At 70.5% G+C, this 115343-nt stretch carries 100 protein-coding genes and 1 tRNA gene (2 of these 101 running past the window's edge); 38 read left to right on the top strand and 63 right to left on the bottom strand.

Annotation, left to right across the window (positions count from 1 at the left end; translation table 11 throughout):
• The 14 genes from paaZ to OMP39_RS14485 form a co-directional block, all read right to left on the bottom strand.
• Positions 1-574, bottom strand: partial view of a phenylacetic acid degradation bifunctional protein PaaZ gene (gene paaZ / locus OMP39_RS14550; protein WP_264892525.1) — the beginning only. It extends 1472 nt beyond the left edge of the window; only the first 574 of its 2046 coding nucleotides appear in the window; the start codon lies at positions 572-574; its stop codon lies off the left edge, out of view.
• Positions 571-1356 (bottom strand): ABC transporter ATP-binding protein, encoded by a 786-nt coding sequence (locus OMP39_RS14545; RefSeq protein WP_264892524.1) that lies wholly within the window; start codon positions 1354-1356, stop codon positions 571-573. Before OMP39_RS14545 ends, paaZ begins: the two co-directional genes overlap by 4 nt.
• Before the next feature lie 66 nt (positions 1357-1422).
• Complete coding sequence (locus OMP39_RS14540; protein WP_264892523.1) at positions 1423-3336, bottom strand: branched-chain amino acid ABC transporter ATP-binding protein/permease; 1914 nt, start codon at positions 3334-3336, stop codon at positions 1423-1425.
• The gene (locus OMP39_RS14535; protein WP_264892522.1) at positions 3333-4358 is read right to left on the bottom strand and encodes a branched-chain amino acid ABC transporter permease; all 1026 of its coding nucleotides are present in this window, start codon (positions 4356-4358) and stop codon (positions 3333-3335) included. The genes OMP39_RS14540 and OMP39_RS14535 overlap by 4 nt, the downstream gene beginning before the upstream one ends.
• A 2-nt stretch (positions 4359-4360) precedes the next feature.
• Positions 4361-5506, bottom strand: a complete 1146-nt coding sequence (locus OMP39_RS14530; RefSeq protein ID WP_264892521.1) for an ABC transporter substrate-binding protein — start codon at positions 5504-5506, stop codon at positions 4361-4363.
• A gap of 76 nt (positions 5507-5582) precedes the next feature.
• Entirely contained in the window at positions 5583-6215 is a 633-nt protein-coding gene (locus tag OMP39_RS14525) for a TetR/AcrR family transcriptional regulator (RefSeq protein WP_264892520.1), read from the bottom strand.
• 17 nt (positions 6216-6232) lie between these two features.
• On the bottom strand, positions 6233-7321 hold the full coding sequence (paaE, locus tag OMP39_RS14520) for a 1,2-phenylacetyl-CoA epoxidase subunit PaaE (protein WP_264892519.1): 1089 nt from the start codon (positions 7319-7321) through the stop codon (positions 6233-6235).
• A gap of 47 nt (positions 7322-7368) precedes the next feature.
• Positions 7369-7899 (bottom strand): 1,2-phenylacetyl-CoA epoxidase subunit PaaD, encoded by a 531-nt coding sequence (gene paaD / locus OMP39_RS14515; RefSeq protein WP_264892518.1) that lies wholly within the window; start codon positions 7897-7899, stop codon positions 7369-7371.
• The gene (gene paaC, locus OMP39_RS14510) at positions 7896-8708 is read right to left on the bottom strand and encodes a 1,2-phenylacetyl-CoA epoxidase subunit PaaC (protein ID WP_264892517.1); all 813 of its coding nucleotides are present in this window, start codon (positions 8706-8708) and stop codon (positions 7896-7898) included. The genes paaD and paaC overlap by 4 nt, the downstream gene beginning before the upstream one ends.
• 16 nt (positions 8709-8724) lie before the next feature.
• Positions 8725-9015 carry a 1,2-phenylacetyl-CoA epoxidase subunit PaaB gene (gene paaB, locus OMP39_RS14505; protein WP_264892516.1) on the bottom strand — a complete coding sequence of 97 codons (291 nt, stop codon included), beginning with the start codon at positions 9013-9015 and terminating at the stop codon, positions 8725-8727.
• Positions 9016-9038: 23 nt separating this feature from the next.
• Positions 9039-10040: a 1,2-phenylacetyl-CoA epoxidase subunit PaaA gene (gene paaA / locus OMP39_RS14500; protein ID WP_264892515.1), complete on the bottom strand. Its 1002-nt coding sequence runs from the start codon at positions 10038-10040 to the stop codon at positions 9039-9041.
• A gap of 52 nt (positions 10041-10092) precedes the next feature.
• The gene (gene paaK, locus OMP39_RS14495) at positions 10093-11400 is read right to left on the bottom strand and encodes a phenylacetate--CoA ligase PaaK (protein ID WP_264892514.1); all 1308 of its coding nucleotides are present in this window, start codon (positions 11398-11400) and stop codon (positions 10093-10095) included.
• A 48-nt stretch (positions 11401-11448) separates the two neighbouring features.
• Positions 11449-11889, bottom strand: a complete 441-nt coding sequence (gene paaI, locus OMP39_RS14490) for a hydroxyphenylacetyl-CoA thioesterase PaaI (RefSeq protein WP_264892513.1) — start codon at positions 11887-11889, stop codon at positions 11449-11451.
• Between the two features lie 58 nt (positions 11890-11947).
• Entirely contained in the window at positions 11948-12787 is an 840-nt protein-coding gene (locus OMP39_RS14485) for an enoyl-CoA hydratase-related protein (protein ID WP_264892512.1), read from the bottom strand.
• 217 nt (positions 12788-13004) lie between these two features.
• On the opposite strand from OMP39_RS14485, the gene paaY reads away from it, so the two are divergent.
• Positions 13005-13616: a phenylacetic acid degradation protein PaaY gene (paaY, locus tag OMP39_RS14480; protein ID WP_264892511.1), complete on the top strand. Its 612-nt coding sequence runs from the start codon at positions 13005-13007 to the stop codon at positions 13614-13616.
• A 4-nt stretch (positions 13617-13620) separates the two neighbouring features.
• Here the strand turns inward: paaY and OMP39_RS14475 are convergent, their stop codons facing one another.
• A complete protein-coding gene (locus OMP39_RS14475; RefSeq protein WP_264892509.1) occupies positions 13621-14910 on the bottom strand; it encodes an ATP-binding protein in 1290 nt (429 codons plus the stop codon).
• Positions 14907-15566, bottom strand: coding sequence for a response regulator transcription factor (locus OMP39_RS14470; protein ID WP_264892508.1), 660 nt, complete (start codon positions 15564-15566; stop codon positions 14907-14909). Before OMP39_RS14470 ends, OMP39_RS14475 begins: the two co-directional genes overlap by 4 nt.
• Positions 15567-15713: 147 nt before the next feature.
• On the opposite strand from OMP39_RS14470, the gene OMP39_RS14465 reads away from it, so the two are divergent.
• Both OMP39_RS14465 and OMP39_RS14460 read left to right on the top strand, forming a co-directional pair.
• Complete coding sequence (locus tag OMP39_RS14465) at positions 15714-15977, top strand: PepSY domain-containing protein (RefSeq protein ID WP_264892506.1); 264 nt, start codon at positions 15714-15716, stop codon at positions 15975-15977.
• A gap of 24 nt (positions 15978-16001) precedes the next feature.
• Positions 16002-16574, top strand: a complete 573-nt coding sequence (locus OMP39_RS14460; protein WP_264892504.1) for a cytochrome b/b6 domain-containing protein — start codon at positions 16002-16004, stop codon at positions 16572-16574.
• 15 nt (positions 16575-16589) lie between these two features.
• Here OMP39_RS14460 and OMP39_RS14455 read toward each other — a convergent pair whose 3' ends face one another.
• Entirely contained in the window at positions 16590-17684 is a 1095-nt protein-coding gene (locus OMP39_RS14455; RefSeq protein ID WP_264892502.1) for an NADH:flavin oxidoreductase/NADH oxidase, read from the bottom strand.
• Between the two features lie 282 nt (positions 17685-17966).
• On the opposite strand from OMP39_RS14455, the gene OMP39_RS14450 reads away from it, so the two are divergent.
• Both OMP39_RS14450 and lhpI read left to right on the top strand, forming a co-directional pair.
• Positions 17967-19925: a hybrid sensor histidine kinase/response regulator gene (locus OMP39_RS14450; protein WP_264892501.1), complete on the top strand. Its 1959-nt coding sequence runs from the start codon at positions 17967-17969 to the stop codon at positions 19923-19925.
• Positions 19925-20890 (top strand): bifunctional Delta(1)-pyrroline-2-carboxylate/Delta(1)-piperideine-2-carboxylate reductase, encoded by a 966-nt coding sequence (lhpI, locus tag OMP39_RS14445; RefSeq protein ID WP_264892500.1) that lies wholly within the window; start codon positions 19925-19927, stop codon positions 20888-20890. Before OMP39_RS14450 ends, lhpI begins: the two co-directional genes overlap by 1 nt.
• A gap of 27 nt (positions 20891-20917) precedes the next feature.
• On the opposite strand, the gene OMP39_RS14440 is transcribed toward lhpI, so the two are convergent.
• The 14 genes from OMP39_RS14440 to OMP39_RS14375 form a co-directional block, all read right to left on the bottom strand.
• Entirely contained in the window at positions 20918-21685 is a 768-nt protein-coding gene (locus tag OMP39_RS14440; protein WP_264892499.1) for a YoaK family protein, read from the bottom strand.
• Between the two features lie 34 nt (positions 21686-21719).
• A tRNA-Arg gene (locus tag OMP39_RS14435) sits at positions 21720-21795 on the bottom strand.
• Between the two features lie 94 nt (positions 21796-21889).
• Positions 21890-25072 (bottom strand): efflux RND transporter permease subunit, encoded by a 3183-nt coding sequence (locus OMP39_RS14430; protein ID WP_264892498.1) that lies wholly within the window; start codon positions 25070-25072, stop codon positions 21890-21892.
• Positions 25073-25081: 9 nt separating this feature from the next.
• Complete coding sequence (locus tag OMP39_RS14425) at positions 25082-26713, bottom strand: efflux RND transporter periplasmic adaptor subunit (protein WP_264892497.1); 1632 nt, start codon at positions 26711-26713, stop codon at positions 25082-25084.
• Complete coding sequence (locus OMP39_RS14420; protein ID WP_264892496.1) at positions 26710-27939, bottom strand: TolC family protein; 1230 nt, start codon at positions 27937-27939, stop codon at positions 26710-26712. Before OMP39_RS14420 ends, OMP39_RS14425 begins: the two co-directional genes overlap by 4 nt.
• 594 nt (positions 27940-28533) lie before the next feature.
• Complete coding sequence (locus OMP39_RS14415) at positions 28534-29847, bottom strand: glycosyltransferase (RefSeq protein WP_264892495.1); 1314 nt, start codon at positions 29845-29847, stop codon at positions 28534-28536.
• A gap of 247 nt (positions 29848-30094) precedes the next feature.
• Entirely contained in the window at positions 30095-32920 is a 2826-nt protein-coding gene (fdhF, locus tag OMP39_RS14410) for a formate dehydrogenase subunit alpha (protein ID WP_264892494.1), read from the bottom strand.
• Position 32921: 1 nt separating this feature from the next.
• Positions 32922-34673, bottom strand: coding sequence for an NADH-ubiquinone oxidoreductase-F iron-sulfur binding region domain-containing protein (locus OMP39_RS14405; RefSeq protein ID WP_264892493.1), 1752 nt, complete (start codon positions 34671-34673; stop codon positions 32922-32924).
• Positions 34670-35140: a MaoC family dehydratase gene (locus tag OMP39_RS14400; RefSeq protein ID WP_264892492.1), complete on the bottom strand. Its 471-nt coding sequence runs from the start codon at positions 35138-35140 to the stop codon at positions 34670-34672. Before OMP39_RS14400 ends, OMP39_RS14405 begins: the two co-directional genes overlap by 4 nt.
• Positions 35141-35148: 8 nt before the next feature.
• On the bottom strand, positions 35149-35970 hold the full coding sequence (locus tag OMP39_RS14395) for an enoyl-CoA hydratase-related protein (RefSeq protein WP_264892491.1): 822 nt from the start codon (positions 35968-35970) through the stop codon (positions 35149-35151).
• Between the two features lie 93 nt (positions 35971-36063).
• Entirely contained in the window at positions 36064-37338 is a 1275-nt protein-coding gene (gene boxA, locus OMP39_RS14390; protein WP_264892490.1) for a benzoyl-CoA 2,3-epoxidase subunit BoxA, read from the bottom strand.
• A gap of 16 nt (positions 37339-37354) precedes the next feature.
• Positions 37355-38782: a benzoyl-CoA 2,3-epoxidase subunit BoxB gene (boxB, locus tag OMP39_RS14385; protein ID WP_264892489.1), complete on the bottom strand. Its 1428-nt coding sequence runs from the start codon at positions 38780-38782 to the stop codon at positions 37355-37357.
• Positions 38783-38895: 113 nt separating this feature from the next.
• Positions 38896-40554, bottom strand: coding sequence for a 2,3-epoxybenzoyl-CoA dihydrolase (gene boxC, locus OMP39_RS14380; RefSeq protein WP_264892488.1), 1659 nt, complete (start codon positions 40552-40554; stop codon positions 38896-38898).
• Positions 40555-40743: 189 nt separating this feature from the next.
• A complete protein-coding gene (locus OMP39_RS14375; RefSeq protein ID WP_264892487.1) occupies positions 40744-41655 on the bottom strand; it encodes a helix-turn-helix transcriptional regulator in 912 nt (303 codons plus the stop codon).
• Between the two features lie 198 nt (positions 41656-41853).
• Here OMP39_RS14375 and OMP39_RS14370 point away from each other — a divergent pair, with 198 nt between their 5' ends.
• The 9 genes from OMP39_RS14370 to OMP39_RS14330 all read left to right on the top strand — a co-directional run bounded on the left by OMP39_RS14370 (position 41854) and on the right by OMP39_RS14330 (position 50957).
• Positions 41854-42342, top strand: a complete 489-nt coding sequence (locus OMP39_RS14370; RefSeq protein ID WP_264892486.1) for a DUF4863 family protein — start codon at positions 41854-41856, stop codon at positions 42340-42342.
• A 146-nt stretch (positions 42343-42488) separates the two neighbouring features.
• Complete coding sequence (locus tag OMP39_RS14365; RefSeq protein WP_264892485.1) at positions 42489-44066, top strand: benzoate-CoA ligase family protein; 1578 nt, start codon at positions 42489-42491, stop codon at positions 44064-44066.
• A 26-nt stretch (positions 44067-44092) separates the two neighbouring features.
• Entirely contained in the window at positions 44093-44980 is an 888-nt protein-coding gene (locus OMP39_RS14360) for an alpha/beta fold hydrolase (protein WP_264894584.1), read from the top strand.
• A complete protein-coding gene (locus tag OMP39_RS14355; protein WP_264892484.1) occupies positions 44977-46149 on the top strand; it encodes an ABC transporter substrate-binding protein in 1173 nt (390 codons plus the stop codon). Before OMP39_RS14360 ends, OMP39_RS14355 begins: the two co-directional genes overlap by 4 nt.
• Positions 46150-46304: 155 nt before the next feature.
• Complete coding sequence (locus OMP39_RS14350; protein ID WP_264892483.1) at positions 46305-47174, top strand: branched-chain amino acid ABC transporter permease; 870 nt, start codon at positions 46305-46307, stop codon at positions 47172-47174.
• A gap of 1 nt (position 47175) precedes the next feature.
• Positions 47176-48225, top strand: a complete 1050-nt coding sequence (locus OMP39_RS14345; protein WP_425340643.1) for a branched-chain amino acid ABC transporter permease — start codon at positions 47176-47178, stop codon at positions 48223-48225.
• Between the two features lie 71 nt (positions 48226-48296).
• Positions 48297-49046 (top strand): ABC transporter ATP-binding protein, encoded by a 750-nt coding sequence (locus OMP39_RS14340; protein ID WP_264894582.1) that lies wholly within the window; start codon positions 48297-48299, stop codon positions 49044-49046.
• Positions 49043-49774, top strand: a complete 732-nt coding sequence (locus OMP39_RS14335; RefSeq protein ID WP_264892481.1) for an ABC transporter ATP-binding protein — start codon at positions 49043-49045, stop codon at positions 49772-49774. Before OMP39_RS14340 ends, OMP39_RS14335 begins: the two co-directional genes overlap by 4 nt.
• Positions 49775-50063: 289 nt before the next feature.
• Positions 50064-50957, top strand: a complete 894-nt coding sequence (locus OMP39_RS14330; RefSeq protein WP_264892479.1) for a c-type cytochrome — start codon at positions 50064-50066, stop codon at positions 50955-50957.
• A 291-nt stretch (positions 50958-51248) separates the two neighbouring features.
• On the opposite strand, the gene OMP39_RS14325 is transcribed toward OMP39_RS14330, so the two are convergent.
• The 10 genes from OMP39_RS14325 to OMP39_RS14280 all read right to left on the bottom strand — a co-directional run bounded on the left by OMP39_RS14325 (position 51249) and on the right by OMP39_RS14280 (position 60801).
• The gene (locus OMP39_RS14325; RefSeq protein WP_264892478.1) at positions 51249-51791 is read right to left on the bottom strand and encodes a DUF2946 family protein; all 543 of its coding nucleotides are present in this window, start codon (positions 51789-51791) and stop codon (positions 51249-51251) included.
• A gap of 40 nt (positions 51792-51831) precedes the next feature.
• A complete protein-coding gene (locus OMP39_RS14320; RefSeq protein ID WP_264892477.1) occupies positions 51832-52836 on the bottom strand; it encodes a YheT family hydrolase in 1005 nt (334 codons plus the stop codon).
• 37 nt (positions 52837-52873) lie between these two features.
• Positions 52874-53314: a YybH family protein gene (locus OMP39_RS14315; protein ID WP_264892476.1), complete on the bottom strand. Its 441-nt coding sequence runs from the start codon at positions 53312-53314 to the stop codon at positions 52874-52876.
• 11 nt (positions 53315-53325) lie between these two features.
• The gene (purU, locus tag OMP39_RS14310; protein ID WP_264892475.1) at positions 53326-54210 is read right to left on the bottom strand and encodes a formyltetrahydrofolate deformylase; all 885 of its coding nucleotides are present in this window, start codon (positions 54208-54210) and stop codon (positions 53326-53328) included.
• A gap of 158 nt (positions 54211-54368) precedes the next feature.
• Positions 54369-54599 carry a zinc-finger domain-containing protein gene (locus tag OMP39_RS14305; protein WP_264892474.1) on the bottom strand — a complete coding sequence of 77 codons (231 nt, stop codon included), beginning with the start codon at positions 54597-54599 and terminating at the stop codon, positions 54369-54371.
• A gap of 67 nt (positions 54600-54666) precedes the next feature.
• A complete protein-coding gene (locus OMP39_RS14300; RefSeq protein WP_264892473.1) occupies positions 54667-55590 on the bottom strand; it encodes a branched-chain amino acid transaminase in 924 nt (307 codons plus the stop codon).
• A gap of 221 nt (positions 55591-55811) precedes the next feature.
• Positions 55812-57815, bottom strand: a complete 2004-nt coding sequence (locus tag OMP39_RS14295; RefSeq protein ID WP_264892472.1) for an acyltransferase family protein — start codon at positions 57813-57815, stop codon at positions 55812-55814.
• Positions 57816-58194: 379 nt separating this feature from the next.
• Complete coding sequence (locus OMP39_RS14290; RefSeq protein ID WP_264892470.1) at positions 58195-59100, bottom strand: arginase; 906 nt, start codon at positions 59098-59100, stop codon at positions 58195-58197.
• 25 nt (positions 59101-59125) lie between these two features.
• Complete coding sequence (locus OMP39_RS14285) at positions 59126-60175, bottom strand: ornithine cyclodeaminase (RefSeq protein WP_264892469.1); 1050 nt, start codon at positions 60173-60175, stop codon at positions 59126-59128.
• Between the two features lie 146 nt (positions 60176-60321).
• Entirely contained in the window at positions 60322-60801 is a 480-nt protein-coding gene (locus OMP39_RS14280; protein ID WP_264892467.1) for an Lrp/AsnC family transcriptional regulator, read from the bottom strand.
• 188 nt (positions 60802-60989) lie between these two features.
• On the opposite strand from OMP39_RS14280, the gene OMP39_RS14275 reads away from it, so the two are divergent.
• Positions 60990-61352, top strand: a complete 363-nt coding sequence (locus tag OMP39_RS14275) for an HU family DNA-binding protein (RefSeq protein WP_264892465.1) — start codon at positions 60990-60992, stop codon at positions 61350-61352.
• A gap of 201 nt (positions 61353-61553) precedes the next feature.
• On the opposite strand, the gene OMP39_RS14270 is transcribed toward OMP39_RS14275, so the two are convergent.
• Together OMP39_RS14270 and OMP39_RS14265 are read right to left on the bottom strand one after the other, a co-directional pair.
• Positions 61554-62747 carry an amino acid aminotransferase gene (locus tag OMP39_RS14270; RefSeq protein WP_264892463.1) on the bottom strand — a complete coding sequence of 398 codons (1194 nt, stop codon included), beginning with the start codon at positions 62745-62747 and terminating at the stop codon, positions 61554-61556.
• 26 nt (positions 62748-62773) lie between these two features.
• Positions 62774-63280, bottom strand: a complete 507-nt coding sequence (locus OMP39_RS14265; protein WP_264892461.1) for a glutathione peroxidase — start codon at positions 63278-63280, stop codon at positions 62774-62776.
• 149 nt (positions 63281-63429) lie between these two features.
• On the opposite strand from OMP39_RS14265, the gene OMP39_RS14260 reads away from it, so the two are divergent.
• The 4 genes from OMP39_RS14260 to OMP39_RS14245 all read left to right on the top strand — a co-directional run bounded on the left by OMP39_RS14260 (position 63430) and on the right by OMP39_RS14245 (position 70557).
• Positions 63430-64488: a response regulator gene (locus OMP39_RS14260; protein WP_264892459.1), complete on the top strand. Its 1059-nt coding sequence runs from the start codon at positions 63430-63432 to the stop codon at positions 64486-64488.
• Between the two features lie 84 nt (positions 64489-64572).
• Positions 64573-65067: a chemotaxis protein CheW gene (locus tag OMP39_RS14255; RefSeq protein WP_264892458.1), complete on the top strand. Its 495-nt coding sequence runs from the start codon at positions 64573-64575 to the stop codon at positions 65065-65067.
• A gap of 96 nt (positions 65068-65163) precedes the next feature.
• Complete coding sequence (locus OMP39_RS14250; RefSeq protein WP_264892456.1) at positions 65164-67719, top strand: methyl-accepting chemotaxis protein; 2556 nt, start codon at positions 65164-65166, stop codon at positions 67717-67719.
• Positions 67720-67722: 3 nt separating this feature from the next.
• Positions 67723-70557, top strand: coding sequence for a hybrid sensor histidine kinase/response regulator (locus tag OMP39_RS14245; RefSeq protein WP_264892455.1), 2835 nt, complete (start codon positions 67723-67725; stop codon positions 70555-70557).
• 85 nt (positions 70558-70642) lie between these two features.
• Here the strand turns inward: OMP39_RS14245 and OMP39_RS14240 are convergent, their stop codons facing one another.
• Both OMP39_RS14240 and lplT read right to left on the bottom strand, forming a co-directional pair.
• Positions 70643-71533 carry a DMT family transporter gene (locus OMP39_RS14240; protein ID WP_264892453.1) on the bottom strand — a complete coding sequence of 297 codons (891 nt, stop codon included), beginning with the start codon at positions 71531-71533 and terminating at the stop codon, positions 70643-70645.
• A 16-nt stretch (positions 71534-71549) separates the two neighbouring features.
• A complete protein-coding gene (lplT, locus tag OMP39_RS14235) occupies positions 71550-72827 on the bottom strand; it encodes a lysophospholipid transporter LplT (protein WP_264892452.1) in 1278 nt (425 codons plus the stop codon).
• 263 nt (positions 72828-73090) lie between these two features.
• Between lplT and alr the strand changes: the two genes are divergently transcribed.
• The 7 genes from alr (at position 73091) to OMP39_RS14200 (ending at position 79344) form a co-directional block, all read left to right on the top strand.
• Entirely contained in the window at positions 73091-74197 is a 1107-nt protein-coding gene (gene alr, locus OMP39_RS14230) for an alanine racemase (protein ID WP_264892451.1), read from the top strand.
• The gene (locus tag OMP39_RS14225; protein ID WP_264892449.1) at positions 74194-74898 is read left to right on the top strand and encodes a TetR/AcrR family transcriptional regulator; all 705 of its coding nucleotides are present in this window, start codon (positions 74194-74196) and stop codon (positions 74896-74898) included. Before alr ends, OMP39_RS14225 begins: the two co-directional genes overlap by 4 nt.
• Before the next feature lie 40 nt (positions 74899-74938).
• Positions 74939-75958: a hypothetical protein gene (locus tag OMP39_RS14220; protein WP_264892447.1), complete on the top strand. Its 1020-nt coding sequence runs from the start codon at positions 74939-74941 to the stop codon at positions 75956-75958.
• 64 nt (positions 75959-76022) lie between these two features.
• Positions 76023-77075 (top strand): calcium/sodium antiporter, encoded by a 1053-nt coding sequence (locus tag OMP39_RS14215; protein WP_264892446.1) that lies wholly within the window; start codon positions 76023-76025, stop codon positions 77073-77075.
• A gap of 23 nt (positions 77076-77098) precedes the next feature.
• Complete coding sequence (locus OMP39_RS14210; protein ID WP_264892444.1) at positions 77099-77461, top strand: hypothetical protein; 363 nt, start codon at positions 77099-77101, stop codon at positions 77459-77461.
• A gap of 28 nt (positions 77462-77489) precedes the next feature.
• Complete coding sequence (radA, locus tag OMP39_RS14205; RefSeq protein ID WP_264892442.1) at positions 77490-78848, top strand: DNA repair protein RadA; 1359 nt, start codon at positions 77490-77492, stop codon at positions 78846-78848.
• Positions 78849-78945: 97 nt separating this feature from the next.
• On the top strand, positions 78946-79344 hold the full coding sequence (locus OMP39_RS14200) for a hypothetical protein (protein ID WP_264892441.1): 399 nt from the start codon (positions 78946-78948) through the stop codon (positions 79342-79344).
• 49 nt (positions 79345-79393) lie between these two features.
• Here OMP39_RS14200 and OMP39_RS14195 read toward each other — a convergent pair whose 3' ends face one another.
• The 14 genes from OMP39_RS14195 to OMP39_RS14130 all read right to left on the bottom strand — a co-directional run bounded on the left by OMP39_RS14195 (position 79394) and on the right by OMP39_RS14130 (position 98974).
• On the bottom strand, positions 79394-80086 hold the full coding sequence (locus tag OMP39_RS14195; RefSeq protein WP_264892440.1) for an OmpW/AlkL family protein: 693 nt from the start codon (positions 80084-80086) through the stop codon (positions 79394-79396).
• A gap of 16 nt (positions 80087-80102) precedes the next feature.
• Positions 80103-81536: an alpha/beta hydrolase family protein gene (locus OMP39_RS14190; RefSeq protein WP_264892439.1), complete on the bottom strand. Its 1434-nt coding sequence runs from the start codon at positions 81534-81536 to the stop codon at positions 80103-80105.
• Between the two features lie 215 nt (positions 81537-81751).
• The gene (locus tag OMP39_RS14185) at positions 81752-82132 is read right to left on the bottom strand and encodes a VOC family protein (protein ID WP_264892437.1); all 381 of its coding nucleotides are present in this window, start codon (positions 82130-82132) and stop codon (positions 81752-81754) included.
• 317 nt (positions 82133-82449) lie between these two features.
• A complete protein-coding gene (locus OMP39_RS14180) occupies positions 82450-82803 on the bottom strand; it encodes a DUF3147 family protein (protein ID WP_264892435.1) in 354 nt (117 codons plus the stop codon).
• Between the two features lie 76 nt (positions 82804-82879).
• Positions 82880-83701, bottom strand: coding sequence for a 2-keto-4-pentenoate hydratase (locus tag OMP39_RS14175; RefSeq protein WP_264892434.1), 822 nt, complete (start codon positions 83699-83701; stop codon positions 82880-82882).
• A 71-nt stretch (positions 83702-83772) separates the two neighbouring features.
• On the bottom strand, positions 83773-85143 hold the full coding sequence (pelG, locus tag OMP39_RS14170; protein WP_264892432.1) for an exopolysaccharide Pel transporter PelG: 1371 nt from the start codon (positions 85141-85143) through the stop codon (positions 83773-83775).
• Positions 85143-86768 carry a GT4 family glycosyltransferase PelF gene (pelF, locus tag OMP39_RS14165; protein WP_264892431.1) on the bottom strand — a complete coding sequence of 542 codons (1626 nt, stop codon included), beginning with the start codon at positions 86766-86768 and terminating at the stop codon, positions 85143-85145. Before pelF ends, pelG begins: the two co-directional genes overlap by 1 nt.
• Positions 86765-87880, bottom strand: coding sequence for a hypothetical protein (locus OMP39_RS14160; RefSeq protein ID WP_264892429.1), 1116 nt, complete (start codon positions 87878-87880; stop codon positions 86765-86767). Before OMP39_RS14160 ends, pelF begins: the two co-directional genes overlap by 4 nt.
• 4 nt (positions 87881-87884) lie before the next feature.
• A complete protein-coding gene (locus OMP39_RS14155) occupies positions 87885-89297 on the bottom strand; it encodes a hypothetical protein (protein ID WP_264892427.1) in 1413 nt (470 codons plus the stop codon).
• Positions 89297-89863: a penicillin-binding protein activator LpoB gene (locus tag OMP39_RS14150; protein ID WP_264892426.1), complete on the bottom strand. Its 567-nt coding sequence runs from the start codon at positions 89861-89863 to the stop codon at positions 89297-89299. The genes OMP39_RS14155 and OMP39_RS14150 overlap by 1 nt, the downstream gene beginning before the upstream one ends.
• A 53-nt stretch (positions 89864-89916) precedes the next feature.
• Positions 89917-93594: a tetratricopeptide repeat protein gene (locus tag OMP39_RS14145; protein WP_264892424.1), complete on the bottom strand. Its 3678-nt coding sequence runs from the start codon at positions 93592-93594 to the stop codon at positions 89917-89919.
• Positions 93595-93698: 104 nt separating this feature from the next.
• Positions 93699-96521 (bottom strand): bifunctional glycoside hydrolase/polysaccharide deacetylase family protein, encoded by a 2823-nt coding sequence (locus OMP39_RS14140; protein WP_264892422.1) that lies wholly within the window; start codon positions 96519-96521, stop codon positions 93699-93701.
• 175 nt (positions 96522-96696) lie between these two features.
• Positions 96697-98190 (bottom strand): glycerol kinase GlpK, encoded by a 1494-nt coding sequence (gene glpK, locus OMP39_RS14135; protein WP_264892421.1) that lies wholly within the window; start codon positions 98188-98190, stop codon positions 96697-96699.
• Between the two features lie 19 nt (positions 98191-98209).
• Complete coding sequence (locus OMP39_RS14130; protein WP_264892419.1) at positions 98210-98974, bottom strand: DeoR/GlpR family DNA-binding transcription regulator; 765 nt, start codon at positions 98972-98974, stop codon at positions 98210-98212.
• A 225-nt stretch (positions 98975-99199) separates the two neighbouring features.
• Between OMP39_RS14130 and glpD the strand changes: the two genes are divergently transcribed.
• From glpD to OMP39_RS14085, 9 genes are all read left to right on the top strand, one after another.
• Complete coding sequence (gene glpD / locus OMP39_RS14125; protein ID WP_425340640.1) at positions 99200-100822, top strand: glycerol-3-phosphate dehydrogenase; 1623 nt, start codon at positions 99200-99202, stop codon at positions 100820-100822.
• Between the two features lie 20 nt (positions 100823-100842).
• Positions 100843-101931: an ABC transporter ATP-binding protein gene (locus OMP39_RS14120; protein ID WP_264892417.1), complete on the top strand. Its 1089-nt coding sequence runs from the start codon at positions 100843-100845 to the stop codon at positions 101929-101931.
• Position 101932: 1 nt separating this feature from the next.
• Positions 101933-103027, top strand: a complete 1095-nt coding sequence (locus tag OMP39_RS14115; protein WP_264892416.1) for an ABC transporter ATP-binding protein — start codon at positions 101933-101935, stop codon at positions 103025-103027.
• Positions 103028-103085: 58 nt separating this feature from the next.
• Complete coding sequence (locus OMP39_RS14110; RefSeq protein ID WP_264892414.1) at positions 103086-103970, top strand: carbohydrate ABC transporter permease; 885 nt, start codon at positions 103086-103088, stop codon at positions 103968-103970.
• Positions 103963-104775: a carbohydrate ABC transporter permease gene (locus tag OMP39_RS14105; RefSeq protein WP_264892412.1), complete on the top strand. Its 813-nt coding sequence runs from the start codon at positions 103963-103965 to the stop codon at positions 104773-104775. Before OMP39_RS14110 ends, OMP39_RS14105 begins: the two co-directional genes overlap by 8 nt.
• Positions 104775-105083: a DUF2160 domain-containing protein gene (locus OMP39_RS14100; RefSeq protein ID WP_264892411.1), complete on the top strand. Its 309-nt coding sequence runs from the start codon at positions 104775-104777 to the stop codon at positions 105081-105083. Before OMP39_RS14105 ends, OMP39_RS14100 begins: the two co-directional genes overlap by 1 nt.
• A gap of 103 nt (positions 105084-105186) precedes the next feature.
• Positions 105187-106920, top strand: a complete 1734-nt coding sequence (locus tag OMP39_RS14095) for an ABC transporter substrate-binding protein (protein ID WP_264892409.1) — start codon at positions 105187-105189, stop codon at positions 106918-106920.
• Between the two features lie 204 nt (positions 106921-107124).
• A complete protein-coding gene (locus OMP39_RS14090) occupies positions 107125-107802 on the top strand; it encodes a YiaD family glycine zipper/OmpA-like lipoprotein (RefSeq protein ID WP_264892408.1) in 678 nt (225 codons plus the stop codon).
• 2 nt (positions 107803-107804) lie between these two features.
• Positions 107805-108326, top strand: coding sequence for an OmpA family protein (locus OMP39_RS14085; protein WP_264892407.1), 522 nt, complete (start codon positions 107805-107807; stop codon positions 108324-108326).
• A gap of 77 nt (positions 108327-108403) precedes the next feature.
• Here the strand turns inward: OMP39_RS14085 and OMP39_RS14080 are convergent, their stop codons facing one another.
• On the bottom strand, positions 108404-109450 hold the full coding sequence (locus tag OMP39_RS14080; RefSeq protein WP_264892405.1) for a homocysteine S-methyltransferase family protein: 1047 nt from the start codon (positions 109448-109450) through the stop codon (positions 108404-108406).
• Between the two features lie 105 nt (positions 109451-109555).
• On the opposite strand from OMP39_RS14080, the gene OMP39_RS14075 reads away from it, so the two are divergent.
• Positions 109556-109951 (top strand): rhodanese-like domain-containing protein, encoded by a 396-nt coding sequence (locus tag OMP39_RS14075; RefSeq protein WP_264892404.1) that lies wholly within the window; start codon positions 109556-109558, stop codon positions 109949-109951.
• Positions 109952-109978: 27 nt separating this feature from the next.
• On the opposite strand, the gene OMP39_RS14070 is transcribed toward OMP39_RS14075, so the two are convergent.
• The 3 genes from OMP39_RS14070 to OMP39_RS14060 all read right to left on the bottom strand — a co-directional run bounded on the left by OMP39_RS14070 (position 109979) and on the right by OMP39_RS14060 (position 113593).
• A complete protein-coding gene (locus tag OMP39_RS14070) occupies positions 109979-112279 on the bottom strand; it encodes an ATP-binding protein (RefSeq protein WP_264892402.1) in 2301 nt (766 codons plus the stop codon).
• Between the two features lie 231 nt (positions 112280-112510).
• A complete protein-coding gene (locus OMP39_RS14065; RefSeq protein WP_264892401.1) occupies positions 112511-112777 on the bottom strand; it encodes a BTH_I0359 family protein in 267 nt (88 codons plus the stop codon).
• 96 nt (positions 112778-112873) lie between these two features.
• Entirely contained in the window at positions 112874-113593 is a 720-nt protein-coding gene (locus OMP39_RS14060; RefSeq protein WP_264892399.1) for a DUF3108 domain-containing protein, read from the bottom strand.
• Positions 113594-113672: 79 nt separating this feature from the next.
• Here OMP39_RS14060 and OMP39_RS14055 point away from each other — a divergent pair, with 79 nt between their 5' ends.
• Together OMP39_RS14055 and OMP39_RS14050 are read left to right on the top strand one after the other, a co-directional pair.
• A complete protein-coding gene (locus OMP39_RS14055; RefSeq protein WP_264892398.1) occupies positions 113673-114563 on the top strand; it encodes a fumarylacetoacetate hydrolase family protein in 891 nt (296 codons plus the stop codon).
• A gap of 319 nt (positions 114564-114882) precedes the next feature.
• Positions 114883-115343 carry the start of a porin gene (locus OMP39_RS14050; RefSeq protein ID WP_264892397.1) on the top strand. 505 nt of this gene lie beyond the right edge of the window, so 461 of the gene's 966 nt are visible here — the first part of the coding sequence; its start codon is at positions 114883-114885; the stop codon falls past the right edge of the window.

Here is a 115343-nt window from a genome sequence, read left to right as displayed (position 1 = left end):
CTTCGGTGAGGTAGCTGGTCGCGGTGGCCGGCTTGGCGATGCACGGCATGCCGGCCAGGAAGGTCGGCGCGAACTTCTCGAGCAGGCCCCAGACGGGGAAGTTGAAGGCGTTGATGTGCACCGCGACGCCCGCGCGCGGCACGAGGATGTGCGTGCCGGCGAAGTGCCCCTGCTTGCCGAGCGGCACGACCGGCCCTTCATGCAGGAGGTTGCCGGAGGGCAGCTCGTTGGTGCCCAGGCTCGCGTAGGCGAACAGCGTGCCGATGCCGCCTTCGATGTCGATCCAGCTGTCGTTGCGCGTGGCGCCGGTGTGTGCGGACCAGGCGTAGAGCGTTTCCTTGCGCTCCATCAGGTAGCTGGCCAGCGCCTTGAGGCGGGCGGCGCGCTGCTGGAAGTCCAGTTGCAGGAGCGCGGGCGCCGCGCCGCGCGCGTGATGCACGGCCTCGCCGAAGTCGATCGGCTCGGCATGCGTGGCCGCCACCGGTTTGCCGTTGACGGCGCTGCGCAGCACCTGGGCGGACGTCTGGCCGAGCCAGCGCCCGGCGATGTAGCTCTGCAGGACGGGAGGGTTCATGGTGCGATCGAAGAGGAGGATGGAACGGGCGTCGGCGCGGCTTCCTGACGGGCGCCGCCGAGGCCGAGGTAGGTGTCGATGATGCGGCGGTCGTGCAGCAGGGCTTCGGCCGCGCCGCTCAATGCGACGGCGCCCATCTCGAGCACGTAGGCCCGATCGGCGATCTGCAGCGCCGCGCGGGCGTTCTGCTCGACCAGCAGCACCGACACGCCGACCTCACGCAGGCGCGAGACGGTGAGCAGCACTTCGCGCACGATGAGCGGGGCCAGGCCCAACGAGGGCTCGTCGAGCATGAGCAGGCGGGGCTTGGCCATGAGCGCGCGGCCGATGGCCAGCATCTGGCGCTCGCCGCCCGACAGCGTCGCCGCCATCTGGGCGCGCCGCTCCGCCAGGCGCGGGAAGATGGCGTAGACCTCCTGCATGCGCTCGCGCTGCGTGCGGTCGCCGCGCCGCCAGCGCGAGAAGCCGCCCAGCAGCAGGTTGTCTTCGACCGACATCTCGCCGAAGAGCTCGCGCTTTTCGGGCACCAGCGCCACCGAGCGCGCGACCATGCGCTCGACGGTGGGCCGCGCGACCGGCTCGCCGGCCACTTGCACCTGCCCGCGCGAGGGCAACAGGCCCATGATGGCATTGAGCAGCGTGGTCTTGCCCGCGCCGTTGGGGCCGATCACGGTGACGATCTCGCCCTCGCGCACGTCCAGGTCGACCTCGTGCACCGCCTCCACCGGGCCGTAGGAGACGCTGAAGCCGCGCAATTGCAGCAGGGAAGGGGCATCACTCATCGGACGGCCCTCCGGTCACGGCGCGACCGCCTTCCTGCGGGAAGAGCCTGCGGGAGAACAGCGCGCTCATGCCGCAGCCCTCATCAGCAGGTCGTCGCCGCCGAGGTAGGCCTCGAGCACGCGCGGGTCGCGTTGCACTTCGTCCGGGGTGCCGCGGGCGATCACGGTGCCGAAGTCGAGCACGGTGATGCGGTCGGCGAGGTTCATGACGAACTCCATGTCGTGTTCCACGATGAGGATGCCCAGTCCTTCGCGGCGCAGCTGGTCGAGCAGTTGCGCCAGGGCTTGCTTCTCCAGGTGACGCAGGCCGGCGGCGGGCTCGTCGAGCAGCAGCACGGCCGGCTGGCCGGCCAGCGCGCGGGCGATCTCCACGACGCGCTGTTGGCCGAGCGGCAGCGAGCCGGCGGGCGTGTCGACGTGGTCGGCCAGCCCGCACCGTTCGATCTGGCGCAGGGACTCGGCGAGCAGCGCCTGCTCTTCGCGGCGGTCCAGGCGCAGCATCGAGGCGATCCAGCCCTTGCTGCCGCGCAGGTGCGCGCCGAGGGCCACGTTGTCGAGCACGCTGCGCGTGCCCAAGAGGCGCACGTGCTGGAACGTGCGGCCGAGCCCGCGCGCGGCGAACTCGCGGGAGGCGTGGCCGGTCATCGGCTCGCCGAGCAAGCGCACCTCGCCTTCGGTCGGGTCGTCGACGCCGGAGATCATGTTGAAGAACGTGCTCTTGCCGGCGCCGTTGGGCCCGATCAGTGCGTGGACCTCACCGGCCTTGACCTCGAGCGAGACCTTGTTGTTGGCCACGAGGCCGCCGAAGCGCTTGGTCACGTCGCGCGCCTCGATGAGCGTGGTGCCGCGCGGGGGCAACGGGCGCTGCACCAGACGGCCCGCGGCGGCCGCGTCGGGGCGCTCGGCGGGGGGCGCGAACCGGCGCGTCCAGCCGGCGAGCGTCGGCCACAAGCCGTCGGCGAAGCGTTGCAGCACCACCATCATCAGCAGGCCGAAGACGATGACTTCGAAGTTGCCGCTCATGCCGAAGAGCTTGGGCAGCCAGTCCTGCAACTGCTCCTTGAGCAGCGTGATGAGCGCGGCCCCCAGCACCGCACCCCACAGGTAGCCGGCGCCTCCGACCACCGCCATGAACAGGTACTCGATGCCGATGTTGAGGTTGAAGGGCGTCGGGTTGACGAAGCGCTGCAAGTGCGCGTAGAGCCAGCCCGACAGGGCGGCCAGGAGCGCCGCCAGCACGAACACCTTGACGCGCTGCCGGCTGGTATCGACGCCCATGGACTCGGCCATCACGCGGCCGCTCTTGAGGGCGCGGATGGCACGGCCCTCGCGCGAGTCCAGCAGGTTGTGCAAGGCCCACAGCGCGAGCAGCAGCGCCAGCCAGATCGCGATGCCCAGCGCCCGCGGCGACGCCAGCGAGACGCCGGCCACCTCGAGCGCCGGAATGCCGGTCAGGCCGGTGTGGCCGCCCAGGAACTCCAGGTTGCCGAACAGGAAGTACAGGCTCAGGCCCCAGGCGATGGTGGCCAGCGGCAGGTAGTGCCCGGACAGGCGCAGCGTGACGGCACCGAGCCCCCACGCCACGGCGAAGGTGAGGGCCAGGCCGAGCGCGAGCCCCACCCACGGCAGCAGGGCCGCCGGGAGGAAGGCGAGGGCCGACGCCGCGGCCGGCGAGGTGCACACCCACGCGGTGGCATATGCCCCGAGGCCGACGAAGGCCGCCTGGCCGAAGGAGGTCATGCCGCCTACGCCCGTGAGCATCACCAGGCCGAGCGCCACCAGGGCGTACAGGCCGATGTAGTTGAGCACCGTGACGGTGAAGTCCGGCAGGAAGCCCCAGCTCGCGGCGAGCAGCGCGATGGCGCCGAGCGTGACGATGCGCGCGAGCGGCAGGCTCGTGCGCGCCGGCGCTGCGGCGGCCGGGCGCTCGGCGGATGGCGGAGCCGCCACCGGCGTGGTGGCGCGGGAGGGACTGCTCATTCCTCGTCCTCCACATGGTGGCTGCGCAGCGAGCGCCACAGCAGCACCGGAATGATGAGCGTGAACACGATCACTTCCTTGAAAGCGCTGGCCCAGAACGAAGAGAAGGCCTCGAGCTGGCCGACCAGGAACGCCCCGCCCAGCGCCAGCGGGTAGCTCGCCAGGCCGCCGATGATCGCGGCGACGAAACCTTTGAGACCGATCAGGAAGCCGGTGTCGTAGTAGATCGTCGTGATGGGGGCGACCAGCAGGCCGGAGACTGCGCCGATCAGTGCGGCCAGCGCGAAGCTGACGTCGCCGGAGAGCTCGGTCGGGATGCCCATCAGGCGCGCGCCGACGCGGTTCATCGCGGTGGCGCGCAGCGCCTTGCCGACCAGGGTGCGCTCGAAGAACGCGAACATCGCGACCACGAGCGCCACCGTGACACCGAGCACCACGAGGGACTGGCCGGTGACGACGAGGCCGGAGAGGTCGAGCCGCAGGTCGGAGAAGGCCGGCGTGCGAGAGCCCTCGGCGCCGAAGAAGAGCAGCCCGAGGCCGACGAACACCCCGTGCAGGGCGACCGAGACGATCAGCAGCACGAGCACCGTCGCATGCGCGAGCGGCCGGAAGGCCAGGCGGTAGGTGAGGGGCCCCAGGGGCGTGATGAGCAGCACGGTGGCCAGCGCCTGCCAGGCGATCGAGGCCGGGCGCGCCAGCACGAGGGCCACGGCGGCCGCGGGCAGGGCCACGCACCACACGAGGGTGGAGGCCCAGTCGACGGTCGCGCCGCGGCGCTGCCGCCAGGCTTCGACGACCAGCGTCGTCGCGGCCAGCGCGAGCAGCATCCACAGGGTGGCCGGGGTGCGGCCGGCCTGCAACGCCGCCATCGACAATGCGCCGAAGGCGACGAACTCGCCCTGCGGCACGAAGATGACGCGCGTGACCGAGAACACCAATACCAGCGCGAGCGCCATCAAGCCGTAAATGGCGCCGTTGACGACGCCGTCCTGGCCGAGCAGCAGGGCGATTTGCAGGTCCATGGTCAGGGTTGGTACTTCCAGGTGCCGTTCTCGATCTTGACCATCACGCGGGCGCGCTGGTCGAGGCCGAGGTGATCGGTGGGCGACATGCTGAAGATGCCGTGCGCGCCGGGCAGCTCCTTGACCTGCTCGAGCGCGTCGCGCAGCGCGGCGCGGAACTCAGGCGTGCCGGGCTTGGCCTTCTTGAGCGCCTGCGGCACGGCGGCGGCCATCAGCAGGCCGGCGTCCCAGGCATGGGCGCCGAAGGTTGAGACCGTGCCCTTGCCGTAGGCCTTCTCGTAGGCCTGCACATAGGCGAGCGCCGACTTGCGCACCGGGTGGTTGGCGGGCAGCTGCTCGGCCACCAGCACGGGGCCCGCGGGCAGGAAGGTGCCTTCGACGTCCTTGCCGCCCACGCGCAGGAAGTCGGCATTGGCCACGCCGTGGGTCTGGTAGATCTTGCCGGTGTAGCCGCGCTCCTTGAGCGTCTTTTGAGGCAGGGCGGCCGGGGTGCCGCTGCCGGCGATCAGCACCGCGTCGGGACGCGCCGACATGATCTTGAGGACCTGACCGGTGACCGAGGTGTCGGTGCGGGCGTAGCGTTCGTTGGCGATGATCTGCAGTTTCTTCAGGCCGGCTGCTTTCGTGAACTCCTGGTACCAGCCCTCGCCGTAGGCGTCCGAGAAGCCGATGAAGGCCACCGTCTTGACGCCCGAGTTGGCCATGTGCTCGGCGATGGCGAGCGACATCTGGATGTCGTTCTGCGGCGTCTTGAACACCCAGCGCTTCTTGGCGTCCACCGGCTCGACGATGCGCGCGGAGGCAGCCATCGAGATCATCGGCACCTGCGCCTCGGCAACGACGTCGATCATCGCCAGCGAGTTGGGCGTGATCGTCGAGCCGATGACGATGTCCACCTTGTGCTCGGTGATGAGCTTGCGCGTGTTGGCCACCGCCGCGGTGGTGTCGCTCGCGTCGTCGAGGACGATGTAGTTGACCTTCTCGCCGGCGATGGTGGTGGGCATCAGCGAGATCGTGTTCTTCTCGGGGATGCCGAGCGAGGCCGCCGGGCCGGTGGCCGAGACGGTCACGCCGACGTTGATGTCCGCCCAGGCCGCGGTGAATCCGAGCGCGCCGATCAGGGCCGTCAGCAGATGCTTGAATCTCATGGAGTGTCTCCTTCGGTGGGATGAATGGTCAGGCGTGCGAGCATCGGTGCATTCCAGGTTCACGTCATCGGGGACATTACGCAGTCGCGTGGCCGCAGGCTTCGAGGAGCTGCGCGGGGCGCAGGCTCTTGAGGCCGCCGATGAAGAGCTCCGCCACCAGCGGTGCCATCGCGTCGTAGCCCAGGTGGCCGTTGGGGCGCATCCAGGTGAACATCCAGTTGATCATGCCGAACAGCAGCATCGTGAGCGGCTTGGCGAGCCGCGCTTCGGCGAGGTCGGGGCGCAGCACCGCGACGGCGCGCGAGATACCGGCCACCACTTCGCGCTCGATGCCCAGCACGCGCTCGCGGTCGGCCTCTTCCAGGAAACGCACGTCCTCGGTGAGCACGCGGTGGGCATGCTGTGCATCGGTGTACTCCTGCACGAAGCGCAGGATCAGCTCGCGCAGGCGGGGCTCGGGCGCGAGGCCCGCGGCCTCCACCTCCACGAGCAGCGCGCGCAGCTTGAGCACGTGGCCCTCGGCGATCTGAACCAGCAGGCTGTACTTGTCCTTGTAGTAGTGGTAGAGGGTGGCCTTGGACAGGCCGCACGCCTCGGCCACCTGGTTCATCGAGGTCGCCGGATAGCCGCGCAGCGCAAAAAGCTGCGCCGCCTGCGCGAGGATCATCTCGCGCTGGTCGTCATAGCCGGGAGCACGTCCACGGGGCATGTCGTTCGCAATCCTTTCTATCGCTCGTCGAAGGAGAGCACCACGCGCTCGGTCAGCGGGTGGGCCTGGCACGTCAGCACGAAGCCGGCCGCGACTTCCTGCTTGTCGAGCGCGAAGTTGCGCTCCATGCGCACCTTGCCTTCCAGGAGCTTGGCCCGGCACGTGCCGCACACGCCCGAGGTGCACGAGAACGGCACCTCCAGCCCCGCGGCCGATGCGCAATCGAGGATGCTCGGTTGCTCGCGGCGGAACTCGATCTCGCGGCGCAGACCGTCGCGGATGATGACGACCCGGGCGCGCTCGGCGTCGCCGGGCTGCGACTCGTGCATCACCGCGCCGACCGGGCCCTTGGCGTCCTGCGGCAGGCCGAACCGCTCGATGTGGATGCGGTCTTCCGGCACGCCGGCGGCGAGCAGGGCGGTTTCGGCCTCGTCGTTCATCTGGTAGGGGCCGCAGACGTACGCGTGGTCGATGGTCGAGGCCGGCACCACCGTGCGCAGGAACTCGCCGATCTTCTCGCGGTTCATGAGGCCCATGTTGAGCGGTGCGTCCGTCGGCTCGTCGGAGAACACGTGGTGCAACACCAGACGCGTCATGTACTTGTTCTTCAGGTCCTCGAGTTCTTCCTTGAACATCGTGGACTGCAGCTTGCGGTTGCCGTAGACGAGCGTGAAGCGCGAGTGCGGCTCGCGGGCCAGCACCGTCTTCATGATCGACAGGATCGGCGTGATGCCGCTGCCGCCGGCAAAGCCGACGTGATGGCGCTGGGCCTGCGGCTCGATCGGCACGAAGAAGCGGCCTTGCGGCGCCATGACCTGGATCGTGTCGCCCGGCTTGAGCTGCTCGTTGATCCAGTTCGAGAAGACGCCTCCGGGTACTTTGCGCACGCCCACGCGCAGGATGCCTTCGTCCACGCCGGCGCAGATCGAATACGAGCGGCGCAGGTCCTGGCCGTCGATCTCCTTGCGCAGCGTGAGGTACTGGCCCTGGGTGAAGCCGAAGACTTCGCGCAGCTCGGGCGGCACTTCGAAAGTGACGATGACCGCCTCGGGCGTGTCGGGTTCGATGCTGCGCACACGCAGCGGGTGGAACAAGGGGCTGCTCATGGCGTGGTGGCGTTCGCGTCTCGGTGGGGTGGCGGGGTTCGGGGCCCTCAGATGGGCTTGAAGTGTTCGAACGGCTCGCGGCAATCCAGGCAGCGGTACAGCGCCTTGCATGCGGTCGAGCCGAAGGCGGACAGTCGCTCGGTGCGGTTGCTGCCGCAGCGCGGGCACGGCACCGGGGTGCGGGGCAGCACGCGGATCGTTGCGGTGCCTGTCTCGCGCGTCGCGGCCGGCGGCGCGATGCCGTACTCGCGCAGCTTGCGGCGGCCTTCTTCGCTGATCCAGTCGGTCGTCCAGGCGGGGGCGCGCTGCAACGTCACGCGCGCAGGGCCCAGGCCGGCCGCGTCGATCGCATCGAGCACCGCGCGCTCGATCACCTCGGTGGCGGGGCATCCGCTGTAGGTGGGCGTGAGCACGACTTCCAGCATGGCGCCGTCTTCCCGGACGTCGCGCACGATGCCCAGGTCGCAGACCGACAGCGCCGGCACTTCCGGGTCGAGCACCTGCTGCAGCGCCGCCCAGGCGCGTTGCAGGCGCCCGGCCTCGGCGGCCGGTGCGGCGGAGCCGGGCGCGGTGGTCACCACGCGCCTCCCGGGTAGGCCCGCTGCAGGTACTGCATCTCGGCGAGCAGGTAGCCCATGTGCTCGCTGTGCACCCCGCGCTTGCCCGTGCTGCGGAACTTGCCCTCGGCGGGCATCGACAACCGCGCCTCGGAAAGGATCTCGGTCATCTCGGCGTACCAGGGCTCGCGCAGCGCGGCGCAGCTCGGGCCCAGTCCGCTCGCCTCGGCGGCGGCATCCACCTCGTCGGCTTCGAACAGCTCCGGCACGTACGGCCACAGCGCGTCCAGCGCCTCCTGCATGCGGCGGTGCGACTCCGGCGTGCCGTCGCCCAGACGCACCACCCAATCGGCGGCATGCTGCTGGTGGTAGCGGGCTTCCTTCAGCGCCTTGGCAGCGATGGCGGCGAGCTCGGCGTCGCTGGAGTCGCGCAGGCGCTCCCACAGCAGCTTCAGGTAGGTCGAGACCATCGCATTGCGCACCACCGTGCGTGCGAAGTCGCCCGGGCGCGAGGGCCCGCCGGTGCTCACATTGGGCAGTTCGACCAGCGTCGGGTTGAAGAAGTCGCGCTCGTCGCGCAGGAAGGCGAGCTGGTCCTCGTCGTAGGTGCGGTCCTTGCCGCGCCCTTCGACGACCCCGGCGTGCGTGAGCAGCGCGCGGGCCTGCCCGATGAGGTCCAGCGCCATGTTGGTCAGCGCGATGTCCTCCTCGAGGATGGGGGCGTGGCCGCACCACTCGCCCAGGCGCTGGGCGAGGATGAGGCAGGTGTCGGCGGCGCGCAGCAGGTACTGCACCTCGGGACGCCGGTCGATCTGGATGGACTGGGACATGGTGACGCGCCCTTCCTCACATGTGGTCCACCGACTGCGGCAGCTTGTAGAAGGTGGGGTGGCGGTAGACCTTGTCTTCCATCGGGTCGAAGTACATGTCCTTGTCGCCCGGGTCGCTCGCGACGATCTGGTCGCTGCGCACCACCCACACGCTGCTGCCCTCCTGGCGGCGCGTGTACACCTCTCGGGCCATCTGGATCGCCATGCGCGCGTCGGGCGCATGCAGGCTTCCGCAGTGCTTGTGGTCCAGGCCGGAGCGGCTGCGCACGAACACTTCCCACAGCGGCCATTCGTTCTCGGTGCTCATCGTGTTCTCCTTGCAATGCACGGTCATGCCGCCTCGCGTGCGGCTTCGCGCTTGCGGGCATAGGCCAGCGCCGCTTCGCGCACCCAGGCGCCTTCTTCCCAGGCCTTCACGCGGGCGGCCATGCGTTCGCGGTTGCACGGGCCTTCGCCACCCACCACGCGCCAGAACTCGTCCCAGTCGATGCGGCCGAAGTCGTAGTGCTGACGCTCCTCGTTCCAACGGATGTCCGGGTCGGGCAGGGTCACGCCGAGCACCTTGGCCTGCTCGACGGTGGCGTCGACGAACTTCTGCCGCAAGTCGTCGTTGGAAATGCGCTTGATGCCCCAGCGCATCGACTGCGCCGAATGCACCGAGTCGCTGTCGTGCGGGCCGAACATCATCAGGCTCGGCCACCACCAGCGGTTGACCGCGTCTTGCACCATCGCGCGCTGGGCGTCGGTGCCTTTCTGCATCATCACGAGCAGCGCGTCGTAACCCTGGCGCTGGTGGAAGCTCTCCTCGCGGCAGATGCGGATCATCGCGCGGGCATAGGGGGCGTACGAGCAGCGGCACAGCGGCACCTGGTTCATGATGGCCGCGCCGTCCACCAGCCAGCCGATGACGCCGACGTCGGCCCAGGTGAGCGTGGGGTAGTTGAAGATCGAGCTGTACTTCGCGCGGCCGCTGTGCAGCGCCTCCAGCATCTCGTCGCGGCTCACACCCAGCGTCTCGGCGGCGGCGTAGAGGTACAGGCCGTGGCCGCCCTCGTCCTGGATCTTGGCCAGCAAGATCGCCTTGCGCTTGAGCGTGGGCGCGCGGGTGACCCAGTTGCCTTCGGGCAGCATGCCGACGATCTCGGAATGCGCGTGCTGGCTGATCTGGCGCACGAGCGTCTTGCGGTAGTGCTCGGGCATCCAGTCCTTGGCTTCGACGAAGCCGCCTTCGTCGATGCGGGCCTCGAAGCGTTCCTCGAGCCGAGCTTCCTCCGCAGAACGCACCGGCTTGCGGGCCTCCTGCGGCGCGGTGTCCATGGCCTGGGTGTACATGAGGGTCTCCTGGGCAAAAGGGGTCGATGCCGGCGTCGAAAGGCGCCGGGGCTCAACGGGGGCGCTTGTCGATCACGCGGCGGGCCTTGCCCACCAGCGTGCGCTCGATCGACTCCGGCGGCTCGACGCTCACGCGGGTGCTGACACCGACCATCGTCTTGATGCGGTGCTGCAGCTGGCGCGCGATCTCGTCGCGGTTGGCGCTGGTGTGGCGCGGGTCGAGCTCGCAGCGCACCAGCAGTTCGTCGAGGTGGCCCTCGCGCGTGATGACGAGCTGGTACTGACCCGACAGGGGCCCCAGCTGGAGGATGAGTTCCTCGATCTGCGTGGGGAACACGTTCACGCCGCGGATGATGAGCATGTCATCCGAGCGGCCGACGATCTTGCCCATGCGGCGGAAGCTGCGCGCGGTGGGCGGCAACAAGCGCGTCAGGTCGCGCGTGCGGTAGCGGATGATGGGCAGCGCTTCCTTCGTGAGCGAGGTGAAGACGAGCTCACCCTCGCTGCCGTCGGGCAGCACCTCGCCCGTCTCGGGGTCGATGATCTCGGGATAGAAGTGGTCTTCCCAGATGACCGGGCCGTCCTTCGTCTCGATGCACTCGTTGGCCACGCCCGGGCCCATCACCTCCGACAGCCCGTAGATGTCCACGGCGTCGATGCCGGCCTTGGCCTCGATCTCGCCGCGCATGGCCTCCGTCCACGGCTCGGCGCCGAAGATGCCGACCTTGATGCTCATCTCGCGCGGGTCCAGCCCTTGGCGCACGAACTCCTCGATGATCACCTGCATGTAGCTCGGGGTGACCATGATGATGTCGGGCTTGAAGTCCTGGATCAGCTGCACCTGCTTCTCCGTCTGGCCGCCCGACATCGGCACCACCGTGCACCCGAGGCGCTCGGCGCCGTAGTGCGCCCCCAGGCCGCCCGTGAAGAGGCCGTAGCCGTACGCCACGTGCACCATGTCGCCCGGCCGCCCGCCGGCGGCGCGGATGGAGCGCGCCATCAGGTGCGCCCAGGTGTCGATGTCGTTCTTGGTGTAGCCCACGACCGTGGGCTTGCCGGTGGTGCCCGAGGAGGCGTGGATGCGCACGATCTGGTCGCGCGGCACCGCGAACAGGCCGAAGGGGTAGTGGTCGCGCAGGTCCTTCTTCGTCGTGAAGGGGAACTTCGCCAGATCCTCCAGCGATTTCAGGTCATCGGGGTGGACGCCCCGCGCGTCGAAGGTCCGACGGTAGTGCGGCACGCATTCGTAGGCGCGGCGCAGCGTGGCCTTCAGGCGCTCGAGCTGCAGCGCAGCGATCTCGTCGCGGCTGGCACGCTCGATCGGCTCCAGATCGCCGGGGGCGGGTTGCTTGACGGGCATGGATGTCTCCTTGGGACCTCGGGGAGTGCTGTCTCGGACGTCCGCGGCTCAGACGGCCACCACCGGCTTGCCCTTGGCCGTGTAGGAGCGGCCGCGGAAGACGGCGATGCGTTCGCCCTGCTGGTTGACCACCTCGGTGTCGTACAGGCCCGTGCGGCCGCCGCGCGCGACCTCGGTGCAGGTGGCGGTCAACACGTCGCCGAGCCGGGCCGGGGCGAGCAGATCGATCGCGAAGCCGGAAGCCACCGTGAGCTCGTTGTACGAGTTGCAGGCGAAGGCGAAAGCCGAGTCCGCCAGCGTGGCGATCAGGCCGCCATGGCAGATGTCGTGGCCGTTGAGCATGTCCTCGCGCACCGTCATCGTGAGCACCGCCCGCCCGGGCGCCACCTCACGCACCTGCATGCCCAGCGCCTTCGAGGCGCGGTCGTTGGCATACATGCCTTCGCGCACCAGTTCGGCCAGGCGTTGCGCGTCGGGGGTCGGGGTCATGCGGGGGTCTCCTCGGTGATGGGGGTGGATGCGGGGAGGGCGGCACCAGCGGGTCGCGTCAGTGGGCCGCGCCCTCGTCGTCGGGGCCGCGCACGGTGACGTCGCGGTCGGTGAAGACCGGCGGGCGCTTGGCGCCGAAGGCGGCCACACCCTCGAGGTAGTCGTGGGCCCGGCCCAGCGTGCGCTGCCAGCGTGTCTCGAGCCCGAGTGCCTCGTCCATCGAGGAGCCGGCGGCAGCGTCGATCGCCGCGCGCGTGGCGACGAGCGCGCGGGTCGGCATCGCGGCCAGGCGGGCGGCCAAAGCGGCGACCGTCTCGGCCAAGGCGGCGTCGTCCACGCACTGCCAGATCAGGCCGATGCGCGCGGCCTCTTCGGCGGGCAGCTTGTCGCCGAGCAGGGCCAGGCCCAGCGCGCGGGCGCGGCCCACCAGGTGCGGCAGCAACCAGGTACCGCCGGTGTCGGGCACCAGGCCGATCTTGGCAAAGGCCTGGATGAAGCTCGCCGTGCGGGCGGCGACGACCAGGTCGCAGTTGAGCGCGAGGTTGGCCCCGGCGCCGGCGGCCACCCCGTTGACGGCGGCCACGGTGGGCACGGGCATCGAGCGCAGCCGCTGCGCGAGCGGTCGCCAGTGCCGCTCGATGACCGCGCCCAGGTCCTTGGGGGCGGAGCCGGGCTCCACCGAGACGGCCGGGTCCGACAGGTCCTGCCCGGCGCAGAAGCCGCGGCCGGCGCCGGTGATGACGACGCAGCGCACGGCGGTGTCGGCCGCGGCCGCGTCCAGCGCGGACGCGAGGGCCTCGTGCATCTCGCCGGTGAAGCTGTTGAGCGCCGCGGGGCGGTTCAGCGTGAAGGTGCGAACGGCACCTTCTTGCGAGACGAGAACGAGCGGCTCGGACATCGGAACTCCTGCGCAATCGCCCCTGCCGCGGCTTTGCCCCGGCCACTGGGGCGGGCCGCCTACGACAAGGACCAGGCGAACGTGTTGACCCGGGGCAAAAACAGTATTGACCGACCGGTCGGTAGATATTACGGTTGCACCTGGGGCTGACGCAAGTCAAACCCCGCTGGTGAAAACCCGAATCCCCGCTCGCCCGAACCGCACCGCCGGAGGACCCATGCCCTGTTATGCCATCGAGGACGTGATCCCTGTCGTTCATCCCACCGCCTACGTCCACCCGACGGCCGTGCTGATCGGCGACGTGCTGATCGGCCCCGGCTGCTACATCGGCCCCGCGGCCTGCCTGCGCGGCGACTTCGGACGCATCGTCATCGAGGCGGGGGCCAACGTGCAGGACACCTGCGTGATCCACGGCTTTCCGGCGCACGACACGGTGGTCGAGGAGCACGGCCACATCGGCCATGGCGCCGTGCTGCACAGCTGCATCGTGCGGCGCGATGCGCTGGTGGGCATGAATGCGGTGGTGATGGACGAGGCGGAGGTCGGGCCGCAGGCCATCGTGGCGGCCTGCGCCTTCGTGCCGGCGGGCATGAAGATCCCGCCTCGCTCGTTGGTGGCCGGCGTGCCGGCCAAGGTGCGGCGCGAGCTGTCGGACCAGGAAGTGGCCTGGAAGCAGGAGGGCACCCGCACCTACCAGGACTTGACGCGCCGGTGCCTGGCGACGATGCGCGAAGTGGTGCCGCTGCGCGAGCTCGAGGCCGACCGCCCGCGGCTGCGCGCGCCCGACGTGCGCCCGCTGATCGCCACCAAGCGCGACGGCCAGGGCTGAGCGTTCAACGCGGCCGCGGCCACTCGAGCGTCACGGCGAAGCCGCCGCCGGGCGCCTGCGCGGCGCGCAGCTCGGCGCCGTGGGCGCGGGCCACCTGGGCCACCAGCGCCAGACCGAGCCCCGTGCCCCCGGCCGGGGTGGCGCCGCGCTCGAAGGGCCGCGCGAGCCGCTCCCACTCCTCGGGCGAGACGCCCGCGCCGGCGTCGAGGACGGTGAGCCGGCCGGGGGCCACCTCCACCACGACCGGCGTGCGCCCGTGGCGCAGCGCGTTTTCCACCAGGTTGCGCAGCGCGAGGGCGAGCAGGTCGGCATCGGCCTGCAGCACGGGCGGCGGGGCGACCACCCGCACCGACACGGCGGCGCCCTCGCCCCCGAAGTCCGAGACGACCAGCCGGGCCAGTTCGGCAAGATCGAGGGCACTGCGGCGCAGCGCTGCACCGCCGCGCAGGCGGGCAAGGTCGAGCAGGCGCTCGCTGGTGCGGGTGAGGCGGTCGATCTGACGCAGCAGGCTGCGCACGCGCTCCTGCAAGCCTTCGTCGCCGGTGTGCGCCAGCAGGCGCTGCGCCTGCGCGCGCGCGGCGGCCAGCGGGGTGCGCAACTCGTGCCCGGCCTGCGCGGCGAAGGCCTGTTCGGCCTGCAGCAGCTGGCCCACGCGCGCGAGCAGCGCATTGACCGAACGCACGAACGGCTGCATCTCCACCGGCACCGGGGCGAGCGGCAGCGGGTCGAGCTCGTGTGCCGCGCGCCGGTCCAGCGCCTCGCCCGTCTGCCGCACGCCCGCCAGGCCGCGCCGGATCACGACCCCCACGAGCACGACGGCGGCGGGCAGCAGCACCGCGAGCGGCCACATCAGCGCGAGCAGACTCTCGGTCACCGATTCGACACGGTGCTCCAGCGCCTCGGCCACCACCGCCCGGCGGCGTCCGTCGTCGCGGGTGATGACGGCCACCCGCCAGGGGCCCAGGCGATGCAGGCCGTCGGCCAGGTCCTGGCCGAGCGGCTCCTCGGGCGCCTCGTGCGAGCGCAGGCGCAGCCGACCGCGCGCGTCGAACACCTGATAGATGACACGCTCTTCGTGCTCGCCCACCTCGGCCACGCGCGGCGTCGCCGCCTCGTCGTCCTGCAGGGGCAACACCAGCAGGCGTTGCGCGGTCTCTGCCAGCGCGCTGTCGAGCACCTCGCCCGTCTCGTGCCACAGCGCCACACCGGCGCCGAGGGTGCCGGCCACCCACAGCAGCGTCAGCACCGCCACCAGGCGCCAGCGCAGCCCCGCCTCCAGCGAGCGCGCCTTCATGCGCCGGCCGCCGGATCGAAGCGGTAGCCCAGGCCCCGCAGCGTGTGGATGGCGCCGGCGCCGAGCTTCTTGCGCAGGCGGCTGACGATCACCTCCAGCGAGTTGCTCTGCGCGTCCGACAGGCCCGCGTCGGCGAGGGCCGACTCGATCTCCTGCCGGCTGTAGACGCGCCCCGGGTGCTGGGCCAGGCGCGCCAGCACGGCCCATTCCATCGCGGTGAAGCCGACGTCGCGGCTGCCCACGCGCGCCGTGCGCGCGGCCGCGTCGAGCACGATGCCCGGGGCCGGGGCGGCCGGCCCGCTGCGGCGCCGCACGGCCTCCAGCCGCGCGATGAGCTCGTCTAGGTCGAACGGCTTGACGAGGTAGTCGTCGGCGCCGGCGCGCAGGCCTGCGATGCGTTCGGCCACCTGGCCGCGGGCCGTCAGGGCGAGCGCGGGTTCGCGGCGGCCCGCCGCGCGCCACCGGGCCAGCGCCGGCAAGGCGTCCCCGTCGGGCAGCGACAAGTCGAGCAGCAGCGCGTCCGCGCGGTGCTCTCGCATCCAGGCCTCGGCCTGCGCCAGGCGCTTGACCCACTGCACCTCGTGCCCGTGCGCCTCCAGGTGCTCGGTCACCGCTTGACCGAGGTCGATGTCGTCTTCCAGCAGCAGCACTTGCATGGACCGAGTGTGGCGCAGCCGCCCGCAGGCCTCCTGAACCGATTCTGAACCAATCGGCGGCGGCCGTTCAGTTGCGGTTCATCGCCGCTGCCGACACTGCCTGTGCGTGCTCGACCGACACGCTCGACTGTACGAAGGAGGTTCGACATGAAACGCATCGTCCCGACCCTGGCTGCCGCCACGTTCGCCCTCGTCGCGGGGGTGGCCTTCGCGTCCGACAAGTGCGACGCCGGCCCGAAAGACCAATGGCAGCTCAAGGAGGCGCTGGAGAAGAAGCTCCAGGCCGAAGGCATCAAGGTCAAGCGCATCAAGATCGACGACGGCTGCTACGAGGTCTACGGCACCGATGCCAAGGGCGGACGCATCGAGCGGTACTTCCACCCGAAGACCCTCGAGCCCGTCAAGAACTGAGCGGTCGCCCGGAAGGAGCAGGCGATGAACACCGTGCCGAGCCGCGCGGACGAAGGCCGCACCCGCCGCGTCTGGGACCCGCTCGTGCGGGTGCTGCACTGGACCTTCGTGGCCGGTGTGGCCGCCGCCTGGGTCACGAGCGAGGACGGCGGCGCCCTGCACGAGCCGATCGGCTACGTGATCGCCGCGGCCGTCGCGCTCAGGCTGGCGTGGGGCCTCATCGGCCCCCGCTATGCGCGCTTCGCGCAGTTCGTGCGGGGGCCGGGCACGACGCTGGCCTATGCCGGCGCCGCGTGGTCCGGGCGCGCGCCCCGCTACGTGGGGCACAACCCGCTCGGGGGCTGGATGATCCTCGCCTTGCTCGCCCTGCTCGCGATCACAGCCGCCACCGGCTGGGGCATGACGACCGAGGCCTTCTTCGGCGACGAGTGGCTGGAGGAACTGCACGAAGGCGCGGCCACGGGCCTCCTGGGCCTGGTGCTGCTGCACGTCGCGGGCGTCGTGTGGTCGAGCTTGCAGCACGGCGAGAACCTCGTGCGGGCGATGATCGACGGCCGCAAGCGTCCGCCCGCCGCGGGCGACGTGGATGCGGCGTGACGGCGGGGCCCGGCGTCAGGTGCGGTAGCGCTGCAGCCAGTGGGCGTAGGGCGCAGGCAGGGTCCAGGCCGCGCGCTCGACGCCCAGCTTCTTGGCGGCGAGGTAGGGCCAATGCGGGTTCTCCAGCATCGGCCGGCCCAGCATCACCAGGTCCACCTGCTCCTCGCGCACCATCGCGTCGGCCTGCTCGGGGTGGCTGATGTACCAGCTCGTGGCCACCGGCAGCCCCGACTCGCGGCGCACCCGCGCCGCGATCGGCGCCAGCAGCGCCGGGCCCCAGGGCACCTTGGCCTTCGGAGTCGAGAAGCCGATGCTCACGTCCAGGAAGTCGAGCCCCGCCGCCTTGAAGCGCCGGGCCAGCTCGATCGACTCGGCCAGCGTCTCCTCGTCGCGGCCGTCGAACTCGAGGACCCCGAGCCGGGCGCTCAGCACGCGGTCGGCGGGCCACACCTCTCGCACGGCGGCCAGCGTCTCCAGCAGGAAGCGGCTGCGGTTCTCGAAGCTGCCACCGTACTCGTCGTCGCGCTGGTTGGCGTGCACCGACAGGAAGCTCTGCCCCAGGTAGCCGTGCGCGAAGTGCAGCATGAGCCACTGCACGCCGATGTCGCGCGCTCGCCGCGCGGCGGCAACGAAGTCCGCCCGCACCCGGGCGATGTCCTCGTGCGACATGGCCCGCGGGACCTTGCCCAGCTGCCCGCCGAACGGCACCGCCGAGGGCGAGATCGTGGGCCAGCCGCGGGGGTCGCCCTCCGGCATATGATCGTCGCCCTCCCAGGGTCGATTGGCGCTCGCCTTGCGTCCGGCATGGCCGATCTGCAGCCCGGGCACGGCGCCTGCTGCGGCGATGACACGCACCAGCGGCTCGAACGCCTGCGCGTGGCGCTCGGACCACAAGCCGGTGCATCCCGGTGTGATGCGCCCGTCCGGCGAGACCGCGGTGGCCTCGATCACCACCAGCCCGGCGCCGCCGCGGGCCAGGCCGCCCAGGTGCACCGTGTGCCAGTCGGTGGGCAGGCCTTCCACGGCAGAGTACTGGCACATCGGCGAGACGGCGATGCGGTTGCGCAGCGTGACCCCGCGCAGCGTGTACGGATCGAACAGATGGGGCATCGACGGTCGTTGTATGCAGTTGAAACAATTGAGGCGTCCCATTATTCGCACCTGCAGGCTGTCTCGCATCGAGGCCCTCCAAACCCGCCCGGCAGCCGGGCGTATTGCCGGGCGCCGGCACACCGCCTGCCTGGGTGGTCGTGCGCGCCTCGCCCGTGCGCGCCTCGCTTCACGGCGCCGCTCCAGTCTGGCCCGGGTTTGCGCAGGTGCGAGCCTGCGACTTCCCGGCTATGCTCGCGCGCTGGTCCGCGGGACGCCTCCCCGCTGTTCAACCCTGCCCGCATGAGCCCGACGCCCGCCATCGTTTCGACGTCCGAGCCGCCGCGAGCGCCCGTGCGTGCGCTCGAGGCCGGTCATGGCGAGATGTTTCGCCTGATGATTCAGGGCGTGCGCGATTACGCGATCTTCATGCTCGATCCCAACGGCGTGGTGATCTCGTGGAACGAGGGCGCGCAACGCATCAAGGGCTATGCGGCGCACGAGATCATCGGGCAGCACTTCTCGCGCTTCTATCCGCAAGAGGCGCTCGACCGCGGCTGGCCCGAGGAGGAACTGCGCATCGCCCGGCGCGAGGGTCGCCTGGAGGACGAAGGCTGGCGCCTGCGCAAGGACGGTTCCCGCTTCTGGGCCAACGTCATCATCACCGCCCTGCGCGACGCGCAAGGCGAGGTGATCGGTTTCACGAAGGTCACCCGCGACCTGACGGAGCGGCGCGAGCACGAGGAGCGCCTGCGCCAGAGCGAGGAGAACATCCGCCGCCTGGTCGAGGGCGTGCACGGTCACGCGATCTTCACGGTGGACGCCGACGGCCGCGTGATGGACTGGAACGCCGGCGCCGAGCGCGTGCTCGGCTTCCGTGCGGTGGACATCGTCGGGCACCCGCTCGCGCAGCTGTATCCGGACGAGGAGCGCCAGGCCGCCCGTGCCGAGGAGCTGCTGCGGGCGGCGCGCACGCAGGGCCATGCGCAGGACACCGGCTGGCGCCTGCGCGCCGACGGCAGCCGCGTGTGGGCCGAGACGAGCCTGAGCGCCCTGCGTGGCAGCGACGGTACGCTGCGCGGCTACGCGGCCATCCTGCGCGACCTCTCCGAGCGGCGGCGCGTGCAGGAGCTCGAGACCGAGGGCCGCCGCATCAATGAGTTCATCGCGATGCTGGCGCATGAGCTGCGCAACCCCATCGCCCCCATCGCGAACGCGGCCGGCGTGCTGGAGCGCATCGCGCGCGGCTCGTCCGACGTTTCCTGGTGCGCCGACATCATCCGGCGGCAGGTCACGCATCTGTCGCGCCTGGTCGAGGACCTGCTCGACGTGAGCCGCATCACCAGCGGCAAGATCCAACTGCGCCGCGAGCGATTGGACCTGCGCGAAGTGGTGCGCAAGGCGGTGGACGCCAGCCGCGCGCTGGTCGAGGCCTATCAGCACCGGCTGGAGGTGGACCTGCCGCCCGAGCCGCTGCCGGTGGAGGGCGACGAGACGCGGCTCACGCAGGTGGTCGTGAACCTGCTGAACAACGCCACCAAGTACACGCCGCGCGGCGGGCACGTGCGCATCGTCTTGCAGCGCGAGGAGCCGGGCCAGGAGCAGGGCCGGGAGCCCTGGGCGGTGCTGCGCGTGATCGACAACGGCATCGGCATGTCGCCCACGCTGCTGGCCACCGCCTTCGATCTCTTCGTGCAGGGCGAACGCACGATCGATCGCGCCGAGGGCGGGCTGGGCATCGGGCTGACGCTGGTGCGCCGCATCGTCAAGCTGCACGGCGGCCAGACGAAGGCGTCCAGCCCGGGGCCCGGGCTGGGCAGCGAACTGACCGTGCGCCTGCCACTGGCCGCCGTGGCGCCCGGCGAGGCGGCTGAACCGTTGCCCGCCGAGCCCGAGGGAGGGCGCCGCGTGCTGGTGGTCGACGACAACCGCGATGCGGCCGACAGCCTGGCGCAGCTGCTCGGCATGTGCGGCCATTCCGTCTGGGTGGCGTACGACGGCGCGCACGCGATCGAGCTCGCCGCGCGGCACGTGCCCGATGTGATCCTGCTCGACCTCGGCCTGCCCGGCATGGACGGCTTCGAGGTCGCACGCCGGCTGCGCGGCATTCCGCAACTGCGGGCCGCGCTGCTCGTGGCCGTGACCGGCTACGGGCAGGAGGGGGACCGGCGCGCGGTGGCCGACGCCGGGTTCGGCGTCCATCTCGTCAAGCCGGTGGGGCCGGAGGAGTTGCTGCAGGTGGTCGAGGGGCGGGCGGCGTGATGCGTGTCGTCGACGCCGAGGCGGTGGCCGCCGCGCTCGACTGGCCGCGCCTCGTCGCCGCCCTGCGCGAGCTGTTCGCCTGCGGCGCCACCGTGCCCTCGCGCCACGTGCATGTGGTGCAGGCCCCCGGGGCAGAACCCGTCACGAGCCTGCTGATGCCGGCCTGGCACGGGCCCTACTACGGCCTCAAGGCCATCAACATCGCCGCCGGCAACGCGGCGCGGGGCCTGCCGGGCTTGCACGCGGTCTACCTGCTGTTCGACGCCGCCACCGGCGTGCCGCTCGCCTGCATGGACGGCGACGAGCTCACCGCGCGGCGCACGGTCGCCACTTCTGCGCTCGCCGCCTCGTGGCTCGCGCGGCCCGACGCGCGCCGGCTGCTCGTGGTGGGCGCCGGTCGGCTCGCGCGGCGACTGCCCTGGGCGTACCGGGCCGTGCGGCCGATCGAGGAGGTGCAGATCTGGGCCCGACGTCCCGAGCAGGCCCGCGCGCTGGCCGACGAGTGGCGCGGCCAGGGGCTGCAGGCGCGGGCCGTGGACGACCTGGAAGCCGCGGTGCGACGGGCCGACATCGTCAGCTGCGCGACCCTTTCCACGGCGCCCTTGGTGCACGGCGCCTCGCTGGCTGCCGGCAGCCACCTCGACCTCATCGGCAGTTTCACGCCCGAGATGCGCGAAGCCGACGAGGCGTGCTTCGCCGGCGCGCGCGTGGCGGTGGACACCGACGAGGCGCTGCGCAAGAGCGGCGACCTGATCGCCCCGGTGGCCGGGGGCGTGCTCGACCCGACGGCGGTCGTCACGCTGCAGCATCTCGCCCGCGGCGAGGCTGGCGGGCGGCAGTCGGCCGCCGAGCGCACCGTGTTCAAGTCCGTCGGAATGGCGCTGGAGGACCTGGCCGCCGCCATCCTCGTGCACCGCTCGATCGCCCCTGCGCAGCCCGAGCGCTCCTCGCCGCCGGAGCACTGACTGAGCGCCGTCGGGCCGAGGGCGGCGCTACGAGCGGTGCGGCACGGGCCGGCGCCAGCGATGGCGGAAGTCGTCGACCACCGGCATGGCGGCCATCACCACCAACACGGCCGCGAAGGGCAGCGCGGCCAGGAAACCCAGCGTCTTGAAGGCGGTGGCGCCGGTCACCGCCCCGCCGAAGAACATGCCGAGGATCAGCAGGTGCAGCTTGAGCTTGTCGCGGTTGGCCACGACGTAGTGAAGCGCGTTGCGCTCGTGCGAGCGGTTCCAGTAGAGCAGCCGGCCCAGTTCGATGCCGAGGTCGGTGACGATCCCCGTCATGTGCGTGGTGCGGATCTCTGCGCGTGAGACCTTGGTCACGACGGCGTTCTGCAAGCCCATTACGAAGCACAGCACCAACACCGTGGCGGGCACCAGCAGATCGGCCATGTCCGCGAGCCGCGTGCCCAGCACGCCGAAGCCCACGAGCAGCGCCGCCTCCAGCAGCAGCGACAGCGCGTACTCGCTGTGCATCTGCCGCCGCCGGGCCCAGTTGGTGAGCAAGGCGGTGGTGGCTGCACCGAGCACGAAAGCCACGAGCAAGGCCAGGCCCGCCAGTGCCAGCATCCAGTGGCCGAGCACCATGTCATCGGCGGCCGCCGAGACGATGCCGGTCATGTGCGAGGTGTAACGGCCCACGGCCAGGAAACCGCCCGCGTTGATGGCGCCGGCCACGAAGGCGAGCACGGCGCCCAACTGCCGGTTGGCCGCCACCGTGCGCTCACGGCCGGTCAGGCGGCGCAGGAAGTCGAACATTCGGGGGGTGGAGGCGGCAGGGCGCAAGGCAAGGTGGCGCGGCTGGCGGGGATCGAACCCACGACCTTTGGCTTCGGAGGCCAACACTCTATCCACTGAGCTACAGCCGCAGCATCTGGGATTGTACTGCCTGTCCAGCGCGAAGGCAGGCGGCCTCGATGGCGCCTTCACCCTGCACTTTCCGGGCGCAGGCCCGCAGCGACATCACTCGGCGGCAGCGTAAGCGTCCCTCGCCGCGGAAGCCGCGTTCGGTGTGCGCGCAGCGCGTCTGAGCTCCCATTCCTTCACCAGCGCGTAGATCGCCGGGATGACGCCCAGGGTGAGCACGGTCGAGGAGATCATGCCGCCCACCATGGGGGCGGCGATGCGGCTCATGACCTCGGAGCCTGCACCGGTGCCCCACATGATCGGCAGGAGGCCGGCCATGATCGCGACGACCGTCATCATCTTCGGACGCACGCGTTCGACGGCACCTTCCATGATGGCGGCGTAGAGGTCGGCCGCCTGCGGACGTCGGCCTTCCCGTTCACACCGTCGGCGCGCCTCGTCCCAGGCGTGATCGAGGTAGATCAGCATCACGACGCCCGTCTCCGCGGCCACGCCGGCCAGCGCGATGAAGCCCACCGCCACCGCCACGGAGAGGTTGTATCCGAGCATCCACAGCAGCCAGACGCCGCCGACCAGCGCGAAGGGAACCGACAGCATCACGATGAGCGTTTCCGTCAGGCGGCGGAAGTTCAGGTACAGCAGCAGGAAGATCGTCAGCAGGGTCACCGGAATGACGATCTTCATGCGGTCGATGGCGCGCTCCATGTACTCGAACTGGCCGCTCCAGGTGGCGTAGTAGCCGGGCGGGAACTTCACCTGCTCGGCCACGGCCTTGCGCGCCTCGGCCACGTAGGAGCCGATGTCGCGGTTGCGGATGTCGACGAAGATGTACGCCGACAGCAACGCGTTCTCCGTCCGGATGCCGGGCGTCCCGCGGGCCACCTGCACCTTCGCGACCTGGCCGAGCGGGACCATCGTGCGGCCCTCCATCGTCGGCACCAGCACCTCGCGCTCGATCAACTGAGGGTTGGCCCGCAGCTCGCGCGGATAGCGCACCGTCACGCCATAACGCTCCCGTCCTTCGACCGTCGTGGTGACGATCTCGCCGCCCAGCGCGGTCGAGATCACATCCAGCAGCTCCCCGACCGAGAGCCCGTAGCGCGCAAGCTGCGCGCGGTCCGGTTCAATGTTGAGATAGAAGCCGCCCGTGATGCGCTCGGCGAAGGCCGAGGTCGTGCCGGGGACCTTCTTGACGACGGCCTCGATCTCCTTGGCCAGCCGCTCCATCTCCAGCAGGTCCTTGCCGAACACCTTGATGCCGATGGGCGTGCGGATGCCCGTGGAGAGCATGTCGATGCGGGCCTTGATCGGCATGGTCCAGGCGTTGGATACACCGGGGAACTGGAGGGCCTGGTCCATCTCGGCGATGAGCTTGTCCACCGTCATCCCCTCGCGCCATTCGGATTCGGGCTTGAGGTTGATGACGGTCTCGAACATCTCCAGCGGGGCAGGGTCGGTGGCGGTGTTCGCGCGGCCCGCCTTGCCGTAGACCGAAGCCACCTCGGGGAAGCTCTTGATGATCTTGTTCTGCGTCTGAAGCAGCTCGGCAGCCTTGGTGATCGACATGCCCGGCAGGGATGCAGGCATGTACAGCAGGGTGCCCTCGTTGAGCGTGGGCATGAACTCGGTGCCGAGCCGGCTCGCGGGGTACAAGGTGGCCAGCAAGACGATCACCGAGGCGAGGATGGTCGTCTTCTTCCAGCGCATCACGCCGGCGATCATCGGGCGGTAGGCCCAGATCAGGAAGCGGTTCACCGGGTTCTTCGCCTCCGGCAGGATGCGTCCGCGGATGAACAGCATCATCAGCACCGGCACGAGCGTCACCGACAGCAGCGCGGCGCCCGCCATCGAGAAGGTCTTCGTGTAGGCCAGCGGCGAGAACAGCCGCCCCTCTTGCGACTCCAGCGTGAACACCGGCAGGAACGACACGGTGATGATGAGCAGCGAGAAGAAGAGCGCGGGCCCCACCTCCTTGCAGGCGTCGAGCATCGCGGCGGCCCGCTCGGCCGTGGTGTGCCCTGCCGGCAAGCGCTCCAGGTGCTTGTGGGCGTTCTCGATCATCACGATCGCCGCGTCCACCATGGCCCCGATGGCGATGGCAATGCCGCCCAGACTCATGAGGTTGGAGTTCATCCCGAGCAGGCGCATCGCGATGAAGGCGATGAGCACCCCCACCGGCAGCATCAGGATCGCGACCAGGGCCGAGCGCACGTGCAGCAGGAAGATGACGCACACCGCTGCGACGATCAGGCTTTCCTCGATCAGCGTCCGCGTGAGCGTGTCGATGGCACGGTGGATCAGCTCGGACCGGTCGTAGACCGACTCGATCGAAACACCGGCGGGAAGCCCGGACGCGATCTCGGCGATCTTGAGCTTGAGGTTGTGGATCACCTCCAGCGCATTCTGACCATAGCGGGCCATCGCGATGCCCGACACCACTTCGCCTTCGCCGTTGAGCTCCGAAAGCCCCCGGCGCTCGTCGGGTGCGAGCTCCACCCGCGCGATGTCGCGGATGAGGACCGGCGTGCCGTCGTCGCTCTTGACCGCGAGGGTCTCCAGGTCCGCCGGCCCGCGCAGGTAGCCCCTGCCGCGCACCATGTACTCGGTTTCCGACATTTCGACGACGCGTCCGCCCACGTCGCGGTTGGAGTCGCGGATGACCTGCGAGACCTTCGACAGCGGAATGCCGTAGGAACGCAGCTTGGCCGGGTCCACGGTAACCTGGTAGGTCTGGACGAACCCGCCCAGGGAGGCGACCTCGGCCACGCCAGGGGCCTTCGTGAGTTGGTAGCGCACGTACCAGTCCTGGATGCTGCGCAGCTCGGCGAGCGTGCGGTCCTTGGCGAGCAGCACGTACTGGTACACCCAGCCCACGCCCGTGGCGTCGGGCCCGAGCTGCGGGCTCACGCCTTTCGGCAGGCGGCCGGCCGCGAAGTTCAGGTACTCCAGTACCCGGCTGCGCGCCCAGTAGATGTCGGTGCCGTCCTCGAAGATCACGTAGACGAAGGAGGCGCCGAAGAACGAGAAGCCCCGCACGACCTTCGACTTGGGCACCGCCAGCATGGCGGTGGTCAGCGGGTAGGTGACCTGGTCCTCGACGACCTGGGGCGCCTGCCCCGGGTACTCCGTGTACACGATGACCTGGACGTCGGACAGGTCCGGCAGCGCATCCAGCGGCGTCTTCAGCACGGCATAGAGGCCGCCGACGACGACGAACAAGGTGGCGAGCAGGACGACGAAGGGATTGCGGCCGGACCAGCCGATGATCTTGGCAAGCATCGCCGCTCCTTACATCCGGGAAACGGACGTGATGACCCATTCGCCCGGTTCGCGCTCGACGAACTCGAACCTGACCTTGGTACCAGGCTTCAAGTCGCGCAGCAGGCTTTCGTTGGCCACCTTGAACTCCATGGTCATGGCCGGCCAGCGCAAGGTGGGAACGGGGCCATGGTTGAGGCTCAGCGAGCCGGTCTTTGCGTCCACGTCCTCCACGATGCCCTCGGCCCGGTGCCCCACCGAGGCGGGCGCGCCGGCGGCGGGCGGGGGAGCGGCATGGCCGGCATGGCCGGCATGGGCCGCAGCGCCGGTGGCCGCAGGGCCCGAGGCTGGCACCGCCGAGGGGCCGGGAGCGGCATGGCCGGCATGGGCCGCCAGCGCGCCAACGGCGGCTTTGAGGTTGCTCTCGGCGTCGATCAGGAAGTTCGCGGCCACCACGACCTGCTCGCCCTCACGCACGCCCTCCAGCACCTGGACGTGGGTGTCGCTGCGCGCGCCCGTCTTCACCTCCCGCGGCTCGAAGCGGCCCTCGCCGACTTGCACCAGGACGATGCGTCGCGTTCCGCTGTCGATGACGGCCGAATCGGGCACGGCCAGGACCGGCCTCGTGTCGGCGGCGGCCAGCTCCACCTGGGCGAACATGGCCGGCTTGAGCAGGTGCCCCGGATTGGCGAGTTCGAGCCGCACGGGGATCGTCCTCGTCTGCGCGTTCAGCGTGGGATACACGTAAGTCACCGTGCCGCTGAAGGTCCTTTCCGGGTACGCATCGATGCGCACCGTGGCCCGCGCACCGCGCTTGAGCGAGCCGATGTCCTGCTCGAAGACATCAGCGATCACCCAGACGGCGCCGAGGTCCGTCACCTGGTACAGCGTTTCGCCCGGCATGAACCGCATGCCCTGGACGGCTTTCTTCTCGGTCACGATGCCGCTGACCGGCGAGCGGAACGTCACGGTGCGGCGGATTTCGCCGGTGCGGGCGAGCGCTTCCACCTGATCAGGCGGGATGTCCCAGTTGCGCAGGCGCAGCAGGCTCGATTCCGCCAGCTGGCGCATGCCGGCGGCGGCGTCGCCCCCCGCTCCCGCCAGCGCTCGCACCCCCTGAGCCGCGATGGCGTACTCGCGCTGGGCCGAGACCAGCTCCGGGCTGTACACCTCGAACAGCGCCTGGCCGCGTGCGACCGGCTGCCCCGTTGCGTTCACATGGAGGCGCTCCACGTACCCTTCGAACTTGGACGTCACGGCATAGACGCGGCGCTCGTCGGGCTCCACACGTCCGCTCGCGCGCACGACGCGTCCCAACGGACGCAGGGCGGCGGCTTCCGTTCGCACACCCATCTTCTGCACCTTCTCGGCGCTGATACGGACCTGCGGCGCGCCGCTCGTGCTTTCGGGCTCCTCGCCTTCGTACACGGGGATGTAGTCCATCCCCATCGGATCCTTCTTGGGTGTGGGCGAGGTGTCCGGCAACCCCATCGGGTTGCGGTAGTAGAGGATCCTGCGCGCCGCAGGCCCGGCCTTCGCGGTCTCGGCACTGGTGGGGGTTGCCGTGGCGGCGGAGTGCTGGCGGCTGCTCCACCATTGGCCGGCCACGACACCGGCTGCGGCCACGGTCACGGTGAGCAGGGCCACGAACGAGTTCTTCACAGCGCGTCTCCCAGGATGCGTTCGATCTCCGCGGCGCGCATCTGCGCGTCGACCTGTGTTTTGAGCAGGTCCAGGCGGGCCCTGCGGGTCTGGCGTTGTGCTTCCAGCAGGCTGGTGAAGTCCACCTTGCCCGTCTCGTAACCGGCCAGCGCGGATTGCAGGCTCAACTCGGCCTGCGGCAGTTGGCGCGTTCGGATCAGCTCTTCGGCGTGGCGCGCCGCCTCCAGCGCCGACAGCTGCTCTTCGAGCTCGGCGGCGGCCTGGGTGGCAGCGGCCTCGGCGCGTGCACGCGCCGCTTCGACCATGGCCGCGGCCTCGCGCTCCTGCGACCGACGGCTGGCTTGCTGGAGCGGGATGTTGAACTCCACCATCAGCATCCACTCCGTCACGCGCGACCTCATCTGCGTGGGAGTGATCCCGATGTTGAAGTCGGGATAGCGGTTGCGCCACGTGAGGTCGCGGTTCGATTGCGCGGCCTCGAGCCGGGCTGCCTCCGCCCGCACCAGGGGGTTGGCCTCGCGCACGCGAGCCAACAGTTCGGTTGCGGGCAATGCTGCCGTGGCGGGCAGGGCCGGCAGGTCTTGCGGTTCCGCCAGCGGCGCGCTCGGGCCGCGCCCGAGCAGCGCGTTCAGCCGCGCCTGCAACTGGCGCTTGTCGTTGGCCGCCGCGATCAGCTCCGAGCGCATGGCGGTTTGCTCCAGCTGGGCGCGAAGCACGTCCTGCTGCGCCGCCAGGCCGCCGGCATAGCGGGTCTGGGCCACCTGCTCCATGCGGGTGACGAGGTCCAGGAGTTCGCGGGTGATGCGTTCGTTGCGGCTGGCCAGGAAGTACTGCGCATAGGCCACGCGGATGCGCGCGGCCTGCTCCGCCCAGAGGACCGCGGCCCGCGCCTGGGCCTGCCGGGCCTCCGCTTCCGCGGCCTGGCGGCGCAGCTCGCGCTTGCCCCAGGCGGGGAACTGCTGCATCAACGTGTACTTCGTCTGGGCCACCTTCGACGGCAGCAAGCTGGGGCCGGCGCTGTTGCCGTAGTTGTTGAAGTTCTCGAGCTCGACGCGCAGCACCGGGTCGGGCAAGGCTGCGGCCGGCTGCACGCGCTGTGCCGCGGCAGCGGCTTCGTGCTGCATCGAGGCGAGCTCGGGGTTGTTCTGGCGGGCGTAGTCGAGAAGAGATGCGAGGTCGCTGCCCAGTGCGGCCTGCTGCGCGGCTGCCCACAGGGGCAACGCCAACAGGGCGACACCGGCGCCAGTACGTACCCCTGCAAGGGACCAATGGCGGGCCATGTCGATCGGGTTCCGGAATGCGGGTGCGGCGGGGGCGCCGCGAAGACTGCCCGCGGGGGGCAGCGCGCCTGTGCGGAAGGGGCCGCAGGCTAGAGCGCGAGCCTCAGGAACAGGATCGGTATGCGTTCAGGCGGCGCCGGTTCGTTCGCGCGGCGCCACGCCGCAGGCCGTGCCAGCGCAACGGCGTGGGGCTGTGCTTGCACGGACTGCGGGGCCGGCGTCCACGGGGTGGTGCTCGAAGGCGGCGCGTCTTGACGCGGCTCGTGAGGCGCGGGCGCCGCGCTCAATTCGTTGCCACACGCGTCCAAGCACGGATGGACCGTGGTCGCGCACGCTTGCGCGAATGCCACTCCAGCAACGAACAGCCACAGCAGCAGCACGAGGGCTGCCAGCCGTGGGATGTTGCGTCGCAGGAGGTTCATCACGGGGTCGGGTGTTTGCGGGGATGTTAGGGGCGCCGCCCCCCTGCCGGTTGATGCGGATCAAACCCCGCAGGCGCTTGGCCGACGGTGCACCGACGCCGGGATTACAAATCTGTCATCACAGGCTTTCCGAGGAGCGATCGCCCGCAGGTGAGGCGGCCGAGGCAGGGCGGCTCGATCCGGTCGCGGCAAGCGACTCGTGTTCGCGCCCAGCCGTCCTGGCTGCCGGAGCCCCCCGCGTCATCACTTCATCGTACAAAGCCTCGAGCTTGGGAGTCTGCTTGCGGATGTCGAACATCTCGCACACGTACTCGCGCCCGCGGCGCCCGAGGCGCAGGGCCAGCGCGCGGTCGCGCAGCAAGAGGTCGATGTGCTCGGCCAGGGCCGTGTCGTCGCGTTCCTGGCACAAGAGCCCCGTCTCGCCGTGCAGCACCGCCTCGGGGATGCCGCCGTGCCACGTCGAGACGACGGGAACACAGCAGGCCGACGCCTCGTTGAACACGATGCCCAGCGCCTCGCTGTCGCCGTCCTCCGCGGTCTGGCTGGGCAGCACGAACGCTTCCGCCTGCTGCATCAGCCGCAGCACCTCGTCGTGGCTGCGCACGCCGAGGAAGCGCATGCGCTCGCCCACGCCCAGCTCCTGCGCCAGGCGCACGTAGAGCGGGGTGAGCCCGCCTTCGCCGACCTGCCACAGTTCCACGTCGGGATGCCGCGCGGCAATCCGCGCCCAAGCTCTGATGAGGGTGTCTAGCCCCTTCTTGAAGGTGTGCCGCGCCACGCACAGCACATAGCGCGGACCGTCGCGGCGGGGCGCAGGGACGAAGCGTTCGAGGTCGATGCCGATGTAGATCTGGCGTACCTTGTCGGGTGGGTAGCCGCATGCCAGCAGCTTCTGCTCGACGAATCGAGACACGGCGACGAAAGCTGCTCCTTCCCGGATCAGTTCGCTCTCGCGCGCGGCGAACCATCGCTGCGTGGGCTTGCGGCTGCGCGCGAAGCGCGTGCGGTCGGTCGTCACGTCGCTGCCGTGGAAGGTCGTGACGAGCGGGATGCCGAGACGGCGCGAGAGCGGGAGGGCCATCACGGCGTCGAGCCCGAAATGCGCGTGCAGCAGACGCAGACCGCGCAGCTCGCGCAGCGGGAAGGCGCCCGGCCAGCGCGTCAACGTCCAAAGCCGCCGCTTCCATGCGGCCGAAGGCGCGTGGACGCGCCCGCCCCCGGGGGCCAGATGTTCGCGCACCACCATGTGGGGCTCGAAGCGCCGCAGCGATGCGACCTGATCCTGGATGAAGGTCTCGGAAGGAGCCGGAAAGACGGTGCGAAAGACACCAATCGGCACACGTGCGGTCACCGACGCGGCGGCTGGGTCCGCCGCACCGCGGGACCACTGCACGTCCCGTGGATACGTCTGCCGGTCGACCGCCTCGTGCATGTCGTCTCCCCGAAGGCTGGACTGGAGGCGGCCCATCGATGGCAGCGGGCGCAGGGCTGTCGGAGCGTGCACCCCGCAGCTGCTGGCAGCCGCAGGAAGGAAGCGACCGCGCCGGGGCTCCCACAGCACGGAGGACCGGTCGCTTCTCGGTCCGGGGGAATCCGCCTCGTCAGGGCAGTATGCACACCGGGCTCGACGGTGCCACCCTCACCTGGGGGTTCGGGCGGGCCCGGCATGCAACGGGATCTCACATCCCCGCGGGCCAGGGCTGAGCCGCTTCCGGCTCCCGGTAGCGCGACGGCTGCGGTGGCGTGCCGCCGACCCGCACGCGCACGGCGCAGTACTTGAGCTCGGGGATCTTCGCCACCGGGTCCAGGGCCGGGTTCGTCAGTCGGTTGGCGGCGGCCTCGTAATAGCAGAAGGCCACGAAGACCGCGCCTCGCGGGATGCTCTCGTCGGCGCGGGCATAAAGAGAGACTTCGCCGCGGCGCGACTGCAATGTGATCACTTCGCCCGGGCGCGCGCCGAGCGCTTCCAGGTCCAACGGGTGGATGAGCGCGACCGGATCGGGTTCGATCGCGTCGAGCACCCGGCTGCGGCGTGTCATGCTGCCGGTGTGCCAGTGTTCGAGCTGGCGGCCGGTGATGAGCACCCACGGGTAGTCGGCGTCGGGCCGTTCGGCGGCGGGCACGATGTCGGCCGGCACGAAGCGGCCGCGGCCGCTGGGTGTCGGGAAGCGCTCGGTGAAGACCACAGGCTGACCCGGAGCGCCTTCCTGCGTGCAGGGGTACGCGACGGCGTGCTCGCGCTGCAACCGCTCCCAGGTGATGCCGGCGATGCTGGGCATCGAGTGCCGCATCTCGTCGAAGACCTCGCTCACGTCCGTGTACCGCCACGGCAGTCCCAGCCGCTGCGCGAGGGCCTGGATGATCCACAGGTCCTGCCGGGCCTGGCCCGGCGGCTCCAGCGCCTGCCGGCCGAGTTGCACCGTGCGGTCGGTGTTCGTGAAGGTGCCGGTCTTTTCGGGGAAGGCGCTGGCCGGCAGCACCACGTCGGCCAGTGCGGCCGTCTCGGTGAGGAAGATGTCCTGCACCACCAGGTGGTCCAGTGCGGCCAGCGCCTGGCGGGCATGATTGACGTCGGGGTCCGACATCGCCGGGTTCTCGCCCATGATGTACATGCCGCGGATCTCGCCCGCGAGCGCGGCGTTCATCACCTCCACCACCGTGAGGCCCGGGCGGTCGTCCAGCGGCACGCCCCACAGCCGCTCGAACTTGGCGCGCGCCCCGGGGTCGGTGACGCGCTGGTAGTCGGGCAGCATCATCGGGATCAGGCCCGCGTCCGAGGCACCTTGCACGTTGTTCTGGCCGCGCAACGGGTGCAGGCCGGTGCCCGGCCGGCCGATCTGTCCGGTGGCCAGCGCCAGCGCGATCAGGCAGCGGGCGTTGTCGGTGCCGTGCACGTGCTGGCTCACGCCCATGCCCCACAGGATCATCGAAGCCCGCGAGGTGGCATAGGCGCGCCCCACCTCGCGGATGACGCCGGCCTCGATGCCGCAGAGGGGCGCCATGGCCTCCGGGCTGTAGCCCTGCACGTGCTCGCGCAGCGCCTCGAACCCCTCGGTGCGCCCGGCGATGAAGGCCTCGTCCACCAGGCCCTCGGTGACGATGACGTGCAGCAGGGCGTTGAGCAGCGCGACGTCGGTGTCGGGCTTGAACGCGAGGTGCCGCCAGGCGTGGCGGGCGAGTTCCGAGTGGCGAGGGTCGCACAGCACGAGCCGGGTGCCTTCCCGCACCGCGTTCTTGATCCAGGTCGCGGCCACCGGGTGGTTCACGCTCGGGTTCGCGCCGATCACGATCACCAGCTCGGCCTGCATCACGTCCATCACCGGGTTCGAGACGGCGGCCGAGCCGATGCCCTCCAGCAGTGCCGCCACCGAGGAGGCGTGGCACAGACGGGTGCAATGGTCGACGTTGTGGCTGCGAAAGCCGGTGCGCACCAGTTTCTGGAAGAGGTACGCCTCCTCGTTGCTGCCCTTGGCCGAGCCGAAGCCGGCCAGCGCGCGCGGGCCGTGCCGGTCGCGGATGCGCAGCCAGCCGGCGGCGGCGAGGTCGAGCGCCTCGTCCCAGGTCGCCTCTCGAAACACCTCCTGCCAGCGGGCCGGGTCGAGCGTCTCGTCCGCGCGCTTGGGCACTCCTTCACGCCGCACCAGGGGCACGGTCAGGCGCTGGGGGTGGCGCACATAGTCGAACCCGTAGCGGCCCTTCACGCACAGCCGCCCGTGGTTCGCGGGCCCGTCGCGGCCGCTCACGGCGATGAGCGTGTTGTCCTTGACGTGGTAGGTGAGCTGGCAGCCCACTCCGCAGTAGGGGCACACCGAGTCCACCGTCTTGTCCGGCACCTGCAAGGCCGGGCCGCCCGCCGAAGACAGCGCGCCGGTCGGGCAGGCTTGCACGCACTCCCCGCAGGCCACGCAAGTCGAGGCGCCCATCGGGTCGTCCTGGTCGAAGACGATCTTTTCTGCCGGGCCCCGGAAGGCCAGGCCGATCACGTCGTTGACCTGCTCGTCGCGGCAGGCGCGCACGCAGCGCGTGCACTGGATGCACGCGTCCAGGTGCACGGCGATCGCAGGGTGGCTGGTGTCGGGCGCGGGTTGGGGCCGCGATGCGAAGCGCGGCCGCCCCACGCCGAGCCTGCGCGCCCACTGGTCGAGCTCGTTGTCGCGTGTGTAGGCCGTCTCGGGCATGTCGGCCAGCAGCAGCTCCAGCACCATCTTCTGGGCGTGCCGGGCCCGCTCGCTCGCGCTGTGCACCTGCATGCCGGGCGTCGCGACGCGGCAGCACGAGGCGGCGAGCACCCGCTCGCCCTCGACCTCCACCATGCAGGCGCGGCAATTGCCCACCGGCTCCAGGCCTTCCTTGTGGCACAGGTGCGGGATCTCGACCCCGGCGCGCCGCGCGGCAGCCCAGATCGTCTCGCCCGGGCGGGCCTGCACCGTGCGGCCGTCCAGCGTGAACTCGAGCAGGGGCTCGTCCTCGGCGTGCGGACGTCGCGGCTCAAGTGCTGCGCTCATCTCAAGATCCTTCCATCCCGCCGCAGGCGCTCGGGGGGTGACCCAGTTCGTGGGGGAAGTACCGGATCACGCAGTCGATCGGGTTCGGCGCCGCCTGCCCCAGCCCGCAGATCGACGCATCGCGCATCGCCTGGGAGAGCTCCTCCAGCAGCGCGGTGTCCCACTGCGACTGCTGGATCAGGGCCCGCGCCTTGGCCGTGCCCACGCGGCAGGGCGTGCACTGCCCGCAGGACTCGCTCTCGAAGAAGCGCATCAGGTTGCGCGCCGCATCGACCGCCCGGTCGTGCTGCGAGAGCACGATGACGGCCGCCGAGCCGATGAAACAACCATAGGGCTGCAGCGTGTCGAAGTCCAGCGGCACGTCCGCGAACCGCGCGGGCAAGATGCCGCCCGAGGCGCCCCCGGGCAAGAAGGCGTAGAGCTCGTGGCCCTCGGCCATGCCGCCGCAGTATTCGTCCACCAACTCGCGCAGCGTGATGCCGGCCGGCGCCCATTTGACGCCCGGGTGCCTCACCCGCCCCGAGACGGAGAACGAGCGCAGCCCCTGGCGGCCATGGCGGCCTTCGCGCGTGAACCATGCGGGCCCGCGCTCGACCAGATCGCGCACCCAGTACAGCGTCTCGAAGTTGTGCTCCAGCGTCGGGCGCCCGAACAGGCCCACCTGCGCGACATAGGGCGGGCGCAAGCGGGGCATGCCGCGCTTGCCCTCGATCGACTCGATCATCGCGGACTCCTCGCCGCAGATGTAGGCGCCCGCGCCGCGCCGCAACTCGATGGGCGGCAGCGGCACGGGCGGGTCGGCACGCAGCGCCGCGAGCTCCCGCTCCAGCAACGCGCGGCAGCCGGCGTACTCGTCGCGCAGGTAGAGGTAGACCGCCTCGATGCCCACCGCCCAGGCGGCGATCAGCATGCCCTCGAGAAAGCGGTGCGGGTCGCGCTCCAGGTAGTGGCGGTCCTTGAAGGTGCCGGGCTCGCCCTCGTCGAGGTTGACGGCCAGCAGGCGCGGCGCCGGCTGCGCGCGCACCAGGCGCCACTTGCGCCCGGCCGGGAACCCAGCGCCGCCCAGGCCGCGCAAGCCGGCGTCTTCGAGCGCGCGGATCACCGATTCGGCATCCCGCCGGCCGGCCGCGCATTCCTGCAAGAGCCGATAGCCGCCCGCGGCGCGGTAGCTCGCATACCCGATCGCATGGGCCGGCACCTCGTCCTGCCAGGCGCCGGCGGCCACGGCCTGCTCCACCGCATCGACGCTGGCGTGGGGCACCGGGCGCTGGTGCACCACCGCCACCGGCGCCTGCGCGCAGCGCCCGACGCACGGCGCGCCGATCACGCGCACCTCGGCGCCCAGCACGGCCGGCAGGCGCGCCAGCAGCTCCTTGGCGCCCGCCAGCTCGCAAGCGAGGCTCTCGCACACCCGCACGGTCAGCCGTGGCGGCGCGGGGTAGCGGCCCTCGGCGTCCTCGCGCACGACATCGAAGTGGTGATAGAAGGTCGCGACCTCGAACACCTCGGCCTGCGACAGACGCAACAGCTGCGCCAGCGCGGCCAGGTGCGCGGTCGTGAGCTGGCGGTAGCGGTCCTGCAAGGCGTGCAGGTGTTCGATCAGCAGATCGCGTCGCAACGGCAGTGCGCCCAGCGCGCTCTGCACCTCGGTCACCGCCTGCGGCAGCACCGGGCGGCCGCGCGGGCGTTCGCGGCGCCGCTCGCGGCTGGGCCCGTGCGGCTCGATGGGGATGACCTTGGCGGCAGGCGTCATGGCGCAGTGGCGGCGGCCGGGCCGTCGGCCTCGGGCAGTTCGAACAGGCTGGTGGCCTTCAGGTCCAGCACCTCGATGCCGTGCTGGTTGAAGAGCTGCCAGCGCCAGTTGAGGATACCGAGTGTGGGCTGCGAGCGCGAGCGGCGCCGGTCGACGACCGTCGCGCGCAGGCGCAGGCTGTCGCCCGGGCGCACCGGGTGCGGCCAGCGGACGTAGTCCAGCCCGGGCGAGGCGAACGACTCCGAGCCGTTGAGCGCCGCCTGCACCACCAGGCGCATCGCGATGCCGCAGGTGTGCCAGCCGCTGGCGATCAGCGCGCCGAACCGGCTGCGCGTGGCCGCCTCCTCGGGCTCGGTGTGGAACCACTGCGGGTCGTAGCGGCGCGCGAACTCGAGGATCTCGGCCTCGCTCACCGTGACCGGGCCCGCTTCGATGACCCGCCCGATCTCGAACTCGGCGAACTTCATGGCCGCCCTCAGCCGCCGTCCGCGGTGCCGCGGGGGCCGTGCCCGGCCGGCGGGATCCACGCCGCAGGCCGCTTCGCCAGGAAGGCCGCGAACCCTTCGCGCGCTTCGTCGGTGCCGCGCACGCGGCTGATCGTCTGCGCGGTGAGTTCGCGCACCGCCTCGGTGACCGGGCCGACCTCCAGCTGCGCGAACAGGCGCTTGATCTCCACCTGGGCCTGCGGGCCGCTGGCGAGCAGTTCGTCCACGATGGCGTCGATCGCTTCGTCCAGGCCCGCCGCGGGCACCACCTGCTGGACCAGCCCGAGGCGTTGCGCCTCCTCGGCGCCGATGCGCGCGGCGGTGAGCGCCAGCCGCTGCGCCTGCCGCTTGCCCACCGCATTGACCAGGTAGGGCCCGATCACCGCGGGCAGGATGCCGAAGCGCGCCTCGCTCACGGCGAACTGCGTGCCTTCGGCCGCCACCGCGATGTCGCAGGCGCACGCCAGGCCCACGCCGCCGCCCAGCGCCAAGCCGTGCACCCGCGCCACCGTGGGCTTGGGGCATTCGTGGATGCACCGCAGCATGCCCGCGAAGCGGCGCGCGTCCTCCAGGTTCCATTCGCGCGTGGCCTCGCTGGCCCGCTTCATCCACTGCAGGTCGGCCCCCGCGCTGAAGGCTTTGCCGGCGCCCGACAGCACGACCACACGCACGTCCGGGCGGCCCGCCAGCTCCTCGAAGGCGCCGTCCAGGTCGGCGATCATCGTCTCGTCGAAGGCGTTGTACACCTGCGGCCGGTTCATCTGCACATGGGCGACGCCGCGGGCGTCTCGGGTGAGGGTCAGGGTCTTCATGGGATCACTCGGGTCGAAGGCTGCAAGCATACGTCGGCCAGGCGCCGGCCCTCAGGGCGACGGGCCCGCTTCCGGACGGCCCCGCGGCGGCGCTCAGTACGTCTCGAGGTGGAGTCGGCCCTCGCGCTTGAGCGCGCCGGCCAGGAGGTCCCACGGCAGTCCGCTCGCGTGGGCCACGTCGCGCAGCGCCAGCAGCACCCCCGTCTCCATGCTCTTGAGTCCGCACACGTAGATGTAGGTGTTCGGGTCTTTGAGCAGCTCGCCCAGGTCGGGCGCGCGCTCGCGCATGAGGTCTTGCACGTAGCGCTTGGGCGCCCCCGGCGTGCGCGAGAACGCGAGGTTGATGTCGATGAAGTCCTTGGGCAGGCTCATCAGGGGCCCGAAGTAGGGCAGCTCCTCCTTGGTGCGCGCCCCGAAGAAGAGCATCAGCTTGCCGCCTTCGAACTTGCCGCTCTTGCGCAGCCGGCGCCTCCATTCGGTCATCGCGCGCATCGGCGCGCTGCCCGTGCCGGTGCAGATCATCACGATGTTCGAGCGCGGGTGGTTGGGCATCAGGAAGCTGGTGCCGAACGGGCCGATCACCTGCACCGTCTCGCCCACCTTCAGGTCGCACAGGTAGTTGGAGCACACGCCGCGCACCGGGCGGCCCTGGTGGTCCTGCGTGACGCGCTTGACCGTGAGCGACACGTTGTTGTAGCCCGGGCGCTCGCCGTTGCGGGGGCTGGCGATCGAGTACTGCCGCGCATGGTGCGGCCGGCCCTGCGCGTCCACACCCGGCGGCAGGATGCCGATGGACTGGCCCTCGAGCACCGGGAACGGCATCGCGCCGAAATCCAGCACGATGTGGTGCGTTTCGTTGGCGGTACCTTCCTCGTTGACCCGCACATTGCCGACCACGGTCGCCGTGGTCGGGTTCTTGGCGCCGTACAGGTTGGTGTAGGCGTGCGCGGCCGACCAGGGTGGCACGGTCGAGCCGTAGGTCGCGGCGGTGAACTCGGTCTCCTCGCCCGCCTGCGGCGCGGTCGTGTCCGGCGTGTGGACCACCGGCTCCAGCTCGACCGGCTCGAACCCCTCGGCGCCCCACTGGTCGGGCGTGAGCTCGGGGGGCAGCTCGTCCCAGCCGAGTTGCTCCTCGACGCTGTACGCCCGGGCGCGGGGCACCGTGCGCCAGTTGTCGATCGCGCCGGTCGGGCACGGCGGCACGCAGGCCATGCAGGCGTTGCACACGTCGGCCTTCACGACGTAGTTGCGCTCGTCGTGCGTGATTGCCCCGACCGGGCAGGTCGCCTCGCACGTGTTGCAGCGGATGCAGATTTCCGGGTCGATCAGATGCTGCTTGATGACGACCGGCTGCGTGGCCATGTCCATGAGGCGCCTGACGGAATCAGTTGAAGCGCACGTACTCGAAATCGATCGGCTGGCGGTTGATGCCCATCACCGGCGGCGCGATCCAGTTGGCGAACTTGCCCGGCTCCACCACCCGGCCCATCAGCGAGCCCACGAAGGCGCGGTCTTCGGCCGAGGGCAGCCACTCGTCGCGGTGCGCTTCCCACTCGGCCTGCGAGACCACGCGCCCTTCCGGCGTGACGTGCACGCCGGCCAGCGTGCCGATGCGGCGGTGGAAGGCCTTGTGCGGCACGGTCAGCCGGAACGGCAGGCCGGCCTTCTCGATCACCTTGTTCCAGCGCGCCACGCCGGCCATCGAGTCCTTGATGAAGTCGTCGCGCAGCACCTCGTTCAAGGCGTTGAGCATCGGCACCTCCTTCTCGACCAACTGGCCGCCCTGCACGTCGAGGATGCGGTAGGTCTCCCCCTTGAGGCGGTGGTCGTCGGTGCGCTTGCCTTCCTCGTAGCGGCCCTTCAGGCCCGAGGTGTAGAAGGTCGCGGCATTCGACGACTGGTCGGCGCCGAACAGGTCGATCGTCACGCTGTAGTGGAAGTTGAGGTAGCGCTGGATCGTGGGCAGGTCGATCACGCCGGCGGCGCGCACCTGGGCCGGGTCGTCGGTCTTGAGCTGGTTCATCACCTCGCAGGTGCGCTGGATCACTCGCGCCACGCCGGACTCCCCGACGAACATGTGGTGCGCCTCCTCCGTCAGCATGAACTTCGTCGTGCGTGCCAGCGGGTCGAAGCCCGACTCGGCCAGCGCGGCGAGCTGGAACTTGCCGTCGCGGTCGGTGAAGTAGGTGAACATGTAGAAGCTCAGCCAGTCGGGCGTCTTCTCATTGAAGGCGCCCAGGATGCGCGGGTTGTCCTCGTCGCCCGAGCGGCGCTCCAGCAAGGCCTCGGCTTCCTCGCGCCCGTCGCGACCGAAGTAGCGGTGCAGCAGGTAGACCATCGCCCACAGGTGACGGCCTTCCTCCACGTTGACCTGGAACAGGTTGCGCAGGTCGTACAGGCTCGGCGCGGTCAGGCCCAGGTGGCGCTGCTGCTCCACCGAGGCGGGCTCGGTGTCGCCTTGCGTGACGATGATGCGGCGCAGGTTGGCCCGGTGCTCGCCCGGCACCTCCTGCCAGGCGTTCTCGCCCAGGTGCTCGCCGAAATGGATCTTGCGGCCCTCTTCCTTCGGGTTCAGGAAGATGCCCCAGCGGTAGTCCGGCATCTTCACGTAGCCGAATTGCGCCCAGCCCTGCGGGTCCACGCTGATCGCGGTGCGCAGGTACACGTCGAAGTTCTGCGAGCCTTCGGGGCCCATGTCGGCCCACCAGTGGAGGAAGTTGGGCTGCCACTGCTCGAGCGCACGCTGCAGCGTGCGGTCCTCGGCCAGATTGACGTTGTTCGGGATCTTCTCGCTGTAGTTGATGGACGACATGTGAATCCTCTGTCAGGCGGGGTGGAGGGGTGTGGTCTCAGCGCCGCGACGCAAGGGCGGCGCGGCGCGAGGCGAGGAGGGCGCCGAAGGCGCTGCGGCGGCGGGCATGTCCACTACACACGGTGAAGATCGAACTGGGCCTTCTCGCCCTTGCCGTACACCTTGAGCGCGCCCTTGTCGCCCACTGCGTTGGGGCGTTGGAAGATCCAGTTCTGCCAGGCCGACAGGCGGCCGAAGATGCGCGTTTCCATCGTCTCGCGCCCGGCGAAGCGCAGGTTGGCCTCCATGCCGGTGAGCGCATCGGGCGACATCGCCGCGCGTTCCTCGATCGCCAGGCGGATCTCGTCGGTCCAGTCGATGTCGTCCGGGGCCGACGTCACCAGGCCCAGCTCGAGCGCCTCGTCGGCGTCCAGCGCGCGGCCGATGGCCGCCCGGGCCGCCTGCAGCGGGCCTTCCTCTTCGTAGAAGCGCCGCGCCAAGCGCGACTGGCCGTTGACCATCGGGTAGGCACCGAAGTTGACGTCCCCCAGCGTGAGTGTGGGCGCGCGCGCCGGCTCGTCGGGCAGCGCCAGCATGTAGCTGCGGTCGGCCGCGAACGCCAGCTCGGCCAGCGTGCCCGCGAAGCACGAGCCGGGCTCGACGAGCGCGAACAGCGTGCGCGACGACACGTCGAGCCGCGCCAGGGTGCGTCGCAGCAGGCCGCGCACCTGGCGCACGAACCAGTGGTTCGCGTGCTGCTGCAGCGCCTCGTCGCAGGCCAGCACGGCCTGCGCATCGCCTTCGGTCTTCAGCAGCCAGGTGCCGATCTCCAACTCGTTGGTGCGCATCTCCAGGATCGCGTCGTCCAGTTCGCGCGCCATCTGCAGGGGCCACCAGCGCGCGCCGGCGGCCTCGATGCCGGCGAGGTCGCCCGGTTGCGGCTTTGCCGGCGCCTTGACCGTGAAGGTCGCCGCCCGGTGGGCGCGGTCGATCGTCACCTCGACGTACTCGTAGCGGATCGCCTCGGCCTCGATCCGGCGCGCCAGCGGCGGAAGTGGCACGCCCTTGGCGTCTTGCGGGCGGTCGCTCGCCTGAGCGAGCTTGCGCGCGCGCTCTTGCACCGCCTGCGCGAACTGCGCGGGCTTGGCCAGCGCATCCACCAGGCGCCATTCCAGCGCCCGCTGGCCGCGCACGCCCTCGGTCGTGGTGCAGAAGAGGTCCGCGCGGTCGTGGCGCACGCGGCGCTTGTCGGTCAGCCGGGTGAGGCCCCCGGTGCCGGGCAGCACGCCCAGGAGCGGCACCTCCGGCAACGAGACCGAGGACGAGCGGTCGTCCACCAGCAGGATCTCGTCGCAGGCCAGGGCCAGCTCGTAGCCGCCGCCGGCGCACGAGCCGTTCACCGCGGCGAGGAACTTCAGGCCCTCGTGCCGGCTGGAGTCCTCGATGCCGTTGCGCGTCTCGTTGGTGAACTTGCAGAAGTTCACCTTCCAGGCATGCGACGACAGGCCCAGCATGAAGATGTTGGCGCCCGAGCAGAAGATGCGGTCCTTCAGGCTCGTCAGGATCACGGTGCGGACCTGGGGATGCTCGAAGCGGATGCGGTTGAGCGCGTCGTGCAGTTCGATGTCGACACCCAGGTCGTAGGAGTTGAGCTTGAGCTTGTAGCCGGGGCGCACACCGCCGTCCTCGGCGACGTCCATCGCCAGGGTGGCGACGGGGCCCTCGACGCTGAGTTTCCAGTGCTTGTAGCGGGAGGGGTCGGTCTGGTAATCCACGCGGGGGGCTGCGCTCATCGGGGGGACTCCTGGTGTCGGGGCGCCGCGGCAAGCATGAACAAGAATGCATTTCGCGGCCAGTCAGATGCACGATAGTGCATGCGTTGAGGGACGTCAACCCGGCGGAGTCCGGAGTAACCCTGAGAAGGGGGTGAGCGGTCGCTGCCCGGGAGCGTGGCGCGGCGGGGTCCGGCCCTCGGGCCGCTGTCAGGCGGCCCAGTCCATGAGCCCGGCGGTCTGGCGCACCGCGGCGCGCAGACCCACGAAGGTCTCCTCCAGCGAATGGCCGCTCGTGTTGTAGGTGAGGTCCGCCTTCGCGTAGAAGGCCGCCCGTCCGGCCAGGATGCGCTTGAGGTCGTCCATCGCCTCGCGGCTGCCCGACATCGGCCGGAAGTCCCCCTGCGCGATGACCCGCTTCATGTGGTCCTCCGGGTCCGCCTGCAGCCACACCGTCAGGCAGTGGGTGAGCAGCAGATTGAACGTGGCCGGGTCCGAGACGATGCCGCCCGGGGTGGCGATCACGACCTCGGGGTAGATCTGCACGATCTCCTCCAGCGCGCGCCGCTCGTAGCGGCGGTAGGCGTTGGTGCCGTACAGCGAGTGGATCTCGACGATGCTGCAGCCGGCCACCTTCTCGATCTCGCGGCTCAGCTCGACGAAGGGGTAGCCCAGGTCCTCGGCCAGCATGCGGCCCAGCGTGGACTTGCCGGCCCCGCGCAGACCGACGAGGGCGATGCGGGCGAGCCGGCCCTGGCGGTCCGCGCCGCCGTCGAACAGCTCGGCCAGCTTCAGGCGCGCGCGGTGCAGGTCGGCTTCGGAGCGGCCTTCCAGCAGTTCGCGGATCATCAGCCACTCGGGCGACGAGGTGGTCACGTCGCCCAGGATCTCGGCCAGCGAGCATTGCAGCGCCCGCGCCACCTGCACCAGCACCAGGATCGACGCGTTGCCGGTGCCCAGCTCGAGGTTCGCCAGATGGCGCTCGGAGATCCCGGCGGCCAGTGCGGTCGCCTTGCGCGTCAGCCCTCGCCGGGCGCGCAGGTTGCGGATGCGCTCGCCCAGCGCCGCGAGGAACGGGTCCTTGTCGGTGGGCGATTCGTGGGCCGCGTCGAGGAAGCTCACGCCGTCAAACCTCTTGCCTGTGGATGGAGGGGCGCACCTCGGGATTTTCCCGCATATGAACTATTCTTCTTGACATGGCTCAGACGCGCGCCGTATCGTTGACCGTGCATGCAGGATAGTGCATGCCGGCGGCCGCGGCAACCGTGACATCGACGCCCCGCGCCCGCCGCAGCCGCCACACCCGGAGGACCTGCTGCCATGAGCCAGCCCGAGAGCCCCCCCGTCAGCGAGCCATTCCAGGCGCTGGTGCGAACGATAACCCAGGCGCTCGCCGGCCGGGCGGTGGACGCTTCGCTGGAGGCCTGGCTCAACGAGGAGTGGGGTGCGCAGTCCTCCTGGTATCGGCTCATGAAGGCCGAGTGCGAGCGGGGCGTGCGCGAGGGATGGTTGTGCACCCGGGAGGCGGGCGGCATCCGGTACGGCCGCGTGCTGCCGCCCGGCCCGCCGACGGCCGGCTTCTCGGTGGATGTCGTGGACATGCACGACGTCGTCGGGCCGCACCACGTGCATCCCACCGGAGAACTCGACCTCGTGATGCCGCTGACGCCGCAGGCGCAGTTCGACGGCACGCCGGCCGGCTGGAAGGTCTACGGCCCGGGCACCGCCCACCGTCCGACGGTGACGCAGGGGCGCGCCCTGGTGCTGTACCTCCTGCCCGAGGGGCGCATCGAGTTCACGCGCGCCTGACTCCGCGCATGGCGTCGCCGCCCACCACCACCCCGTGCCCCGTGCGTGCGCCGTGTCGAGCGCCGCGTCGGCGGCCCGTGAGCGGCCGGCCCTGCCCGACCCGAACCCGCCGCCGGCGGTAGACCGGCGCCCCGAGGAGACCGACCATGCCGCAGCCCGCTGCCCCTGCCGACCCGTTCAACTTCGCCGACCACTTGTTGCGCCTCAATGCCGCCCGCGGCGCCCGACCGGCCTTCATCGACGATCGCGAGACGCTGACCTACGCGGGGCTGGACGAGCGCGTGCGCCGGGCCGCCGCGGGTTTGCGCTCGCTCGGCGTGCACCGCGAGGAGCGTGTGCTGCTGCTGATGCACGACAGCACCGACTGGCCGGTGGCCTTCCTCGGCGCCTTGCATGCCGGGGTGGTGCCGGTGGCGGTCAACACGCTGCTCACCGCGCAGGACTACGCCTACATGCTGGAGCACAGCCGCGCGCAGGCGGCTTTCGTCTCGGCGGCGCTGCTGCCGGTGCTGCAGGCGGCGATGGAGTCGGCGCGCCACGAGGTGCGCCACGTCCTCGTGTCCCGGCCCACCGGGCCGTTGCCCGCCGGCATGCGCGCCTTCGACGAGTGGATCTCCTCGCACCAGCCGGCGGGCGAGTGCGCCGCGACGAGCGGCGACGAGCCGGCCTTCTGGCTCTATTCGTCCGGCTCGACCGGCCGCCCCAAGGGCACCGTCCACACGCACCTCAACCCCTACTGGACGGCCGAGCTCTACGGCAAGGCGGTGCTGGGGCTGAAGGAGTCCGACGTGGTGTTCTCGGCGGCGAAGCTCTTCTTCGCCTACGGACTCGGCAATGCGCTGACTTTTCCGCTGAGTGTGGGAGCGAGCGTCGTGCTGATGGCCGAGCGCCCGACGCCCGATGCCTGCTTCGAGCGCTGGTTGCGGCACCGCACCACCGTGTTCTACGGCGCTCCCACCCTGTACGCCGCGATGCTGGCTTCGCCGCACCTGCCCACGCGCGATCAGGTGTCGCTGCGGCTGTGCTCGTCGGCCGGCGAGGCCCTGCCGCGCGAGATCGGCGAGCGTTTCACCGCCCGCTTCGGCTGCGAGATCATCGACGGCATCGGCTCCACCGAAATGCTGCACATCTATCTCTCCAACCGGCCCGGCGAAGTGCGCTATGGCACCACCGGCCGGCCCGTCGAGGGGTACGACATCGAGCTGCGCGGCGAGGACGGCCGTCCGGTGGCGGAGGGCGAGATCGGCGATCTGTACGTGCGCGGACCGAGCGCGGCGCTGATGTACTGGAACAACCGCGAGAAGTCGCGCGAGACGTTCCAGGGCGCGTGGACCAAGAGCGGCGACAAGTACAGCCGCGATGCCGAGGGCTACTACACCTATGCCGGGCGCAGCGACGACATGCTGAAGGTGAGCGGCCAGTACGTTTCTCCCTTCGAGGTGGAGGCGACGCTGGTGCAGCATGCCGCGGTGCTCGAGGCCGCCGTCATCGGCGTCAGCGATGCTCAGGGCCTCACCAAGACCAAGGCCTACGTCGTGCTCAAGGCCGGCCACGCGGCCGACCCCGCGCTCGCGGCGGAACTCCAGGCCTTCGTCAAGCAACGGCTCGCCCCGCACAAGTACCCGCGCGCGATCGAGTTCATCGAGGAGCTGCCCAAGACGGCGACCGGCAAGATCCAGCGCTTCCGCCTGCGCGAACGCGAGCGCGCGCAGGCTCAGCAGTGAACGGAGGACCCGCGGTGAAGGACGACATCAACGGTGCGCCCGAGAACGCTGCGCAGGTGCACTTCGCCCGCGTGCGTTGGAGTGGCCGCGAGCACCGCATCGAGCACGTGTGGCTGCACCCCGCGCGCACCCGGCGGCCGCTGCTCGTGTTCTTGCACGAGGGGCTCGGCTCGGTGGCGATGTGGAAGGACTTTCCCGCGCAGCTGTGCGACGCGGTGGGCTGCCGCGGCCTCGTGCTCTCGCGCTGGGGCTACGGGCAGTCGAGCCCGCGCCCGGGCCACGAGCGTTGGCCGGTGGACTTCATGCACCAGCAGGCACGCGATTTCCTGCCGGCGTTCTTCGAGGCCGTGGGGGTGGACGTGGCGCGCGAGCGGCCCTGGTTCTACGGCCACAGCGACGGCGGCTCCATCGCGTTGCTGTACGCGGCCTTCTATCCCGAGGTGCCCGGCGGCCTCATCGTCGCGGCGCCCCACATCTTCGTCGAGGACAAGACGGTCGCCAGCATCGAGAAGGCGCGCGACGGCTACGTCACGACCAGCCTGCGCAGCAAGCTCGCGCGGTACCACGCCGATCCCGACTCCGCCTTCTGGGGCTGGAACGACGTGTGGCTCGACCCCGACTTCCGGCGCTGGGACATCCGTAGCCTGCTCGGGTCTATCCGGTGTCCGGTGCTCGCGGTCCAAGGCTACGATGACGAGTACGGCACGATGGCCCAGATCGACGGCATTGCCGAGCGGGCGCCGCGCACCGAGCTGCTCAAGCTGCACGACTGCGGCCACTCTCCGCATCGCGATCAGCCGGCCTTGCTGGCGCGCGCGGTGGCTGCGTTCGTACAGCGCCATGCACACCACGAGACCCCGGGCCGCACCGGGGCGCCCCCTCATACCAACGGAGCGACTAGGAGACACACATGAGCCTCACTCGACGCAGCTTCCACCTGTTCGGGGTTGCCGCCCTGGGCCTCGCCCTGCACGGCGGCGCCTGGGCGCAGGACAAGATCAAGGTCGGTCTGATGCTGCCCTACACCGGCACCTTCGCCGCGCTCGGCACCGCGATCGAGAACGGATTCAAGCTCTATGTGCAAGAGCAGGGCGGCAAGCTGGCCGGACGCGAGATCGAGTACTTCAAGGTGGACGACGAGTCCGATCCCGCCAAGGCCCCCGAGAACGCCAACAAGCTCGTCAAGCGCGACCAGGTGGACGTGCTCGTGGGTACGGTGCACTCCGGGGTGGCGATGGGCATGGCCAAGGTCGCCAAGGACACCAACACCCTGCTGATCGTGCCCAATGCGGGCGCCGACGCGATCACCGGCCCCTTGTGCGCGCCCAACATCTTCCGCAGCTCGTTCAGCAACTGGCAGCCCGCCTACGCGATGGGGCTGGTGATGGCCGAGCAGCGCAAGCACAAGACGGCGGTCACGCTCACCTGGAAGTACGCCGCCGGCGAGGAGTCGGTGCGCGGCTTCAAGGAAGGCTTCGAGTCCAAGGGCGGCAAGGTGCTCAAGGAGCTGTACCTGCCGTTCCCCAACGTCGAGTTCCAGGCGCTGCTGACCGAGATCGCCGCGCTCAAACCCGACGCGGTGTACGTGTTCTTCGCCGGCGGTGGGGCGGTCAAGTTCGTCAAGGACTACGCCGCCGCGGGCCTGAAGGACAAGATTCCGCTCTACGGCGCGGGCTTCCTCACCGATGGCACGCTCGAGGCGCAGGGCGAGGCGGCCAACGGGCTCTTCACCACGCTGCACTACGCCGACGACCTGACCAACCCCAAGGACCGCGAGTTCCGGCTCAACTACGCCAAGACCTACAAGCTGCAGCCGGACGTGTACGCGGTGCAAGGCTATGACGCCGCGCAACTGCTCGCGGCCGGGCTCAAGGCGGCGGGCGGCGACATCAAGAACCGCGACGCCGTGGTCAAGGGCATGGAGCAGGCCAAGATCAACAGCCCGCGCGGGCCCTTCACCATGTCCAAGGCCCACAACCCGATCCAGGACATCTACCTGCGCAAGGTGGAGGGCAAGATCAACCGCTCGGTCAACGTGGCCGTCAAGCAGCTCGCCGACCCTGCCCGCGGCTGCAAGATGTGACCCGCGCGGGCGGCGTTCGCGGGCAGAGGCGCACGCCGCGGGTCGCACCGCGGCGTGCGCCGCGCGAGCCGCGCTCGCCGGCGGGCGTCCTCCACGATCGAAACTGCCTCGCGGCGTGAGCCGCACCCGACAGCGCCCGCGCCGCGGGCCCCACGATGGACCTCACGACCTTCCTCATCCAGTGCCTGAACAGCGTGCAGTACGGGCTGCTGCTGTTCCTCGTCGCCAGCGGCCTGACGCTGATCTTCGGCATCATGGGCGTCATCAACCTCGCCCACGGCAGCTTCTACATGATCGGCGCCTACATGGCCTTCACGCTGTCGTCGCTCGTCGGCAACTTCGTGATCGCGCTGCTGCTCGGACTCGTGCTCGCCGTCGTGCTCGGCTATGTGCTCGAATGGGTGTTCTTCAGCTACCTCTACGAGCGCGAGCACCTGATGCAGGTGCTGATGACCTACGGACTCATCCTCGTGTTCGAGGAGATGCGCAGCATCCTCGTGGGCGACGACGTCCACGGCGTGGCGGTGCCGGCCTGGCTCGCGGGCAGCATCCCGATCGGCAACGACATGAGCTATCCGGTCTACCGGCTCTTCATCTCGGCGGTGTGCCTGGCCGTGGCCGCGGCGATGTACTGGACGATCAAGAACACGCGCCTGGGCATGATGGTGCGCGCGGGCGCCACCAACCGCGAGATGGTGCAGTCGCTGGGCATCAACATCTCGCTGCTCTACCGCATCGTGTTCGCCGCGGGCGTCGCGCTCGCGGTGCTGGCCGGCATGATCGCGGCGCCGGTGTCCTCCGTCTATCCGGGCATGGGCGGCTCGGTCCTCATCATCTGCTTCGTCGTGGTGGTGATCGGCGGCATCGGCTCGATCAAGGGGGCGCTCGTGGCGGCGCTGCTGATCGGCTTCGTCGACACCTTCGGCAAGGTGTTCTGGCAGCAGGCGGCCGGCGCGCTGGTGTACCTGCTGATGGCGGTCATCCTGCTGTGGAAGCCCGAGGGCCTGTTCAGGCAAGGCACGTGAGATGAATCGGATGACTCCTCCCCTGATGCGGTCGGCGGCGGGCTGGGCGGTCGCCCTGGCGCTGCTCGCGCTGCTGCCCTTCCTGCCCGAGCCGATCGGCGGCAAGTTCCACCTGGAACTGGGCGCCAAGGTCCTCATCATGGCCATCTTCGCGCTGAGCCTGCAGCTGCTGGTGGGCTACACGGGCCTGGTGAGCCTGGGCCATGCGGCCTATTTCGGCGCGGCGGCCTATGCCGTGGCGGTGCTCGCCCCGCAGTCCGACGCCGGCAACGGCTGGCTGCTGCTGGCCGCGGCGGTCGGCACCGCGACGCTGCTCGCGCTCGTGATCGGCGCGCTCGTCATGCGCACCAAAGGCGTCTACTTCATCATGGTGACGCTGGCCTTCGCGCAGCTGGTGTACTTCGTCGTCCACGACACCGACCGCTTCGGCGGCAGCGACGGCACGTACATCTACTTCAAGCCGCGCTTCGAGCTGTTCGGCCGCGCGCTGGTGGACCTGGACCGCACCGAGCACTTCTATTGGTTCTGCCTCGTGCTGCTGGGGCTCACCGTCGCGGCGCTCGGACTGGTGCTGCGCTCGCGGCTGGGGCATGCGCTCGTGGGCATCAAGCACAACGAGCAGCGCATGCGTGCGGCGGGCTACGACACCGTCTCCTACAAGCTCGCCAGCTTCGTCATCGGGGGGCTCTTCGCCGGGCTGGCCGGCTTCCTGTACTCGATCCAGCACGGCTACGTGAACCCCGAGATCCTCTCGTGGCACCACTCGGGCAACGCGCTGCTGATGGTCATCCTGGGCGGGCTGGGCAGCCTGGCCGGTGCCGTGATCGGCGCGTTCTCGTTCGTGCTGCTGGCCGAGTGGTTCCAGGGGCTCACCAAGCACTGGCAGCTGCTGCTGGGCGGCTTCATCATCGGGCTGGTCGTGCTGCTGCCCCACGGCATTGCGGGCGGCCTGGCCGCATTGGCCCGGCGCTGGCGCGCCGGGCGCGCCCGGGCCGTGGCTCCCGTCGACGACGCCGCAGCCCCGGCCCGCATGGAGGAGCGGCTGCCATGAGCCTCGTCGCCCCCACGACCCCCGGCGCGGCGCGCCCCGCCGGCACCGCCCCCGGGGCCCAGGACCGCCCCGTGAGCGCCCCCTTGCTCGAAGCCCACTCGCTCACGCGTGCCTTCGGTGCGCTCAAGGCGGTGGACAACGTGTCTCTGACCCTCCTGGCCGACCAGATCCACGCGGTCATCGGCACCAATGGGGCCGGCAAGTCCACGCTCATCAACCTGCTGTCGGGGGAGTTCCCGCCCACCAGCGGCACCGTGAGCCTGCTCGGCCAGGACGTCACCCGCTGGTCGCAACCGCGCCGGGCGCGCGCGGGCCTCGGGCGCAGCTACCAGCGCAACAACATCTTCCTGCCGCTCACCGTGCGCGAGAACTGCCGCCTCGCCGCTCAAGCGCACGTGCAGCGGCCCTGGGCCGTGTGGGAGTCGGCCCAGGCCTGCCCCGAAAGCCGCCGCCGCGCCGACGAGGCGATGGAGCGCGCGGGCCTCGCGGACGTGGCGCACGTGCCGGCCGCGGCGCTCTCGCACGGCCAGAAGCGTCAGCTCGAGGTGGCGATGTGCCTGGCCACCCAGCCGCGCGTGCTGCTGCTCGACGAGCCGCTGGCCGGCATGGGCCCGGAGGAGTCCGAGCGGATGCTCGCGCTGCTGCGTCGCCTGCGCGAAGGCCACGCCCTCTTGCTGGTGGAGCACGACATGGACGCGGTCTTCGCGGTAGCCGATCGCATCACGGTGATGGTCAACGGTGCCGTCATCGCCACCGGCACGCCCCAGGAAGTGCGCGCCAACCGCGACGTGCAGAACGCCTATCTCGGGGAACACGCATGACCAGCGCCTCGCCCGACACCGAACCGCTCATCGACGCACGCGGCGTGCATGCCTGGTACGGCAGCAGCCACATCCTGCATGGCGTGGACTTCCGCCTGGCGCGCGGCGAAACGCTGGGCCTGCTCGGCCGCAACGGCATGGGCAAGTCCACCTTGATCCGCACGCTCCTCGGGCACGTGCGCCAGCGCGAGGGCAGCATCCGCGTGCGCGGCCGCGACTGCTCGCGCGCGCAGCCCTACGAGGTCGCCAAGCTCGGCATCGCCTACGTGCCGGAGGGGCGCGGCATCTTCCCCAACCTCACCGTCAAGGAGAACCTGGTCATGGCCGCGCGCCCCGGCGTCGCCGGCCAGCGCGACTGGACGTTCGACCGCATCATGGCGACCTTCCCCCGGTTGGCCGAGCGGCTGGGGCATCTGGGCGCGCAACTGTCCGGCGGCGAGCAACAGATGCTCTCGATCGGGCGCGCGCTCATGACCAACCCGGACGCCATCATCCTCGACGAGGCCACCGAAGGGCTGGCGCCGCTGATCGTCGCCGAGATCTGGCGCGTGATCGGCGAGATCCGCGCCTCGGGGTTGGCGACGCTCGTCGTCGATCGCAACTACCGCACCGTGATGGCGAATTCCGACCGCCTGATGGTGCTGGAGAAAGGCCGTGTGGTGCTCGAAGGCCCCGCGGCCGAACTGGAGCAGCGGCCCGCCGAGCTGGGGCGCTTTCTCGGCGTCTGAAGGGCAGGCCCGGCGCCGGCGAGGGCGCGGCGCGCAGGGTCGTCGCCCGGGCTCGCGAGCCTGCCCCGGCCCCGCGCGACCGCCTCGGGCGCCGCAAGTGCGCCGCATGTGCGCCGCATGTGCGCCGCATGTGCGCCGCATGTGCGCCGCCCAGCGAGGCAGGGGCCCACCCGTATAATCCAAAAGTTTTGCGCGGCTTGCGGCCGGTCGATGCCGGCTTTGCCGGTCATTCGTCCACCCCTCATTTCGGCCCACGGCCACCACGATCCCGCAGTCGAGGATTGAGTCCATGAGCGACACGCCCCACACGCACGACGACCACGACGCCCCGCACGAGGGCCCGATCCGCACGCCGAAGCAGTTGATCCTGACGGTGGTGTTCGCGTTCCTGGTGCCCATCGTCGGCATCATCCTGCTCGTCAACTTCGTGGCGGCCGACAAGAAGGCCGGTGCCGGCAGCGATGCGCTGAGCGAAGAAGCCACGCTGCGCCGCATCCAGCCGGTGGGCATGGTCGAGCTGAAGGACGTCTCCAGCCCCGGCTCGCTCAAGTCGGGCGAGGAAGTCTTCAAGGCCCAGTGCGCGGCATGCCACGCCACCGGCGCGGCCGGCGCCCCGAAGCTGGGCGATGCCGCCGCCTGGGCACCGCGCCTCGGCCAAGGCTACGAGGCGCTGCTGAACGCGGCCCTCAAGGGCAAGGGCGCGATGGGTCCGCAGGGCGGCGGTGACTTCAGCGACCTGGAGATCGGTCGCGCGGTCGTCTACATGGCCAACCAGGCGGGCGGGAAGTTCGCCGAGCCCAAGGCGCCGGCCAATGGTCAGGCTGCCGCCGGCACGCAAGCGGCACCGGCCGACAACGCGGCCGCCCAGCAGGCGGCGGCGGCCGTGGCTGCTGCCAATCAAGCGGCCGCCGCTCCCGCCGCTGCGGGCGGCGAGGCCAAGGCCGGCGGTGTGCCCGCCCTCTATCAGCAGGCCTGCGCCGTGTGCCACGCCGCCGGTGTCGCCGGTGCCCCCAAGCTCGGCGACAAAGCCGCTTGGGGCGCGCGTCTGGCCTCGGGAGTCGACGGGCTGACGGCCAGCGTCATCAAGGGCAAGGGCGCGATGCCCCCCAAAGGCGGTGCCGCCACCGCGAGCGATGCCGACATTCGCGCCGTGGTCGAGTACATGGTGAGCGCGGTCAAGTAAACCGCCGTTCTGCCAGCAAGCAAAAGGCCGGTCCTGAGACCGGCCTTTTTCGTTGTTCGCCAGGGCCTGCGACCGCAGCGCCGCGCGTGGGCCTTCGCGTCGCGGGTGGTGGGGGTTCAGCGAGAGGGGGTACTGCCGCCGGTGTGGCGCGGCGGTGGGGTCCACAGAGGGTCGTACTGCGGCGGGTGGAGCGTGCGGCCGGTGGGGAGCCTGAGCACGAGGGAACCCCCGGCGCAGCGCCCCGCCCCTGGCAAGCTCAGCCGAGCAGGGCACCCACGACAGCGTGAACTCTCAGCCCTCGCCTTGCGCGCGCTGCGGGCTCAACACGTAGCCGAAGCGCTGGGGAAAGTCCTCGAACCGCCCTTCCTGCACCTGCCACTCGCCCTGCTCCACCGCCTGGGCGGCCGCCTCCATGTCCAGCGAGTGCACCACGCCGAAGCCGAGCGTGGTGTCCAGGAACAGCCGCCCGTGTTCGTCCAGCCAGGCAGCCTTCGGCGTCGCGGTCAGGCCCGTGTGCGCATGGACCTGCACGAGGCCGCCAGGGTCGGCATGGACACGCCAGACGAAGGGCGCGGCCTCGAGCTCCACGTACACCCGCTGCGGTCCGTTCTGGAAGTACCACTGGCCTCGCTCGTCCACCTCGTAGTTGCGGTGAATGAAGTCCTTGAGCTTGTCGTGCGTGATGCGGCTGCCTTTGACCTGCGGGAAGGGGCCGGCGGCCTGGATGCGATCGTCGCGCATGTACCAGTCCCCGCGCGCGTCGAGCGCCAGCCAGCCGCGGCAGGCCGGCACGTTGGGCCACTTCTTCAGTGCAGCCTTGACGATCTCGTCCATGGCGAATGGTGGGTTGGTGAGGTCAGTGCCCGATGGTCGCTCAAAGGTGGCCACACAGCCAGCCCAGCACTTCCTGCGGCAGGGTCATCACGTGCCCCGGCCAGCCGCCCCCAGGAAAGCCCACGTGCCCGCCGTGCGGCGGCTGCCAGAGCGTCACGTACCGGCCGGCCTCGTGCGGGCGCGGCAGGCTCTCGGCCGGCACGAAGGGGTCGTTCAGCGCGTTGAGCACCAGCGCGGGCACGCGGATCAGGTGCAGGTGGGGCTTGCTCGAGGCGCGGCTCCAGTAGTCGTCGGTGTCGCGGAAGCCGTGCAGCGGCGCGGTGAAGACGTTGTCGAACTCGTAGAGGTTGCGTGCGGCGGCGAGCCGCTCGCGGTCGAAGAGGCCCGGGTGCTGCGCCCACTTGCGCAACGCCTTGGGCTTCATCGTGCGCAGGAACATGCGCGTGTACACCAGCCTGTTGAAGCCCGTGCCGATGGCAGCGCCCCCGGCAGCCAAGTCCAGCGGCGCGCTGATCGAGGCGACGGCCCGCACCGTGTGCGCCGCCGTCTCGCCCGCCTCCTCGGCCCAGCGCAGCAGCGCGTTGCCGCCGAGCGAGACGCCGACGGCCAGCATCGGGCCGGCGTGGGCGTCGCGCAGGCGGCCGAGCATCCAGCCCACTTCCTCGTAGTCGCCGGAGTGGTAGGCGCGCGGCGCCAGGTTCATCTCGCCGGAGCAACCGCGAAAGTGCGGCACCGCGAAACGCCAGCCGGCCTGCCCCGCCGCGTGCGCGAACGCCTCGGCATAGTGGCTGCGCGATGAGCCCTCCAAGCCGTGGAAGAGCACGAGCAGCGGGCGATGCGTGGGTGAGGCGGGCGCAGGCGAGCCGGCGTCCACCAGCCAGTCCACGTCGATGAAGTCGCCGTCGGGCGTCGTCCAGCGTTCGCGGCGGTAAAGCGGGCGCTGGCCCTCGAAGCGCTTGCCGAACAGGGCCGGCCAGATCGTCTGGACGTTGCCTCCCAGGGCGCCCGCAGAGGGCATCCAGGAGGGGGGCAGGTAGCTCTCCATGGGCAGGGCGGTCGATCGGAGTGGGGAGACCGGGCCTTCAGTGCAGCATCGCCGGCAGGTCCGTCACGTCTTCGATGTCGCGCGAGGTGCCCGGGCTGGCATGGTGGCACACCATGCGCCAGCCGTGTGGGGTCTTGATGTATACGTTGGTGGCGACCACATGCGCCTCGCGCGGTCCGTCGGCCGTCTGCAGCCGCACGAGTTCGACCACGCTGTGCACCGCGCTCGACAACGCCTCCACGCGGCGCACGCGCTGCGGCTCCACGCGTACCGGGCCGGCCGCGAACAGGGCCTCGAAGGCCGCACGGATGGCGCCGGCGCCCACCAGGCGCGGCCCGCCGGGGTGCACGCAGACGATGTCCTCGTCCTCGGCCCACACCGCCATCAGCTTGTCGATGTCGCCGTGCTGGAGCGCGTCGTAGAACTGGGCTTCGGTGTCGTCCGGCGAGGCGAGCAGGGCGGCAGGGCGCTTGGGCATGACACGGTGTTTCAGCGGAAGACGACGGTCCGGTGGCCGTTCATCAGCACGCGGTGCTCCACATGCCAGCGCACGGCGCGGGCCAGCACCACGCACTCCACGTCGCGCCCGACGGCGGTGAGGTCCTCGGGTCCCAGCGTGTGGTCCACCCGTTCGACGTCCTGCTCGATGATGGGGCCTTCGTCCAGGTCGGCCGTCACGTAGTGGGCGGTCGCGCCGATCAGCTTCACGCCCCGCTCGTGCGCCTGATGGTACGGCTTGGCGCCCTTGAAGCTCGGCAGGAAGCTGTGGTGGATGTTGATGGCGCGGCCCTTGAGGAACTCGCAGAACTCCGGCGAGAGGATCTGCATGTAGCGCGCCAGCACCACGAGGTCGATGTCGTGCTCGCTGACCAGCTGCTCGACCTGCCGTTCCTGCGCGCGTTTGACCTCGTGCGACGCGCCGGGAGGCAGCGGCAAGTGATGGAAGGCGATGCCGTAGCTCTTCGCGAGTTCCGCGAAGTCGGGATGGTTGGACACGATGGCCGGGATTTCTACCGGCAACTGGCCCGAATGCCAGCGGAACAGCAGATCGTTGAGGCAGTGGCCGTGCTTGCTCACCATGATGAGCAGCCGCGGCTTGCGCGCCAGCGAGTGGAACTGCGCCTGCATCCCGAACTGCTCGCGCACGTTGGCGAAGAGCTTGTCCAGCGTCGCCACCTCGGCCAAGTGCTCCGGGGCCTCGAAGTGCACCCGCATGAAGAAGAGCCCGGTGCTGCCCTCGCCCTGCACGTCGCCGAACTGCTGCGAGTCGATGATGTTGCAGCCCGCCTGGTAGAGCAGGCCCGAGACGGCATAGACGATCCCCTTGGCGTCGGGGCAGGACAGGGTCAGGACGAATTGGCGGGTCGTGTTCATGGGAGGCTTCCGGACCCCGGGATTGTACGGAGAGCGCTCACACCGGGCCGAGGCGCTGACGCCGGCCGCCTCGTGCCGCGCCGGGCGCGCCCGCACGCGCGCACCCGGGCCCCCTCGTGTGCCGCGAGCCCCGTCGTGCGCCGCTGCGACCGGACGCCTCAGTGGGCGTGCAGCTTCTCGCCGGCCTTCAGGCGATAGACCGTGCCGCAGTAGGGGCAGCGCGCTTCGCCTTCCGCAGTGACTTGCAGGAAGACGCGCGGATGGTGGCTCCACAACGGCATCTTGGGATTGGGGCAGAAGACCGCCCCGTGCCCTTGCAGGTCGGCGGCGGTCACTTCCACCACCGAGCGCACGAAGGGGTTGCCGGTTTGCTGGTTGTCGTTGCTCATCGTCCTGGCTCCTGGAAGGTGGCCCCGGCCGAAGGCGGCACGCGCGGCGCCGCCTCCACCCCGGGTGTCAGACGAGGCTGAGCCACTCGGCGTACTTCGGATTGCGGCCGTTCACGATGTCGAAGAAGGCCGATTGGATCTTCTCGGTGATGGGCCCGCGCGAGCCGGCGCCGATCTGGATGCGGTCGAGTTCGCGGATCGGCGTCACCTCGGCGGCGGTGCCGGTGAAGAACGCCTCGTCGGCGATGTAGACCTCGTCGCGGGTGATGCGCTTCTCGACGATCTTGAGGCCCAGGTCCTGGCAGATCGCGAAGATGGTGTTGCGCGTGATGCCGTTGAGCGCGCCGGCCGACAGGTCGGGCGTGTAGACCACGCCGTTCTTGACGACGAAGAGGTTCTCGCCCGCGCCCTCCGAGACGAAGCCCGAGGCGTCGAGCAGCAGGGCCTCGTCGTAGCCGTCGTCGGTGGCTTCCATGTTGGCCAGGATCGAGTTGGTGTAGTTCGACACCGTCTTGGCCTGGGTCATCGTGATGTTGACGTGGTGCCGGGTGTAGCTGGAGGTCTTGACGCGGATGCCGCGCTTCAAGCCCTCTTCGCCCAGGTAGGCGCCCCAGGCCCAGGCCGCGATCATCAGATGGATCTTGTTGCCCTTGGGGCTGACGCCCAGCTTCTCGGAGCCGATCCAGGTCAGCGGGCGGATGTAGCAGCTCTCCAGCTTGTTGGCGCGCACCACCTCTTTCTGCGCCTCCATGACCTGCTCGAGCGTGAAGGGGATCTTCATGCGCAGGATCTTGGCGCTGTTGAACAGGCGCTCGGTGTGCTCACGCAGACGGAAGATCGCCGTGCCCTGCGCCGTCTTGTAGGCGCGCACGCCCTCGAAGGCGCCGCAGCCGTAGTGCAGCGTGTGGGTGAGCACGTGGACCTTGGCGTCGCGCCAGTCCACCAGCTCGCCGTCCATCCAGATCTTTCCGTCGCGATCTTCCATCGACATGATGGCTCCTGGTGTATGGGTCGAGAAGCGCCCGATTTTACGGTCGCCCCGCCCGGCGGGCCGGGCAGGCAGTCAAGGCGTCGGCGCGCAGGGCGCGCGCCCGTGACGGGCGCGGGCGAGGCGGGTTCTGCCCAGGCTGCGGGGCATGCGCTTCATCCAAGCCCTGCGGGGGCCGTGCGATCGCTCCCGCTCGATCACGTTCTCACGCGATCGGCACGCCCTCAGTCGGCCTGCGGCGCATGGACGACGGCGGTCGCCCGGGGCGCCGGGCTGGCGTGGCGCACCAGGGGGCGCAGCAGCGGCACCAGGCGGCGGTTGCCGTACTCGCTCAGGTGGTCGTCGTCGAAGTAGAGCGGCCGACCCCCCTCGGCCGCCCGGCACCACCTGCCGTCGCACAGCGCCCCCGTCGGGTCCACCAGCTGCGCGCCGCACCGGGCGCCGGCCTCGTGCAGCGCGTCGAGGACCGGGCCGTGCTTCCTGGCGTAGGCCGCGCGTTCGATCCCGTAGTCGCTGCGGGCCCGGCCCAGCAGCAAGTCGGTGGCGAGGGTGCGCGGCACGTCGTACGGCATCTCGGGGATGGGGGCGAGCACATGCACCGAGCCGTGCGGGGCGTAACGGCAAATGCCTTGCACGACGCGTTCGCGGTACAGCGCCTCGCGCTGCGGCGCGGGCAGCCGGTCCAGCGGGGTGCGCCCGTCCAGCGTCACGAGCTGCGGGCGATCGTGGAGGTAGTTGGACCAGCGGCCCACCAGCACGAGGGTCAGGCCCGAGCGGGACTTCAACCACTGCTCGACGCCGGCATAGAAGCGGCGGCAATCGGATTCCAGTCCCCGTTCCCAGGCCATGCCCAGCACCGGCGGGCACGAGGTCGCGGCGAAGAACCGGCCGCCCACGCCCTCCTGGGTCAGCGCTTCATCGATCGCGCCCAACAGCGCCCCGGCATGGCTGTCCCCGATCATCACCACGCGCTCGGGACGGCCCGGCGCCCCGATGTGGCAGCCCTGCACGGATCCGAACCCCCAGCCGGTCAGCAGGCACTCGGGGGAGCGGGGGTTGCGGTTGCGTGCTTCGGCGGCGGCCAGTTCGACCTCGCGAGGCACGCGTGCCGGCACGCCATGGGCCCACAGCACGGCCGCCGCCACGCCGGCGACGCAGGCCGTGACCGCGCCGTGCACCAGCACGCCGCGGGGCGCACGCAGCCCGCGCAAGGCGCCGCGGGTGGGCCGCTCGACCCAGCGGTACGACAGGCCTCCCAGCAGGAGCGACAGGGCGACGGCCGGCACCGCCCACAAGGCCTGGTCCGCGAGCCCGAAGTAGCGCGCGCCCACGGCGATGGGCCAGTGCCACAGGTAGATCGAGTACGACGCGGTGCCGATCCACTGGACCCACGGGTGGCCGGTCGGAAGGGCGTCCTGCCGCTGCGCGAGCAGCACCAGCGCGGCACCGGCCACGGGCAGCGCCGCCCATGCCCCCGGCCAGGGCAGGCCCGCGTGGAACAGCACGACGCTCACCAGGATCGAGGCGAGGCCGGCGAGGTAGCACAGGCGCGCCGCGGCGGGCGCGAGAGCCCAGCGCCGCTGGACGAGATAGACGGCGCCGCCGGCCAGCATCTCCCAGGCGCGCGTGGGCAGCAGGTAGAACGCGTACGTCGGGCGCCAGGCCGTCAGCACGACCGAGAGGGCCAGCGACACCGCCACCCCCAGGACGGCGAAGGCGAGCAGGTGGGCGGGGCCGCGGCCCACCCACCGCCGCCAGGCGATCAAGGCCAACGGCAGCAGCAGGTAGAACTGCCACTCCACCGACAGCGACCAAGTGTGCAGCAGCCACTTCTCGTGCGAGGCGGTGTCGAAGTAGCCCGATTCGGTCGCATAGGTGACGTTGGACAGGAACGCGATCGACGAGGCCACGTGACGGCCCAGGCGCTGGTAGTCCACCGGCGTGAGCCAGAACCAGCCGAACACCAGCACGGCCGCGCACAAGGCGGCCAGGGCCGGGATGATGCGGGCCGCGCGCGCGAGGTAGAAGCCCAGCAGCGAGAACCGGCCCGCCTCGAGCTGGGAGACGATGATGCCGGTCATCAGGAAGCCGGAGATGACGAAGAAGACGTCCACCCCGACGAAGCCGCCGGCGAACCCCGGCACGCCGAAGTGGTAGAGCACGACGGCGGCGACTGCGTAGGCACGCAGGCCGTTGATGTCCTGGCGGAAATCGATCGAAGCAGCCATTCCTCTCCCTGGGGGTCGTCGTCGCGCGGCGCGCGCTCGCGGGCCCTCGCGGGGGGCGAGCCGAGCCCGGATGCCAGGGATTGAACAAGGCCTCGAAGGGCCGCGCCGTCGCCGGCTGTAAGCAAGGGTGCGGGCGTCACGCCCGCCGGCGCCTCCCGCGAGGCGGGGATCTCACGTGCCTCGGCGGGCCCTGGGAGGGCCGCGAAAGGCGTACAAGTGGTTGCCAATCCGCGGGCTCACGCCGCGGTCGCGGGCGTGGCGCCGGGGTCGAACGCGAATGGGCCAGGGTGCGCCGCGCACCGCGCGCCGAGGGGCGCCCCCGGTGCGCTGGCGACCAGCACTTGCGACGAGGCTTGCGACGAGGATCGGCAGGCGCCCCTCAGGCGGCCATCGCCGTTTGCACCGCCAGGGCCGAGGTCAGCAGCGCGGTGACGGCACGCGCGGTGCGCCCGCGCAGGTCGCGCAGCGGGTTGTACTCGGCCAGCTCGAAGGCCTTGAGTTGCGGGTCGGCGATGCAGGACTCCAGCACCCGCAGCGCCTCGTCGAGCCGGATGCCGGCGGCAACCGGCGTGCCCGTGCCAGGCGCGTCGGCCGGGTCGAGCGCGTCGACGTCGAAGCTGATGCCCCAGCCCGCGGTGCCCTGACGCACCCGCGCACGTGCTTCCTGGAAGCAGGCGGCGAAGCCGCGCTCCTGCACCTCGGTCATGTACATCACGCGCACGCCGAGTCGCTCCAGCAGCGCGCGCTCGCCCGCTTCGTAGCTGCGCGCGCCGATGATGACCAGATGCTCCGGACGCAGCTTGCCGCGCCAGCCGTACACGTCGGTGAGTCCCGGGCGCCCGTGGCCCATCAACGCCGCCAGCGGCATCCCATGCGGGGCCTGGGTCTCGGACGTCTCGGGCGTGTGCGCGTCCAGGTGCGCATCGATCCACACCAGGCCCAGCGCGCCCTGGGGCCGGATCGCCTGCGCGACGCCGCTCCACGTGCCCACGGCACAGGAATGGTCGCCGCCGATGACCAGCGGGAAGCGCCCGCGGGCGATGACGCCTTCGACCGCCGCCGCCAGGCGGGGGCTGAAGTCCTCCACCACGCCGAGGCGTTCGTCGGCGCCCAGCGGGTCCGAGACCACGGTGGCGCCGTCTTCGATCGCCGCGCCGGCGTCGTGCAATGCCCGCAGCACACCGAACTCGCGCAGCGCCTGCGCGCCGTACTTGCAGCCGCTGTCGCCGGCTCCCTCACCGATGGCCGCGCCGACCAGTTCGAGCGCGGGCAACCCGATCGTCATCCTCGTCACCCTTCGCGTGTGAGTTTCAAGCCGCCAGGCGCACGGCCGCCTTGGGCGCCGCGCCGCCGTACAGATCCTTCGGGTCGTCCAGGGTCGGCACGAGTTCGATCGTGCGGCCCACCTGGTGCGCTCGCGCGAGGTCGCGCACGTAGCGCAGCGCGGAGAAGTCCTCCAGCGCGAAGCCGACCGAGTCGAAGAGCGTCACCTGGTCGTCGTGGTCGCGCGCGGACGTCCGGCCGGCCAGCACTTCCCACAGGTGCGTGACGGGGAAGTCCTGCGGCATCTGCTGCAACTCGCCCTCGATGCGCGTCTGCGGCTCGTACTCGACGACGACCTTGGCGCGCTCGAGGATGGCGGCTTCCAGTTCGGTCTTGCCCGGGCAGTCGCCGCCCACGGCGTTGAGGTGCATCCCCGGCTCGACCATGTCGGCGGTGACGATCGTCGCTCGCGTCTTGTCCGCCGTCACCGTGGTGACGATGTCGGCGCCGCGCACCGCCTCGGCGATGCTCTCGCACGGGCGGATGCGCAGCTGCCCGCTCTGCGCGTAGGGATGGAGGTTGCGCATCAGCTTGGCGGTGGCCGCCGTGTCCGCGTCGTACACGCGCAGCTCGCGAATGCCGAGCTGGCTCATGAAGGCCAATGCTTGGAACTCGGCCTGCGCGCCGTTGCCGATGAGCGCCATCGTCCGCGAATCCGGGCGTGCGAGCACGCGCGCCGCCAGGGCAGACGTGGCCGCGGTGCGCAGCGCCGTCGTCAGGGTCAGCTCGGACAGCAGCAGCGGGTAGCCGGTGATGACCTCGGACAGCACGCCGAAGGCCATCACGGTCATCATCCGACGCTGCGGGTTCTTCGGGTGACCGTTGACGTACTTGAAGCTGTAGAGCGCCTCGTCGGCGACCGGCATCAGCTCGATCACGCCGTCCGGCGAGTGGTGCGCGGTGCGGGCGGACTTCTGGAACGAGGGCCAGCGCAGGTAGTCCTCGCGGATGTACTCGGCGAGCTCTTCCATCATGCGTTCGGCCCCGAGCGTGCGGACCAACCGCTGCATGTCGGCCAGGTCGATGAAGGTGGTCATGTGTCTCCTCTACGGCTTTCGATTCCAGATCAGAAGTCTAGGAATCTGGCGGCGCCGGAGAGGAATACTTGCGCTATGGCCGACGGCTGCTTCGGCAGTTGATGGGGGCGGTCACTTCCGAAACGGAAGCGAGCGCGGCGCGGGGCTCACCCCTCGCGGTCCTCGCCCCAGCCGATCGGAAAGCCGGCGAACTCCTTGACCGTCTGCAGTTCGGTGCTGGTGACGATCTTGTCGATGCCCAGCGTCGGGTCGTCGAGCCAGGCGTTGGTCAGGTGCCGGTAGTGGGTGATGTCGCGGCAGCACAGCCGCACGAGGTAGTCGTAGCGCCCGCTGACCAGGTAGCAGGCCACCACCTCGGGGGTGGACAGCATGCGCTGCTCGAAGCGCTGTGCCGTGGATTGGCGCTGATCCTTGAGCGCGATCTCGGCGAAGACGGAGATGTGCTCGCCCAGCGCATCGCGGTTGATGACGGCGCGGTAGCCCTCGATCACGCGCTCTTCTTCCAGGCGCCGGATGCGGTTGAGCGTCGCGCGGGGCGTGAGGTTGACGTGCTCGGACAGCGCCTGGGCGCTGCTGCGTCCCTGGCGCTGCAGCAGTTGCAGCAGGCGGCGGTCGATGCGGTCCACGGGCGTCCTTGTGCGGGCGCGGCACTTCGGGCCATGCGATGGGCGCAATGGTACGCGGCGCGAGCGCCGGTGTGTGGCGTGCACGCGTCGCGCGGCCAGCCCACTGGCGGGTACACTTCGCGCCGCCTTGCATTCGCAGGCCCCGCGTCCGCTAGGTGCGCGGGAGGCATCAGAAAGAAGTCTCGAGAATGAATCGCGTTGAACTGATCGAAAAGCTTGCCGCCGAGCACGACCTGAGCAAGGCCGCCGCCGGCCGCATCCTCGACACCCTGATCCAGAGCATCGTCGGTGCCGTGAAGAAGGGCGAGGCTGTCCAGCTGGTCGGCTTCGGCACCTTCAAGCAGGTCGCCCGTGCTGCACGCACCGGCTACAACCCGCGCGAAGGCAAGGCCATCAAGATCGCCGCCACCAAGGTGCCGAAGTTCGTGCCGGGCGCTGCGTTCAAGGCGGCCGTGGACCCGAAGGCCGCCGCTCGCAAGGCCGCCAAGGCCCCGGCTCCGGCCAAGGCCGCCAAGAAGGCCGCACCGGCCAAGAAGGCTGGCAAGAAGTAATCGGCCCTGCGCCAGCAAAAAGGCCGGCATGCGCCGGCCTTTTCGTTGTGGGGCTCGAAGGCCCGCCGCGGTCGTGCACACCACACTGCGCCGGCGGGGCGGCTTACGAGGGGCGCTCGCGCTGATATCTTGGCCCCCGGGGCTGGCGCTCCACCCCCCGCGGGGTCAGGGCGCGGCTCCGCGCGGCCGAGCGCCGGGCCTTCAGGCGAGCACCGCCGCCATCGCCTCGGCCACCGGCTCCACGTTGTGCTGGTTCAGGCCGGCCACACACATGCGGCCCGAGCGCACGAGGTACACCGCGTGCTCCTCGCGCAGCCGGTCCACCTGCGCGGGCGTGAGGCCCGTGTAGCTGAACATGCCGCGCTGCTGGACGAAGTAGTCGAAGTTGCGGCCGGGCAGCTTGGCGCAGAGCACCGCGTGCAGGCGCTGGCGCATGGCCTGGATGCGCTCGCGCATCGCGCCCAGCTCGCTGGCCCACAGCTCGTACAGGGCGGGCGTTTGCAGCACACGCGCGACGATCTGGCCGCCGTGGGTGGGCGGGCTGGAATAGTTGCGCCGCACGGCGGCCTTGAGCTGGCCCAGCACGCGCTCGGCTTGGTCGCGGTCGGGGCACACGACGCTCAGGCCGCCGCAGCGCTCGCCATAGAGCGAGAAGCTCTTGGAGAACGAGTTCGCGACGAAGAAGCTCACGCCCGCGTCGGCCAGCGCGCGGATGGCGTAGGCGTCTTCCTCGATGCCGTCGCCGAAGCCCTGGTAGGCGATGTCCACGTACGGCAGGAGCTGGCGCTCGCGGATCAGCGGGATCAGCCGGCCCCACTGCTCGCGCGACAGGTCCACGCCGGTGGGGTTGTGGCAGCAGGCGTGCAGCAGCACGATGCTGTGCGGCGGCAGGGCCTGCAGCGTGGCGAACATGGCCTCGAACTTGAGCCCGCCGGTGGCGGCGTCGTAGTACGGATAGGTGTTGACCTGGAAGCCGGCGCCCTCGAACATCGCGCGGTGGTTGTCCCAGGTCGGGTCGCTCACCCACACCTGCGACTGCGGGAAGTAGCGCTTGAGGAAGTCGCCGCCCACCTTGAGGCCGCCGGAGCCGCCGAGCGTCTGCAGCGTCGCGATGCGGCCGCTCTTGACGGCTTCGTGATCGCGGCCGAACAGCAGGTGTTGCACGGCCTGGCGGTAGTTGGCCGCGCCTTCCATCGGCTGGTAGGGGCGCGGGCCGATCTCGCGCAGCAGCGAGGCCTCGGCCTCGCGCACCGCGCTCATCACGGGCAGCCGGCCGGCGTCGTCGAAGTAGATGCCGATGCTCAGGTTGACCTTGTGGGGGCGGGGGTCCTTCTGGAACTCTTCGTTGAGCGTGAGGATGGGGTCGCCGGCGTAGGCGTCGACATGCTGGAACATGGTCTCTCCTGCGGGGGAAGCGGCCATTATCGAGCGTCGGCCGGCGCCGGCTCGCCCAGCGCGCGCTCGATGTCGGCTGCCAGCGAGGCGGGCGTGTCGGTCGGCGCATAGCGGCGGATCACCCGGCCGTCGCGCCCGACCAGGAACTTGGTGAAGTTCCATTTGATGGCGCGCGTGCCGAGCACGCCGGGGGCCTCCTCGGTGAGCCAGCGGTACAGCGGGTGGGCCTGGGGGCCGTTGACCTCGACCTTGCTCATCATCGGGAAGCTGACGCCGTAGTTGAGCTGGCAGAACGAGGCGATCTGCGGCTCGTCGCCCGGCTCCTGGCGGCCGAACTGGTTGCACGGAAAGCCCAGCACCACGAGCCCCCGGTCGCGGTAGCTCTGCCACAGCCGCTCCAGGCCCTCGTATTGGGGCGTGAAGCCGCATTGGCTGGCGGTGTTGACGATGAGGAGCACCCGGCCACGCCAGGTGCCGAGCGAGACGGGTTGGCCGGCGATGTCGCGGGCCTCGAAGTCGAAGGCGCTGGTCATTCCCGCATGGTAGTGCGATCGTGCGCAGGCCGCGCGAACCCCCGAAGCACGGGCTTGACGGTGGCGGGGGCGCCGCCGAGCATCCGCTCACAGCCCCGCCCGGTGGCCCGCCGGGCTGCGAGCACGGGCGCTCGGGCAGGAGGGGTGCAATGCGTTATCGCGTGGCGGTGCAGGGGTTCAGTGCGTTCGAAAGAAGCACGTTCGCGTCCTTCTTCCGGCTGGCCGCGCGCCGCACCCCGGCGTACGACCCTGTGCCGGGCCTTGCCGAGTGCGACTTCGCGATCGTCGACGCCGATCTCCCCTCGGCGGTGGAGGCGGTGCGCGCGGCGGGCAAGTGGGGCGTTGCTCTGGTCATCGGCGGCACGCCGGGCGGCCCGGGGCTCGCGCGCCTGCCTCGGCCCATCAACCTGATGAACTTGCTGCGCGTGCTCGACGAGCTGGCGCTCGCCGAGGCCGCGCCCGCGGCGCGGGCGGCGACCCTCGGCCCCCCCTCCGCCGCCGCAGCGGGCAGGGCGCCGTCGGCGCCGGCCGCCACCGCGAAGGCCGCGGGCGCCTCGGGCGCGCGGGAGGCGGGCGACACCGTCCCCGCACACTCCGGCCTGCCCGGCTCGGACTCGCCGGCTGCGCCCTGGGCGCGGGCGGCGGGGCGCACGCGGTGGGGCGGGCCCCCGCCGGGTCTCACGACGCGCCGGTTGCAGCCCGACCCTCACTCGGACTTCGGGGCCGACCGAGGGTTCTTCTCCAGCGCGGTGCTGGTGGAGGGGGATGCGCGCTTCGATCACATCCTGGTGGTGGACGACAGCGAGATCGCCCTGCGCTTCATCCAGTCGCGCCTGCGGCGCTTCGGCTTCCAGGTCCACCTGGCCAGAAGCGGCGAGGAGGCCCTGCAGATGCTCGACGAGCGCGAGTTCCGGTTCGTGTTCCTCGACGTGATGATGCGCGGCATGGACGGCTACCAGACGTGCAAGCTCATCAAGCGCCGGGTGCAGGGCCCGGGCCGGCAGCCCCCGGTGGTGGTGATGCTCACCAGCCGCGCCGGCACCATCGACAAGATCCGGGGCACGCTGGCCGGCTGCGACGCCTACCTCACGAAGCCGCTGGTGGAGGACGAGCTGGTGCGTGTGATCGGCGAGCACGACGAGGTCTTCCAGCGCAGCTTCGACACCACGGTGGGCGGCATCGCCGCTGCCCGGCCCCCGCAGGGGTAGCGCCGGGCCGGTGCGCCCGGGCGCATCCGCCTCCCGGGCACGCGGCCGCGCCCTACACTGCGGGAGCCGACGAACACCCCCGACATGGCGCCTTCCGACACCCCCTGCGCACAGCCGTCGTCCGCCCCCGAGAACGCGCGCCGGGCGCAGGCCGTGCGCTGCGGCCCGTGGTTGCTCGCGTTCCCGTTCGAGTGGGCGCGCAGTATCGTGGAGCAGTACGAGCTGAGCGAGGTGCCCCATGCGCCACCCTGGCTGATGGGGGCGGCCAACGTCGGCGGACAGATCGTTCCGGTGTTCGACCTTGCCGCCTACGCGCAGGCGGCGGCCGGGGCGCCGGGGCACGGGGCGTGGCTGTTGCTGGCCGGCGAGGGCGAGGACAGGTTCGCGATCCTGTCCACCGGCCGGCCGCTGGCTGTGCGCGTGGTCGAGCCGGCACCCGGTGGGGTCGCGGCGGCCCTGCCGCCCGCCTTGGCCGAGTTCGCCCGGGGCGTCTGCATGGACGACGAGGGCCGGGTGTGGAGCCTGCTCGACCCCCAGGCGCTCGGGGATGCGCTGGCTGCCGATCTGTCATTGGCATGACGAGGCGGCCGTGAGGCCTGCCGAGGAGGCGGCCTGAAGGGAGCGCGCTCGCCGCGGCCGGACGACGAACGAGCGGATGACGAGGAGAGGGTGGGGATGAACTTGCGTCAGAAGCTGCTGATGGCCGGCGCGGGCGCGGGGGCGCTGGCGGCCCTGCTGGCGGCGGTCATCGTCTTGCGTCCTTGGGACGGCGGCGCGTCGGCCGAGCGCGACGCCGGCCGGCTCGAACGGCTGGAGGCCGAGCGTGCGCGGCAGGCGGCCCAGATTGTGGCCGAGCTGGAGCACCGTCAAGCGGCCCTGAGGGTGCTCGCCGCGCAGCGCGGCACGGTGGACGCCTTGCAGCAGTTCAAGGCGGCATGGGCCGCGGAGCACGAGCGGCTGGAGAAGGACGCCTCGCTGGCGGGCGGCCCGGCGGCCTTGCGCGACGAGATGCTGGCGTGGATCGTGCAGCAGTTCGCGGCGCAGTGGCGCAGGCAGCAGCTCGACGAACCGCCCGACCTCGCGCCGCAGATCGGTCGGCGCAGTCTCGTCGGCGCGCAGCTCCAGCAGGCGTTCCTGGTGCGCAACGTGCATCCCTGGGGCGAGCGCGACCGCATGACCGTGCCGGATACGCCCAGCCCCTATGCGCAGGTGCACGCCGTATTCCATCGGGGGTTCAAGGCCACGCGCGACCATTTCGGCCTGGACGATCTGCTGCTGGTGGACACCGCCACCGACACCGTTCTCTACAGCGTGGCGAAGGACCTAGACTTCGCCACCGACCTCGCCTCGGGCGTGGCCGCCTCGTCGGCGCTGGCCGAAGTCGTCGGCAAGGTCCGGCGCGCCCAGGGCCCGCAGGACGTCGCGCTGAGCGATGCGCGGCCCTACCTGCCCGCCGGGCAGCGCCTGGCGATGTTCGTCGCAGTGCCGGTGTACGACGGCGATGCCCAGGTGGGGGTGCTGGCCGCCCGCTTCGCGCCCCAGACGCTGGTGGCCTCGCTCGACACGCTGGCGGCGCCCTGGGACGGGACGGCGGCATCCGGCCCGACCCCGGCGGAGCTGCCCGCCGCCTACACCGTGCTGCTCGGGCCGGACGGGCGCCTGCGCAGCGACCCGCCCGCCTTGCGCGCGCGGCCCGCGCAGTGGCTGGCCGAGGCCGCTCCCGCATTGCCGCAGGAGGTGCGGGCCCTCGTGGCACACCGGCGCAGCGGTGTGGGGCTGGTGGCGCTGGAGCAGCCGGCCGTGCACACCGCCTTGCAGAAGCAGCCGGGCACGGCGGTGCTGGAAGACGCCCGGGGACGGCGCTGGCTCGCGGCCTATGCGGCCCTCGCGGCCCCCGGGCTGGACTGGGTCGTGCTGCGCCTTGCTCCCGAGCCGGCTGCCCAGCCGCGTGCGGCCGCCTCTTCGATCATGCCGCTCGCCGTCGCCGTGCTGCTCGGCATGGTCACGGGCGGCGCGGCGTTGGCCTTGGGAATCCGGCGCTGGATGAAGCCGGCGGAGACGATCCAGTCGACGCTGGAGCGTGTCGCGCAGGGCGACGCCCAGGCCCGCACGGGGCTGGCCCCTGGCGACGAGCTCGGGGCGATCGGCCACGCGGTGGACCGCCTGCTCGACGGCCGGCTGGCGCACCTGGAGCGGGCCCGTCACGAGAACGACGCGCTCAACCAGTCGGTCATCGGTCTGCTGCAGACGGTGTTCCAGCTGTCCAACAAAGACCTCACCGCCCGGGCCGAGGTGACCGAGGACATCATCGGCACGCTGGCGTCGTCGATCAACCAGCTGGGCGACGAGATGTGCGCGACGCTGACCGAGGTGCAGCAGATCGCCGAACAGGTGCGAGGCGCGTGCGAGTTCGTCGGCGAACAGGCTTTGCGCGTGGACGAGACCGCGCAGGCCGAGCGCGCCGCGTTGCAGGCGATGGCGTCCAACCTCAACCAGGCCACCTACCAGCTCGCGCAGGTGGCGGCACTGTCGGACAACAGCCGCGATGCGGCCGAGCAGGCCTCCTCGGCGACCGAGGCGGCGCTGGTGGCGGTGGAGGGCACCGTGCGCGGCATGGACGCGCTGCGCGAATCCATCGCCGAGATGGAGAAGCGCTTCAAGCGCCTGGGCGAGCGCAGCCAGGAGATCCCCGGCGTGGTCAACCTCATCAACACCATCTCCGAGCGCACGAACGTGCTCGCGCTCAACGCCTCGATGCAGGCGGCCGCCGCGGGCGAGGCCGGGCGCGGCTTCGCCACCGTGGCGCAGGAGGTGCAGCGCCTGTCCGAATCGGCGCGCCAGGCCACGGCCCAGATCGCGCAGCTGGTGCAGAGCATCCAGGTCGAAACGGGCGACACCTTGCTCACCGTCAACCGCCTGATCTCGCAGGTGGTGCAGCAGTCCGCCCAGGCGCAGCAGGCGGGCGAGCGCATGGCGGCCACGCGCGAGACGACGGCGCAGCTCGTCGGCCTCGTCCGCCAGATCGCCGACTTCTCCGAGCAGCAGGCGACGCTCGCGCAGCAGTTGCGCTTGTCGGTCGATCAACTCGATCGCGGATCGGTGCACACCATCCTGGCCATCGAGCAACAGACCGAGTTCACCGCGACGCTGGTCGACTACGCACGCCGGCTGTCGGAGTCGGTCGGTCAGTTCCGCCTGCCGGGCGTCGAGCCGCGGCACGCCGAGGAGTGAGCCGTGCAGGTCGATGAACTGCTGCGCGTGCTGCAGGAGGAGTTCGCCCTCGCCGCACCGGAGGTGGATGCGGCGCTGATGCAGTGGCTCGGCCATGCGGGCGAGGGTGATGCGCGCCACGCGGCCCAGGCGGCCGAGCTGTACGGGCGGCTGGCCCAGGCGTGCCGTCTCGTCTCGCTGGAAGGGTTGGCGATCGTGCTCGAGCTGCTGCGCGACAGCGCGCAGGTCTACGCGGGCATGGACGGCGCGGAACTGCAGGAGGGCCTGGCCTGGCTGGTGAGCTGGCAACCGCCGGTGGCCGCCTATCTCGACGCTCCGGGCGACGAGCGGGCGGTGCGGCAGGTCGTGGACTTCCTGCGGGTCGCACCGGCGTCCCCCACGCTCGAGCAGCTCGACGAGTTGGCCCTTCTGCTGTGCCGCCCCCCGGCCGTGCCGGTCGAACACCCGTCCGCCGAGTCTCGCGGCAGCGACACCGCCGCGCTGGACTTGCAAGACGAGGACGTCTCGCTGGAAGTGCCCCCGGACGTGGACCCGCCGCTCTTCGAGGTTTTCCTCGACGATGCCCCGAGCCAGCTCGAGGTGCTCGCGCAGGCCGTGCGGCAACTGGCCCAAGGCGACGTGAGCCTGGCGGCGCTGCAGGAGGCGCGTCGTGTGGCGCACACCTTCAAAGGCAGCGGCCACATCATCGGCATCCGCGGGGTGGCCCGCCTGGCCCACCGCCTCGAGGACGTGCTTGATCACGTCGTCGAACGCCGCGGCTGCATTCCGCGCCCGCTGGCCGACGACCTCGAGCAGGCCGTCGCCTGCCTGGACCGGATGGTCTACGCGCTGCGCGGCGAGGAGTCGCCCCCCGACGACGCGCTCGAATGGTTGGAGCGCCTGGGCCGCTGGGCCCGCGCGGCGCACGAGGGACGGCTCGATGCGTGGGGCGCCGACACTCTGCCGGCCGCGCTGGACGAGCCGCCGGAAACCGGCCCGCCCCTCCGAGCGGCGCCCCAGCCCTCGCCGGCCCGAGGCCCGGCCCCCGCCGTCGGCACGAGCCTGCGCATCGGCGTCGCCACGCTCGACGCCCTGGTGCGCCGGGCCGGCCAGGGGCTGGTGCACCACGGCCGGCTGGAAGAGCAGTTGCGCACCATCGAGGACCGCCTGATGCAACTCGAGGCTGGCAACCGCCAGTTGCAGAACCGCTTGCGCGACCTCGAGATCGGGCTCGGCGGTCACAGCGTCGCGCTGCAGGCCGGCGCCGACGAGGACCGGGCCTTCGATGCGCTGGAGCTGGACCGCTACAACGAGCTGCAGACCGTCCTGCGGTTCGCCTGCGAGACGGCGGCCGACGAGGCGGCCCACGCGAGCGCGGCGCGCCAGGAAGCCCAGGCGGCTTTGCAGACGGTGCGCCAGCAGGGGCTGGAGCTCGTCGAGCAGCACCGCGAGCTGATCGGCGCGCGGCTGGTGCCCGTGCGCCAGATCGTCGCGCGTCTGCGCCGCAACGTCGCCCAGACGGCCGCGGCCACCGGCAAGCAGGTGCGCCTGGAGGTGCAGGGCGAGCAGGCCATGGTCGACGCCGACGTGCTCGGCCGGCTGACGGAGCCCTTGCTGCACCTGCTGCGCAATGCGGTCGACCACGGCATCGAGCCGCCGCAGGAGCGGCAGCGCGCGGGCAAGCCCGCCGAAGGGATCGTCATGCTGCGTGTCGAGCGCGACAGCCAGCGCGTCGTCGTGCGCTGCGAGGACGATGGCCGCGGCCTCGACCTCGCCGCCATCCACGCACGCGCCGTCGAGCTCGGTCTCTTGCAGCGCGAGGCGGCCGTCACGCCCAGCGAGCTCGCCCGCCTGATCCTGCTGCCGGGCTTTTCCACCCGCAGCCAAGTCACCGAGGTGTCCGGGCGCGGCGTCGGCATGGACGTGGTGGCCGACCGCCTGCGCGCGATGAAGGGCCGCATCGAGATCGACACCGAGCCGGGCCGCGGCACCCGGATCGCGCTCCACGTGCCGGCGACCACCGGCGTGCAGCATGCGCTGCTGGTGCAGGTCGAGGACCAAACCTACGCGCTGCCCTCCGACGGCGTGGTGCTCGCTCTGGCGGCGGGGCAAGGGCAGGTGGGCATGGGCTCGGTGGGGCCGGTGTTCCGCTACGCCGGGCGCGAGTGGCGTTACCAGAAGCTGGGCGGCTGGCTGGGGCTGGGCGGCACCGACGCCGGCGGCGCGGCCAAGCCGGTGGTGCTCGCGCGCGCGGCGAGTGGCGAGGTCGCGCTCGAGGTGGACCGCATCGTCGACTCGCGCGACCTCATCCTGCAAGACATCGGACGGCTGCTGCGCCGGGTGCGCGGCGTGGCGGGCGCGGCCTTGCGCCCCGACGGCCGGGTGCTGTTCCTGCTCGACCTCGAGGCGTTGGAGCAGGCCGCGGCCACGCCGGTGCGTCGCCAAGCCGGCCGCGTGCTGCGACGCCGGCTGCAAGCGCCGCGCAAGCATGCGCTGGTGGTCGACGACGCGATCTCGGTGAGGCAGACGCTGGCGCAGTTGCTGCAGGATGCCGGCTTCGACGTGACGACGGCGCGCGACGGCTTCGATGCGCTCGATGCCTTGCTGCGATACAAGGTGGACGTGGTGATCACCGACCTGGAGATGCCCAACCTCAACGGGCTGGAGCTGACGCGGCGGCTGCGCGAATCGCGGCTGTGGAAGGGCGTCCCGGTGATGATGCTCACCTCGCGCGCGACCGCGAAGCACCAGCGCAGCGCCGAAGCGGCGGGGGTGGACGTGTTCCTGACCAAGCCCTACGACGACGCCCGCCTCCTGGCGGAGCTGCGGCGCCTGACGGCCCCGGGGGCAAAGACATAAGGCCCGGCGCTCGGCCGCCCGGAGCCGGGCCGTGACCCCCGCGGGCGGTGGGGCGCACGCCCCGGGGGTAAAGATATGACGCCGCTCAAGCCGGACGCCGCGCGGGCCACGCCGCCAGTAATGCAGCGGCGATGATGAGCGCGCCGCCGACCAGCGTCGGGGCCGTCGACCGCTCGCCGCCGATCCACATCGAGGACGCCGACGCGAACACCACTTCGGTCAGCATCACCACGGCCGTGACATTGGCCGGCAGGCGAGACGCCCCGAACTGATAGGCCAGGTTGGAGCAGACGAAGGCCAGGGCGAGGCCGGCGGCGATGGTCACCCAGCCCCACGCGGGCGCAGGCGGCCAATCGACGCGCGACTGCAGCGTCAGCACGGCCGCCATCACGCCGGCCACGGCAATGCAGCCGATCAGCATGGCCGCTGCCCGGCCTTCCTCGCGCGTGCGGTGCGCCACGCGGCGCACCATCACGCTGTTGAAGGCGAACGCGAAGCCGCCCAGCACGGCGAGCCAGTCCGCCAGGCTGCGCGGCCAAGGCCAGCCGCCTTGGGGCGGCCACAGCACGATGGCCGCGCCGGTGAGCGCGAGCGCCACCCGCGTCGCCGAGCGGCGCGTCAGGGGCTCGTGCAGCAGCACGCGCGCCAGCAGCACCGTCCACAGCGGCATCAGATAGAACAGCAGCACCACACGCGTCACCTCGCCGATGCTGACGGCCCAGTTGAACGCGGCGTTGGTGACCCCCGAGGCCGCGGCCAGCACCCACAACACCGGTTGCTCGCGCAACTGCCGCAGCGACGACGGACGCCAGGCGACGATCACGCTCGCCGACAGCGTGAAGACCACCACCATCGTCCACAGCGGATGCAAGCCGCGCGTCGCCAGTTCTCTGAGCGGCCACCACGACACGCCCCAGACGAGGGCGTTGAGCAGCAACGTGGCGACGGGCCAGGCGGAGACGGTGCCGGACTTCATGGTGGCCGCCGCACGGTCAGTGCGGATCGCTGCGCGCCAGCGCCAGCAGCTGCTCGACCTCCTCGCGGTGGCGAACGACGTTGCGGGCGTGCCACCGCTTGATCAGCCACATGGTGCCGGCGACCACCAAACCGAACATGGTGATGGCGCCGAAAGCCGATACCCCCAGCTTGGTGAGGACGGTGTAGAAGGCTCCCAGCCCCAGGATGCAGGCCTGTTCGTTGAAGTTCTGCACCGCGATCGAGCGGCCCGCGCCCATCAGGTTGTGGCCGCGGTGCTGCAACAGTGCGTTCATCGGCACCACGAGGTAGCCGCCCAGGCCGCCGAGCAGCACGAGAAAGGGGGCCGCCACCCAGACGTTGGTGATGAAGTTCATCCCGATCACGAGCACGCCCATCGCGATGCCGAGCGGGATGACCTTCGTCGCCTGGTCCAGCCGCATCCACACCGAGGCGATGACCGCTCCGACCGCCGTGCCCACCGCCACCACGCCCACCAGGGAGGACGCCTGCGTCGTGCTGTAGCCGAGCGCCGCGGCCGACCATGCCAACACGATGTAGCGCAGGTTGCCCGACACGCCCCAGAACAGCGTGGTCGTGGCCAGCGAGATCTGCCCGAGCTTGTCGCGCCACAGCCGCCGGTTGCAGGTGCGGAAGTCGCGCACCATCTCCATCAGCGTGCCGGGCAGCGGTTGCAGCGGGGCGTCGGTGCGCGGGATGTACAAGTTGAACAGCGCCGCGGCCACATACAACAAGATGATCGAGGCGATGGCCGCCTCCGGGGCGCTGTCGATGCCCGTCGACACGCCGGGCATGTCCAAGGCGAGCAGGTGCGGCGCGACGTGCGGGCCGACGAGCTGGCCGCCGAGCAGCACGCCCAGGATGATGGAGGCGATCGTGAGCCCCTCGATCCAGCCGTTGGCCTTGACGAGCTGCGAAGGCGGCAACAGCTCGGTGAGGATGCCGTACTTTGCCGGCGAGTACGCCGCGGCGCCCAGGCCCACGATGGCATAGGACATGAGCGGGTGCGTGCCGAACAGCATCATCAGGCAGCCCACCACCTTGATGCTGTTGGAGATGAACATCACCTTGCCCTTGGGGATGAAGTCGGCGAAAGCGCCCACGAACGGGGCCAGCACCACATAGAAGAGCGCGAACATCGGCACCAGCGCCGCGCGCTGCCATTCGGCCGCCCCCGAGGTCTTCAACAGCTCGACCGCCGCGACGAACAGCGCGTTGTCGGCCAGCGAGCTGAAGAACTGCGCCGCCATGATGGTGTAGAAGCCTTTTTTCATCCCGTCACTGCCATCTTGCGGCTTCTTGCAGCCCGCGCGCCGCCCGAGCAAGGCCAACGCCGGGGCCGCGTCGCCACGGCGCCTTCATGGACGTGTCGCCATGCCCGCGCGCCGCCTCTGGCGCGCGACGGCCGGATGCGCAGGCCGGCACGGCGCGAGCGGCTTTATAGCACGCAGCCTCCCTGCGCCGACGCGAAGGATCTGCGATCGGGTGCCTCGCGCTTGGTCAGAAGTTCGGCCGACCGGCTGGCACAATGGGCCGCATGCCACGTCCGATCGAAGCCCTCATCCACCTCGACGCCCTGGCCCACAACCTGCGCCGCGTGCGCGCGGCGGCGCCGGATGCGAAGGTGTGGGCCGTGGTCAAGGCGGATGCGTACGGCCACGGCATCGAGCGCGCGTATCCCGCGCTGCAGGCGGCCGACGGTTTCGCCCTGCTCGACCTGGCCGAAGCCGAGCGCGTGCGCGCGCTGGGGTGGCGCGGGCCGATCCTGCTGCTCGAGGGCTGCTTCGAGTCGCGCGACCTGGAGCTGTGCTCGCGGCTCAACCTCTGGCACGTGGTGCACCGAGAAGAACAGATCGACTGGCTGGCCACGCACAAGACCACCTGGCCGCACCGTGTGTTCCTCAAGCTCAACAGCGGCATGAACCGGCTCGGCTTTCCGCCGGCTGCGTTCCGGGCCGCGTGGATGCGGCTGTCCGGGCTCACGCAGGTGGACGAGATCTCGCTGATGACGCATTTCTCGGACGCCGACGGCGAGCGGGGCATCGAGCACCAGTTGGCCGTGTTCCGGCAGGCCACCGAGGGGTTGCCCGGCGAGCGCAGCCTGGCCAACAGCGCGGCCACGCTGCGCCACGGCAGCCGCGCCGACGTGCGGGGCGACTGGGTGCGGCCCGGAATCGCCGTCTACGGCTCCTCGCCCGACCATCCCGAGCACGGCGCGGCGGATTGGAGCCTGCAGCCCGCGATGACCCTGCGCGCGCGCCTGATCGCCGTGCAGCAGCTGCAGCCCGGCGACACGGTGGGCTACGGCAGCACCTTCCGTGCCGAGGCCCCGATGCGCATCGGCGTGGTGGCCTGCGGCTATGCCGACGGCTACCCCCGTCACGCCGGCACCGGCACGCCCGTGCTCGTCGACGGCACGCGCACCCGCCTCGTGGGCCGGGTGTCGATGGACATGCTGACGGTGGACCTCACGCCGACGCCCCAGGCGGGCGTGGGCAGCGAGGTGACGCTGTGGGGGCGCGGCCCGCAGGGGGCCGTGTTGCCCATCGACGACGTGGCCCGTGCGGCGGGCACCGTCGGCTACGAACTCATGTGCGCGCTGGCGCGGCGGGTGCCGACCCACGTGGTGGGAGAAGCGGGGTGACTTCGACCGCGCCGGACGACGTACCGCCGCCGGAGGACGGCGGCGAGGCCGCACGGCGCGATCCGCGTGCTGCCCGCAGCGAACAGACGCTCGCGGCGGTGGTCGAGACGGCGCTGCAGCTGGCCATCGAGGGCGGGCTGCAGGCCGTGTCGTTCGGCGAGGTCGCCCGGCGCCTGGGCATCAGCAAGAGCGGGGCGTTCGTGCGCACCGGCTCCCAGGCGGCACTGATCGGACTCGTGCTGGACGAATACGACCGCCGCTTCATGGCCGAGGTGTTCCAGCCGGCGCTGGCCGAGCCCCGCGGGATGCCGCGCTTGGATGCGATCGTGCGGCGCTGGCTGGCGGTGGGACAGCGGCGCGACGCGATCAACGGCGCCCTCTACGCCTTCAGCGCCTTCGAGGTGCGCGCCCAGGACTCACCCTGGCGCGGGCGCTTGCAGCAGGGCGTGAGCGGCTGGCGCCAAGTGATCGAGCGCGCCGTGCGCGAGGCGGTCGAAGAGGGGCATCTGCGGCCGGACACGGACGCCGTCGAAGTGGCCTTCGCCATCAACGCGCTGATGTTCGGCCACATGCACGACTTCCGCTTTCTCGACGAGGAGCGGGTGCACGAGCGCACCGCCGAGGTCTATGGCCGCCTGATGTCGACCTACCGCCCCGGGGGCAAAGACATGAGGCCCGGGCCGTCTCACGTAACGGGCTGAAGCACCGCGGCCGGGGGGGCCTGTGGCACAGTGGGTCGCCATGCGCAAGCCCACCCGGACTTCGGCCCCTGCTGCGTCGGTGCAGCTCGAACGTCTGCAACTCCACGGCTGGTCATGGCAGGCCGAGGGGTGCCGCATCGCCGCTGCCCGTGTGTGCCTTCGCGGCCTCGCGGCGCGGCCGGCCGGGCACGCCGGGGCCGCGCTGCCCTTCGAGTCGCTCACCGTCGGCGAGGTGGATTGCCAGGGCGTCGAGATGGAGTTGCGGGCCCCGCTGGCGCATGCCGCGGGATGGGCGCGCGCGGCCGCCCCGGGGGCTTGGCATCTCGACGCGCTCGGCGGCTTGCACGGTTTCGTGCACGCCTTCATCACCGACGCGCTGTGGAAGGTCGATGCCGAGGTGCGCGTGCCGGTGGCGCACGGCGCGGTGGATTTCGACCAGGTGACGGTGGCCCACATCGGGCCCGATTCGTCGATGGGCCTGAGCCGGGGCGGCTTGTACGTGGACGCCCGCCACGGCGGCCGACAGTACCTGTACCTGTGGACCGAGGGCGAGATGCCGGGCGCGACCTACGAGCAGCGCGACGGGGGCGGACGCCGCGGCTCACGGGGGCGGCTGGACGTACGGCAGTTCGTCCACGGGGTGCTGGCGGGCGGGCTGCTGGGCGCGGGCGCGCTGCCCGGTCGGCCCGCTCACCGGCGGCTCGCCGCGACGCTCGATCGCACGCGACTCAACGGCGAGCTCCAGCTCGGCGACGGCGCTCTCGGTTCGGCCGACCTCCACCTGGTGCTGGAGGGCCACGAGCAGGGCAGCAACAAGGTGGTGGTGTCGGCCGCGGTCGTGAGCCACAAGCTGCTGCTGCGTCTGCACGAGCTGCGCGCCTCGCAGGCGCGGGGGCGGCTCGACGGGCGGGCCTGGCGGTGCGGCGCCGTCTCGGCCGACCTCAGCGTCAAGTGGACGCGCTCGCGTGATCCGCATGCCGAGGTGCTCGTCGTCCACGCGGGTCACCTCACGCTGCGCGATCTCGCATGGCCGCATCCCGAGCCAGGCCCGAAGGCATGAATCGGCCCGCCCCCGTAGGGCCTTGTTGCAGACGACGCGGCTGTCGCGCTGACAATCCCTCGCCATGAACCTGCTGATGTTTCTCCTCGGTCTGGCCGCCCTCCTCGTCGGCGCGCAGCTCTTGGTGCGTGGCGCGTCGCGGCTGGCGTTGTCGTTCGGCATTTCGCCGCTCGTCGTCGGACTGACGGTGGTGGCCTTCGGCACCAGCGCGCCGGAGGCCGCGGTGTCTGCCGGCGCCGTGCTGGAGGGCCGGGGAGAGTTGGCGATCGGCAACGTGGTGGGCAGCAACATCTTCAACGTGCTGTTCATCCTCGGTGTGTCGGCCCTGGTCGCGCCGCTCGTCGTGCACACGCAGGTCATCCGCCAGGAGGTGCCGCTGATGATCGCCGCCGCGCTGGTGCTGATGGCGCTGTCCTGGGACGGCCGCATCGCCCGGCTGGAGGCCGCGCTGCTGCTGGGGCTGCTGGTGGCGTACACCGGGTTCCTGGTGTGGCAGGCGCGCAAGGGCGGCCAAGACGCGAGCGACTATGCCGAGGAGATGCCCCGCAGCCAGTGGGACCGCCATTGGAGCGTGCAGGCGCTGCTGGTGTTCGGCGGGCTGGGGCTGCTCGTGCTGGGCTCGGACTGGCTGGTGACCGCGGCGGTGGCCTTTGCGCGCTCGCTCGGGGTGAGCGATGTCGTGATCGGCCTCACCATCGTCGCGGCAGGCACCTCGATGCCGGAGGTCGCCACCTCGCTGCTGGCCACCTTCAAGGGAGAGCGGGACATCGCCGTGGGCAACGTGATCGGCAGCAACCTGTTCAACATCCTCGGCTGCCTCGGGCTCTCGGGCGTGCTCACCGCGCAGGGGCTCGCGGTGCCCGCGGGGGTGCTCAACTTCGACCTCTGGGTCATGACCGCCGTGCAACTGGCCTGCCTGCCCGTCTTCCTCACCGGGCGGTGCATCGCGCGCTGGGAGGGAGGCCTCTTTGTCGGCTATTACGCCGCTTACACGGCCTACCTGATCCTCGCGGCGCAGCAGCACGAGGCGCTCGAGGCCTACTCGCAGCTGATGATGGGGTTCGTCGTGCCGCTGACCATCGTGACGCTCGCGGTGGTGCTGATCCGGCGCCGCTGAGGTGCCGGGGGAAGGGCCTTGCCATGCCGATCAACTGGATCACCGCCTTCAAGCTCATTCCCTGGTCCGATGTGATCGAGGCCACGCCCAAGCTCGTGCGCGGGGCACGTCAGCTCTGGGAGCGCACCCAGCGACGCGAGACCTCCGAGGCACTCGGCGGCTCGGGAGCGAGCCAGGCCGATCGGCTGGCCGCGCTGGAGCGGACGGTGCAGGAGCTGCAGGAGGAACTGCGCTCGTCCACGCAGCTGCTGGAGCAGCTGGCCGAGCACAACGCGCGGCTCGTCGATGCGGTGGCCCGGCTGCGCGTCCGCACCCGGGTGCTGCTCGTGCTGGCCGCGCTGGCGGGCGCTGCGGCCGCCGGGGCGTGGTGGCGGCTGGCGGGCTGAGCGGCGAATTCCCCGCGACAATGCCCGCATGGCGAAGGAAAAGACCGTCTACATCTGCACCGAATGCGGCGGCACCAGCCCCAAGTGGCTGGGCAAGTGCCCGCACTGCAACGCCTGGAACACACTGGAAGAGACCGTGCCGGAAAGCGGCTCGCGGCACCGCTTCCAGGCGCTCGCCAAGTCCAGCCCCGTCACGACCCTGGCCGAGATCGAAGCTTCGGATGTCGAGCGCGTGCCCACCGGCATCGAGGAGCTGGACCGGGTGCTGGGCGGCGGCATCGTGGCCGGCGCGGTGGTGCTGATCGGCGGCGATCCCGGCATCGGCAAGTCGACGTTGCTGCTCCAGGCGCTCGAGGCCTTGTCCCGACGCATGAGGACGCTGTACGTGACGGGCGAGGAGTCGGGCGCGCAGGTGGCGCTGCGCGCACGGCGGCTCGGGCTCGACGGCTCGGGCGTGCGCGTGCAGGCCGAGATCCAGCTGGAGAAGATCCTCGCCACGGTCGAGGTGGAGAAACCCGACGTCGTGGTGATCGACTCGATCCAGACCATCTACTCCGAGCAACTCACCTCGGCGCCGGGCTCGGTGGCGCAGGTGCGCGAATGCTCGGCCCAGCTCACGCGCACGGCCAAAGCCACCGGTGCCGCGATGGTGCTGGTGGGGCACGTCACGAAGGAGGGCGCGCTCGCGGGGCCACGGGTGCTCGAGCACATCGTCGACACCGTGCTCTACTTCGAAGGCGACACGCACAGCGCTTTCCGGCTCGTGCGCGCGTTCAAGAATCGCTTCGGCGCGGTCAACGAGATCGGCGTCTTCGCAATGACGGAGCGGGGCCTGAAGGGGGTGGCCAACCCGAGTGCAATTTTCCTGTCCACCCACCACGAGCCGGTGGCCGGCTCGTGCGTGTTGGTCACGCTCGAGGGCACGCGGCCCATGCTGGTGGAGATCCAGGCCCTGGTGGACAACTCGCCGATCCCCAGCCCCCGGCGGCTGAGCGTCGGCCTGGAGCAGAACCGGCTCGCGATGCTGCTGGCGGTGATGCACCGTCATGCGGGCATCGCCTGCTATGACCAGGACGTGTTCGTCAATGCGGTGGGCGGTGTGCGCATCAGCGAGCCGGCGGCGGACCTGGCGGTGATGCTCGCCATCCAGAGCAGCTTGCGCGGCCGGCCCCTTCCCCGGGGCTTCCTCACCTTCGGCGAGGTGGGCTTGGCGGGCGAGGTGCGGCCGGCACCGCGCGGGCAGGAGCGCTTGAAGGAGGCAGCCAAGCTGGGCTTCAGCGTGGCCGTGGTGCCGAAGGCGAACGCACCGAAGAAGCCGATCGAGGGGCTCGCGATCCACCCGGTCGAGCGTGTGGAGCAGGCGATCGACGTCGTCAAAGGCCTCTGAGCGCGGGCGCCTACCGCCGGCCGAGGCGCCGCGAGCGGGCGCCGAGCCTGTGGATCGCCGCAGGTCAGGCGGGGCGCGCCGGCTCTAACATGGCGCCATGAACGCATGGATCGGTTGGACCCTGGCGCTGATGGCCCTGGTCGTGGGGTGGGTGCAGTACCGGTGGGCGGGCCTCGCCTTCGCCTTCACCTGCATCGTCTTCTGGCTGCTGCTTCAGTTCAACAAGGCGGTGCGCGTGATGCGCAACGCGGGCAGCGCGCCCATCGGTTACGTCGACAGCGCGGTGATGCTCAACGCCCGGCTCAAGCCCGGCATGCCGATGCTGCAAGTGGTTCTGCTCACCAAGAGCCTCGGGCAGAAGCTGGAGCCGCCCGAGCCGGGCATCGAGCGGTTCCGCTGGACGGACCCGGGCGGCTCGCAGGTCACGCTGGACCTGCGAGCGGGCAAGGCGCTGCGCTGGACGCTCACGCGCCAGCCGGCCGACGCCGCGGCGTGACGGCGCAGGCGGGGCAAGGCGGTCTCACGCCCCGCCACCCGTGACCCGGTCAGAACTTCCAGCCTAGCGTGAGCGTGAAGACCACCGGGTTGAAGTCGATGGTCGTGCGCCGCACGGTGGTGGTGCCGCCGGGCTCCGTCGTGGTGGCGGTCAGGTCGCTCTTCACGTCCGCCGCGGCCACCGTGGCATTGAGTGACCAGCGCGGCGTGAGGGCGTAGCTCGCGCCGGCCTGCACGGCCCAGCCCCAGGAGTCGCTGAGCTTGATCCTGGTCGGCCCGCCGCTCGCCCAGATCCCGGCGGTGGTGCTGCGGGTGTCGATGAAGCGGGTGTAGTTGACACCGACCCCCACGAAGGGGCGCAAACGGTCTGTCCGGTCCCCGAAGCGGTAGTTCACGAACACGGTCGGGGCGACCTGCTTGGACGAGCTGATCTGCCCGAAGCCTTCCAGCGCTCCCTTGCCGTACACCTTGTGCTTGGGCGGGATGCCCAGGGCGACGTCCACGCCCCAGTGGTCGTTGAAGTAGCGCTGGTAGCCGAAGACGAGGGTGCGTGCGTCGTCCACGTCCAGCCGCGAGTTCGGCGGGGTGGAGCCCGGCGGCCCGGCCAGCGGGTCCGCCTTGGAGTCGATGGCGATGTAGGCCCCGCCGATGTAGAAGCTTTGCTCCTGAGCCACGGCGGACGGGGCCGCTGTCGCACCGAGTGCGGCGAGGACGGCGGCGAGCGATGCGCGAAGACGTGTCATGGGGTCGCCTCCTGGCTCACAGGCTGGACATCAGCACGGTGCCGAAGAAGCCGCGGATCAACGCGGCGCAGAACGGCGGGACGAGTTCGCCGTGGTACTTGGCGAGCACCGCGCTCGTGCCCCCGTCGACGGCTCCGTTCGCGACCGCCTCTTGTGCAACCTGCTGTTTGCGCAGGGAGAACGCCGCTTGCAGGTGCGGCGGTGTGCCCGAAGACGTCGTCTCCAGATCGAAGGCCGGCACCTGCAACTCGGCGGGCAGCCGCGAGTTGAAGTCCGCAGCGGCATCGGTGCTGTTGAAGGCGAACACGGTCGGGTCCATCGCGCCGTAGCACAGGGCCATCGGCTTTTGAGGCGTCCAGCCGAGCAGCGTGTTGCGCTCCACCGCCGCCTTGAAGCCGTTGTTGGGGTCGCTGAAGAAGGCCTGGCGGAAGCTCTCGTTGATGAGCCCTCCGGCGCCGAACAGCTGCCGGAAGGTCGGGTCCGCGGGCAGCTTGCCTTGCCCGATGAGCGTGGGGATCGGCGTGTCCGTGGGGAACAGCGTCTCGGCGGTGGAGGCGTAGGGCGCCTGGTACGCATCCGACGGCGACGAGTAGATGTTGCCGTAGGACTTCTGGTAGCTGGTCAGCAGCAGCGGGGTGAACAGCGTGCCACCCGCATTGACGTTCGCGTTGGTCCCGTCGCTGTTGATGATGGTGGTCATCTTCGCGAGGTTGTAGGGCCCCGACATCGGCCCGGACGCCGTCACCGTGAACTCGCGTGCGTAATCCCGTTCGATCACCTTGTGCGTGGCCATCGCGACGTGGCCGCCCTGGGAGTACCCCGTGATGAACAGGTGCGACGAAGGCTTCGTCGCGCTTTCGGCCGTGAGCACCTTCTTGGCCGCGCGCAATGCGTCGATCATGTCGATCGCCTGCGCCTCGGCGTTCAGGTACGGGTGCCACGTGAGGCTGGAGCGGTCGTAGCCGAGGTAGTTGGGCGCGACGACGATGTAGCCCTGTGCGGCGAACATCGCCATGACCAGCTTGGCCTCGCTGTCGCTGTTGTCCACCGCGGGGTCCGGGTCGGTGTCGCTCACCTGCGCCATGTTCTTCGTGCGGGTGAAGGTGGTGCCGTGGGCGTACAGCACCACGGGCCGGTTGCCGCTGCACGCCGCCGAGCTGCCGCTCGGCACGAGCACGCCGGCGCTGGCCGTGGCGGGCTGGCCCTGCGGATCGCGGGTGACGTAGACGATGTAGCGCACGTCGACGTTGCACTGTGCGGGCCCCGACAGCGGCTGGAGCCCGGAGGCCTGCGTGCCGGCGTCGATCTGCTGGGCGGTGGCCTGCCCGGCGAGCGAGGAGGCGAGCACCTGACCGCGTTCGGAAGGAGTGGGATCGTCGCCGCCGCCCCCGCAGGCGGCCAGCCACAGCGGCGCGGTCAGTGCCGCGACCAGGGATCGTTTGAATTGCATGGGTCTCCTCTGGATGCGTGGTCGATGAGTGGTGTCGGGCCGCAATAAAAGAACGAACGTTCGTTTTTGCGGCAACCACTATACGGGCGCACCCTCTCGAGGAGCCCTAGGGAAAGCCCCGGCCGTGAAGAAAAGGCGACGCAAGAGAAGACGCGCCGGGCGCCTCATCGGCGGCCCGGCGCGTCGCGCCTCGATCTGGCCAGGAGAGCGGCTGTTCAATGCATCGCGTGCAGACCCACGCGATTGCCCTCGGGGTCGAGGATCTGGGCGAAGTAGCCGTGGCCACCCGAGATCTCGGTGCGGCCGATCACGACGCGCCCGCCGGCGCGCTCCACACGCGACAGCACCTCTTGGACCCCGGGCTCGGCGTTGAGGTAGACCGTGGCACCTTGCGATCCGGGCTCGCAACCCTCGCCCATCGACAGGCAGCCGTTCACGCCATCCTCGTGGGCGGGAAACATGGCCATCAGATGACCGTCCATCTCGGTGCGCGGCATCGTGATGCCGAACACCGTCTCGTAGAAGCGTTGTGCGCGGTCCATGTCGCGCACCGGAATCTCGAACCAGTTGACCGCATTGCGGGTGTTCATGTCCATGGCAAGCTCCTCGGATGTCGAGGCTTCCGATGCGGTGCCCCGGCTTCTGACAGCGTAGTGACGGCAGCGCTCGCCTACAAGCGCTGCACGCGCGTCAAATGCCGATCACCCACCCTCGGGCCATAGGCCCGGCTCGCAGCCCCAGGCCGGGATGCCAGGCCCTGAGCCGCGCAGGGGCAGGCTCGACCGCGGACAATCCCCGGGCATGAAAGACGTGAAGGATCGCCCCGTTCCCCGGCGCACGGACCTGCCGCCCTACGAGGAACTGCCCGTGAAGCTGCATCGTGCGCGGCAAGGGCCACGAATCGTCGTCCCCCTCACGGCAGCAGGTGGATGCCGAATGGGCGGACCAGCAGCACAAACAAGCCAAAACAAACGACAGTAAGGCCCACGCTGGCCAGCAGGGTCAGCCAGAACCCGAGGCGAGGCAGCCAAAACGGGAACGCCAGGAACATGGGCAGCGTCGGCAGCACGTACCAGAACGTGTACCACGCATGGTTGGAAATCTTCTCTTCGGGCTGCTTCTCGACGTAGAGCCAGATGAGAGCGAGGAACGTCACCAGTGGGAGCGCGGCGATGAACCCGCCCAGCTTGTCGCTGCGCTTTGCCGCTTCCGACACCAGCACGACGACGGCGGCAGTGACGAGATACTTCGTGATGATCCAGCCCACGGCGATGTCTCCAGGAGCGCGCGTCGATCGAGTTCGGGCTGCGGCCCGTCTCAGGCGCGATTCGCCTGCAGCGATCTCATGAAACGAACTCCACCGCCATCCCGGGCAGGGCAATGCCGTGCAGGTCGGTGCGCCAGACTTCGCCTGCCTGGACGCGATGCGCGGTCGTGATCGTGCCGGTGGTCACCAACTCGCCGGTCTGGAGCGGCGGGTACTGGGGCTGTCGGGTCAACACGGAGATCAGGTGCGCCAGAGCAAGCAACGGGCTGCCCAGCACGTTGGCTCCAACGCCGCGTTCGCGCAGCACACCGTTGCAGGAGAGGTCCACGGTGAAGCGCTGGAGGTCGTCGATCACGCCGATTCCGAGGCGCCTGAGCGGTTGAGGTTCGCCGACGAGCAGCGTTGCGTGCAGAGCCCAATCGGCGACGGTGTCGGCCGCCTCGAACTTCCATCCGGGAAAGTGCGACTGCACGATCTCGAGCCCGTGCGCGACCCAGTCGATGCATTCGAGAACGGAGGGGAGGTCCGGTTCAAGAGGTGGCGCTTTGTGGAAGTGAAAGACGATCTCCGGCTCGATCTTGGGCTCGGTGAACTGGGAGATGGAGCAAGGCCGCAGCTTGCCATCGGTGTGGACGACGGTGGAGTCATAGACGTAGGCCCAGATCGGTTCTCGCACACCATAGCGATCCCACATGTGCGGATTGGTGAAACCGATCTTTCGTCCGACCGGTACGGCGCCTTGCTGCACGCGGCCTCGATGAATGAGGTCTGCGACCGCATAGGCAGAGGCGAGGTCAAAGCCCTCGATCTGCGCGCTGAACGGGGAAATCTGGCGGCTTTCATCCTGGGCCGCCTTCATCTGTTGCGCAACGGCGCGGATCACGTCGGATGTAAGCATCTGGACACCCCGAGGCTTCGGTGCATGGGCCAGCACCAAGAGTACCCAATCCGGCGATCCGATTCCACCCTTCACTGCAACATGAACGTCAAGTACTCCAGCTTGCGAAAGAGCCGCTGAGCGAGCCACAGGGCCAGCATCAGGGCGCCCAGCAGCGCCAGCGCCAGGCCGTAGCCGAAGAACTCGGCGCCCAGCGTGATCGACAAGAGTGACAGCGCGACGTTGAGCACGGTGAGGGTGACGGTGACGGCGACGACCTCACGGCGGCGGTCGAGGTAGTACAACACGTTGAGCACGGCCAGCAGCATCACCTGGAAGCTCGCGGCCGCGGCGTGCACGAGGAAGAGCGGGATGTACAGATCGCTGATGCCGATCCACGCGAACAGCGACGGCACGAAGGTGTAGACGGCCAGGAGCGTGATCGTCTGCACCTTCATGATCTGGTAGAGGCCCTCGCGCACCGTCTCTTGCATGCGGTCGTGGTAGTGGGCGATGTCCTGCAGCGAGCCGCCTTCGCGCACGGCGTCGTAGAACTTGTCGTACCACTCGACGAAGTCGGTCTCGAACTTGACGAGGAAGATGCCCATGCCGGGGATCACGCACAAGTAGGCGAGGAACACGGGCAGGTCGTAGATGACCGAGGCGCGCATCCACCCGATCACGTGCTGCGACGTCTGCTCGGAGTACCAGAACACCAGCTTGTCGATCCACACGCCGAGGTTGTAGAAGAAGCCGGCGAGCAGCAGCTCGGGGTACATCTGGCGGCGGCCGAAGCATTCGAGCGAGATCGGCTCGCGCAGGGGGAAGTTGCGCAGGATGAGCGCCACCATGCCAAACCACATCGCGAACTGCCCACCCAGGAAGCCGGCGAAGAGCCCCTCCACGCCCAGCGGGCGCAAGGCCCACGCGAGCGTGACTGATAAGCCATAGCCGCCCGCATAGAGCAGCAGGATGGCGCGGTACTGCTTGAGGCCGGACAGCAGGACGGTGGCCACCCAGATGTTGCTCATCAGCGCAAAGCCGGCGATCAGCAACACGCGGTAGAGGTTGCTCGCGTCGCGAAAACCGATCCAGGCGAACAGCCACGCCAGCGTGCCGCTGGCGGCGGTGGTGACGAGGGTCACGCCCAGGAAGTTGGGCACCACCGCTCGGTCGCGCTTTTCGAACAGCCGGTCGGCCACCCAGCGGGTGAAGGCCAGTTGCAGCCCGCCGGTGACGATGAGGGAGCTCATGATGAGGTACGTGACCGTCACCTGGAACTGGACGATCAGCGCGTCGGGGTAGACGGTGCCGATCGACAGCACACCGATCGCGATCAGCCCGACGATGGAGAACACCCAAGGCCCGGAACTGATGATGGAGGCGTAGGTATAGGCCCTCAGCAGCCCGAGGTAGGACTCGGTGCGCAGGAGCTTGCGCAGCTCGAACCCGATGCCGGCCATCAGGCGCTCTCCTCGCGCGCGGGCCAGGGCGCCTCGCCGCGCAGGATGGTGGCCACCCGGCCGACCTCGTCGGGCACGCCGCGCTGGCGGGCCTCGCTGCGTGCGAGGGCGTCCTCGTAGACCAGGCGGTACTTCTCGAACATCAGCGGCTGTGTGTAGTAGCGCTCGACGCGCTCGATGCCGGCGGATTGCGCGCGGCGGTAGGCGTCGGGATCCGACAGCAGGCGCGCGCAGGCCTGGCCCAGCGCCTGTGCATCGGCGATGCCCACCACCTCGCCCGAGGCCCCGAGCGCCTCGTCCTCGGGGCCCAGGCCGTAGATGAGCTGCTTGCACGAGCCGACGTCGGTAGTGACGGCCGGCACGCCGGCGGCATAGCCCTCCAGCAGCACGAGCGGCAAGGCCTCGCTGATCGACGACAGCACGACGAGGCCGATCTTGGGCATGAGCTCCACGAGCTTCTGGAAGCCCAGGAACCGCACCTTGTGCTCCAGGTCGAGGCTGCGTGTCAGCTCGCGGCACTCGCGGGCGTACTCGGGGTTCTCGTCCTCCGGGCCGGCGATCCAGCCTTCGAGCTCGGGTATGCGGTTGCTCGCCACGCGCACCGCGCGGATGAAGGTCTTCACGTCCTTGATCGGCACCACGCGGCCGATGAGGCACATCACCGGCGGCGGCACCTCGGGCCGCTGCGTGCGCGTGGCGGCGAAGGGGCCCACGTGGATGCCGTTGGCGATGTTGCAGGTGGTGCGCGCATCGGCCCCGTCGGCGATCTGGCGCTGGCGGTTGGTCTCGTACAGGGCGATCACCGGGTCGGCCGCGTCGTAGCACATCTGCCCGAGCGATTCGAACATGCGGATCCACAGCTCGCGGAAGTACCCCGTCTCGCCGGCGGTGCGCTCGAGCACCGGCAGGTTGTCGCTGATCCACTGCGCCGAGAAGAGGTCGATGCGGCGCTCCTTCGTGTAGATGCCGTGCTCGGAGAGCACGAGCGGCCGGTGGTGCCTGCGCGACAGCACGGCACCCAGGTAGCCGGCATAGCCGGTCGAGACGGTGTGGTACACGCGCGCCGGGGGCAGCTGCTCGGCCAGGTCGGCCAGCGTCCACAGCGGCGTGTGCATCGTGCGCACCGTCCAGAAGTAGTCGACGAAGGACGGGTCGGTGCAGCGCAGCTGGTACTGCTCTGTCATGTAGCGCCACGACTCGTGCGAGTGCAGCAGGTACGCGAGGGTCATGTCCTCGCGCATGAGCTTCAGGCTGCGGGCGAGCAGCTCGGCGCGGGCGGCCGCGTGTTGCTTGCGGCGCAGTTCATCGTGCAGGCGCTCGACCACCTCGGCGGTGCGCGGGTCGCCGCGCCATTCCCGAGGCGGGGGCAACACCGCCTCGGAGAACAGGTAGTGGTGCGTCAGCCCCACGACGTTCTTCGGCATCTGGTAGCGCGGCTGGGCGTAGTCCTCGGGGCGAGAGCCGATGAAGACGATGTGGAACTGCAGGTCCGCAAAGCCGCTGACGATCTGATGCACCCAGCTCGACACGCCTCCCGAGACATAGGGGTAGGTGCCCTCCAGCAGCAGCATCACATCGATGCGCGTGCCGGGCGGCGGCACGAGGTCGGCCGGCATGGTGTTCATACCAGGGCCTCCGGCGCGGTATGCAGGGGCGGGGTCGCCGGAGCCGACAGGGGCGCGGGCGCGGTGGGCGTCGCGTCTCTTCCTCCTTCTTCGTGCGCCGACCACACGCGCACGACCGGCCGCAGGCGCGGAGCCACCTGCTCGGTGCGCATGGGGCGCAGCACTTGACGCACGTCGGCATAGCGGCGCTCCTGCCAGGCGAGTTCGGCGGCATACGGGCGCCACATGGTGGGGCTGGCGTCGGTGGCGCGCAGGCGCAGCAGCATCTCGCGGGCTTCCTCGTGCGCGCCCAGCGCCAGACTCAGGCGCAGATGCATCATCAACAGGCTCGGTTCGGCCGGCGTGGCCTCCAGCGCGAGCCGGCAGTACATCTTCGCCTGGTCCATCGTGAAGTCGCGCAGGTCGCCCTGGGCCAGGCCCTGGTAGACGAACTCGAGTTGCAGCTCGGCCACTTGCTGCGCGGCGCGGGCGAACTGCGCCCCCTGCGCACCCTCGGCGCGCAGGCCTTCCAGTTCGCGCATGGCGGCTTGCAGCTTGGCGGTGAGGTTGCGTTCCCACACCTCGACGATGCTGTAGGCCAGCAGACGGATCTCCTCGTCCGGGTCCGCCAGCAGGCTGCGCAACGTGGGCACGGCCACGCGCGGAGCCATCTCGCGCAGCGCCAGCACGGCGCGTATGCGTTGGGCGCGCGGGCGCGCCGGGTCTCGCGCCATGCGGGCCACCTGCCCGGCGGGCAGTTCGTCGGGGCGCTGTTCGATGTCCAGCGTGAGGGCGAACACTTCGAGCTTGGGCGCGTCGCGCAGGTGATCGAGCCGCTGCACGCGGGCGGGCCAGGCGCGTGCCAGCCAGGCGGCCGCCAACACGCCGGCCGCACCAAGCACGGGCAGCACCAGGGCGAGGGCATACGCGAGGGCGAGCGCCAGGCGCGCGGGGCGCTGCATCGCTGCGGGCAGAAGACGACGCATCAACAGGGCCGTCGGCACCGACGCTATGGCATGCGCGATCCAGAAAGCGAGGTACATCGTCCGGTCCCCGCTGAGCAGGAGCGTCAGCGCGCCCGTCTCGAGTGCGAGGGTGCCGGCGGCGAGCTTGGCGATGCTGGCGAGATCCACCGCTTCAGCTCCCCCCGCGCAAGTGCTGGCGCACGTCGTCGCGCAGCCGGGCGAAGCTGCCCGCGGCGTCCACGGTGTAGACGACGGGCTCGATGTCCTGTGCGGGCTCGCCGAGCACCGCCTCGAGCGTCTCTTCCATGTTCTGCAAGTAGGCGTTGAGTGCCGCGGCACTGACGAGCGGCAGCACCGTCACCCAGGCGGCCTTGCCCGCCGCACCGTCGATCAGCCAGCTCTCGCTTTCCACCGGTTGGGCCTGCTCCAGCCTTGCCCGCTGACCGGGGTTGAGCGACTGCGGCAGCGTCCACAGCACGGCCTGGCTGTGAAGACGGGCCCGCCGCCCCAGCCTCGTCAGCGCGGTCCACTCCTGCTGCAGCTCGATGGGGGCCTCGGGCCAGGCTTCGCGCAGCGGCCCCACACCCTGCTCGCGTTCGACGAAGTCGCGGTAGGCGTCCACCAACACCTGCAGACGCTGCAAGTTCGTCTGCTCGAACGACATGAAAGGCATCGTATGGGCGGCCAGCAGGGCCTGCACTTCGCCGTCCTCGGCGCAGCGCACGACCGCTGCGTAGACCCAGTCGCTGGTGTCGGCCTCGCCCAGCGACTCCTGGGCGATGTGGGCGGCGTGGCGGTTCTCGAGGACGGTCCCGATCAGCGGGTGGGTGTCGTCCAGATCGGGCAGCTCGTGGCCGAGCGACGCCGCTTTGCGCCACCCTCGCGAGGCCGCAGCATCGCGTACGAAGATGGCGGATTCCACGACCCGGCACGACTGGCTGAGCAGTTGCAGGAATCCCGTGGCCTGCGGCAAGCGGATGCGATCGTCCTCGTCGGCATCGGGGTGCTCACGCTGCCACTGCGCACACAACTGGCGGAAATCGAGCAGGGCGTCGCGCAGCGTGAGGGGGCGGTCCACCAATTCCTGCTCCAGCGTCGCCAGGGCCTCCTTCACGATGAACAGGCGCCGTTTCGTGCGCTCCAGCCGCACCTCCAGGTCCGCCGCGGTCTCGCGGTGCAGACGCTCGCTGCGCCGGTAGGCCGAGCCGAACTCGCCCAGGACGAGCGTCATCAGCGTGCCGCCCAGAAAGAACTCGCCCGGGAAATCGAACTGGGCGCCGGGTGCCGCGAAGCTGCCGTGGTTCCACCACCACACGGCGGCGTACAAGGCGGCGCCCAAGAGTCCGTAGCCTGCCCCGTAGCGAACCGCGGCGAGCCACGCGCCGAACCACACCCATGGAAAGCCGCCCCGCAGCGCAAGCGGATCTGCCGGACTGAGTTGCCAGGCCGCGGCCAGCACGAGCAGCGGCAGCAGCGCGCTCTCGGTCCACGCCCACCAGGTCGTGGCGCCGGCGCGCGGCCGCCACACCCGGTTCAACCAGGCGCGGCGGCGTCGCAGGCGGGTGCGGGCGCGTTGGAGGGGCATCAGCGACGTTCGGCGGCAGGCACGCTCTGGACTTGAAGTCCGCGCAACAGGTCCTCGATCTGCGACTGCCCGACGGCGGCCAGTGCCTCGTAGCCCCAGCCGGTGCGCGCCCCGGTGGCCGACCAGACCACCTCGCCGCTCCTCACGTCGGTGAGGCTGAGCGTGATGCCCACGGCGGGTTCGCCGTCCACGCCGCTCTTGTAGCGCCACTCGGTGACGGTGCCGCTCATGGCCCAGCGCGCGCCTTCGCGCCGCGCCCACTGCAGCGACTCCTGCAGGCTGGGCGGCTGCGTGGCCTCGAGTGGGTTGTCGGGGCCGCGCAGCGGGTAGCTGAGCACCTTCAGTCCGCGCTGCTGCAGCAGCGCCACCAGAATCGCGTGCGCGCGCCGGTCCGCGAACGCGGCCTCGGTGGCGTTGTGCAGCGGCAGCACGGCGACCGTGTCGGTCGTGCTCACGGCGGCAGCCCGTGCGGGCACGGCGCGGACCGCACACCCCGCGGTCCAGGCCGCGATCAACGCCAGGCCCGAGGCCATGGCCACCCGTCTCGTCATCGCTGTGCAGTCCATCGCTGCGGTTCCTTGTGTCGTGGGTCGATCCATCGTTCGCTTCTCGTCGTGGTCTACCGGCCGAACCATCGCCGGTACTGCAGGCGCACCTGCTGACCGGGCCCGGTGTCGGACTGGCTGCGTTGCACGCTGAACTCGAGCTCGTCGTCGCCTGCCACCGGCCCGCGCCACGCGATCGATGCGGCAGGGGTGAAGCCCGTGCGGCTCGAACGCGCCAAGGTGACCTCCACCTGCGGCCACCAGCGGCGCGAAGGCAGGCCATCGGCCAGCCCCCAGCGCACACCCAAGCCGAACTCGGCCTGCGAGCCGGGCAGCACCTGCGCGCCCGACAACGCCTCGCCGCTGGCGACCCAGCGGCCGAGCTCGGGCCGCGGGATGTCGTCGGCATGCTCGTCGCGCCAGGAGGCGAAGCCTCGCACGGCGAGCACCGGTTCGGCCCGGCGCAGCCAGTAGCCGGCTTCGGCGCGCAGCTCGGTCGTGCGGCCCAAGCGGCTTCCTCGGTCGGTGCGATAGCGTGCGGCGGTGGCCGTGGCCGTGCCGTACAGGCGCCCGTGCACACCCTCCCACTGTAGGGCGAGGTGGTCCCGGCGCGCCGCCAGCCTCAGCAAGTCGGTGTCGCCCGCGGCCGCGTCATAGGCCGCCGAGAGGCCGAGCCGGTACGCGTCGGTGAGCTGGTAGCGACCTTCGACCTGCACGGCGCTCGTCTGCTCGCCGACGCCATGGCGCTGCAGGGCGGCCGAGAGTCGGGCTCGTTCGCCGGCCTGCCAGGTGAGTGCGACGCCGGCGAGGGTCTGGCCCGACGGCAGCGGCGCCAGCGTGGAGCCGCCGCGTCGCGCGAGGCGCTCCCGCAGGCCGTGCGCGGTCAGTCCGAGGCGCTCGCCGAGGGCGAGGTGCACGGTCGCGCCGGTCCGGCGCAAATCGAGGCCGCCCAGGCGCTCATCCTGCAAGCCCAGCTCGGCACGGTGAGTGCGCTCGCGTTGCCGCTCGGTGTGCAGGCTGGCGAACGCCCGCAAGCGATCGGGGTCGTCCTCGCGTGCCGCCGACCGCTCCACGATCCGCGCGCTTTCGGCAAGCGAGGTCTCGCGTTCTCCGACCAGCCACAGCGCTTCGGCGCGGTCCTCGGCGGTCAGCGAGGCGCTGCCTTCGCGCCATTGCTCGCGCACCGTCTCGCGCTCGCCCCGCGCGAGGGCCCGCAACAGCCGCTGGCCCGCTCCGATCGAGCCGGCAACGGCTCGCCGTGCCAGCCACCAATCGGCCCACGAGTCGAAGTCGAGCGCGAGCAGCCAGTTGACGATGGCGGCGTCGGCCAGGGTCTCGGAGGCCGGCTCCAGACCGCCCTCGCGCAAGCGCTCGCGCAGGTCACGTACCAAGGCCCGCTGCTCGGCCTCGGTGGCCCGGCCGGGGGCGAGGCGCAGTTGCAGCAGCAAGCGCGCGAGTTCCTGGCCGGCGCGGGGCCGCGCGCCGGCAGGAGCGGCCGATGCGCGCACGAGCAGGTCCCAGGCGCGCTGCCGTGCTCGCTGCGCCGGGCCGCGCTGGCCCACCTGCTCCAGCAGATCAGCGTAGCTGGCGAGCCACAGCGGATCGTGCTCGCGCCGCGCGTACTGGGCCCGCATCAGCTTCGCCGCCCAGGCGGTCTGGCCCAGTTCGCGCGCTGCCTCGGCGAGCACCAATGCGCCCTCGGGATCGCGCTCCAGGCGACCCGCCTCCCGCGCCAGCGTCGCGTGCAGCTCCTCGAGCATCTGGCGCTCGAGGAGCAAGCTCACCCAATCGATGAGGATCGGCACGTTCTGAGGGGCCAGGGCCCGTGCGCGGCGCAGCAGGCGCAGGGCCGCCTCCATGTGGCCGAGGCCCCTCCACAGCGCCGCCTGACGCTGTACCACCGCGGGGCGGCGCTGCAATTGCGCGCCCACGGGTGAAGCGGCCATGGCGCGCTCCCACTCGAGCAGAGACGATGTGCTGGGCTGCTGCGCAATGACGTCCAGCCACAGCTCGGCCAGACCTGCCGAGGCACGGTGCGACCACAGCGACGGGGCCAGGCGCAAGGCCGCGGAGTTGCCTTGGAGACGGCGCGTGAGCGCAAGCAGGCGCTGGGCACGAAACTCGGCCATCGCGTCCTCGCCTTCTCCATTGAGAGCGTAGAGCGCGGCGTAGTCCCTCCATGCCCGGCGATCATCGCCCAGCTCCCACGCCAGGTCGGCCCGCAGTTCGAGATAGGTTTCGCGCACCTCGGCCGGCGTGCCGGCCTCCGGGTCGGGGGCGAGGAGCCGGGCGGCGTCTTCCAGCCGGACGGCTGCGAGCATGGCGCCAGCGCCTTCCAGGCGCGCTGCCGCGTCGAGCAGGCCCTTGCGGGCGGCCTCCTCGTAGGTGGCCAGCGCCTCGTCCACCTGGGCCTCGGCCCACAGCAGTTGCGCCAGCACGCGCAGCAGGCCCGGGTGTTGCCGCACCGCCCGGCGGGCGACTTCGATCGCCTCGGCCGTGCGGCCCTGCTGTCGCAACAAGGTGATGTAGGCGGTCCAGTCGGCGAACGGCATCGCACCGGCGGCTGCGCGCGTGCGCCAGTAGGCGATCATCGCGTCCCATTCGAGCAGGCCGGGGGCCAGCGCCTGGACACGGCCTTGCGCTTCGCGTGCGAGCGGCCCGCGCATGAGCTGCACCCACAGCGGCAGCGCTTCCCGGGGGCGGCCCGCCCATTCCAGCACCCGGGCATGGCGCTCGGCCCACACGGTGCTCGCAGCGTCGAGGCGACGTGCGAGGGCGCTGACTTGCAGCGCCGCGTCGAGGTCGCCGGCCGCGGCAAAGACGCGCCAGGCCTCGTCGAGCCCGCGCGTGTCCAGGCGGGCCGAGCCCTCCAGGGTGCCCGTCGCGTCCATGCCCAGCGCGCGGCGCAACCACTGCGCGGCGTCCACCGGCTGACCGGCAGCCACCGCCAGCCGCGCGAGCAGCCATGCGTCGGCGGTGTCCACCGGGGCCGGGGCCCCCAGGCCGCCCGCAGCCACCCGGTAGGCCTGGACCGCGTCGCCCGCGGAGAGCCAGGCCGCCGCCGCAGCGCGCCAGAGCGCTCGCTGGCGCAGCCCGTCGCTCGCCTGCGCGGCGGCGGTGAGCAATTGCGCGGCCGCCCGCGGTTGCGCCAGCGCCAGGAGGCGGCGTGCGAGATCCTCCGCCTGCAGGGGAGCCGAGCGGCCGCGCGCATCGGCCTCGGCCAGCAGCGCGCCGCTGCGGTCGAAGGCGCCCAGTTCGTGCAGCAGTTCGAGCGTGCCGATCCACTCGGCCGCCGAGGCCGGGCGACGCGAGAGGGCGCGCTCCAGCACGATCGCGTGCCAGTAGGCGGCCTCTTGCGTCTGCCCCGCGTCGCGGGCCGCCCGCCATGAGGCCACGGCCACCCGCTCGCGCAGCGCCTCCGCCTGCGGGCCGGCGACCTGCTGGAGCACCTGCCAGGCGCGGCGCACCTCGCCGATCGCGAGATAGCGCTCGGCCAGCAGTGTCAGCAGGCGTGCATCGCCGGGGTGCAGTCGCAGCAGGTTCTGCAAATAGTCGATCGCCAGCGCGTGATTGCCGGTCCGCTCGATCAGCCGCACCAGCCCCTCCCCGGGAAACACGATGGCCAGGACCACCAGGCAGACCCCGCCGAGGCCCACCAGCGCCCCGCGCGGCAACAGCCGGCTGCGCCGCGGATCGTCCGGCGACAGGCTGAGCAGGGGCCGGCGCCGCTGTTCGTCGGAGGGCGGGTCCACGGCAGCAGGCCGCGCCACGCGACGGCCGAGCGGCCACCATCCGGCCCGGCTGCCCTGTGGCGGTGCCGTGCGATGGCGCGATCCCGAGCCCACCGGGCGATCTTTCAACCCGGGCGGCATTGCACCTCGAGTGCGGTGGTCTCGCTGCGCACCAGGACCTCGGAGCCCTGGCGTCGCAGGGTGCCGGAGCCCGCCACCTGCCATCCGGGAGGGACCTCGATGCGCGCCTCGGCGGGCACGTGGCCTCGCAAGCGCGCGCGCCACCCGCCGCCGGGCAGGCGCTCGAAAGCGACGATCTCCGCGTTGGCGTCGACCAGGCGCGCGACTGCCGGCCCCGGGCGGATGCGAGCGTCCTCGGCCGTGAGGTGCAAGTAACGCAGCCCGCCGTGCTCGTTCCAGCCGGCGAGCCCGTCGCTGCTGGCCACTGACGGCGCAGGGGCGGCCACCGGTTGTCGCCACTGCGCCAGCGGGCGCCCGCTGGCGAGGCGCCAGCCGCCTTCGAGCAGTCGGCCGACGGCCGCGCTGCGCCAGGCATGCACCGTGTCGTGGTAGCGGCGCGCCGTCACCGGGTGCAGCGGTTGCGCGAGCGCCCACCGAAAGACCTCGTGCAGCGCTTTCGCCCCGGCGGGCTGGGTGACCAGGTAGGGATGGAAGTAGATGTTCACCGGTTTGAGCCGGCGCGGCAGGTCGGTCATGACGAAGGTGTCGACCACATGCTCGTACCCCGTATAGGGCGGCTGCCAGTCACCGGTGTAATCCATCTCGTTGGAGGCCGGCGCGTACACCTGGTACTCCCGCTGCTTGGAGATGCCCATGGGCCACAGCGCGGTGAGGGTTGGTCGGGCACGCGTCAGGGGGCCGCCCCCGCCGTTGATCGTGCCCATGCCGGCCTCGCGCGCCAGCCGGAGGGCCTCGGCGGGCGGGTTGCAGTTGCCCGACCACAGCAGCATCTCTACGGGCTTGCCGGGCGGACAGAGGCGCTCCTCGATCCAGGCCTTCGAGCCGGCGGTCTCGGTGCGCAGGTCGAACTCGTAGCCCGGCAACTGCAGGTGCACGCCGTATTGCAGTTCACGCCCAGCGGTGTCCAAGCCAGCCGCTTCGCCCCAGTGGAACGGGTGCGACCAAGTGTGGCTGCCGGCCTGGGCGTGGGGCAGGGCCAGAGCCTTGCGCGCCCATTCCTGGGCGAGACCCGCCTGTGATCCATAGACGCCCTGTTCGCTCACCTCGCCCACGATGAGCGAGACGGTCACCGGCACGCGGTAGCGCATCAGGTACTCGCGCACCAGGTACTCGCCCGCGGTCGGCGTGCCGGGAAGATTGCAACGGTTGAGCCAACCATCGCCGTCGAAATGCACGAAGAACGCGCGCCGCCCGACGCATGTCGTCACATCGGGCATCGGGTCGTCGCCCAGCCGCAGCGCCTGGCGCAAGAACTCGATCAGGTCGATCGCCCAGCGCGCGCCGCCGCCGCCCGGCAGCCCATAGACTCCGAAGCCGGGCAGTGCATAGCCGCCCCACGGGGTGATGGCGGCAGCGTCCATGCGTTGCCCCGCGCCGTCCTCCGCCCACAGCCACACCCGCGCACCGGGGCCGGCGTTCAGCAAGGAGGTCTCGTCGGGCAGCACACGCGGCAGCACTTCGGCAGGCGGCGTGCCGACGGCCCGCTGCACACGCACCGGGGCCTGGAGCCGGCCGTCCACGAGCTCGGCACCCAGCGTGCGCAGGAGTTCCAGCGGCACTTGGCCGAGCACCACCACCGGCACGTTCTCGCGCCGGGCCCGCGCGATCAGATCCTGCGCGGCATCGCCCATCGAGACATCGTCGAGGTAGAGCACCACGCCCGCATACCGGCCGGTGAGCGCCCGCGGCGGCGGTGCGGCCGTCACCTCGCGGTACTCGGGCACCAGGCCCAGGTACTCCAGGGGCAGGGCGCCGTAGAGGTGCGCCGAACGCTGTTTGAGCCTCAGGTGCTGTGCATCGACCGGGTCGTGCAGCAGCAGCACCTTGCGTGGAACGACTTCCACGCTGCCAACGCCGAGCGTCTCCAGCGCCGGGTCGGCCACCCAGGGAATGAGCCCGTCCGTCGCGATGCGACGGGCCGTCTCGCGCGCCAAGTCGCGGGCGCCCGGCGGCACGTAGTCGATCGCAATGCCGGGCAACCCGAGCCGGCGCATGTTGGCGAAGCGGTCCAGCAGCCATCGACGGTCGGCTGGCGGCACCGCTTCGTAGCGGCCGGTCGCCGCGTCGTACCGCTGGTACAGCGACTCGGCCGCCACCGCCACCACATGGCGCCCCAATTCGGCGTCCACCAGCTCGAAGCCTCGGTTGAGCATCAGCCGCACCCCGGGGAAGCGCTGCACGAGCGCGCCCAGCGTGTGCCGCAGGGCGGCGGCCTGCGCTTGGCGCTCGGCGTCGCTGGTGGCCACGAGCTGATAGGAGTCCAGCGTGTCGAGGAAGAACGCGCGAAAGCCCTGCTTCCAAAGCGGGGCGACGACGCGGTCGAGGAAGAACTCCGTCCAGCCCGGCGCAGTTTGGTCGATGACCCAGGAGCCCCAGGCTTCGTTGCGCCGGCGGACCCAGGCCGGCGGGAGGGACTCCGCGTAGTCGCGTCCAGGGTGCACCTCGCCTAGCGAGACATAGGCGAACGCCAGACCGTGCGGTGCCAGCGAGGCCGCGACGTCGGCCCGCGCGGCGAGCGCGTGACCCGGCTCGAGCACGACCCAGTCGAAGAGCCGCAGCTCATCCAGGGGCGGCTCGGCGCCATAGAAGAACGCCACCGCGGGCGGCCCGGGGGGCGTTGCTGCCCCCGGTGCGCGGGAAGCGGCGGTGGAGGCGGCCGACAGTGCGGGAAAGAGCGCCGGCGAGAGGCCCCGGACACCCAGCCCGGTCCACCCGGGCAGCTGCCACAGGAAGTCGCGTCGATTCATGTGACCCGAATTGTCACCAAGACGACGCAGCTTTGCGCCGGTAACACACAAACTCGCCCGGCCTTATCTCACGGGTCTCCGTAACGCCGGCCGCGCGGGCGCGGCAGTATGTCACGAGTCGTTACGCTCGAGCGTGCACGGACGGGGGCGAACCCCGCGAATGAGGGGGGGCGGGTCAGTCCAACGTCGCCTGCCGAACGGCCTTCTCCCAGCGGTGCATCAGCTCCTCGGCGCGCCCGCGCGGCATCGTGGGCAGGAAGCGCCGCTCCACCTGCCACAGGGCCGCCAGTTCGTCCAGCGAGTGATAGACGCCGCATGCGAGCCCCGCCAGGTAGGCCGCGCCGAGGGCGGTCGTCTCGATCACCTTGGGCCGCACGACGGGGATGCCGAGAAGATCGGCCTGGAACTGCATCAGCAGGTTGTTGACGCACGCGCCGCCGTCCACACGCAGCTCGGTGACCGGCACGCCGCCGGCGGCCTGGACGTCGCGGCTCATCGCCTGCAGCAAGGCGGCGCTCTGGTAGGCGATGGATTCGAGGGCCGCGCGCGCGATGTGGGCCGCCCCGCTGCCGCGCGTGAGCCCGACGATGGTGCCGGTGGCCTGCGGCTTCCAGTACGGGGCGCCGAGGCCCGTGAAGGCCGGCACGAACATCACGCCGCCCGAGTCCGGCACCGACTCGGCCAGGCGCTCCACTTCGCTGGACGCCTTGATGGCGCGCAGCCCGTCGCGCAGCCATTGCACCACCGCCCCGCCGATGAAGACGCTGCCCTCCTGCGCATACTCGCGCGTCGGCGTCGTCTGGGCGGCGGAGGTCGTGATGAGCCCATTGCGGGAGAGCTCGGCATGGCTGCCCGTGTGCATCAACAAGAAGCAGCCCGTGCCGTAGGTGTTCTTCGCGAGCCCCGGGCGGAAGCAGGTCTGGCCGAAGAGGGCGCTTTGCTGGTCGCCCGCGATGCCACCGATGTTGACGGCCGCGCCCAGCCACTCGGGCAGCGTCTCGCCGTACAGGTGCGCCGAGGGGTGCACCTGGGGCAACAGGCTCCTCGGGATGCGCAGGGCGGCGAGCAGCTCGTCGTCCCACTCGTTGCGGTGGATGTCGAAGAGCATCGTGCGCGACGCGTTGGTCACGTCGGTCACGTGCAGCCGCCCGCCCGTCAGCTGCCACACGAGCCAGGTGTCCACCGTGCCGAAGGCCAGCTCGCCGCGCTCGGCCGCCTCGCGGGCGCCGGGCACGTGATCGAGCATCCACTGGATCTTGGTGGCCGAGAAGTACGCGTCGATCACGAGCCCGGTGCGCTCGCGCACCAGCGGCTCCAGCCCTGCGTCGCGCAGGGCTGCGCAGGTGGGCTCGGCACGCCGGTCCTGCCAGACGATCGCGTTGTGCACCGGCTCGCCGGTGCGTCGGTTCCACAGCAGCGTGGTCTCGCGCTGGTTGGTGATGCCCAGCGCCGCGATGTCGCGCCCCTGCAGCCCCGCCTTGGCCAACGCTTCGCGCGCGGTGGCCAGCTGCGTCGCCCAGATCTCGTGGGGGTCGTGCTCGACCCAGCCGGGCTGCGGGTAGATCTGCGCGAACTCCCGCTGCGCCATCGAGACGACGTGCCCCTGGGCATTGAACACGATGCTGCGCGAGCTGGAGGTGCCTTGGTCGAGGGCGAGCAGGTAGGTCATCGGTGCTTCCTGGTGCGTGTCAGGCCGCCACTTCGCACAGCACGCCCGCGTCGGCCAGCAGACGCGGGTAGGGCTCCGGAGGCGGGGCGTCGGTGAACAGCATGTCGAGCTCGCTCACGTGGGCGAGCTCGACCATCGCGGGACGGTTGAACTTGCTGTGGTCGGCACACAGCCACACCTGGCGGGCGTGCTCGATGATCGCGCGCGAGACCTTCACCTCGCGGAAGTCGTAGTCGCGCAGCGTGCCGTCGGCCTCGATGCCCGAGATGCCGATCAGCGCGATGTCGACCTTGAACTGCCGGATGAAGTCCACCGTGGCTTCGCCGACGATGCCGCGGTCGCGCGAGCGTACGACACCGCCGGCCACGATGACCTCGCAGTCGGGGTTGTCGGTGAGGATGGCCGCGACGTTCAGATTGTTCGTGATGACGCGCAGGCCCCGATGCCGCAGCAGCTCACGCGCGACCGCCTCGGTCGTGGTGCCGATGTTGAGGATGAGCGAGCAGCCCTCGGGCACGGCGCGCGCCACCGCCCGCGCGATGCGCTGTTTGGCTTCGGCGTTCAGGCTTTGCCGCTGGCGGTAGGCGATGTTCTCGACCGTGGAAGTCGGCACGCGCACGCCGCCGTGAAAACGCGCGAGGAGCCCTGCCTCGGCGAGCAGCTTCACATCGCGCCGCACGGTCTGCAGCGTCACACCGAACCTTTCGGCCAACGCCTCCACCGAGACCGCGCCCTTGGCGCGTACTTCCTCCAGCAATTGCGACTGTCGTGGGTTGGGCGTCATGGGTGGGGATTGTGCCTGCGCCCGGTCGCGCGGCACGCCAAGGAACATAAGCGAACTCACGCGAACGCAAATGAGGGTTTGCGCGGCATTGATTTCTTTTCGGTTGTCGGCTAAAAGGAAAAAAGAAACTACAAAACGAACACAAACGAACTCACCTCGCTGCCCCGTGCCCTCGTGGGCTGGACGCAAACGCGGTGACGTGCACTTGCTCAGGAGACCGTTCCGGTGAAGCCATCGGACCCTACTGCCGCGTCCCGCCCGCGCGTCGCCGTCCCGGCCACGCCGCACGGGCAACCGCTGCAATGCGACGTCTTGATCGTCGGCGGCGGCATCAACGGCTGCGGCATCGCACGCGACCTCTCGGGCCGGGGTCTCGGCATCGTGCTGTGCGAGAAGGACGATCTCGCGCAGCACACGTCGTCGTCGTCGACCAAGCTGATCCACGGCGGGCTGCGCTACCTGGAACATTACGAGTTCTCGCTCGTGCGCAAGGCCCTGCAGGAGCGCGAGGTGCTGCTCAAGAGCGCCCCGCACATCATGTGGCCGCTGCGCTTCGTCATGCCGCACGACCGCTCGCTGCGGCCAGTGTGGATGATCCGCGCCGGGCTGTTCCTTTACGACCATCTCGCCCGGCGCGAGGTGCTGCCCGCGTCGCAGACGGTCGATCTGCGACGTCACCCGGCCGGCACCCCGTTGAAGGCCGCCTACACGCGCGGCTTCGTCTATTCCGACGGATGGGTGGACGACGCGCGCCTCGTCGTGCTCAACGCGCTCGATGCGCAGGCGCGTGGCGCGGCCATCCTCACCCGCACCCGTTGCGTCGAGGCGCGCCGCGGGCCCGCCGGCTGGGAGGCCACCCTCGTCGACGTCGAGGGGCGCCGGCGCGCCGTGCAGGCACGTGCGCTCGTCAACGCCGCCGGCCCCTGGGCCGAGCAGTTCCTGCGCGAGCATGCGCATCAGCGCGGCACCAAGGCGCTGCGGCTGGTCAAGGGCAGTCACATCGTCGTGCGGCGTCTGTTCGACCACCCGTACGCCTACATCTTCCAGAACCCCGACAAGCGCATCATCTTCGCCATCCCCTACGAGGGCGCCTACACGCTGATCGGCACCACCGATGTCGAACACCTGGGGCCCATCGGGCAGGCCCACATCGACGACGGCGAGATCGCCTACCTGTGCGAGCAGGCGAGCCGCTACTTCGCCCGCCCGGTGCGCCCCGAGGACGTCGTGTGGACGTACGCCGGCGTGCGCCCGCTGCTCGACGACGCTTCGGGCGACCCCTCGGCGGTCACGCGCGACTACCTGCTCGAGCTGGACACGACCGGTGGCGCGCCGCTGCTGTCGGTGTGGGGCGGCAAGATCACCACCTTCCGCAAGCTCGCCGAGGAGGCCGCCGACCTGCTCGGCCCCGCACTCGGCGTGCGCACGCCAGGCTGGACGGAAGGCGCGTTCCTGCCGGGCGGCGATCTCTCGGCCTACATCGGCGCGCCGCAGCGGCCCGATCAGGACTTCGAACGCTTCGACGCCGAGCTCGCGCGGCGCCATCCGTGGCTCGCCCCCGCGATGCGGCGTCGGTGGGCCCGGGCCTACGGGGCGCGGGTCGGCCTGTTGATCGGCGACGCTCGCGGGCCGGCCGATCTGGGCGAGGAAGTCGCGCCCGGCCTTCCTGAGGCGGAACTGGAGTACCTGGTGCGCGAGGAATGGGCCCTCAGCGCCGACGACGTGCTGTGGCGCCGCAGCAAGCTCGGCTTGCACCTGGAGCCGCCGCAGCGCGAAGCGGTCGAGCGCTGGATGGCAGCGCGACTGGACCCCGTGCACGGTGGGCTGACCGAGAGCCCCGCGCCCTGACACACAGGAGAGAGAACGACATGCAGTTGGTGCTGGAACGCATCGAGAAGCAGGTGGGCGCGCAGACCCACCTGTACCCGATGGATCTGGCCTTGCAGCCCGGTGTGGTCACCGTGCTGCTCGGCGCCACTCAGGCGGGCAAGACCAGCCTCATGCGCCTGATGGCCGGGTTGGACCAGCCCACGCGCGGTCGCGTGCAGGTGGACGGCCTCGACGTCACCGGCGTGCCGGTGCGCGAGCGCAACGTCGCGATGGTCTATCAGCAGTTCATCAACTACCCGTCCATGACGGTGTTCGACAACATCGCCTCGCCGCTGAAGCTGCGCGGCGAGCGCAAGGTGACCGAGCGCGTGCGAGCGCTTGCCGCCAAGCTGCACATCGAGCCCTTCCTCGAACGCTACCCGGCCGAGCTCTCCGGCGGGCAACAGCAGCGCGTGGCCTTGGCGCGGGCTCTCGCCAAGGCCGCGCCCCTCGTGCTGCTGGACGAGCCTCTGGTCAACCTGGACTACAAGCTGCGCGAGGAATTGCGCGAGGAACTCACGCATCTCTTTTCGAGCGGCGACTCGACCGTCGTCTATGCCACCACCGAGCCGACCGAGGCGCTCCTGCTGGGCGGCTACACCGCGGTGCTCGATGCGGGCGAGCTGCTCCAGTACGGCCCCACGGCCGAGGTCTTCCACCGCCCGCAGTCTCTGCGCGTCGCCCGGGCCTTCAGCGACCCGCCGATGAACCTCATCGCCGGCGAGGCCGCCCACCTGGGCGTGCGCCTGCCGGCCGGTGTGGAGGTGTCGGTGCCGCTGCCGGCCGCCGGCAGCCGCAGCGTCACCCTCGGGGTGCGCGCCAGCGCCCTGCGAGTGGACCGCCGCGAGGGCGACGTCGCCGTGCCCGGCACGGTGGAGCTGGCCGAGATCTCCGGCTCCGACACCTTCGTGCACGTGGTCACCCCGATCGGGGAACTGGTCGCTCAGCTCACCGGCGTGCACGAGTTCGACCTGGGCAGCACGCTGACGCTGTACCTGTCGCCTTCTCAGGTGTACGTCTTCGACGAGAGCGAGCGCCTGGTCGTCGCGCCGGCGCGCGCACGGGCCTTCAGCGCGAGCGAGGGGTGACATGGCACGCATCGACCTGGATCTCGCCCATTCCTACAAGCCGAACCCGCAACGCGATGAGGACTACGCGCTGCTGCCGCTGCGCATGAGCTTTCGCGACGGCGGCGCCTACGCGCTGTTGGGCCCCTCCGGCTGCGGCAAGACCACGTTGCTCAACATCATCTCGGGGCTGCTGAGGCCCTCGCAGGGCCGGGTCTCGTTCGACGGGCGGGAGGTGACCGCGCTCTCGCCTCAGGCACGCAACATCGCGCAGGTGTTCCAGTTCCCGGTCATCTACGACACGATGACCGTCGCCCAGAACCTGGCCTTTCCGCTCAAGAACCGGGGCGTGCCGCCGCAGCGCATCGAGGCGCGCGTCGGACAGATCGCCGAGATGCTGGAGCTGTCCGCGGATCTCGACCGGCGCGCCGCCGGGCTGTCGGCCGATGCGAAGCAAAAGATCTCGCTCGGCCGCGGCCTCGTGCGCGAGGACGTCTCGGCGGTGCTCTTCGACGAGCCGCTGACCGTGATCGACCCGCACCTCAAGTGGCAGTTGCGGCGCAAGCTCAAACAGATCCACCACGAACTCAAGCTCACGCTCATCTACGTCACGCACGACCAGGTCGAGGCGCTCACCTTCGCGGAGGAGATCGTCGTGATGACGCGCGGGCGTGCGGTGCAGATCGGCTCGGCCGACCAGCTCTTCGAGCGGCCCGCCCACACCTTCGTCGGTCACTTCATCGGCTCGCCGGGCATGAACTTCCTGCCCGCGCGCATCGAGGCAGGGCACGTGCACGTCGCAGGCCACCGGCTGCTCCTGCCGCCCGCTCGGGCCGGCCTGGCCGACGCAGGCGAGGTCACGCTCGGCGTGCGGCCCGAGTACGTGCGGCCCACCGCAGCGCAGGCGCCGGGCGCGGTGCCGGTGCGCGTCCTGCGCGCGCAGGACATCGGCACCAGCTGGCTGCTCACCGCACGAGCCGGCGAGGGCGAAGGGGCTCCGCTGCTCAAGGCGCGCGTGTCCGCCGAGCAAGCGCCCCCACAGGAGCAGGGCCTCGCATGGTGGTCGGTGTTGGGGCCGCACACCTGCTTCTACAAGAACGAGGAGCTGATCGCGTGAAGACGCTGCCCATCCCCGCGGCCGCCCGCCGGCACGCGCACCTTGCAGGAGCGGTGCGATGAAACCGATCAATCAGAAGGCCTGGCTGCTCGTGCTGCCGGTGATCCTGTGTGTCGCGTTCTCGGCGGTGTTGCCGCTGATGACCGTGGTCAACTACTCGGTGCAGGACATCATCTCGCCCGAGCGGCGCGTCTTCGTCGGCACCGAATGGTTCGCCCTGGTGATGCGCGACGAGGAACTGCACGCGGCGCTGGTGCGGCAGATCGGGTTTTCACTCGCGGTGCTGGCCGTCGAGATCCCGCTGGGCATCGCGTTGGCGCTGTCGATGCCGGCGCGCGGATGGCAGGCCTCGGCGGTCCTGGTCATCGTCGCGCTGTCGCTGCTCATCCCATGGAACGTCGTGGGCACGATCTGGCAGATCTACGGGCGCACCGACATCGGTCTCTTGGGCGCGGCGCTCGCGTCGCTCGGCATCGACTACAGCTACACCGGCTCGGCCACCGACGCCTGGGTCACGGTGCTCGTGATGGACGTGTGGCACTGGACGCCGCTGGTGGCCCTGTTGTGCTATGCGGGCCTGCGCGCGATTCCGGACGCCTACTACCAGGCCGCGCGCATCGACGGCGCGAGCAAGTTCGCCGTCTTCCGCTACATCCAGTTGCCCAAGCTGCGCGGCGTGCTGATGATCGCGGTGCTGTTGCGCTTCATGGACAGCTTCATGATCTACACGGAGCCCTTCGTGCTGACGGGCGGCGGGCCCGGCAACGCGACGACGTTCCTCTCGCAGTACCTCACCCAGAAGGCCGTGGGCCAGTTCGACCTCGGGCCGGCGGCGGCCTTCTCGCTGATCTACTTCCTCATCATCTTGCTGCTGTGCTTCATCCTCTACAACTGGATGCAGCGCGTCGGCACGCTCGACTCGACGGAGGGTGCCCATGGATGAGCGCCGCTTCAGAAAGCGCGTGATCTTCCTGATCGCCTACCTGCTGTTCGCGATCCTGCCGGTCTACTGGATGGTCAACATGTCGTTCAAGACGAACGACGAGATCCTGTCCAGCTTTTCGCTGTGGCCGCGCGACTTCACGCTCGCGCACTACCGCACCATCTTCACCGACGAGTCCTGGTACTCGGGCTACATCAATTCGCTCATCTACGTCGCGATCAACACGGTGATCTCGATCACCGTCGCGCTGCCGGCCGCCTACGCCTTTTCGCGCTACCGGTTCCTGGGCGACAAGCACGTCTTCTTCTGGCTGCTGACCAACCGCATGACGCCGCCCGCGGTGTTCCTGCTGCCGTTCTTCCAGCTCTACACGACGCTGGGCCTCATGGACACGCACATCGCCGTGGCGCTGGCACACCTCGTCTTCAACGTGCCGCTGGCGGTGTGGATCCTCGAAGGCTTCATGAGCGGCGTGCCGCGCGAGATCGACGAGACCGCCTACATCGACGGTTACTCGTTCCCCAGGTTCTTCCTGACGATCTTCCTGCCGCTCATCAAGGCGGGCGTGGGCGTCGCCGCGTTCTTCTGCTTCATGTTCTCGTGGGTGGAACTGCTCATGGCGCGCACGCTGACCAGCGTCAACGCCAAGCCGATCGTCGCGACGATGACGCGCACCGTCTCGGCCTCGGGCATGGACTGGGGCGTGCTCGCCGCAGCCGGCGTGCTCACCATCGTGCCCGGCGCGATCGTGATCTGGTTCGTACGGCACTACATCGCCAAGGGCTTCGCGATGGGGAGGGTGTGATGTTCGACTGGATGGTGTGGACGCTGCCCGTGGCCGTCTTCTTCGCCTGCATCGCCTTGGTGCTCGTCGGCATGACGATCTGGGAGATCAAGTCGCCGACGACCACGCGCAAGGGGTTCCTGCCGATCGCGACCACGCGCGGCGACCGGCTGTTCATCGGCCTGCTCGCGGCGGCCTACATCAACCTCGTCTGGGTGGGCCTGGGCGAGAAGCTCGCCGTGTGGTTCTCGCTGGAGCAGGAGCCCTCGGTGTGGATCAGCTTCGTCCTGTCGATGGCTGTGCTGGGGTGGATCATGCGCAAGGGGTGAGCTGCGCGTCTGGCAGGCAGAACCGGATTCAACGAGGCGCGGCCGGAACTTCCCGCGGTCACGCTCGAAGGCATGCAGGGAAGGGCATCACGAGGAGACCGACATGAAGCAACGCTTGACGGCCGTGGCATTCGCCGCTGTGGCCCTGGCGCTGGGGCAAGCCGCCTGGGCCGGAGAGGCCGAGGCCAAGAAATGGATCGACAGCGAGTTCCAGCCGTCGACGCTGTCCAAGGACCAGCAGATGGCCGAGATGAAGTGGTTCATCGAGGCGGCCAAGAAGCTGCAGGCCAAAGGCGTGAAGGAGATCTCGGTGGTGTCCGAGACCATCACCACGCACGAGTACGAGGCCAAGACGCTGGCCAAGGCCTTCGAGGAGATCACCGGCATCAAGGTGCGTCACGACCTCATCCAGGAAGGCGACGTGGTCGAGAAGCTGCAGACCTCGATGCAGTCGGGCAAGTCCATCTACGACGGCTGGATCAGCGACTCCGACCTCATCGGCACGCACTACCGTTACGGCAAGATCCTGCCGCTGACCGACTACATGAACGGCGCGGGCAAGGAGTTCACCAACCCGGGGCTGGATCTGAAGGACTTCATCGGCATCAAGTTCACCACCGCGCCGGACGGCAAGCTCTACCAACTGCCCGACCAGCAGTTCGCCAACCTCTACTGGTTCCGTGCCGATCTCTTCGAGCGCAAGGACCTGAAGGACAGGTTCAAGGCCAAGTACGGCTATGAACTCGGCGTGCCGCTCAACTGGAGCGCCTACGAGGACATCGCCGACTTCTTCACCAACGACGTCAAGCAGATCGACGGCAAGCCGATCTACGGCCACATGGACTACGGCAAGAAGGACCCGTCGCTCGGTTGGCGCTTCACCGACGCGTGGCTGTCGATGGCCGGCACGGCCGACCGCGGCATCCCCAACGGCATGCCGGTGGACGAATGGGGCATCCGCGTCGCGGAGGACAAGTGCACGCCGGTGGGCGCCTCGGTGTCGCGCGGCGGTGCCACCAACTCGCCGGCAGCCGTCTACGCGCTCACCAAGTACGTGGACTGGATGAAGAAGTACGCGCCCAAGGAAGCCACCGGCATGACCTTCAGCGAGGCCGGCCCCGTGCCGGCCCAGGGTCAGATCGCGCAGCAGATCTTCTGGTACACCGCGTTCACGGCCGACATGACCAAGCCGGGGCTGCCGGTCGTGAACCCCGACGGCACGCCCAAGTGGCGCATGGCCCCGTCGCCCTACGGCCCGTACTGGAAGGACGGCATGCAAAACGGCTACCAGGACGTCGGCTCCTGGACGTTCTTCCAAGGGCATGACCCCAACCGGCTGGCCGCGGCATGGCTCTATGCCCAGTTCGTGACCAGCAAGACGGTGTCGCTGAAGAAGTCGATCACCGGGCTGACCTTCATCCGCGACAGCGACATCCGCCACGACTACTTCACCAAGAACGCCGCCAAGTACGGTGGCCTCATCGAGTTCTACCGCAGCCCGGCGCGCGTGGCCTGGACGCCCACCGGCACCAACGTGCCCGACTATCCCAAGCTCGCCCAGCTGTGGTGGAAGAACGTGGCCACGGCCGTCACCGGCGAGAAGACGCCGCAGCAGGCGATGGACAACCTCGCCGAGGAGATGGACCAGGTCATGGCGCGTCTGCAGCGCGCCGGCATGGCCCGCTGTGCCCCGAAGCTCAACGGCAAGGGCGATCCGAACAAGTGGCTCTCTGCGAACGCCGCGCCCTGGGCCAAGCTCGCGAACGAGAAGCCCAAGGGCGAGACGATCGCCTACGACAAGCTGCTGCAAGCCTGGAAGGAAGGCAAGGTGCGCTGAAGCGCCCCTGGCCGGGGGATTCCGACCCGGATGTCTCCTCGCCCGGTTCCCCGGGCGTTGGTGGGCTGCCCCACAAGGGCGGCCCTTTTTCTTCTGAGGGCCGCTGCTCCTGCGCCGCGAGTTACAACTTTCACTTCGTCACGGCTTGCGCATTGAACTTGCTCACGGTCGAATGTGTCCAACTTCGTACCTGACGAGGAGCTGATGGTGAAATACGTTGTGGTGCCTGCGGTCAGCCTGGCGTTGCTGGCCGGCTGCGCGAACATGTCCGAAACACAAAGCAACACTGCCAAGGGCGCCGGCATCGGCGCGGTCGCAGGCGCCGTGCTCGGGGCGGCGACGGCGGGCGGCAACAAGGGCAAGAGCGCGGCCACCGGGGCGGCCATCGGCGCGGGCGTCGGTGCGATCGGCGGCTACATCTGGTCCAAACGCATGGAAGAGCAGAAGGCCAAGATGGAGCAGGCCACCCAAGGCACCGGTATCGACGTCGCGCGCACACCGGACAACCAGATCAAGGTCCAGATCCCGAGCGATGCGGGCTTCGATGTCGGCCGCGCGGCCGTCAAGCCTCAGCTCGCCGGGGTGCTCGACAAGTTCGCGCAGAGCATGCGCGATCATGCCGCGACGCAGATCCGCATCATCGGGCATACCGACAGCACCGGCGGCGATGCCATCAACAACCCGCTGTCGTTCGAGCGCGCGGCCTCCACGCGCGACTACCTCGTCGCGCGCGGGGTGGCGGCCAACCGCATCACCATCGACGGGCGTGGCAGCCGCGAGCCCATCGCGTCCAACGAGACGGAGAGCGGGCGCGCGCAGAATCGCCGCGTGGAAATCTTCGTGGCCGAGCCGCAGCAGGTCGCCCAAGGCACGGCGCGCTGAGGGTGAAGGGCACCACCGCTGAGCGGGCGCGCCACCACAGGCGCGCCCTGCGGCTGTCGGTCGCGCCGGCGATGGTCGCACTGGCCGCACTGGTGGCCGGGTGCGCCGGCATCGGCGGCGGCCCCGGTCGTCCGGGCGGTCCTGCGGCGGCCTCGTTGTCGCAGCAACGCTGGCAGCTCGAGCAGGACCTCGCGGGCACGCCGGTCGAGGTGGCCTCCGCCGAGGGAGGCTACCGCGTGAGTGTGCCGCTCAAGTACAGCTTCGACCGCCAGCGCTCGGCGGTCAAGCCGCCCCTGGCTGCCGTGCTGGACCGCGTCGCGCGCGTCGTGCGCAGCGGCGAGGGCGTGCGGTTGCGGGTGTCGGCCCCCCCGGATCGCGCTGGCGCCGACCTGCTGGCGCAGGACCGGGCGGCCAGCGTCCGCGACTACCTCGTGGCCCGTGGGGTGCCGCGCGCGCGCTTCGCCGAGCCCGGGCCCGCCACGCCGGGCGGCGTCGTCGAAGTGCTGGTGGCGCCGGCACGCTGAGGAGCGCGCGGCCGCCTCTTTGCGACCCTTGCGCGAGCGAGCCTCCCGGAAGGGGCGAGCGGCCGACGCGCCGCTTCTCAGGCTGCCAGCTGCGTGAACAAGCCCTGATGGGCGCAACGCGGGCGGTACTTGCCCACCCGCTCGGCGATCTGCGCGATGTGCTCGGGCGTCGTGCCGCAGCAGCCGCCGGCAATGTTCAGAAAGCCCGCCTGGGCGAACTCCTCCATCAGCCGGCCGGTCACTTCCGGCGTCTCGTCGAAACCCGTTTCGCTCATCGGGTTGGGCAGGCCGGCGTTGGGATAGCAGGAGATGTAGGTCTCCCCGGCGATCTTCGACAGCTCCTCGATGTACGGCCGCATCAGGGCCGCGCCGAGCGCGCAATTGAGCCCGATGGCCAGCGGCTTGGCGTGCCGCACCGAATGCCAGAACGCCCCGACCGTCTGACCGGACAGGATGCGCCCGGAGGCGTCGGTCACGGTCCCCGAGATGATGACGGGCAGCCGCTCGCCGGTGGCCTCGAAGAGCTCGTCGATCGCGAAGATCGCGGCCTTGGCGTTGAGCGTGTCGAAGATGGTCTCGACCAGCAGGAGGTCGGCGCCGCCCTCGAGCAGGCCTTGCGCCTGCTCGTAGTACGACTCGCGCAGCTCGTCGAAGCTCACGTTGCGGGCCCCGGGGTCGTTGACATCGGGGCTGATGCTGGCCGTGCGCGGCGTCGGGCCGATCGCGCCGGCCACGAAGCGAGGCTTGTCGGGCGTGCTGTACTTGTCGCAGGCCTGACGGGCGATGCGCGCCGCCTCCACGTTCAGCTCGCGCGCCAGCTCGGCCAGGCCGTAGTCTTCCTGCGCGATGCGCGTGGCGCCGAAGGTGTTGGTCTCGATGATGTCCGCCCCGGCCGCGAGATAGCGCTCGTGGATCTCGAGGATCACATCGGGCCGCGTGAACACGAGCAGTTCGTTGTCGCCCTTCAGGTCCTTCGGGTGATCCGCGAAACGGGTGCCGCGGTAGTCTGCCTCGCCGAGCTTGTAGCGCTGGATCATGGTGCCCATCGCGCCGTCGAGGATGACGATGCGCCGGCGCAGCAGCTCGGGCAGGGCGGTGGCTCGGGTGTAGGGGCGTTCGCTCATCCCGGCATTGTAGGCAGCGCCTGCGCGCCGCGCGCCAAGAAGGCCTTGCCTTCGGCGGGCCGGGCCAGGGGCCGCGGCATCGGAGACAATGCAGGGGGACACACCATGAAACACCTGACCCCCAAGGAAGCCTGGGCCTACCTGCAGTCTCGCCCGGAGGCGCTCCTCGTCGACGTCCGCATGGAGATCGAGTACCTGTACGTGGGGCACCCGCCGGGTGCCGTGCACGTGCCTTGGTACGAGTACCCGGACATGCACCCCGACCCGGCTCGCTTCGTCGAGCAGGTGCGCCGTGAGGCGGGCGGCGACCTCGACCGCCCCCTCGTGCTGCTGTGCCGGTCCGGCAAACGCACCGTGGCCGCGGGCGAGGCGCTGGAGGCGGCCGGCTTTCGCGAAGTGATCAACGTCCTCCACGGCTTCGAGGGCGACCTCGACGCCCACTTCCACCGCAACACCGTCAACGGCTGGCGCCACGACGGGCTGCCGTGGGAGCAGCTCTAGGGGCGAGCCGTCCTCGCCCGGCCGACGCTAGCGGAACCCGATCGCCCGGCGCTCGCGCACCTCGGGCTTGACGCGGTACTCCGACTCGAGCTGGCTCAGGAACTCGTCGGCATCGAGCCGCTCGCCGAGCAGTTCCTCCTGCCGCCGGACCGCCGCGAAGTCGCCGAGCGCCAGGCCCTCCAGCTTCGCCAGGCGCGAGCGCCGCTCCTCGCTGAGCTCGCTCGCATCGCCTTGCAGCGCCTCGGCGACGAACATGCGTTCGCGCTGTGAGGCAGTCAACGGCAGGAAGCGGATCTTGAACGTGAAGCGCCGCAGCGCCGCCTCGTCGATGTCCTCGAACAGATTGGTCGTGCAGATGAAGATGCCGCGGAAGCGCTCCATGCCCTGCAGCATCTCGTTGACCTCGCTGACCTCGTAGTGCCGCTCGGCGCGGCGCCGGCTGCGCAGGAAGCTGTCGGCCTCGTCGAGCAGCAGCACGGCCTCCTCGGTTTCGGCCTCCTCGAACATGCGCGCCATGTTCTGCTCGGTCTCACCGACGAACTTGCTGACGAGGTCCGACGCCTGCCGCACCATGAGCGGGCGCTGGACCTCCTGGGCAATGTGCTCGGCCAGCGCCGTCTTGCCGGTGCCGGGCGGGCCGAAGAAGCACAGGGTGCCGTGCCCCTTGCGTCGCAGCGCTTCGATGACCCGCGGCAGCGCGAAGCGTGTCTCGAGGTGCAGCAGGTCCAGCGCGTAGCGCGTGACGACCGGCCGCGCGGGCGAGCTCGCCGCCGCCGTGCCGAGCGCCCGGTCGGCATGGGCGAGCTGGCGTTCGATGAGCGCCTCGAGTCCGCCAGGGTGCGCCCCGTCGGTGAGGCGCGCGAAGCGCACGGCGGTGCGGATCTGCGCTGGAGTCAGCGACTTGCGTGCCGCCATCCGGCCGACGAACTCCGCCGACACCGGGACCTCGGCCAGCACTTTCGCGATCATGGCCTCGCGCGCTCCGGGCGGCGGCGACTTGAGTTCCAGGTGGTACTGGAAGCGGCGTCGGAAGGCCGGGTCGATCTGCTCGATGCGGTTGGTGATCCAGATCACCGGTACGGGGTTGCTCTCCAGGATCTGGTTGACCCACGCCTTGCCGCTCACCGAGCCCGACGGCCCGCCGTCGCCGACGTCCAGCCGCGCCATCAGTTGCGCGGTGTCGGTGCTGAGCGGCGGGAACACATCCTCCACCTCGTCGAACAGCAGCGCGACATTGGGGCTGCCCTTGAGGAACACGTGGCTGATCTGCAAGGAGCGGTAGCGGTCGCGCCCGGAGAGCGAGTTGCCGTCCCGGTCGGCGTACTCGACCTCATAGAGCTCCAGCCCGGCGGCCTGAGCGACGACCTTGGCGAGCTCCGTCTTGCCGGTGCCCGGCGGCCCGTAGAGCAGCACGTTGACGCCCGGCTCGTGCCGCGCCACCGCATTGCGCAGCAGCGCCACCAGCACCTCGGTGTCCTCGGCCACGTAGGCGAAGTCCGCCAGCGTCAGCTCAGTGCGCGCGGCGGGCCGCGTGAACACCGCCATCAGCTCGTTGCGGTCGCGGTACTCGCGCATCAGCACCGGGGGCAACTGGTCCGAGACCTTCATCAAGTCGGCCAGGTCGGTGATGTTGTGCTCGGAGATGAGGTTCTCCACCATGCCGATGCGCTCGAGACGGGAGCCCGCCCGCAAGGCCTCGGCGACCTCGCGTTCGTCCACGCCAGCCACGTCGGCCAGCACCGCGTAGGCCTCCTGCGCGTTGGCCACCTTGAACTCGACCAGCAGCCCGCGCAGTTCGCGCTGGTAGCGCGCCAGCGTGCCGTACAGCAGCAGCGCGCGCTCCGCGGCGTTGAGCTGCAGCAGCCCCGCCAGCGCGTCGATGTTTTTCTGCACCAGGGTGGATTCCTTCTTGAGGTTGCCGTCCAGCCACTCGCAGGTGGCCGTGAGCACCGACAGGAACTCCTTCGGGGCGTCCTTGATGTATTCGTCCAGATAGAAGAAGAGCGTGCCTTCCTCGTAGGGGCCGCGCCAGACGCCGTGCCGCTCCACGAAAGCGGCGTCGGACAGCGCTTCATGGCCCTTCCAGTGCTCGTTGCCGACGCAGCGCCGCGCGAGGAACTGGCGCAGCCGGGCAAGCGCCGGCTGGGGCCAGGCGAGGTGGCGGCCCACCAGCGAAAGCAGGCTGCTCCAGTCGCGCCGCACGTTGAAGCGTCCGGCATGGCGCAACGTGAGCGTGAGCACGAAGTGCGAGCACATCCGGTCCAGCACCGGCGAGTCGGCCAGGCCCGGAGACAGCACCACGCGGGGCTCGGCATGACGTTTGACCATGCGTGCCTCCTTGTGTCTGAATGAGCGCCGACCCTGATGCCGGCACGGGCCACGATAGCGCAGGCCGCCGGTCTAGGGAAGCACCCGGTGGCCACGGGGCGCGGCCACACTGTGACAGAAGGGGTGGGGGAGGCGGGGGAGAAGTCCCTTAGACCGCCAGGGAAACGGCGCGACGCGCCGTGGGGGCCAGGCCGCGCGCCGCCCGGCAGGAGCGTGCGCGCAGCCCAGCACTCAGTGCAGCACGACGGGTTGCTGCATCAAAGAGGAGAAGCGCTCGATGTACTCGTCGATGTCTTCCACCGTCGGGGACTGCTCGATCAGCGCTTCCACGCCCTGCTTGAAACTCTCGGCCAGGGCGCCTTCGAGGTAGATCTCTTTGCGATTGAACTTGTCCACGATTTCGTAGCCGCCACGCACCAGGGCCGGGTTTTCGTCCTCGCTCGCCGGCACGCGGAATTCCACCACCGCGTAGTTGTCGGAGTTGTAAAGCATTTCCATGGACCGTACTCCTTGCCCCCGGGGGCCGCGGCAGGTGCCGGGGTCCGGGCACAGTTCCCAGGTGAGGACCGTGCGGCAAGTTTCAAGCCTGACGGCTCACCCCGCGCGACGCAGCGAGAGCTCGACCGGCTCGTCGTGTCCGTCGGCCCAGCGCGCGTACACCGGCAGGTGCCGGCGGGCGGGATCGAGCCACACCTCGACCGAGCTGTCCTGCGGCTCACGGGCCAGCCGCACCAGCTTGACGGCACGCACCGGGCCCGCATCCACCTCCACCGGCCGAAGGCCGTCCGAGCGGAAGGTCCAGACCCCCGAGTCGCCGCGGGCTCCCACCACGCGCAGGGCCACCGTGCGGCCGGCGGCGACGCGTTCGCCATCGGCGTGCGCGATGCCGGCCAGTTGCACGAGCCAGCTCAGACGGTCCTGCATGCCGGCCACCCAGCGGACCCGCTCGGGCGAGGACGAAAACGTGACCCAGCCGCTCGCGCGGTCGAACCGGGCCACTTGTTCTTGCCGACGCCACCGCCGGTCCGAGAAGCTGGCCGGCACCAAGCCCTGGGGCCCCAGCACGCCCATGCTGCGTTGGGTGATGATGGTGCCGAAGACGGGCGCCTCGCCCTGCAGCACCAGCTCATAACGGTCGGCCTGCGGCGCAAAGCGCAAGCTGCCGGTCACGGCAAGGCTGCCGCGCGTCAGGCGATAGCTCCATCGAAAGCCCCCGGGCAGGCGCACGGCATACAGCGGCGGCACGCCGGTCGGGGGGGCTGCGGAGGCCGGCTGGGCTTGGGCCCGCACGGCAGGGCACAGGCTGGCGGCCATCGCCGCGAGCAGCGCCCGCCGTCTTGCCTGTCCCGAGCCCCCGGGCCCATGCGGGAGGCGCTCTCTACAATCCGCCGCCATGAAGCTCGCCACCTATCAGGACGGTTCGCGCGACGGTCATCTCGTGGTCGTCTCCAGAGATCTGAGCATGGCCCATTATGCGACCGGCATCGCCACACGCCTGCAACAGGTTCTCGACGACTGGAACTTCCTGTCGCCGCAGCTGCAAGATCTTTACGATCAGCTCAACCAGGGGCGGGCCCGCCATGCCTTCCCGTTCGACCCGGCGCTGGCCATGGCACCGCTACCCCGGGCGAGCCGCTACGTGGCGGCCGACCAGGAGGGCAAGGGCCTGCGCCTGCACGAGCGCGCACCGGACGGCCTGCTGGGGGTGGCGGACGAGGCTGCCGTCCCGCACGGATTCGACGGGGCGGACTTCGGCGCCCGGCTGGTCGTCGTGACCGCAGACATCGCCGCTGGAGCCTCCGCAGAGACGGGGCTCGAAGGCGTGCGGCTCCTCGGGCTGGCATGCGAGCTGGCCGTGGTGGACCGGGACGCGATGCGGCGCCCCTGGACGACCAGCTTCGCGCCGGTCCTGTGCACCCCGGACGAAGCCGGGACCGGCTGGGCCGCAGGCCGGCTGCAGGCCCAGGTGCAGGTCCAGGTCAACGGGCGCAAGTTCGGGCTCGCCGATGCGGGGCGCGACACGCGGGCTTGCGCCGGCGTCTGGCTGCGCGAGCTCGCGCGGCACCGCCAAGTGCACGCCGGCACCCTGGTGGCCGGGCCGGTGCTGACCCCCACCGACGGCTCCCTGGGCTACGCGAGCCTGCACGACAGGCGCGAGGCCGAAAAGGCGGACCAGGGGGAGCCGCGCACGCCCTGGCTCCAGCGCGGCGACCACGTCCGAGTCGAGGCCAAGGCCCCGGAAGGCGCTCCGTTGTTCGGCGCTGCCACGGTCACCCTGGCCTGAACGCTCCACCCACGATTGCGCGGCCGTCCGAGGGCGGCACGTCACCGATGAACGGTCGTTCAAAACCGCCATCCCGCCGACGTCCCCACGCCAAGTGTTGCGTCCAGGCGTCAGTTTCTCTAGCCCGCGCCCTCTTTTTGGGTGACGAGTACGCCACAACGAAGATCGCGAATTCACAATCGTGACACTTTCCGGCTGTTCGTACTCCGCACAACTTCCCTGCGAAGGGTGCCGGACACCGGGAAAGTGATCGCAAGGCGCGCGGCGCGAGAGAGGTTTCACTGCCGTTCGCCCCTGAAACGCTAGCAAAGGAAAAATCATGAAACGAATCGCTCTCGTGGCCGCCCTGGCCGCTGCATACGCGGCTCCCGCGTTCGCCCAAAGCAACGTGACCATCTACGGTCGTTTGAACGTCTCCGTCGAGCGCCAGAAGGCCGGCGGCGAGTCGCTGACGGGCATGGTCGACAACTCCTCCCGTATCGGCTTTCGTGGCACGGAAGACCTGGGCGGTGGCCTGAAAGCGCTGTTCATGCTGGAGCACGGCTTCAACGCCGACACCGGCACGAACCAAGGCGCCATGTGGGGTCGCGAGAGCTGGGTCGGTCTGGAAGGCGGCTTTGGGCGTCTGCGTCTGGGCAACACCCCGAGCGGCACCTACTTCGCGACCGCCGACTACATCAGCATGCACAACCATGACACGGGCACGTCGTCGGATGCGCTGTACGCCTATGTCATGCGCGACACCAACAAGATCTCCTACACGACGCCCAGCCTCGGCGG

This window comes from Schlegelella aquatica (assembly GCF_026013905.1).
Lineage (GTDB): Bacteria > Pseudomonadota > Gammaproteobacteria > Burkholderiales > Burkholderiaceae_C > Caldimonas > Caldimonas aquatica.
This window is presented reverse-complemented; position numbering and strand designations above follow the sequence as displayed.

Coding starts and splice junctions, on each gene's coding strand:
- OMP39_RS14545 (WP_264892524.1), bottom strand. CDS start 1,356: ATGAGTGATGCCCCTTCCCTGCTGCAATTGCGCGGCTTCAGCGTCTCC.
- OMP39_RS14540 (WP_264892523.1), bottom strand. CDS start 3,336: ATGAGCAGTCCCTCCCGCGCCACCACGCCGGTGGCGGCTCCGCCATCC.
- OMP39_RS14535 (WP_264892522.1), bottom strand. CDS start 4,358: ATGGACCTGCAAATCGCCCTGCTGCTCGGCCAGGACGGCGTCGTCAAC.
- OMP39_RS14530 (WP_264892521.1), bottom strand. CDS start 5,506: ATGAGATTCAAGCATCTGCTGACGGCCCTGATCGGCGCGCTCGGATTC.
- OMP39_RS14525 (WP_264892520.1), bottom strand. CDS start 6,215: ATGCCCCGTGGACGTGCTCCCGGCTATGACGACCAGCGCGAGATGATC.
- paaE (WP_264892519.1), bottom strand. CDS start 7,321: ATGAGCAGCCCCTTGTTCCACCCGCTGCGTGTGCGCAGCATCGAACCC.
- paaC (WP_264892517.1), bottom strand. CDS start 8,708: ATGTCCCAGTCCATCCAGATCGACCGGCGTCCCGAGGTGCAGTACCTG.
- paaB (WP_264892516.1), bottom strand. CDS start 9,015: ATGAGCACCGAGAACGAATGGCCGCTGTGGGAAGTGTTCGTGCGCAGC.
- paaA (WP_264892515.1), bottom strand. CDS start 10,040: ATGTACACCCAGGCCATGGACACCGCGCCGCAGGAGGCCCGCAAGCCG.
- paaK (WP_264892514.1), bottom strand. CDS start 11,400: ATGCCCGTCAAGCAACCCGCCCCCGGCGATCTGGAGCCGATCGAGCGT.
- paaI (WP_264892513.1), bottom strand. CDS start 11,889: ATGACCCCGACCCCCGACGCGCAACGCCTGGCCGAACTGGTGCGCGAA.
- OMP39_RS14485 (WP_264892512.1), bottom strand. CDS start 12,787: ATGTCCGAGCCGCTCGTTCTCGTCTCGCAAGAAGGTGCCGTTCGCACC.
- paaY (WP_264892511.1), top strand. CDS start 13,005: ATGCCCTGTTATGCCATCGAGGACGTGATCCCTGTCGTTCATCCCACC.
- OMP39_RS14475 (WP_264892509.1), bottom strand. CDS start 14,910: ATGAAGGCGCGCTCGCTGGAGGCGGGGCTGCGCTGGCGCCTGGTGGCG.
- OMP39_RS14470 (WP_264892508.1), bottom strand. CDS start 15,566: ATGCAAGTGCTGCTGCTGGAAGACGACATCGACCTCGGTCAAGCGGTG.
- OMP39_RS14465 (WP_264892506.1), top strand. CDS start 15,714: ATGAAACGCATCGTCCCGACCCTGGCTGCCGCCACGTTCGCCCTCGTC.
- OMP39_RS14460 (WP_264892504.1), top strand. CDS start 16,002: ATGAACACCGTGCCGAGCCGCGCGGACGAAGGCCGCACCCGCCGCGTC.
- OMP39_RS14455 (WP_264892502.1), bottom strand. CDS start 17,684: ATGCCCCATCTGTTCGATCCGTACACGCTGCGCGGGGTCACGCTGCGC.
- OMP39_RS14450 (WP_264892501.1), top strand. CDS start 17,967: ATGAGCCCGACGCCCGCCATCGTTTCGACGTCCGAGCCGCCGCGAGCG.
- lhpI (WP_264892500.1), top strand. CDS start 19,925: ATGCGTGTCGTCGACGCCGAGGCGGTGGCCGCCGCGCTCGACTGGCCG.
- OMP39_RS14440 (WP_264892499.1), bottom strand. CDS start 21,685: ATGTTCGACTTCCTGCGCCGCCTGACCGGCCGTGAGCGCACGGTGGCG.
- OMP39_RS14430 (WP_264892498.1), bottom strand. CDS start 25,072: ATGCTTGCCAAGATCATCGGCTGGTCCGGCCGCAATCCCTTCGTCGTC.
- OMP39_RS14415 (WP_264892495.1), bottom strand. CDS start 29,847: ATGCACGAGGCGGTCGACCGGCAGACGTATCCACGGGACGTGCAGTGG.
- fdhF (WP_264892494.1), bottom strand. CDS start 32,920: ATGAGCGCAGCACTTGAGCCGCGACGTCCGCACGCCGAGGACGAGCCC.
- OMP39_RS14405 (WP_264892493.1), bottom strand. CDS start 34,673: ATGACGCCTGCCGCCAAGGTCATCCCCATCGAGCCGCACGGGCCCAGC.
- OMP39_RS14400 (WP_264892492.1), bottom strand. CDS start 35,140: ATGAAGTTCGCCGAGTTCGAGATCGGGCGGGTCATCGAAGCGGGCCCG.
- OMP39_RS14395 (WP_264892491.1), bottom strand. CDS start 35,970: ATGAAGACCCTGACCCTCACCCGAGACGCCCGCGGCGTCGCCCATGTG.
- boxA (WP_264892490.1), bottom strand. CDS start 37,338: ATGGACATGGCCACGCAGCCGGTCGTCATCAAGCAGCATCTGATCGAC.
- boxB (WP_264892489.1), bottom strand. CDS start 38,782: ATGTCGTCCATCAACTACAGCGAGAAGATCCCGAACAACGTCAATCTG.
- boxC (WP_264892488.1), bottom strand. CDS start 40,554: ATGAGCGCAGCCCCCCGCGTGGATTACCAGACCGACCCCTCCCGCTAC.
- OMP39_RS14370 (WP_264892486.1), top strand. CDS start 41,854: ATGAGCCAGCCCGAGAGCCCCCCCGTCAGCGAGCCATTCCAGGCGCTG.
- OMP39_RS14365 (WP_264892485.1), top strand. CDS start 42,489: ATGCCGCAGCCCGCTGCCCCTGCCGACCCGTTCAACTTCGCCGACCAC.
- OMP39_RS14355 (WP_264892484.1), top strand. CDS start 44,977: ATGAGCCTCACTCGACGCAGCTTCCACCTGTTCGGGGTTGCCGCCCTG.
- OMP39_RS14350 (WP_264892483.1), top strand. CDS start 46,305: ATGGACCTCACGACCTTCCTCATCCAGTGCCTGAACAGCGTGCAGTAC.
- OMP39_RS14345 (WP_425340643.1), top strand. CDS start 47,176: ATGAATCGGATGACTCCTCCCCTGATGCGGTCGGCGGCGGGCTGGGCG.
- OMP39_RS14335 (WP_264892481.1), top strand. CDS start 49,043: ATGACCAGCGCCTCGCCCGACACCGAACCGCTCATCGACGCACGCGGC.
- OMP39_RS14330 (WP_264892479.1), top strand. CDS start 50,064: ATGAGCGACACGCCCCACACGCACGACGACCACGACGCCCCGCACGAG.
- OMP39_RS14325 (WP_264892478.1), bottom strand. CDS start 51,791: ATGGACGAGATCGTCAAGGCTGCACTGAAGAAGTGGCCCAACGTGCCG.
- OMP39_RS14320 (WP_264892477.1), bottom strand. CDS start 52,836: ATGGAGAGCTACCTGCCCCCCTCCTGGATGCCCTCTGCGGGCGCCCTG.
- OMP39_RS14315 (WP_264892476.1), bottom strand. CDS start 53,314: ATGCCCAAGCGCCCTGCCGCCCTGCTCGCCTCGCCGGACGACACCGAA.
- purU (WP_264892475.1), bottom strand. CDS start 54,210: ATGAACACGACCCGCCAATTCGTCCTGACCCTGTCCTGCCCCGACGCC.
- OMP39_RS14305 (WP_264892474.1), bottom strand. CDS start 54,599: ATGAGCAACGACAACCAGCAAACCGGCAACCCCTTCGTGCGCTCGGTG.
- OMP39_RS14300 (WP_264892473.1), bottom strand. CDS start 55,590: ATGTCGATGGAAGATCGCGACGGAAAGATCTGGATGGACGGCGAGCTG.
- OMP39_RS14295 (WP_264892472.1), bottom strand. CDS start 57,815: ATGGCTGCTTCGATCGATTTCCGCCAGGACATCAACGGCCTGCGTGCC.
- OMP39_RS14290 (WP_264892470.1), bottom strand. CDS start 59,100: ATGACGATCGGGTTGCCCGCGCTCGAACTGGTCGGCGCGGCCATCGGT.
- OMP39_RS14285 (WP_264892469.1), bottom strand. CDS start 60,175: ATGACCACCTTCATCGACCTGGCCGACATGCAGCGGTTGGTCCGCACG.
- OMP39_RS14275 (WP_264892465.1), top strand. CDS start 60,990: ATGAATCGCGTTGAACTGATCGAAAAGCTTGCCGCCGAGCACGACCTG.
- OMP39_RS14270 (WP_264892463.1), bottom strand. CDS start 62,747: ATGTTCCAGCATGTCGACGCCTACGCCGGCGACCCCATCCTCACGCTC.
- OMP39_RS14265 (WP_264892461.1), bottom strand. CDS start 63,280: ATGACCAGCGCCTTCGACTTCGAGGCCCGCGACATCGCCGGCCAACCC.
- OMP39_RS14260 (WP_264892459.1), top strand. CDS start 63,430: ATGCGTTATCGCGTGGCGGTGCAGGGGTTCAGTGCGTTCGAAAGAAGC.
- OMP39_RS14255 (WP_264892458.1), top strand. CDS start 64,573: ATGGCGCCTTCCGACACCCCCTGCGCACAGCCGTCGTCCGCCCCCGAG.
- OMP39_RS14250 (WP_264892456.1), top strand. CDS start 65,164: ATGAACTTGCGTCAGAAGCTGCTGATGGCCGGCGCGGGCGCGGGGGCG.
- OMP39_RS14240 (WP_264892453.1), bottom strand. CDS start 71,533: ATGAAGTCCGGCACCGTCTCCGCCTGGCCCGTCGCCACGTTGCTGCTC.
- lplT (WP_264892452.1), bottom strand. CDS start 72,827: ATGAAAAAAGGCTTCTACACCATCATGGCGGCGCAGTTCTTCAGCTCG.
- alr (WP_264892451.1), top strand. CDS start 73,091: ATGCCACGTCCGATCGAAGCCCTCATCCACCTCGACGCCCTGGCCCAC.
- OMP39_RS14220 (WP_264892447.1), top strand. CDS start 74,939: ATGCGCAAGCCCACCCGGACTTCGGCCCCTGCTGCGTCGGTGCAGCTC.
- OMP39_RS14215 (WP_264892446.1), top strand. CDS start 76,023: ATGAACCTGCTGATGTTTCTCCTCGGTCTGGCCGCCCTCCTCGTCGGC.
- OMP39_RS14210 (WP_264892444.1), top strand. CDS start 77,099: ATGCCGATCAACTGGATCACCGCCTTCAAGCTCATTCCCTGGTCCGAT.
- radA (WP_264892442.1), top strand. CDS start 77,490: ATGGCGAAGGAAAAGACCGTCTACATCTGCACCGAATGCGGCGGCACC.
- OMP39_RS14200 (WP_264892441.1), top strand. CDS start 78,946: ATGAACGCATGGATCGGTTGGACCCTGGCGCTGATGGCCCTGGTCGTG.
- OMP39_RS14195 (WP_264892440.1), bottom strand. CDS start 80,086: ATGACACGTCTTCGCGCATCGCTCGCCGCCGTCCTCGCCGCACTCGGT.
- OMP39_RS14190 (WP_264892439.1), bottom strand. CDS start 81,536: ATGCAATTCAAACGATCCCTGGTCGCGGCACTGACCGCGCCGCTGTGG.
- OMP39_RS14185 (WP_264892437.1), bottom strand. CDS start 82,132: ATGGACATGAACACCCGCAATGCGGTCAACTGGTTCGAGATTCCGGTG.
- OMP39_RS14175 (WP_264892434.1), bottom strand. CDS start 83,701: ATGCTTACATCCGACGTGATCCGCGCCGTTGCGCAACAGATGAAGGCG.
- pelG (WP_264892432.1), bottom strand. CDS start 85,143: ATGGCCGGCATCGGGTTCGAGCTGCGCAAGCTCCTGCGCACCGAGTCC.
- pelF (WP_264892431.1), bottom strand. CDS start 86,768: ATGAACACCATGCCGGCCGACCTCGTGCCGCCGCCCGGCACGCGCATC.
- OMP39_RS14155 (WP_264892427.1), bottom strand. CDS start 89,297: ATGCCCCTCCAACGCGCCCGCACCCGCCTGCGACGCCGCCGCGCCTGG.
- OMP39_RS14150 (WP_264892426.1), bottom strand. CDS start 89,863: ATGGACTGCACAGCGATGACGAGACGGGTGGCCATGGCCTCGGGCCTG.
- OMP39_RS14140 (WP_264892422.1), bottom strand. CDS start 96,521: ATGAATCGACGCGACTTCCTGTGGCAGCTGCCCGGGTGGACCGGGCTG.
- glpK (WP_264892421.1), bottom strand. CDS start 98,190: ATGACCTACCTGCTCGCCCTCGACCAAGGCACCTCCAGCTCGCGCAGC.
- OMP39_RS14130 (WP_264892419.1), bottom strand. CDS start 98,974: ATGACGCCCAACCCACGACAGTCGCAATTGCTGGAGGAAGTACGCGCC.
- OMP39_RS14120 (WP_264892417.1), top strand. CDS start 100,843: ATGCAGTTGGTGCTGGAACGCATCGAGAAGCAGGTGGGCGCGCAGACC.
- OMP39_RS14115 (WP_264892416.1), top strand. CDS start 101,933: ATGGCACGCATCGACCTGGATCTCGCCCATTCCTACAAGCCGAACCCG.
- OMP39_RS14110 (WP_264892414.1), top strand. CDS start 103,086: ATGAAACCGATCAATCAGAAGGCCTGGCTGCTCGTGCTGCCGGTGATC.
- OMP39_RS14105 (WP_264892412.1), top strand. CDS start 103,963: ATGGATGAGCGCCGCTTCAGAAAGCGCGTGATCTTCCTGATCGCCTAC.
- OMP39_RS14100 (WP_264892411.1), top strand. CDS start 104,775: ATGTTCGACTGGATGGTGTGGACGCTGCCCGTGGCCGTCTTCTTCGCC.
- OMP39_RS14095 (WP_264892409.1), top strand. CDS start 105,187: ATGAAGCAACGCTTGACGGCCGTGGCATTCGCCGCTGTGGCCCTGGCG.
- OMP39_RS14090 (WP_264892408.1), top strand. CDS start 107,125: ATGGTGAAATACGTTGTGGTGCCTGCGGTCAGCCTGGCGTTGCTGGCC.
- OMP39_RS14080 (WP_264892405.1), bottom strand. CDS start 109,450: ATGAGCGAACGCCCCTACACCCGAGCCACCGCCCTGCCCGAGCTGCTG.
- OMP39_RS14075 (WP_264892404.1), top strand. CDS start 109,556: ATGAAACACCTGACCCCCAAGGAAGCCTGGGCCTACCTGCAGTCTCGC.
- OMP39_RS14070 (WP_264892402.1), bottom strand. CDS start 112,279: ATGGTCAAACGTCATGCCGAGCCCCGCGTGGTGCTGTCTCCGGGCCTG.
- OMP39_RS14065 (WP_264892401.1), bottom strand. CDS start 112,777: ATGGAAATGCTTTACAACTCCGACAACTACGCGGTGGTGGAATTCCGC.
- OMP39_RS14060 (WP_264892399.1), bottom strand. CDS start 113,593: ATGGCCGCCAGCCTGTGCCCTGCCGTGCGGGCCCAAGCCCAGCCGGCC.
- OMP39_RS14055 (WP_264892398.1), top strand. CDS start 113,673: ATGAAGCTCGCCACCTATCAGGACGGTTCGCGCGACGGTCATCTCGTG.